The organism is Pseudomonas sp. NDM, assembly GCF_003105095.1.
GTDB lineage: Bacteria > Pseudomonadota > Gammaproteobacteria > Pseudomonadales > Pseudomonadaceae > Aquipseudomonas > Aquipseudomonas moraviensis_A.
Map to the genome: position 1 here is coordinate 1 of NZ_QETJ01000003.1, position 114,782 is coordinate 114,782.

The window sequence follows — 114,782 nt, forward strand, 5'->3', positions numbered from 1 at the left end:
ATCCTTCTGTAGGAGTGAGCCTGCTCGCGATAGCTATATTCCAGTCGCCCGTATCCGCAACTGCTACACCGCCATCGCGAGCAGGCTCACGCCTACAAGGATTTGATTCCAAACCAAATTGCTGCGATACCACGTCGCATTGATTTTTTTGATTATTTAGTCAGGTTTTTGTAACCGGTTGTTTGCTGCGGGCGCGGAAACCTTTAAAGTTAACCTTTCGGTCAGCTTTGCACTGTCAACACAGCTCTTTGCTTCGCCAGAAAGAGCTTCTGCACGACTCGAGATCCCCAGTAGATAACCACAAGGGCGGACCTATAACCGCCCAGAGGATGATCCATGTCCAACCGTGAAATATCCCGGCGCTCGTTCCTCCAGGGCGGGCTGGTGGCGGGTGTGAGCGTTACGCTTACGCCGCTCAGCAGTCAGGCGCTGGCTGCCTTGATGGAAAACAGCGTCACCGTGCCGTCCGAGAAATGGCTCGGCAACAATGGCAAGGCGCGGCAACGCAACGACGCCCTGTCCAAGGTCTGCGGCAGCAAAGTCTTCGCCCGTGACATCCGTGCCAAAGACATGCCCGGCTGGCCTGAGCAACAGGGCCACGCGATGCTGCTGAAAACCATCAAGGCCGACCGCATCTATGCAGGCTACGACCTGTCGTGGCTCGGCGCCGAGCTGCAGCCGGATCGCATCGTCACCGCTGCCGATCTGGACAAGGACGGCATCGTCTTCCCCGAAGAGCACGCTCCCGATCCATTGCTTCCCGAAGGCAAAGTGCCGATGTTCATCGGTCACCCGGTGGCCATCCTGATCTGGAACGATTTCGAGCGTTTTCGTCAGGCCAAGAACCAACTGAAATTCAATGACAAAGCGATTCGTTACGGCGCCAAAGTGCCGTTCTACGAAGGCGATCCCTACGGCAGCTTCCGCTACGTGCGCGTCGGCGGTGCGACCTCGGCGGACGAAGACGAATTCGCCAGCCTGAAGGATTCGATCCTGTTCCCGATGCTGAAGAACCGCCGTCCGGTGTGGAATGCCTCGCCGAACCTGCACGGCAACCTCACCGAGCGCGGGCTGTTCTACGCCGACCGCATGAAGCAGGAGATCGACACGCCGCCAGACAACTGGCTGGTGTTCGATGAGCGCTACAAAACGCCGTCGATCGAACCGGCCGCACTCGAGCCGGATAACGGCAACGGCTGGTACGACCCGAAAACCAAAACCCTGCATTTCGTCGTGGCGACGCAGTGCCCGCTGGAAGTTGCGACCGAGACCGCGAAGATGATCGGGCCGTCGCGGTTTGGCCTGGCCAATCTGAACATGCACCCAGGCTATACCGTTGGCTATGGCTCCAAAGACCACAACATTTTTGTCTACTACGCAGCCTTGGCCGCGCTGTACGGCGGCGGTGTGCCGGTGCGTCTGGCCAACGACCGCTACGAGCAGTTCCAGAGCGGCATCAAGCGTCACCCGTTCGACATCCGCTACCAGTTGGCCGTGGACAAGAACGACTACACCTTCAAGATTTTCCGCGCCGAGATGAGCGTCGACGGCGGTGGCCGGGTCAACTACAGCCCATCTGTGGCAGCAGTGGGCGCCACCGCAGCGCAGTCGATCTACTACATGCCGCAGAACGATCTGCAAGTCACCGCGTATCACTCGCGGGCAGTAGAGGCAGGTTCGATGCGTGGTTACGGCACCCTGCAAAGCATGGCGGCGACCGAAATGATGGTCGACGAGATTGCCAATCGTCTGGGTGTCGATGCGATCGATTTGCGCCGCAAAAATGCGTTGCGTTCCGGCATGAAAAACACTCAGGGCGCGATTCCGGCCGGTGCGTTGCGCCTGCACGAAATTCTCGACAAGGCCTCGGTGCACGAGGTCTGGAAAAACCGCGACACGATCAAGCAGCAACGTGAAGCGGCAGACCCGGATAACTGGTACGGCGTCGGTTTCGCCATCTGCCAGAAAGACTTCGGCACCGGCTCCGAAGCGCCGATGGCCAGCATCGAATTCACCGCGGACGGGCGCATCACCCTGCGCCACATCGGTATCGAAATCGGCACCGGCATGTCCACTTCGCAAGCCTTGGTCGTCGCCGATTTCCTCGGCAGCCCGGCGCACGATGTGAAGACCGGCGAAACCGAATGGCAGGAAATGCAGCTGATCACCAGCGGCAACCCGTACATCATGAGCCAGGCCGAGCAGGACAATCTGCTGCGCAACCCGCGCTGGGTCGGCAAGCTGGCCTCAGCGTCGTCGGCGACCAACTCCGCCTATTACTTCAGCCATGCAACCCGGGAAGCGGCGCGCGTGCTGTTCAACCACGGTTTATGGCCGGCGGCACTGGAGATCTGGCGCCAGGGTCCGTACGGCGGCCAGGCCAACCCTTACGTAGTGCGCCGGGAAGATGCGCATTGGGTCGACGGCAAGCTGACCGCCAACGGCATGCAGCCGCTGAGCTTCGAGGAACTGGCCAAACGCGCCCACGAACGCGGTCTGGTGACGGGCGCCACGGTGCATGGTTTCAACCGCTGGAGCTGGGCCGAGGCCGAGTACAGCATCGACGGCGTGCGCGAGCGCCTGCCGCTCGACGGTCTGGCGGTGAAGTATGGTGATGGCGCGCCGCAAGCGAAGAAGGCGCAAATGAACAGCGCTGGCTTCCACCTGCTCGATCGGCAGAACGTCAATTACCCGGTGGTGCAGTTGAACAACGCCGCCGTGACCTATTACAGCCCGGTCGCCACTCTGGTCGAGCTGAAGGTCAACAAAGGCTCGGCGGAAGTCGAAGTGCTCAATCACCATTCGTGGATCGAGTGCGGCCGCGTGCTGGTGGAAGAATTGGTCAAGGGCCAGCTCGAAGGTGGCATCGCCATGGGTATTGGTCATGCGCTGATGGAAGAGATGCCGTTGTATGAAGGCGGTCCGGGGGAGGGTGACTGGAACTTCAACCGTTACCGTCTGCCGATGGCACGTCACGTTGCGGTGTGGAAGCAGACCGCGGAGATCCTGCCGCCGCTGTCGCCGAGCGATCCGTCCAAAGGCATCGCCGAAGTGGTGATGATCCCGATCGTCGGTGCCATCGGTAACGCCGTGGCGCATGCCATCGGTAAACGTGTTCGTGACCTGCCTATCACCGCTGCGCGCATCAAGGAGGCCCTCAATGGCTAACCGTCCGCTTCAACTGACCCTCAATGGTCAATCCGTCGGTCCGGTGGACATCCCTGATGACCTGCCGATGATCGACTACCTGCACGAATACAAAAACCTCACCGGCTCGCGTCTCGGCTGCGGCCAGGGCATCTGCCACGCCTGCGTGGTGATCGTCGATAACCCCGACGGCACCAGCGAAGAAGTGCGCACCTGCATCACCGGTGCGCATTACTTCGAGGGCAAAAAAGTCCGTACGATCGAAGGCCACGCCAAACGCGACGAGCAGGGCCAGGTCACTGAGCTGAACCCGATCCAGCAGCGCTTCGTCGACGAGTTCGCCTTCCAGTGCAGCTACTGCGCGCCGGGCTTCGTCAATGCCGCGACCGTGCTGGTCGAGAAGCTGCAACGTCAGCCGATCGTCAAAAGTCAGCTTGAACAGGTGATCGAGGACAGTCTTGGCCACCACGTCTGCCGCTGCACCGGGTACGTGCGTTATTACAATGCCACGCGCAACGTGCTGAGCGATCTCGGCCTGGTCAAGGAGGGTTGAGCATGAAGCGTTTACTGACCCGCTTGGCCCTAGCGGTTGGCGTCGCTGCACCAGCGTTTTTTGCCCACGCCGACGATCAGGTCAAGCGCGGCGAATACCTCGCTCGCGCCGCCGATTGCATGGCGTGCCACACCGCACCGGGTGGCGCGCCCTATGCCGGCGGCCTGCCGATCGTTTCGCCATTCGGCACGATCTACGGCACCAACATCACCCCGAGCAAAGATCACGGCATCGGCCTGTACAGCGATGACGAGTTCTTCGCTGCCTTGACCGAAGGCAAGCGTCGCGACGGCGCCAATCTCTATCCAGCGATGCCGTACACCTCGTACCACCTGATGCCGCGCGCCGATTCCGATGCGATTCACGCATATCTGAAAACCATCGCGCCGATCGAACGCGCAGCACCGGTAACCAGCCTGAGCTTTCCGTTCAACGTGCGTCTGGGCCTGACCGGCTGGAACATGCTCTATGGCAAAGACGTCAAGCTTGAGCCCGCCGTAGGCAAGAATGAGGCGTGGAAGCGCGGCCAATATATGGTCGACGTCCTCGGACATTGCGGTGAATGTCACACGCCACGCGGCCTGCCCGGCGCGATGCAAATGGACAAGCGCATGACCGGAGGCATCCTCAATGGTTATCTGGCGCCGAGCCTGTTGGCCACTGACCTGGCCGCGCGCGGTTGGAATCAGCAGGATCTGAGCACGTTTCTCAAGCACGGCATGAGCGCGCAAGGAACGATGTTCAACGAAATGTTCCCGGTGTTTCACAACAGCACTCAGGGTTTGAGCGATGCTGATCTGGCGGCAATGGCGACGTTCCTGCTTGGCGAACAACCGCCGGCAGCCAAAGAGCTCGTCGAAGTACCGCTGGACAAGCTCAGCCTGAGTGCCCAGCGCGGCCGTCAGGAATACCTCAACGTCTGCGCCGGTTGTCACGCCGCTGGCGGTGAAGGCAAGCCGCACATCGCAGTGGCCATGCGCGGTAACACCACGTTGCGTCTGGACGATCCGCGTAACCTGTTGCGAGTGATCGAAGATGGCATTGGCGAACAGAAGTTCTCCGGGTTCGAGCACATGCAGCCGATGCCGGGTTTTGCTGAAAAGCTCAGTCCTGAGCAATTGACCGATCTGCTCAACTACCTGCGTCAAGGCTGGGGCGGCCAGAGCGCTGAGCTGGCAGTAAGTGAAGTGCAGAAGCTGCAAGCCGACGCGCCGAGCGTCGAGCACAAGGCCCACTGATATGCAGCATCTCGATCTGCAAGTGGTGCGCCGGGCGCTGGAATGGTCGGTGGCCGGGCAGCGGATCTGGCTGTGCACGGTGCTGAGCACTTACGGCTCGGCACCGCGCGCGCCGGGTTCGCTGCTGGCGGTGAACGACGGCGGGCAGTGGATCGGCTCGCTGTCGGGCGGTTGCGTCGAGGAGGATTTCCTTGACCGCGTCGCCGAAGGTGCGTTTCTCGAGGCGGTCAGCGTCGTGCGCTACGGCGAAGGCAACGATCCACGATCGCGGGTCAGCCTGCCTTGTGGTGGCATTCTCGATGTGTTGGTAGAGAAACTTGACGCCGACTGCGAGGTGCAGGCGCATCTGCGTGAACTGGAATCGGCGCTGCTGGGGCAGCGTCGTCTGCTTCGCGAAGTCGATCTGACCAGCGGTGCGCGTACTCTGTTTGCTGACCGTGAGCAGGGCGCGCGGATCGAGCGTGAGATCGACCGGGTGCGCATTCGTATCGGCGCAGCACAGCGCTTGTTACTCGCTGGCTATTCCAGTGTGGCGCAGGCCTGTGCCGAGTTCGCGGTAGGGCTCGGCTTCGAAGTGATTCTCTGCGATCCGCGCGATGAAGTGCTTGAAGGTGTGGTGCTCAATGGCGTGGAGATCCGTCGGCAGTTGCCTTCGGTGTTCATTGCCGACGGTGGCTGTCATCGCGACACCGCGGTGGTGGCGCTGACCCACGATCCGCGTATCGACGATCTGGCGATGATGGAAGCGGTGCGCACCGAGGCGTTCTACATCGGTGTAATGGGGTCTCTGCAAACATCGCAGAAACGCTTCGAGCGCTTACGCCGCATTGGCGGTCTGGGGGAGGTGGAGCTGGCGCGGATTCACGCGCCGATCGGCCTGAACCTCGGCAGCAAGACGCCGGCGGAAATCGCTTTGGCGGTGCTCGCGGATATCCTGAGGATTCGCAGCGGAATTGCTCGGGATCAGCTCTGAGTTCCGTGTGTAAATGAAAAGGGCCGCACTACGCGGCCCTTTTTTACATCCCGAATTTATCGCGCAGCCCGTAGTACCACGCGCCCAGCGCGGCAAACGGTGTGCGCAGCAGTTGCCCGCCGGGGAAAGGGTAGTGCGGCAGGTCGGCAAAGGCATCGAAACGCTCGGCCTGACCGCGCAACGCTTCGGCGAGGACCTTGCCCGCTAAGTGCGTGTAGGTGACACCGTGACCGCTGCAACCCTGCGAGTAATAGATGTTGTCGCCCAAGCGTCCGACCTGCGGCAGGCGCGAAAGGGTCAGCAGGAAGTTGCCGGTCCAGGCGTAATCGATCTTGACGTTCTTGAGTTGCGGGAAAGCCTTGAGCATCTTCGGGCGAATGATCGCCTCGATGTTCGCCGGATCGCGAGCGCCATAAACCACGCCGCCGCCGAAGATCAAGCGCTTGTCGGCGGTCAGGCGATAGTAGTCGAGGAGATAGTTGCAGTCCTCCACGCAGTAATCCTGCGGCAAAAGCGCCTTCGCCAGCTCATCGCCCAAAGGCTCGGTGGTGATCACCTGAGTGCCACACGGCATTGATTTGGCCGCCAGTTCCGGCACCAGATTACCGAGGTAGGCATTGCCGGCAACGATGATGAACCTGGCCCTGACCTTGCCTTGCGGCGTATGCACGACCGGATTGGCGCCGCGCTCGATGCGCACGGCCGGAGATTGCTCGTAGATGGTGCCGCCGAGAGACTCGACCGCCGCCGCTTCACCGAGCGCCAGATTCAGCGGATGGATGTGGCCGCCACTCATATCGAGCATGCCACCAACGTATTGATCGCAACCGACGACTTCGCGGATGCGGCGTTGGTCCATCAGCTCCAGCTGCGTGTGTCCGAAGCGTTCCCACAGGCGTTTCTGCGATTCAAGGTGACCCATCTGTTTGGCGGAGAGGGCGGCGAACACACCTCCGTCCTTGAGGTCGCACTGGATGTTGTATTTCGCCACGCGCTCGCGAATGATCCGGCCGCCTTCAAAGGCCATTTCACCGAGCAGTTGCGCTTGCCTGGGGCCGACGCTGCGCTCGATGACATCAATGTCGCGGCTGTAGCTGTTGACGATCTGCCCACCATTGCGCCCCGAGGCACCGAAACCGACCTTGGCGGCTTCCAGTACGGTTACGCGAAAACCGTTCTCCAGCAGGAACAAGGCGGAAGACAGCCCGGTATACCCGGCACCGATCACACAGACGTCCGTCTCCACATCATCCTGCAGCACAGGACGTGGCGGTACGGCATTGGCCGATGCGGCGTAATAAGACTCTGGGTATTGGGTGTTCGCCATCCTGCCGCCTCTGTTTAATATATTTTACGAGTGCGTCGATCCTACCCGAGTTGAAAAACCTCCGCCAGCCACCGGAAATCTTCGTTGCTAAGCCGAAATTAAATATTTTGCATATTCATAGGGTTAGGTGAAAAAAAGGTGTTGACACCCCTCCGGAATTCCGTAGAATGCCGCCTCACAGCAGGCACGTAGCTCAGTTGGTTAGAGCACCACCTTGACATGGTGGGGGTCGTTGGTTCGAGTCCAATCGCGCCTACCAAACAAAATCCGCTCTGCTGGGCGGTCTAGAAGGGCTCACCGAAAGGTGGGCCCTTTTTTGTTGTGTTGGATTTCTTGCAGAACGTTCACAAAATATAGGGTTCATTCACACTGGGCAATGTGAACGCCTAAAAACCCTTTTCTGGGCTGCGATTCTTATGCATGTCGTGGGGGGGATGGGGCATTGTGTTCGATGTGGTTTGGTGAACGTGTGATGTGATAGCGGCCAGCCACAGCGGGAATACTGTGTGCCGGGGTGTGGCTGCTGGGGACGCCACCATAACGAGAGTCTTGAATTCTCAAGGATTTCTCAGTCAAAAATCTCGAAGTGTGACAGCGTTTAGGTGCACCAGAGTGGTGCGCTGCAAGCGGCATCTTATCTCTTGCTCATCGCTTATCCAATCCTTCGCCCTGATCACATTCACATAGATGTGAGCGGGATGTGCGTTGGCTACTGTGTCTTCGTAAAGCGAGCGTTGTGTTGATTCTCACTGCCGGGGTCGTGTCGGAGACGTGAGATATGCTGGTTTACACCGCGAAGGCTGCAGGTGTGCAACCGCCATTACAGTGGTCGATAGCTTTATCGCCAATGACTAGTTGATTGTAGTGTGATTAGGGGCATTGAGAGCCATCCGAAGATCTACGTTTCGGTCAGTTAGCACTAATCTTGCCGCTCTAATGGATGCTTTCCTTTGCATCGCGTAGCTGGTTTAAATGGTGCTCCTCACTGTACGTATAAACTTACTCAGGGGCTGGGACCTTGCAAGTCTCTCAAGACCGCATTAATGTGAATTCCAGTGAAGCTAGGCTTCGTGGGGGTAAACATGTTAAAGGAAGAACAGGTAGCGGAATTACTGAGTCGCTGCGAGATAGTAACAGGGCAGCGACTTGAACAAATTCGTGGGAATCTGAGTTCATCTGAAGCTAGATCTGCCGCTATATGGGAATTAGTTGTCATCGACGCTAGCACTAGAATAGGACTCGTTGAGTACGAGCCGCATTCAGATGGAAGTCCTGACATAAGGGTAACATTGCCCAGCGGTAATATGATCTGGATAGAAATAGCCTTCCTCTATCCCCGCTTTTGGAAAGAAGAAAGGCAATCATTTGAGATATCTCAATGGTTGAGGCAGGAGGCAGATAAAAGGGGGCTTGATGGATTTAAGATATCATGTAGGTTTAATGGGGCAGCCTCGCGTTCTGGATTTATCAGGAAGCTTCCGCAACTCCATCAACGAAATGAATTTCTAAAGTCATCTATTGTAAAGGTGTTTTTCAATCAGATAGTTGCCAGTCAGGCTGAGCGAGCGTCCTTTACTCATCCCGAGTACACCCTTGAGGTGATATACACACCCCAATCAACTGGTGGAGGCGGTGGTGGGTTAGTGCAAGAAGCGCCTAAGGACTATAAAGAACATGCCTTGTACAGGATTGTGAAAGATAAAGCCCGTCAGCATGACGTTCCAGGAGTCCGTTTGCTGTGTATAGGGACGGACCAGAGTAACGCGTTATCTGCTACGGTTGCTCCCGGTGGTGTCAACGCTTCAGAAGCCCTGTATCATGCATACAAGCAAACTACGTCCATTGGTGGTGTTATCACTGTAAGCATCGAAAGCAGGGTGCAGGGCTTCACTGGTATCAACCGAGACGCAAGAGCAAAAATCTATTACAACGACCGAGCCAAGGCGCTGCCGGCTGAAGCCGACAAAGTCGCCCTTTCAAAGTTGAATTTCAATTTGTGGAAGTATCACCATCCTCTAAATCAATATGATACTCCGCCGAGCGGACTGTATCGAAAGCTCGGAGGTAGATTGAGCGTGTCGATGTCTAACAATGGCGGAAAACTAACTATTCCTACAACGGTACTACTAGAGATACTGGCAGGACGTACCACGCTCTCTGAGCTTTATGATCTATCGGCAGAGCCGCTACTCTCGGGTGACTACCGTATTAAGTCGTGTTCATTCCAAGAGGGCAACCCTGAAGGCGGGGATTCGCCTACTGTCACCCTAGATTTCGATTTCGATTTTGATGCCGTCTTTAATCGGGTCAAACGTCCGAAACTAACTGGCTCGGAAGAGGAATAAATAGCTGATTCCGGCCTAGCCCGCTGCCGACACCACCCATGCACCTTTTTCTTTTTGGCCTTTATATACGAAGGAGGGAGGGAAGGGATGCGCAGTACGTCAACCCCGGAAATAGAATAGACGCATCAGTCGGTGACTGCTAACGCTCGGTTTTCCCTGAGCGAGAGAGTCAGCTTCTATTGCTATAAAGTGTCGGTTGGCCTTGCTAGGAAGTGAAAATATGGACCGCCATGACCGTGGCACTGATGGGCTAAAGCCCGGTGAATCTTGTGCGATTTACCTAACCCTCCACTCTGACGTAACAGCACTTTATCCATTTGAAACGCTAAATGGCTCCAGCAGCGTGCGTTATCCCGACCCTGTGTATCTGGCTCCTAGCGTCCGTAGAGGCCTAGTTCGAGCTGTGTTTGCTTTCATCGAGGGTTGCCTGTACTTCCAGCGTCAGATGTTGCTAGGAAGCTGGGGGGAGCGTTTGTCGGAACCTACCAGACTGGCGTTGTCTGAGTTGCAGATCGAGGTCACAGGCCAAGGTACTGTTCAAACCCGACTAATGCGAACCGGTGCTCTCAACTTGATTAGGCTGACAATCCGGAGTTTCGCGAAGGCTGTTCCAAATGCAGTCGAGATAAAGTGTGAAGGTGCTGGCTTTGAGGCGTTGACCCGGGCCATCAAAGTCAGGGATAGGCTCATGCATCCGAAGGGGATCGCTTCGCTGACCGTGAGTGACTGTGAGATCCATGATGCGGTTGACGCATTCCTTTGGTTTGATCATATTCAAAGCACCATGACATCGACCTCAACCCAAGAGATGCGCAGGTTGCTATTAGAGGAGCACGGGATTGAGATTCACATCGAATTTCAAGGCCCTCCTAGGCCTCATTAAAACCCACCACCCACATCAATGCGTTCCCAGTGCTTGCACTCAGGGTTAGGTATTCTCGAAGGCACATTACGACTGGTACATAGATGCATTGACGACCGCTTGGAGGTCGCCAGGGCCCGACAAGCATAGTAGTTGCCTACGCCTGCCTTAGTCGCATGATCGCGTTTGTGATGGCTTGTGCGTTTGTGTCCAGCGTTTCTATGGCAGTCATTGCGTTATCTGCGACAAGACCCACTCCGTTGTCTTTGAGCCACTTGGTTACTTCCTCAATGGCCGCAGCTAGAGCGTGTTGATTATGGAGCAGCAGTGTTAGTGCGTCCGCCGTGGCGATATTGGTGTCTGAGTTATTGGGCATGGATATCATCCTTGAGGAATGTTGCGCAAATCCTAGCTCACTCTTACGGAGACTGGCGCCTGTGTTATCAGTAATCTCATTGCTTTGCCAAACGATGCCAAATGTAGCTGGGACGCTTTTTTGTTAACTGGAGTTCTCGCAAGGCGGGCAGGCTTTCACTCACACCTTGCATCGCAGAAATAACTAATGAAGATACAAGAGGAACCACCGAGCCAGTGCATATTGCCAGTCCTACGCCACAGAGTGAGGTTGTCGTACCCTTCACGAGGCCTGAGCTGATTTGGCCAACTACGCTTCGAACCTCATCTACCTGAGGCATAATTTCTTTCTGAAAGAGCGCGCGAGACTTAGCTGCAAACTTTTCTTCATCAACTCCGTGAAGCTCTTCGCTAACTGAAGTAAGCGAGTTATTGAAGCGCTCAAATGCAGTAGGGTGTTTATCTCGCAACTCAATGATGGTATGTGGCGACTCTATATTTAAGAAGCTATCATTAAGGTTGAGGAACCTAACGCACGGTGAGATTTTCTTTGCTCCCTTGGTGTTGGATAGTGACAGAAGCGTAGATTCGAATTCGGATTCGGTGATGTACGTGTACCCAAGTTCTTGGGCGAGGGAAACCTGATTGCAGATTGCTTTCAAGCGGGCAATGACGGCTTGGTTGGTGGCTTGATAAGCCCATTGCTTAAACTTTTCTTCTGATAATACTCCGTCTTTGTCCCAGTGCTGTTGGTAACTAACTTTTTTACCTTCAACTTTAGCATTCTCCATTGTCATAAACTTGAATAAGCCAACCCCCGAGTAAAGCCGGTCATTCGCAAAGCCTACATTCAAGGCCGTGCGGCGCTTAACGCTAGCATTCTCGCGCATAACTAACATTCGTCCCTCGTTATCCATTACCACTGACTTTAGGATTGCGTTAGCGTGGGCGTAATCATGGACCGCTGGTGATATTGATGATCTGAACGCATCTTTCGAGAAGAATATAGGGATCTCTTCACTCGGTTTTTCGTAGTAACTGATAGGATACACGTTTACAAAGCCGCCTCTTATAAGCGGATGAAGCCAGCTATAAAACTCAAGGCCGGCTTGTAGGTCATCGATACTTATACTAGATCGGAAAGAAATCAGTGGGTCGTCTAGAACGACTCTATTGTAGATAAGTAAAGAGGAAAGAGTGTTCTCTTTGGAGAATTTCGAAGACCACGTGCTGAACTGAGCGTTGAGCTTTCCGTCCGTAGAGTGTTTTTCAACCTCGGTATAAATACTTCCTTGTCTTGATATTACGAAATGCGAATACCTTCTAGACAACTCCTCACTGGATACCTTTTCTAAGTCGATAATGTCGCCATTAGACTTAAGTAGCTCGCACTCAATTAGCAAATCTAATGCTTGGTTACTCATGTTTTCCTTACGACCTTTCTTGGCCGTTAACGGCAGGTATCTTACTAGTATAGCGTGCGTTTAGAGGTGGTGAAGGGCACGTTCATTGGCCGGCGAAACGTTGGATTTTCAACGCGGCATGTTGTCCTTTGCCGATATCGCACTCTCTTTCTTGCTGGAAATATCAAAGGGTCACCCGCCGGGGCGGTGAAAGTCCTGCTCAGACGAGGTTGGTCCTTAATGCCATCTCTGTGCCGCCACGCAGTTAGTCGCCAAAATTGGCAAATATCGCAAGCATGGAAAAGCCGCCCGCGGGCGGCTGGTGTGACGCTGTCGGGCTCGACAATGGTCTAGAACACGAACTCGTGGTATGTGGCGTCGACTTCCGCTTGAGTGATGCCTATATACGCCATGGTTACAGCAGGACTGGAATGGTTCAGTACCTTGCAAATCTTCTCAATGGACACCCCACCTTTGTACATTAGCCATCCACGAGTCTTTCGCATCGAGTGAGTACCAAGTTGCAGGCTCATCTCGTCACCTACAGCCTTGAAGGCGTTGGCTACAGCGATGCGGCTTACTGCCTTGCCCTTAGCCCGGTTGCTGTCCACCTCGAACAGGTAAGTGTGCGTGGGGTGAGCAGCCCTGCGGCGGCCTACGATGGTCTTAACAGAACTGTTCAGGTCAATGATTCGGGTCTTACCGGTCTTGCCTTCCTTGATCACCAGCTTGTCACCATGCACATCTTCGAAGGTAAGGCTGAGTAGGTCGCTGATACGAAGGGCAGTGTTGACCCCGAAACGCCAGATGTCTGCATACAGGGAATTGCCCCTGGCGTTCTTGGTCAGCTTGCGGGAGATGGTTTCGGCTTCACCCTCTGTTTTTACCGCTTCTACGATGTTCATTTCTAGTTAACACTCCATGACGTTTTCCGTCGATGTGTTAACTAGAGCACGTTTCTTCGGATGGAGTCCAGCATTTCCGTGGGGTCGCTTATTAACACAATACCATTCTGTTAATTAGATCGTTGCTGCGGCGGCACCTGAGCAGACACGTAAGTCCGTTTGTGGCGTGGGTTTTTCGTTGTCCTCCGCCGCCTTGGCCGTGGAGGTGCCCCTTATCCCTGACCGTAGCGGTGTCGTCATGGTTTGCAACTACTTTGCAACTACTTTGCAAGTGCCGTGCAGGGCGTTGGGTGTGTGTGCAGGATGATCCGGCGATGCCGCCCCGCTGTAGTGCAGGTCCGGCGATTGCTGGTGCTGTAATCAGACTGATGTAAGTAAATCTGCCGTATACGGCGGGAAAATGCGTGTCGAGGAGACTTCGCTTGACCCGAATGTAGCTTGGGCCTCTGAAATAGGGACTTTGGCAGGGGGGGAGTGGTGCTGGGGCTCGGACGGACGCCAGCGAGGGATTAGGTGTTGGTTAGTTCTGATCAGTTACTTGTAAGGCTCCTCGGGAGCTGCCCTGTCTTACATTCCTTCAAACAGATCCGAGATGCTGACGCCCAGAGCATCCGCGAGCACCTTGATGGCATTGATAGAAGGGTTGGCACCACCAGTTTCAATGCGGGACATATACGTCCTTGCGAAGCCGCACTTGTCAGCGAACGCTTCCTGACTCATGTTCATGGCGACACGCAGCTCCCTTATACGGGTGCCGAACTGGTGTTGAAGCGCTGGGGAGGGTAGTGGTGCAGGCATTCCCCAATGCTGGGTCCATGTGCTGTAATCGTGAACACACTAATCGTGACATTCGGGGCCGATCAGTCGGTCTGCCCATTGCCCGTAGGCGCCGCTTGCATAGCGAGTTGTCAGTCTGGTGGGGGCTCGGCAAGCCGCACAGGCGAATGAACGCTAAGGAATCGCAGCGTGAGACTGAAGATCAAAGGTGAAATTACTCAAGAGCAGTTGGCAAAGGCCTTGGACGAGGCGGTGAAGGTGCTGGAGTCCCTCCAGCCGGGTGCGAAGTTTTACGGAGCCAACTTGTATCTAACCCCTTACGATACAGACGGGGATTTGCTGACTATCGTGGATGAGCGTCATCATCCACTCGTTCTAGAGATTACCGCTCAGTCCGGAACGATTGCCAAGCCAGCCCTGACTGCAGAAGCTCAGCAACGCCGGGATGCCGTTCGTGAGGCAAAGCGCCAACGCGCGAATCAACTAGCTGAGCGAGATCGCCAGGAGCTTGCTGAGTACAATCGCAAGCGTCAGATTCAAGCTGTCCAGATAACGAAAGCTCAAATAGCGTTCGGTGCCTTAAACGAATTAACGTCAAAGCTGCTGGCGTCGGAACCGCAGGTGCTGGTTGATAGATTCAATGATGCCATCAGGGTAAGTTGGCATAGCCACGAGCCCAAAGAGCCGCACGGTCCACGCAAAGGCGAGTTGAAGCCGTTACCAAAGTTTTCGATTGTCGATGGCAAGCTGTCGTTGTTCGCAGCTTCATGGAAGAGCCCGAGGCTGCTACTCAATCCAATTGGCAACCTGAACTCGAACCTGATTGCACCCGTCTGGACGCACGACGCTTGGTTGGTCGCCGTCGACAGTTTCTTGAGGATCATGAGGGACATGGGCGGCACAATACCGGAAGAAATCTTCGGTGATCACTTGCCTAAGGGGATCGCTGCTGACTGACCGTTCCGATGCGGGCGTGGACTGCGATGGACGCCACTATTACAAGCCTGTTACATCCACAACCATTGCTGCTGGCATTAGGTCTTCCTTGAGTCTGACTCGATGTGAGTCTTGAATTGTTCTGGCTTCACGCTGCCACCTCATCGGACTTGGTAGCCTTGGTCTTAGGCGGTTTGCGGTAGGCCTTCAACAGGTCGGCAAGGGCAAACTCTTCCTCGGACACTTGGTGAGCCGCTGCAACCTTGGCTGCTTCCACTGCTGCTTCCCTCGCACGTCGTGTGATGGTGATTTCCATCTGGCGACGCGTCTCTGCAACGTTGCGGGCATAGCGGCTGGCTGCGTATTCAGCCTTGGCCTCATCTGCAACGATAAGAAGGTCATCCTCGATCATTTTCTGTGGCTTTCGTAGATTGACGCTGAGATACAACGGCTGGCTTACGGAAGGTACAACGGTGTAACCGGCGATCATCCATCCTGCCAGCTCGTTCAGAGCTGCGGTTAGAGGCTTCTCACTTACCCAGGCTACGTTTACGCCTAGTTGCGGGTAGGCCAGTGAAGTGCAGTGCCGGAAGTAGGCCGTCTCCTTGTCTTTGGTTAGTTTCTGAAGTTCTTGCTCGGTGTGTTTGAAGAACTCAACGGTGTCGATGCCGTAGTTATACTGTGTTGTCATGTTTGTTCTCGATTACTAACGTGAGCGATGCTGTTTCAGGGCCGCTATAAAGCGTTCCTTTGCGTTAGATTTGCTCGCTGGTGCGTTGGTGTCTTTTGCCTTGTCAGCGGGCTTCTGGGGCTTCTTTGAAGGCTTGTAGGCTGCCTTGACTGGTGTCTTGGCGGCGTTAGCTTTTGCCGTTCGTACCCTTGCCCGGTGCTCTGATAGGTCACTGATTGTTGCTATAGTTCCTTGGGGAAATACTGCCTCCTCAAGAGAGTTCAAGTAGGTCAATTCATCTTGGGTGGCCTCGATGTAGTCGAACTTGCTGGATGAGGTTGTGGGCAAGTGTAGGTAGTAGGACATGATCGCCCCGTTGCTCCTGTCTACTTCGAGCCAGATGTTGATAGTCACTGTGTTTTTTCCTGTGCTGATGGGTTGGCTTTCTTAAGCTCTTGGGCGATGTACTGTTGCTCTAGTTCGGCAAGCGTAAAGTTATTGCGGGCTCTCCATTCTTTGACCTGATGAGCGATACAGCAATACTTGCTGAGTGAACTACGACTGTAGAAGTTGCGGCCGCAGGACTCACAAGTCCGTAGGCGAAGTGGTCGGCGCTGTGCCATAGATACCTCTGAATGTATGTTGGTTTTTATTCGAGACAAAAAGAGCCCGTTGCTCATGTTGGCGGTTACGGGCGATTCGTGCTTCTAGCGTGTGCACTCGTTATGGGTAAGTGCACTATTGCTCTGTTGCAGAGCAAATCAGTTTGATTAGTGGCCAGCTTCCGCTGCATTCCCTGGCCTAGAACTTTGACCTTCAAGCACGAAATCTCGACTTAACTTGCTATCTGGTGCAACGGGGTTCACCGATCATCCGCTCTGGATCGGAAACAGGAATACACAACTCAGTAAGGAAAGGAATAGATCCTTACTAGGTTGCTGCAGACTTGGTGTTTTTGGAAGGTGTTTTGAAGAAGGTTTGAATGTGTTTCTTTCACTGTTTAATATTAACACAGAAGTTGTGGTAGTCAATACCTTCATGCAAATAAAGTTGCTTTCTTTAACAGTTTGTGCTTGCGGGTAAGTTTCCTTTCAGGTGTGCGTGAAAAAGGTGAGTCTCGCTGGGGTTAATATGTGGCGCTCCGCCACGGGGCATAATATCTTATGCCTCTCGGCATGTGTAAGCGTAGAAGAGCGTGGTTCTGCACCACCTCGTCCTGGCTTATAGACTTGATATCTTGCCTCACGGCAGATGGGCAATAAGGGGGGCAGGGGCAAGAAAGCCCCCAGTACTACAGTTAACCCGTGCAGATATGCTGTGACGTTCACGTCACGTGGCAATCATCTAATCAGCTCTTCTCCAGATTGATACCTCTAGAGACTCAAGAAGAAGGTTGGTGGATGAGCCACCACCTGTTCATGATGTTAACTGTAGGAGTAACTTGTGCCCATAGGCACAGGCTATCAATCCTGCAAGATAACTTGTAATTTACATTGATAATCGCTGCTGGTGCCACAAGTTACTAAGCAGGGTTAGAAGCAAGAGCGGGAAGGGGCTGTCTGCCCCATCTCTTCCCTTTAATCTATAGAGTTGATATCCATGCACTGGGCACAAGTTATCTTCTGCTGTGTTAACTTTACAGGGTTGATCCTTAATAGAGGTGGTTAATCTCAAAGCTACGCTTTGGCGATTCGCTCACTCACCATGTGGAGCATGTCGAGCTTCACTCTTTATATCTGTCGCTAATCAACGATCACTGACCCCCCCATTGTTGCCCCTGCTGATGACCGGGCTTCGGCGTCCCACTTCTTAACAGTGTTCTTCGAGATGCCGAGTTCCCGTGCAGTAGCTTTAATAGCGGTACCGGCTCTGATCATTTCCAGGGCCAATGATTTCTTCGGATGTTCCTGGTGCCCTGACTGGGCGGCGTCAGTGATCCAGAACTTGTCGAAATCAACTGTCATCTCAATGGATTGCAAAATCTCTGGGTGCCGCTCAAGGTGCAGGGCAACACCACGCAGTGCGATTCTGGCTGCTTCGACTACTCGTTGTAGCTGCCGCGTGCTCATGGGTGCCCTATTGTGGTTGAGCAGGCAGTCAGCGGCATCGGCTACCGAAATAACAGGCAGACGTAGCAAGTTCTTCACGTCAGACCGGCTTACGCTGTGCTTCCCGTTGATTACACCGGGGCCGGTGCAGATCGCCCCCAAAGTGAAGTCCTCCAGCCAGGACGCCCTGTCTTCTAGGATCAATACGGTCAACGCCATGGACAAGTGGTTCTGAATGGCCTGAGGTTTCCTGCCCGACTTACTTGTTGGATGGATGGCCTGCGGGGGCGATTGTTCAGGAAACAACTCTACAACCTCAGCGATGCGTGGCGAGGGAGTCTCGGAATATTTGTCAAACACCGGGGTGCCATCTTCTTCCAGATACCAAAAGACGCTGGCTGCGGTTAACTTGTGGGCGTCCGCTACAAACGGTTCTGGTGAGAACTCTTCGGTGATATATGTTCCGACCAGTTCACCCGTCCGCTTGTCGTATATATGATCGGCCAGACATACCGTTCTGGTTTCTGCAATCTTTGCCCTGTAGTTTTCGTGGGGGCAGGCGGTTGGTTTCTTCGTTCTGATATTCATAGTTATTTTCCCTTGTTGTTTATACGGTCATGGCAATCCCTCATATGTGTTCCCGTTGATGTACCGTCGGTTACGCATGTCATATTCCAGGCAGCACGAAACCCGTTCTGCTCAGCGGCCTAATGGCTTGAACAAACGAGATAATGGTTTATCAGCAGTGGGGGTGTTGCGGTGCCAGCGTCGTTGGCTGGGTGCAGATGATAGCGCCTTGGCTTTTGACGTCAAGATAAAAATCATGGCTACATTGTGGGCGAAATGTCAACTAAGCAGAGCTTTACTCCCCGGAGCAAGCAAGTGCGGCCCTGTATTCAACGGTATCTGGGTGCATGGGTGTTATTCCACTCTGTCTAGCTCTACTCGATTATGTTCTTCGATAAGTTCCCGAATAAAGATCAAACCTTTACCAGTCACCATCGTGCGAGTACCGAGCGTGATCTTGCCGGTGTGTGGGTGCTTATATGGCTCTTCCAGAACAACAATGCGGCCTGCCGTCTTCTGCACCTGGTACGGCAAGTTGTGATCCTTGCCATGCTCTATGAGAACCTTGTGCTTCCGTAGGAAGCGATAAAGCTCGTTTCGACCGGTGTCGAGCATGTCCGCGACTTGCTTTACAGTGTGAGAACCTTCAGCTACAGCAACATCCTTGTAGAACTCGACCTTCGGAGCGTCTTCGGTGATCTTCGCTTCCTTCTCCCTCAGAACTTCGAGTGCCAAGGTTCGACCTTCAAACTCTGACGCCCAAGCACGAGCAGCCTCAGCGGGATTGGAGAAGTCTGGAAGTGCCGGTACAACTGGTTTAGCTACTTGGGCTTCCAATTCACGTAGACGAACAACGACAGCGTGACGTAGTGGGATGCTGTAGCCGAGAATCAGGGTTTCAGTCAGGTCACGATTCAGGTAGAAGCATGTGCGATCCTGTTTATTTTTATCTTTATAGCTCCCCTGAAAATTGAGGGCGGGTAAATTCAACCCTTCCAGCATTGCTCGGATATCACGAGCTACGTTGTCGTGACGCTTCCCGGTCAACTGAGCAATCTCGTTACTGCTCATTGTTGGGCCAGCGGCCTGCAAAACAGTCACCTCGACCAGCTCCGTCACTTCAACCGGCGAAACTGCCTCCGGCTCTACAGCTACGTCGGCGGTTGGTTTCACGCCGAAGTATCGACGTACACCCTTCAGCTCCTTGTCAGTCAATCGGTGACGGATCTTTTCGAAGTCGTGGATGGTCAACTTGTACTCGGAAAACTGCGTGCTGCCGTTGCCGTTGGTATAGTACGGAAAACAGCCAAAGCGATAGCGCCTTGGCTGTGGAAAAGGCGTGGGGGTTAGTCGATCAGGTGTAGAACGTCCCTGACATTAAGATGTGAGTATCGAGCGACGGATCGAGTATCCCGGTGGCCCGAGACGATCATGATTTGAGCGTTGTTGAATCCCTTCTTGGCAACGTTTGTGATCCTAGTGTGCCTGAGTTGGTGAAGTCGAACGCTACTATCCAAGCCAGCCTTCACGCGTGCCAAGCGTACCGCTTGAGTCACGGCGTGCGGTGTAACCGAAAACACTTGGCCGTTCGGGTGGCGCCCCACAGTGGCCCACAGTTGGGCAAGTTGAAGAATTTCCACAGCTCGGTGAGTTAGAGGAACTGATCGTGTTCCGCTTTTCCCATCAATCACATCGACAATGCGGTCTTTCAAATGCAGGCAGTCTTTTGTTAGCCTCAGAATTTCTGATCGACGCATGGCGGTTTCATATGCCAGTTCGACTATAAGTTTCATCACGGGCGACAGCTTCGCCAGTAGCCGCTCAAGCTCGCTTGCTCGAATCACTTTGTCAGAAGAACGGTCAGGCTTTGGCAGTGCAATATCACTGACAGGGTTGTGGATGTCGATTAATAGGCCCCGTTTGGCGAACCGGTAGAAGCGGGACATGAACGCGAGCTGCGTCCTGCAAGTGGAAGGCTTCACCGTCTTCAGCCGCATAATCTTGAAGTCGTTGATCATCTGCGGCGTAATCTCGTGAATCGGCTGAGTGAAGTGCCTGCCCAGGTGCTCCACGATCTTCAGTGCGTGGTTGTAGCTGCCTTTACCCTTGAGCATGGTTTCACAGTAAGTCATCCCGAGCGTATAGATGGTGTGGTGCTTGCGATCCACCGTCACAGCTTCGATCTTTTTTGCCCACGACTCTGCATCAGCCTTGTTGCTGAAGGTTTTCGACTGGGGAGACTTGCCCTTAACCCGGACCTGGACATTCCAGTTGCCAGAGGGAAGTAAGCGGAAATTGGCCATTGGTGACGCCTCATTGATGTGAATGGGCGTTCTGTGAAATCCAAGAGCAGCAGGGCTTGGAGCTTGCTCCTAGCAGACCTTGACATGGTGGGGGTCGTTGGTTCGAGTCCAATCGCGCCTACCAAACAAAATCCGCTCTGCTGGGCGGTCTGGAAGGGCTCACCGAAAGGTGGGCCCTTTTTTGTTGTCTGGGATTTGCGCAACGCTTGCTTCTGGTAATCTCGCCTCGCTTTGTTCAATTCCGCCTCATTAGTGTTTCCGCAAAACGATCAAGCGCCATTCTGGTGCGCTCCGCTTCCGATCCGTCGTAGAAAACGCCTGCATATTTAAAGGCTTACAGCTTTTTTCCTGCAACCGGCTATCGAAAAAACCTTGTTGGTGATTGTGAATTTAAGTAACATCCATCCCGCGTTCACCACCACGGTTTATGCATTTTTAAATCCCAAGCTTCCATCAGCTGCTTGGGATTTTTTTTGCCTGCGATTTGGCATTTGGCTCCTATCCCTCCCTGACCTCCAGGCGAGGCCCCGCTTTTTCGTCTACTACTGACTGGCCGATATTCAACTCTTTGTAAGGGAGTGCGTCGATGCTGAGTCAGTGGGTTCTTGCGGCTGTTCATCTATTCGCGTTTGCCCTGGCTGTCTGGGCGGTGCTGACGCGCGGCAGAGCGTTCAGCCAGTTCGCGGCGGGTAATGAACACGTCAAGCGTGTTCTGCTCACGGATAACCTGTGGGGACTTGCGGCTTTGACACTGCTGGTCACGGGCGGGATGCGTGCGTTTGGCGGTTACGAGAAGGGCTCTGACTATTACCTGCATCAGCCGCTGTTTCATCTGAAGATGACGCTGTTTGTGCTGATCCTTCTCATGGAGCTTGCACCGATGATCACCCTGATCAAATGGCGCATCGCATCCTCGCGCGGTGCAGCGCTTGATACCGGACGGGCGAGGTTGTACGCGCGAATCAGTCACGTTGAAGCGCTGCTTCTGGTTTTGATGATGGTCGCGGCCACAGGCATGGCTCGTGGGGTGATATTCGCTTAGAGGGCGAAATTCTCCGCTCTGTATCGGAAACGTCCGACAGCCAGCTCCAGGAGTGAAAGGTAATATCGGCGCAAGGGAGTTAGAGGGGGCAAATCAAGACAGTCAGCATGCTTCAGGCGCCGTGCCCAGCGGGGGTAAATGCGGATGGCTAAACGGCGCGTGAATCTTTAGCCAGTCTTGCGCGGCGGCAAAGGGACTGGCTACGTGATGCAGTGTGGCTCAGGGTGTTTGCGGCTTGTCCGGAGCGGTCAGGCCAGCCTGGATGCGTTGGTAAATTTCTTCACGGTGCACTGCCACGTTTTTCGGAGCGTTGATGCCGATGCGAACCTGTTGGCCGCTGACTCCGAGGATGGTGATCGTGATGTCATCACCAATGTTTATGCTTTCACCGACTTTGCGGGTGAGTATCAGCATGGTCTTCTCCTTGATTGCTTTGTAGGGCACCTGATTCAGACAGTGCAGAGGTCGGTGGTATCTATAGATTAGTGCGAAGTCTCACGGTTTGGGTGCCTCTTTCTGACGCGCAGATGCGGCATTAATTCCCAGGGCGTAACTATACAGAGGCTGCAATCATCATTCTCGTTGTTTTGTGCCCATTTTGCGGGGCTCGCGAAGTATTTATGAATGATAAGATCGCCGCTTTACGAATTCTGAGGACAGCGTTGTGCGCAAATTGGTTTGGCTGGTAGCGGCACTGGCATTGGCAGGCTGCGGTGAAGGCAAAAATGTAGATGCGCCGAAGCCCGAGAGGAAGGTTGCAACTGCGCCGGCGGCTGCCGCGCCACAGTGGGATCTTGAAGTGCGTGGCGAAACGCCTCAGGCCGTCAGTGACCTGAGCGGCTGGTTGATCGAGCACGCTTTCGTTCCGACGGTCGTCAAGGATGGCAGCGGTAAAACACGAATCCTGATCGGTCCGTTCAACTCTCAGGCCGAGGCCGAGGCGCGCAAGGTGCAGGTGGATGCAGCGTTGGTAAAAGCCAAGAAACAAAATATTGAATCGGTGGTGATTGAGCATCCGCTCACGCCATAAGCGAAGCGCTTTCAACCCAGGTAAAACGCCGGACATGAAAAAAGCCTCGAGCATAACGCTCGAGGCCTTTTTTGTTCGCGCTACGATCAGCCGCAGGCTTTCAGATTTACCGAGCCGACGAATTCATTGCCGCGCCCCATCACGCACGCCACGCTCTGGTTGCGCTGACGCTCCCAGTCCTGCACCGGGTAAGTCTTGTCCCACGCCTCGTACAACTGCCGATCCTGCTTCGACAATCGCAGTCCGTATTGTTTGCTCATATAAAAATAGGTGCGGGCGATCATGCCGCGAATCGAAGGGCGGGGCATGACCTTCTTCGCCTTGAAATCGACCTGGGTCAGGCAGGATCCGTACTGGCCGGACTGTACCGGCAACCAGCCATAGCTGAAGTTGCTGCGGTCACCGTTTACCTCTCCAATGCTCGGCACCAGATTGTGTAAATCAGCTTCGGCCTTTTGATAAACCGGGTCGTAGCGTGTGCAATTCTTGCGTCCGCCTTGCTGCCAGCATTGTCGCTGGTGACCGATCTGCCAGGCCGGCACGATGTGCTCCCATTCGATTCTCGATGCACGCTTGGCGTTCTTGCGCGGCACGTAACCGCAAGCTTTCAGATCGACCTTGTTGCCGGTGTACTTGCAGCCGCAGTAAAACTCCGTGGACTGCGGTGCGTATAGTTTCCACGCCGCTTTCTTGGCTTCCGAAAAGGTGCGTGGGGCGCCAGCCTGGGCGCCCACGGCAAAAAATAACAACAGCAAAGCAACACAGCGGACACTCATTGAATCAATCTTCCTTCGGCACAACCCAAAAAATCTGCACGCCACCGTCATCGCGATAGGCGAGGGTAACGTTGTCGTTCTCGTCTATTTCCTCGAGCAAGCGCTCCCAGTCATCCATCGGCTCATCCGGCAAACGGAAAATCAGTGCGGCTTTGGCTTTTTGTGCGGTAGGGGAATTGATGATTTTCTGAACGCGCATACCCATGCGTTCGTAGGCGTCAGGAGCAGCAGGAGAGGTGGCCACGAGGTTATCCTTATTAAGCTGTACGTGCATACAGTATTTAACTGTAAGCGATTTCGCAACTGCTTAAAATTCAAGAAAATCCTCTGACAGCAGGTTTCCGATTTTGGTGTAAGGCTCGTCGAGTTTTTTGTGGGAAGAATGCTTGAAGCGTGTAAGGGAGCCACCACCCGCCAAGTCCGGCAGGTGGTGAGCAATTGCCTGATCGAGAGCTGATCAGGCGAAGGTCAGTCAATATTCCCAGAACATCCGCTGCAGTTCTTTGCTGTCGTTGGTCTTGGTCAGTGCGACCATAGCCAGGATGCGGGCTTTTTGCGGGTTCAGGTCGTGAGCGACAACCCAGTCATATTTGTCGTCAGGCTGTTCGGCGTTTCGCAGGACAAAACCGCCGGCATTGACATGGGACGAACGAATGATCTGCACGCCATCCTTGCGCAAGGCTTGCAGGGAAGGGACCACGCGAGAGGATACCGAACCGTTGCCCGTGCCGGCGTGGATGATCGCTTTGGCACCGGATTGGGCGAGTGCCTTGTAGGCGGTATCGCTGACGTTGCCGTAGGAGTAGGCGATTTCGACGTCAGGCAGGCTCTTGATGTTCTTGATATCGAATTCCGAATCCATGGTGTGACGCTTGGCCGGCAGGCGGAACCAGTAGGATTTTCCTTCGACGACCATGCCCAGCGGGCCCCAGGCACTTTTGAATGCTTCGGTCTTGATGTTGATCATCTTGCTGACGTCGCGACCGGACTGGATCTCGTCGTTCATGGTGACCAGCACGCCTTTGCCGTGCGCTTCCTTGCTGCTCGCCACGGCTACAGCGTTGTACAGGTTGAGCATGCCGTCTGCCGACATCGCGGTGCCCGGACGCATCGAGCCGACGACGATGATTGGCTTGTCGGTCTTCTCGACGAGGTTCAGGAAGTACGCGGTTTCTTCCAGGGTGTCGGTGCCGTGGGTAATGACGATGCCGTCGACGTCCTTGCTGTCCGCCAGTTCGGAAACGCGACGGCCCAATTGCAGCAGGTTGTCGTTGGTGATGCTTTCCGATGCGATCTGCATGACTTGTTCGCCACGCACGTTAGCCAGTTTGCTCAACTCGGGAATGCCGGCGATCAGTTGTTCGATACCGACTTTCGCTGCCTGATAGGTGGCGCTGTTTGCGGCGCTCGCACCGGCGCCGGCGATCGTGCCGCCCGTAGCGAGGACAACGACGTTGGCCAGTTTGGTCTGGGTTTCGACTTCTTTTGCCTGAAGGGCAGTGGGCAGGAGCAGTAGTAGGGCCAATGCGCCCGGAACCAAGGTATTGAAAGCAGATTTCATTATTTTTCTCTCTAGTCGTGAGACGGTGCTGATGCAGGTTCATCTAGATGCGCCCCAAGCCGATCTGAATGCTCGAGGTGCAGGGAAGGGAGCAGGATTCATACCATGGGTAATGTGCCCGCGGAAAATGTTTAACCCGATGATTTAAATCAATATTTGTCGAGAGACGGAATGTTCTTGCGGACTGTTCCATCCGGGATTCCGAACGACGGACGGATTCGTGTTCGGCTCACCGATAGGCAATCGCTTAACGCCTGCTGAATAGCAAATACCCGCTAAAGAAATGTGCTCTCAGGCCGATGCGTCCTCAAGGAAACCAAATCTTAGGAGTTCACATGTCACTGACGGTCGGTTTTGCCAATCCCGCTGCAGTCACCATCGGCGGTAAAACTGCAGCGACGATCAACACCCTGAATGACGCGACCAATGAGGCAGCGGCGCAGGCGCTAGGTACCGAGAAGACCGAAACAAATCAGGTCAGAACCGGTGGCGGTCCTGTACAGCAAGAGAGCAAAACCGAGAGCGGCGGCAACCAGAGCGTCACCGTCAAGACGTTGCTCAAGCGCATGCAGGAGTTGCAGAAGCAGCTTCAGGAACAGCAGCAGCAATTGGCCGCAGCGCAGGCTGCGAGTTATCCAACGCCCGAAGCCAAGTCCCAGGCCATCATGTCCATTCAGGGGCAGATCGCGCAGACCAGCGCGGCAATGACGGAAGTCGCCGGTGCACTGGTCAAGGAAATGTCCAAGGGCGCCAGTGGTGGCCTGGTCAACACCACCGCGTAATGTGTCGTAGGGGCGAGTCAGCGATTCGCCCTACAACAAATGACGATTTCTGATTGTTGACAAAAGTCGGCGGGATTCTCATAGTTCGGTCTACGCAAACGTTTGCGCGGCTTCAACAGGGCTGATGTACACGGCCGTGACGTAGCTTACGTCAGCGCAAACGTTGCTCACAATAATCATAAGATCGGAGTGAACCCATGAAGCTGCCATTCGCCGCACGTCTTCTTGCTGTCGCTATGCTGGCTACTACCGCCGCTGCACTACCTGTCTCTTCGGCGTTCGCCGAATCTGCGGAAAAACCCAAGGTCGCGTTGGTCATGAAATCCCTGGCCAATGAATTCTTCCTGACCATGGAAGACGGCGCCAAGGCCTATCAGAAAGAACACTCCGCCGATTTCGATCTGATCTCCAACGGAATCAAGGACGAAACCGACACTGCCGGGCAGACCCGCATCGTCGAACAAATGATCCTGGCCAAGGTGAACGCACTGGTGATCGCGCCTTCTGACTCCAAAGCCATGGTGCCGGTGATCAAGAAGGCTGTAGACGCCGGTATCACCGTAATCAACATCGACAATCAGCTCGATCCCGCCGTGGTAAAAAGCAAAAACATCACCGTGCCGTTCGTAGGGCCGGACAATCGCAAGGGTGCGCGTCTGGTTGGCGAATACCTGGCCAAACAACTGAAGGCGGGCGACCAGGTCGGTATCATCGAAGGCGTGTCCACCACCACCAACGCGCAGGCGCGCACGGCCGGTTTCAAGGACGCGATGGAAGCCGCGCAGATCAAAGTGGTCTCGCTGCAATCCGGTGATTGGGAGATCGACAAGGGCAACAAGGTTGCGGCTTCGATCCTCAGCGAATACCCGGACGTCAAAGCGCTGCTGGCCGGTAACGACAGCATGGCGGTCGGCGCCGTTTCCGCGGTCCGTGCCGCCGGCAAGGCGGGCCAGGTTCAGGTCGTCGGTTACGACAACATCAACGCGATCAAGCCAATGCTCAAGGACGGTCGCGTGCTGGCTACGGCTGACCAGTTTGCTGCCAAGCAAGCCGTGTTCGGCATCGAAACCGCGCTGAAGATCATCAAGGGCGAAAAAGTCGACAGCGGTGCCAACGGCGTGATCGAAACACCGGTCGAGCTGGTCACCAAGTAAGTCATCTGGCGATACAACGGCGCTCGTCCGTCCGGGCGAGCGCGTGGAGATTCCTATGTCAGTTTCCGCTCCGAACGCTGTCCTCTCGGTCAGCGGTATCGGCAAGACCTATGCGCAACCGGTGCTCACCGGCATCGATCTGACGCTGATGCGCGGTGAAGTACTGGCGCTGACCGGCGAAAATGGTGCCGGCAAAAGTACCCTGTCGAAAATCATTGGTGGTCTGGTCACGCCCACCACTGGCCAGATGCAATTCCAGGGCAAGGACTACCGTCCGGGCAGCCGTACCCAGGCTGAAGAGCTTGGCGTGCGCATGGTCATGCAAGAACTCAATCTGTTGCCGACGCTGTCGGTTGCGGAAAACCTCTTTCTGGATAATCTGCCGAGCAGCGCTGGCTGGATCAGCCGCAAGCAATTGCGCAAGGCGGCGATCGAAGCCATGGCGCAGGTCGGCCTCGATGCGATCGATCCGGACACGCTGGTCGGCGAACTCGGTATCGGTCACCAGCAGATGGTCGAAATCGCGCGCAACCTGATCGGCGACTGCCACGTGCTGATCCTCGATGAGCCGACCGCGATGCTCACGGCGCGCGAAGTCGAAATGCTCTTCGAGCAGATCACCCGATTGCAGGCCCGTGGCGTTTCCATCATTTATATTTCCCACCGCCTCGAAGAACTGGCGCGCGTTGCACAGCGCATTGCTGTGCTGCGTGACGGCAATCTGGTCTGCGTCGAGCCGATGGCCAACTACAACAGCGAGCAACTGGTCACCTTGATGGTCGGTCGCGAACTGGGCGAACACATCGACATGGGGCCGCGCAAGATCGGTGCTCCGGCGTTGACGGTCACCGGCCTGACGCGTTCGGACAAAGTCCTCGACGTCTCCTTCGAAGTGCGTGCCGGGGAGATTTTCGGCATTTCCGGGTTGATCGGGGCAGGGCGCACGGAATTGCTGCGGCTGATCTTCGGTGCCGACACGGCTGACAGCGGAACCATCGCGCTCGGCTCCCCGGCCAAAGTTGTGAGTGTTCGCTCGCCAGTGGATGCCGTGCGCAATGGCATTGCCCTGATCACCGAGGATCGCAAGGGCGAAGGGCTGCTGCTCAGTCAATCGATCAGCGCCAACATTGCCTTGGGCAACATGCCGGAAATATCCAGTGGCGGGTTCATCAATGACGGCGACGAAATCTCTCTGGCGCAGCGTCAGATCGAGGCCATGCGCATCCGCAGTTCGAGCCCGACGCAATTGGTCTCGGAACTGTCGGGCGGCAATCAGCAGAAGGTCGTGATCGGCCGCTGGCTGGAACGCGACTGCTCAGTGCTGCTGTTCGACGAGCCGACTCGCGGTATCGACGTCGGCGCCAAGTTCGACATTTACGGTTTGCTCGGCGAACTGACCCGTCAGGGCAAAGCGCTGGTCGTGGTATCCAGTGACCTGCGCGAGTTGATGTTGATCTGCGACCGGATCGGCGTGCTCTCGGCGGGGCGCCTGATCGACACCTTCGAGCGCGACAGCTGGACCCAGGATGATTTGCTTGCCGCCGCATTCGCCGGCTACCAAAAACGTGATGCGTTGCTCAACGAAGCAGCGCCTAGGGATCTCCCATGAAAACTGCATCCTCTACCAGTAAACGTAGTGGCAATTTTTTCGGCCTGGGTACTTACCTGGGCCTGGCCGGTGCCTTGCTGGCGATGATTGCGCTGTTCTCGGTCCTGAGCAGCCATTTCCTCTCGTACAACACGTTCAGCACCCTGGCCAACCAGATTCCCGACCTGATGGTGCTGGCAGTGGGCATGACCTTCGTGCTGATCATCGGCGGCATCGACCTGTCGGTTGGCTCGGTGCTGGCGCTGGCTGCATCTACGGTCAGCGTTGCGATTCTCGGTTGGGGCTGGAGCGTTTTACCGGCAGCCCTGCTCGGCATGGCGGTAGCGGCTCTGGCCGGGACCATCACGGGCTCGATCACCGTGGCCTGGCGGATTCCGTCGTTCATCGTCTCCCTCGGCGTGCTGGAGATGGCCCGCGGTGTGGCCTATCAGATGACCGGCTCGCGTACCGCTTACATTGGTGATGCGTTTGCCTGGCTGTCGAATCCGATCGCGTTCGGTATTTCCCCCTCGTTCATCATCGCTTTGCTGGTGATTTTCATCGCGCAGGCGGTTTTGACCCGCACCGTTTTCGGTCGCTACCTGATCGGCATCGGCACCAACGAAGAGGCGGTGCGTCTGGCCGGGATCAATCCCAAGCCCTACAAGATTCTGGTGTTCAGCCTGATGGGTTTGCTGGCGGGCATCGCTGCGCTGTTTCAGATTTCGCGTCTGGAAGCGGCTGACCCGAACGCAGGTTCGGGCCTGGAGCTGCAAGTGATCGCAGCCGTGGTCATCGGCGGCACCAGCCTGATGGGTGGTCGCGGTTCGGTGATCAGCACTTTCTTTGGCGTGTTGATCATTTCCGTCCTCGCTGCCGGACTCGCACAGATTGGTGCGACGGAGCCGACCAAGCGCATTATTACCGGTGCGGTGATCGTCATCGCCGTGGTGCTCGACACCTATCGCAGTCAACGCGCCAGTCGCCGGGGCTGAACCATGGCAACGATCAAGGATGTAGCGGCACTCGCGGGCATTTCCTACACGACCGTGTCGCACGTGGTAAACAACACCCGCCCGGTGAGTCAGGAAGTGCGGCGCAAAGTGGAGGCGGCGATCAAGAGCCTCGACTACGTACCCAGTGCCGTGGCGCGCTCGCTGAAAGCCAAAACCACGGCGACCATCGGCCTGCTGGTGCCCAACAGCCTCAACCCGTACTTCGCCGAATTGGCGCGGGGAATCGAGGATTATTGCGAGCGTAATGGCTACTGCGTGATCCTCTGCAACTCCGACGACAACCCGGAAAAGCAGCGCAGTTATTTGCGCGTGTTGCTGGAAAAGCGCATCGACGGCTTGATCGTTGCCTCCGCCGGCGGTGACAGCGGTCTGGCAGAAGGGCTGGCGGGCGTGAAGACGCCGATGGTGATCGTCGACCGTGGCCTGGAGGGTGTGAATGCCGATCTGGTGCGCATCGATCACGAATACGGCGCTTATCTGGCGACGCGCCACCTGCTTGAGTTGGGGCATCGCGACATCGCCACCATCGGCGGCCCGGCGAGCACCAGCGTGGCGCAAATGCGTCAGGCCGGTTATTGCCGGGCGCTGCAAGAGGCGGGAATCGAGGTGCGCGAAGAGCGCATGCTCGAAAGCGATTTCACCAGCACCGGTGGTTACAACGCCGCCGCACGGCTGCTTGAAAGCAATCCGCCGAGTGCGATTTTTGCCGGTAACGACATGATTGGCATCGGTGTGCTGCGTGCAGCGGCCGAACGTAACGTGCGGGTGCCGGCCGAGTTATCGGTGATCGGCTTCGATGACATTCAAATGAGTCGTTATGTCTATCCGGCGCTGACCACGGTCGGCCAGTCGATCCTGCAACTCGGCGAAATGGCTGCCGAAGTGCTCTTGCGAAGAATTGCTGCGCCTGATTCAGGTACCGAGCAACGCATCGTGACTCCCAGCATTGTCCTGCGCGAATCGACCGCGCCGCTGTCCGGCGTGTTCACCGAATATCGCTGAAACCGAATTGATGAGTAGTGATGTATGCCAGCAAATGTAGTGGTAATAGGCAGTCTGAACATGGACCTGGTCACCCGGGCGCCACGGCTGCCTCGCGGCGGTGAAACGCTGATCGGTCATACCTTCGCCACGGTTTCCGGCGGCAAGGGCGCCAATCAGGCAGTTGCCGCAGCGCGCCTGGGCGCGCAGGTGGCGATGATCGGTTGCGTCGGAAATGACGACTATGGTGTGCGGTTGCGCGATGCGTTGCTGGCCGAGCACATCGATTGCCAGGCTGTCAGCGTTGTGGAGGATTCCAGTGGCGTAGCGCTGATTGTGGTCGATGACAACAGCCAGAACGCCATCGTGATTGTCGCCGGTGCCAACGGCGCGATGACCCCGGCAGTGATCGACCGTTTTGATGCGGTGTTGCAGGCCGCCGATGTGGTGATCTGCCAGCTCGAGATTCCCGATGCGACGGTCGGACATGCGCTCAAGCGTGCGCGTGAACTGGGCAAAACCGTAATCCTCAACCCGGCGCCGGCCAGTCGCCCGTTGCCGGCAGACTGGTTCGCCGCCATCGACTATCTGATTCCCAATGAGAGCGAAGCAGCCGCATTGAGCGGTCTCTCTGTCGACTCGCTGCAGTCGGCAGAAACGGCCGCCACTCAATTGATTGCCATGGGCGCGGGCAAAGTCATCGTCACGTTAGGCGCGCAGGGTTCGTTGTTCGCCGATGGCAAAGGCTTCGAACATTTTCCCGCACCGACCGTGAAGGCGGTGGACACCACGGCGGCGGGCGACACCTTTGTCGGTGGTTTCGCTGCAGCGCTGGCCAATGGCAAGTCTGAGGCGGAGGCGATTCGCTATGGCCAGATTGCTGCTGCACTGTCGGTCACCCGTGCCGGTGCGCAACCCTCCATTCCAACCATGTCCGAAGTACAGGCGTTCAGACCCGCATGAAAAAGACTCCTCTGCTCAACGTCGCGCTGTCGCGACTGATCGCATCTCTTGGCCACGGTGACATGGTCGTGATTGGCGACGCCGGTTTGCCGGTGCCGCCGGGTGTCGAATTGATCGATCTGGCGCTGACCCATGGCATCCCTGATTTCGTCAGCACACTGAAAGTCGTGCTCAGCGAAATGCAGGTGGAAAGCCACGTGCTGGCCAAGGAGATCTTCGACAAGCAACCGACGGCACTGGCGGATCTGGACGCCTTGAACGAAGAGGGCGCCCTGGGCCGTAGGGATCTGCTCACCCACGAACAGTTCAAGGTGCTGAGCCGACAGGCCAGGGCGATCATTCGTACAGGAGAATGTCAGCCGTACTGCAACATCGTTCTGGTCGCCGGGGTTACATTCTGATTTCCGATTCACCTGCACAAGGAATGCGCCATGCAACGCTATGCTGAAAAACTTCATCAACTGATCCGGAGCCTGCTGCTTGTGTCCGTGCTAACTGCGACCGGCGCTCAGGCGGCGGAAAAAATCGACCTGATCATCGACACCGATCCTGGCGCTGACGACGTGGTCGCCTTGCTGTTCGCTCTGGCGTCGCCGGATGAACTGAATATTCGCGCGCTGACGACGGTGGCCGGGAATGTGCGCCTGGACAAGACTTCGCGTAACGCGCGATTGGCTCGCGAATGGGCAGGGCGCGAAGACGTACCGGTTTACGCCGGCGCGCCGAAACCGCTGATGCGCACGCCGATCTACGCCGAGAACATTCATGGCAAGGAAGGCTTGTCGGGCGTTACGGTTCACGAACCGAAAAAAGGCCTGGCGAAAGGCAATGCGGTCAATTATCTGATCGACACCCTTAAATCGGCCAAGCCACACAGCATCACCATCGCCATGCTCGGTCCGCAGACCAATCTGGCGCTGGCGCTGATCCAGGAGCCCGAGATCGTTCAGGGCATCAAGGAAGTGGTGATCATGGGCGGTGCGCATTTCAACGGTGGCAACATCACCCCCGTCGCCGAATTCAACCTGTTCGCTGATCCACAGGCTGCCGAGGTGGTGCTCAAGAGCGGGGTGAAGCTGACGTATCTGCCGCTGGACGTGACGCACAAGATCCTCACCAGTGATGCACGCCTGAAGCAGATTGCCGCGCTGAACAACAATGCGAGCAAGATCGTCGGCGACATTCTCAACGAATACATCAAGGGCGATATGGAGCACTACGGCATTCCCGGCGGCCCGGTGCATGACGCGACTGTTGTGGCGTACCTGCTCAAGCCTGAGCTGTTTACCGGTCGGACGGTCAATGTCGTGGTGGATAGTCGGGAAGGTCCGACATTCGGCCAGACCATTGTCGACTGGTACGACGGTCTGAAAGCACCGAAGAATGCGTTCTGGGTCGAAAATGGCGACGCCCAGGGATTCTTTGATCTGCTGACCGAGCGCCTGAAGCGCCTCAAATAAGTCCGCTGACCCGCAGGCCCCTGCCTGCGGGTTTCACTGGGCGTGTTCGGCCGATACGGTGGGGTATCGTTCGAATACCTGATTGATGAATTGCTGCGCCGCCTCGATTCCCAGCTCCTTGACCAACAGGTCGATGCCGATCAGCGCCAGCTCTTCCGTCGTACCAGGACTGTAAGAGCTGTGTCCGTCTGCCCATTTGGCTTTGATGTCGGCGTCGATGCTGAGGCTGGTCATGAGAAGGCTCGAAGGTCAGGGTGTCTGTTTTTCGAGTTAACCATTTTGCGCGGCGTTTGGCACTGCGACTTAGGCATGAGCGGAGTGCTATGCGACACTTGGTCTTTTACGGCCTACCAAGGACCCTGTTGTGCAGATCGATCTGAATACCCCTGACGGCCTCACGCTCGACGCTGTGCGCCAATTGCTCGCCTCGGGCAGCGACGACGAACATACTCAATTGCGCGTGACCAAGGGCGGCATCGCCTATTTGTCCAGCGTGACTGGCGGGCAGGATATCGACGGTCTGCTGTTTCGTCTTGAAACCTGGGCGAGGGGCTCGGGCTATGTCGGCAAGGTCGCGGCCAGCGATGAAGTCTGGGTCATGCAGATTTTCAACGCGCTCAGGGACAACTGGCCGAATCCGCCCTTTGACTACATCGACGTTTATTAAGCGTCGTTAATATTCAGTCACGATTGTTTGATGAGCCGGGCAGGGCAGCTCAGGCACACTCGGCATTTTTCCGCTCGTGGGGCAGGGCATGGCTCTGGCCGTGAAACCAAACGCCGAGCTGGCGGTCGCACGATCTCTGCTTAAACATTTGAAAACAAGGAGGCTTCATGCCTTTGAAGTTCGCGACACTGGGTGCACTTATGGCCGCTGCTCTATTGGCCGGTTGCAGCACAACCTCCAGCGAGTCGGCAAAGGAGCCCGTGGCGGCTGAATCTGGAAATAGCCGCTGCGAAGCATCGGCAGCACAATTTGCCGTTGGCAAGAAAGCATCCCCTGAGCTGCTGGATCAGGCGCGTGCCAAGGCTGGAGCGCAAAATGCGCGTTTCCTCAAGCCGAACGACATGATCACGCTGGAATATCGCTCCGACCGCCTGAACCTGAACACTGACAACAGCCTGGTGGTTACCCGCGTCAACTGCGGCTGAGCGCTTTTGTGTCAGGCATAAAAAACCCCGTCACCTGGACGGGGTTTTTTTAGTGCGCCGAGAAATTACTCTGGGCGAACCTGTGCAGCTTGCATACCCTTTTGGCCTTTCTCAGCCACGAAAGAGACGGTCTGGCCTTCTTTCAGGCTTTTGAAACCGTCGGATTCGATAGCTTTGAAGTGTACGAACAGGTCGTCACCGCCACCTTGAGGAGTGATGAAGCCGAAGCCTTTTTCATCGTTGAACCATTTAACGGTGCCGGTTTGGCGATTAGACATGGTGTATCTCCAAGAAACATATATTTTCAGTAGTACTGTGCTGCTCAGGCCAACTGGGCACACCCGGGTATCATAGTCGAAATGTTCGCTTTGGTAGCCCCCCGGACGTGCTGTTTGCCAATCAGTCGTGTTTTCTTTACCGCCTGTTTCTGCTGAAAGCCCCGGTTTGAAAGGCTTGCAGCGAAACGTAAAGACGATAAAAAAACCTGTAAAACCTGCATAAATCGTCCAAAAAGGCTCATTTCCAACACTTTTTTCGGCCTTTCAAGCGATCAGGATGCTCGGTTTTGTTATTTTTTCGCCGGGGTATTTGCCTTGCATTTGGCGATCTGACCAAGGGCTTTCTGCTGCAGTTCCGGAGCCGCCTTGTTGTCCATCAATGCCTGAATATCGCTGGCCGGATAGGACTTGATGGCGTCAGCACCGCAAGCGCAGTGCGATTTCGCTGCAGCAGCACCGATTTGTGGGGTGGCAGCCTGGGTGCATTGGGCCATGTACTTCTCGCGCTCGCCCTTCGGCCAGTCGGCATGGGCGCTCAGTGGCAGCAGCAGAACGACGGGGGCGACGGCGGCGAATAAGCTTTTCAGACGCATCGAGGATGCTCCTTGTGGGTCAATGTCTTGTTATCTGAGGGCGCAAAGGCCGATCAAGTTCAGCACTCTGGCATAAAAACGGACATTTGGCCTTCTGCCAAATCAGGGCGTGAGCGACCGCTCATCTGTGCTAGCATGCCGGGCTCAAGCGTTCTCAGGCTTCGGATGACCTTCAGTCCCGAAGCGGTCGGCGTGCGAATTTTTCCGATTTGAATCCCAGTCACTCTGGTTCGGTTTTCCGGTTGGCCGCAAGGCTCCTGCCGCTGTAAGGCAGGCGTTCGTCATTGAATGGCCTGGATCGGATCTTGTACTGGCTCATCCCAACCCACGTGACCTTTGGTAGGGGTCACCACTAGGAGAGGAGGCGCCATGCCAACTATTACTCTTCCCGACGGCAGTCAACGTTCATTCGATCACCCGGTTTCCGTAGCCGAGGTCGCCGCATCCATTGGTGCAGGCCTGGCCAAAGCCACGCTCGCCGGCAAGGTCAATGGCCAACTGGTCGACGCCAGCGACATCATCAGCAGCGACGCGACCCTGCAAATCATTACGCCAAAGGATGAAGAGGGGCTGGAGATCATTCGCCACTCTTGCGCGCACCTGGTCGGCCACGCGGTCAAGCAACTGTACCCGACCGCGAAAATGGTCATCGGCCCGGTCATCGACGAAGGCTTCTATTACGACATCGCCTACGAGCGTCCTTTCACGCCGGAAGACATGGCGGCCATCGAACAGCGCATGCAGCAGCTGATCGAGAAGGATTACGACGTCATCAAGAAAGTCACTCCGCGCGCCGAAGTGATCGAAGTGTTCAAGGCTCGCGGTGAAGACTACAAGCTGCGCCTGGTCGAGGACATGCCGAACGAACAGACCATGGGTCTGTACTATCACGAAGAATACGTCGACATGTGCCGCGGTCCGCACGTGCCGAACACGCGCTTCCTGAAATCCTTCAAGCTGACCAAGCTGTCGGGTGCCTACTGGCGCGGCGACGCCAAGAACGAGCAATTGCAGCGCGTTTACGGCACCGCCTGGGCTGACAAGAAGCAGCTGGCAGCTTACATCCAGCGCATCGAAGAAGCCGAGAAGCGCGATCACCGCAAGATCGGCAAGCGCCTGGGCCTGTTCCACACCCAGGAAGAATCCCCGGGCATGGTGTTCTGGCACCCGAACGGCTGGACTTTGTACCAGGTGCTTGAGCAGTACATGCGCAAGATCCAGCGTGACAACGGCTACCTTGAGATCAAGACCCCTCAAGTCGTTGACCGCAGCCTGTGGGAGAAATCCGGGCACTGGGCCAACTACGCCGACAACATGTTCACCACTCAGTCGGAAAACCGCGACTACGCGATCAAGCCGATGAACTGCCCGTGCCACGTGCAGGTGTTCAATCAGGGCCTGAAGAGCTACCGCGAGTTGCCGATGCGCCTGGCCGAGTTCGGTGCCTGCCACCGTAACGAGCCGTCGGGTGCTTTGCACGGCATCATGCGCGTGCGAGCGTTCACTCAGGACGACGCGCACATCTTCTGCACCGAAGAGCAGATGCAGGCCGAGTCCGCTGCGTTCATCAAGCTGACCATGGACGTCTATCGCGATTTCGGCTTTACCGAAGTCGAGATGAAACTGTCCACTCGTCCGGAAAAACGCGTTGGCTCCGACGAACTGTGGGATCGCGCTGAGGCCGCATTGGCTGCAGCCCTTGATTCCGCTGGCTTGCCATACGATCTGCAGCCGGGCGAGGGTGCTTTCTACGGTCCGAAGATCGAATTTTCGCTGAAAGATTGTCTCGGTCGCGTGTGGCAGTGTGGTACCTTGCAGCTCGATTTTAACCTGCCTGTCCGTTTGGGCGCTGAATACGTCTCCGAAGACAACAGCCGCAAACACCCTGTGATGCTGCACCGGGCGATCCTCGGCTCGTTCGAGCGTTTCGTCGGGATTCTGATCGAGCACTACGAAGGTGCTTTCCCTGCGTGGCTCGCGCCAACCCAGGCGGTGATCATGAATATCACTGATAAACAGGCAGATTTTGTTGCAGAGGTTGAAAAAACTCTCAACGAAAGCGGATTTCGTGCCAAGTCCGACTTGAGAAATGAAAAGATCGGCTTTAAAATCCGCGAGCATACTTTGCTCAAGGTTCCCTATCTTTTGGTTATCGGAGATAAGGAAGTCGAGATGCAGACTGTCGCTGTGCGTACTCGTGAAGGTGCTGACCTGGGCTCGATGCCCGTCGCCCGGTTCGCTGAGTTTCTCGCGCAAGCGGTTTCCCGGCGTGGTCGCCCAGATTCGGAGTAATTATTATTAAGCGTGAAATGAGACAAGATAAACGAGCTGCACCGAAAGCCCCGATCAACGAGAATATCTCGGCACGCGAGGTTCGGTTAATTGGCGCTGATGGCGAGCAGATTGGCATCGTCTCGATTGATGAAGCGCTTCGTATCGCTGAAGAAGCAAAGCTTGATCTGGTGGAAATTTCCGCCGACGCAGTCCCGCCTGTTTGCCGGGTGATGGACTACGGCAAGTCGATTTTCGAGAAGAAGAAGCAGATTGCCGCGGCGAAGAAAAACCAGAAGCAGATTCAGGTTAAAGAAATCAAGTTTCGTCCAGGGACGGAGGAAGGGGATTACCAGGTAAAACTGCGCAACCTGGTACGTTTCCTGAGTGACGGGGACAGGGCCAAGGTATCCTTGCGATTCCGCGGCCGTGAGATGGCCCACCAGGAGCTGGGGATGGAACTCCTCAAGCGAGTTGAACAAGACCTGCTCGAGTACGGTTCGGTCGAACAGCATCCTAAGATGGAAGGACGCCAGCTGATCATGGTCATCGCCCCGAAAAAGAAGAAGTAATCAACAGGGCACGGCAGGCCTTCTGATTATGTTTATCAACTGAATGCGGAGTATCCGAACATGCCAAAAATGAAAACCAAAAGTGGTGCTGCCAAGCGGTTTCTGAAAACTGCTAACGGCATCAAGCACAAGCACGCTTTCAAGAGCCACATCCTGACTAAAATGTCGACCAAGCGTAAGCGTCAACTGCGCGGTAGCAGCTTGCTGCATCCGTCTGACGTGGCAAAAGTCGAGCGCATGCTGCGCCTTCGTTAATTTAGTCAAGAATAGAGGAAGTAACTCATGGCTCGTGTAAAGCGTGGCGTCATTGCCCGTAAGCGTCACAAAAAAATTCTGAAACTTGCTAAAGGCTACTACGGCGCACGCTCCCGCGTATTCCGTGTTGCCAAGCAAGCGGTAATCAAGGCAGGCCAATACGCCTACCGTGACCGTCGTCAGAAAAAACGTCAGTTCCGCGCTCTGTGGATCGCTCGTATCAACGCTGGTGCTCGTGTTAACGGTCTGTCCTACAGCCGTTTCATCGCTGGCCTGAAAAAAGCGTCCATCGAGATCGACCGCAAGGTTCTGGCTGATCTGGCAGTGAACGAAAAAGCGGCGTTTGCTGCGATTGTCGAGAAAGCTAAAGCCACCTTGGCTTAAGTACCCCCGACAGTCACCCGGCCTCACCTCTGTGGGGCCAGGTGTTAAACGTCATAAATAGGGGAAGAGCCTTCAAGCTCTTCCCCTATTTTGTATCTGGAGTCTGTACATGGAAAACCTGGATGCGCTGGTCTCTCAAGCACTAGAGGCTGTGCAAAGCGCTGAAGATATCAATGCCCTGGAGCAAATCCGGGTTCAATACCTTGGCAAGAAGGGCGAATTGACTCAGGTGATGAAGACCCTGGGGAATCTGCCGGCCGAAGAGCGTCCGCAAGTCGGTGCGCTGATCAACGTTGCCAAGGAACGTGTTACAGGCGTTCTCAATGCGCGCATGGCCCTGTTTGAAGAAGCCGAACTGGCTGCCAAACTGTCCGCCGAATCCATCGACGTGACATTGCCGGGCCGTGGCCAGACCTCTGGTGGTCTGCATCCGGTCACCCGGACTCTGGAGCGTGTCGAGCAGTTCTTCACCCGCATCGGCTACGGCATCGCCGAAGGCCCAGAGGTCGAAGACGACTATCACAACTTCGAAGCGCTCAACATCCCAGGCCATCACCCGGCCCGGTCGATGCATGACACCTTCTATTTCAATGCCAACATGTTGCTGCGCACCCATACCTCGCCGGTACAGGTCCGCACCATGGAATCGAAGCAGCCGCCGATCCGCATCGTCTGCCCTGGCCGCGTATATCGCAGCGACTCCGATATCACCCATTCGCCGATGTTCCACCAGGTCGAAGGCCTGCTGGTTGATCGCGACATCAATTTCGCCGATCTCAAAGGCACCATCGAAGAATTCCTGCGGGTGTTCTTCGAGAAAGAACTGGCCGTACGTTTCCGTCCTTCGTACTTCCCGTTCACCGAGCCATCCGCTGAAGTCGATATGGAATGCGTGATGTGCAGCGGTAAAGGCTGCCGCGTCTGCAAGCAGACCGGCTGGCTGGAAGTGATGGGCTGCGGCATGGTTCACCCGAACGTGCTGCGCATGTCCGGCATCGACCCGGAAGAATTCTCCGGCTTTGCCTTCGGCATGGGCGTCGAGCGTCTGGCCATGCTCCGTTACGGCGTGAACGACTTGCGTCTGTTCTTCGACAACGACTTGCGGTTCCTCGCGCAATTTCGCTAGTCGTAACGAATTCTTAGGAGAGCAGGATGAAATTCAGTGAACAATGGCTGCGTGGCTGGGTTAGCCCGCAGGTAGATCGCGACGAGCTGGTTGCCCGTCTGTCGATGGCCGGTCTTGAGGTCGATAGTGTTACTCCGGCCGCCGGTGTATTCAGTGGCGTCGTGGTGGGCGAGGTGCTGAGCACCGAACAGCACCCGGACGCCGACAAGTTGCGCGTGTGCCAGGTCAGCAATGGCGTAGAAACCTTTCAGGTTGTGTGCGGAGCGCCAAATGTGCGCCCGGGCCTGAAGATTCCATTCGCCATGATCGGCGCAGAACTGCCGGGCGACTTCAAGATCAAGAAAGCCAAGCTGCGCGGCGTCGAGTCCAACGGCATGCTGTGCTCGCAAGCCGAGTTGCAGGTCGGTGAAGGCAACGACGGTCTGATGGAGCTGCCGGCCGACGCGCCAGTGGGCGAAGACTTCCGTGTGTACCTGGATCTGGAAGACGCCAGCATCGAGGTCGACCTGACCCCGAACCGCGGCGATTGCCTGTCCCTGGCCGGTCTGGCCCGTGAAGTCGGCGCGCTGTACGCCGTGCCGGTAAGCCGCCCTGCGGTGGCTGCGGTTGCAGCGGTGCACGACGAAGTGCGTTCGGTCGAGGTGCTGGCGCCAGCCGCCTGTCCACGTTACTTGGGGCGGGTCATCCGTAACGTCGACCTGTCGAAGCCAACCCCGCTGTGGATGGTTGAGCGTCTGCGTCGCGCTGACGTACGCAGCATCGACGCTGCGGTCGACATCACCAACTATGTGATGCTCGAACTGGGTCAGCCGCTACACGCCTTCGATCTCGCCGAAATCAATGGCGGCATTCGTGTGCGCATGGCGGAAGAGGGCGAGAAACTGGTGCTGCTCGACGGGCAGGAAGTCAGCCTGCGTAGCGATACGCTGGTGATCGCCGACCACACTCGTGCGCTGGCGATCGCTGGTGTCATGGGTGGCGAGCACAGCGGCGTTTCCGCAACCACGCGTGATGTGTTCCTCGAATCTGCGTTCTTCGATCAGATTGCAGTGGCTGGCAAGGCACGTTCCTACGGCCTGCACACCGACGCGTCGCATCGTTACGAGCGCGGGGTTGACTGGCAGCTGGCCCGTGAGGCCATGGAACGAGCCACTGGCCTGCTGCTGGAAATCACCGGCGGCGAAGCTGGCCCGATCATCGAGGCCGTCAGCGAGCAGCATCTGCCGTCGATCGCGCCGATTACTCTGCGTGCCCAGCGCATCACTCAGATGCTCGGCATGGAAATGGATTCAGCACAGGTCGAGCGTCTGCTCAGCGCCCTGGGCCTGAACATTACCGCTGACGGAGAAGGGCAGTGGCGCGTCGAAGTGCCAAGCCATCGCTTCGATATCAGTCTCGAAGTCGACCTGATCGAAGAGCTGGCTCGTCTGTACGGCTACAATCGTCTGCCGGTTCGCTACCCCCAAGCGCGTCTTGCGCCACAAGCCAAGGCCGAAGCGCGTAGCGATCTGCCTGAGCTGCGCCGGTTGCTGGTCGCCCGTGGTTATCAGGAAGCGATCACCTACAGCTTCATCGATCCGAAGCAGTTCGAGCTGTTCAATCCAGGCGTCGAGCCGCTTTTGCTGGCCAATCCGATCTCCAACGACATGGCTGCCATGCGTTCGTCGCTGTGGCCAGGTCTGGTCAAGGCTCTGCAGCACAACCTCAACCGCCAGCAGGACCGTGTGCGTCTGTTCGAGAGCGGCCTGCGCTTCGTCGGTCAGCTTGAAGGCTTGAAGCAGGAGCCGATGCTATCCGGGGTTGTCTGCGGTAGCCGCTTGCCGGAAGGCTGGGCGCAGGGTCGCGATACCGTCGACTTCTTCGATGTGAAGGCCGATGTTGAAGCGGTACTGGGTTTCGCCGGTGCCCTGGACTCGTTCACCTTCGCACCGGGCAAACACCCGGCGCTGCATCCGGGTCAGACTGCGCGCATCGAGCGTGACGGTCGTGAAGTAGGCTTTATCGGTGCTATTCACCCTGAGCTGTCGAAAACACTGGGTCTGGATCGTCCGGTATTCGTCTTCGAGCTGGTTCTGGCGGAAGTGGCGCTCGGTAAAATGCCGAAATTCCACGAGTTGTCGCGCTTTCCTGAAGTGCGTCGTGACCTTGCACTGATCGCGCACAAAGACGTCGCGGCCTCGGCTGTGCTGGACGTAATCCGTGAAAATGCAGGCGAATGGCTCACAGAGCTCAGGCTGTTTGACGTGTATCAGGGTAAAGGTATTGATCCTGATAGAAAAAGCCTTGCAGTCGGCTTGACCTGGCAGCATCCATCGCGCACTCTTAATGACGATGAGGTGAATTCGACGACGCAAAATATCCTCACCTCGCTCGAACAAAGGTTGAACGCCACGTTAAGGAAGTGACGTATGGGGGCTTTGACGAAAGCTGAGATGGCGGAACGTCTGTATGAAGAGCTGGGCCTGAACAAGCGGGAAGCCAAGGAATTGGTTGAACTGTTTTTCGAGGAAATCAGGCACGCTCTTGAAGACAACGAGCAGGTCAAATTGTCCGGTTTCGGCAATTTCGACCTTCGGGACAAACGCCAGCGGCCTGGCCGCAACCCGAAAACGGGGGAAGAAATCCCGATCACGGCTCGCCGTGTGGTCACCTTTCGTCCAGGGCAGAAGTTGAAGGCCCGAGTTGAGGCTTATGCTGGAACCAAGTCATAACGACGAACTACCCGTCATCCCGGGCAAACGCTACTTCACCATCGGTGAAGTCAGCGAGCTGTGTGCCGTAAAGCCACACGTGCTGCGCTATTGGGAGCAGGAGTTTCCTCAGCTCAACCCCGTCAAACGCCGCGGAAACCGCCGGTATTATCAGCGCCAGGACGTGCTGATGATCCGGCAGATCCGCGCGCTCCTTTACGATCAGGGTTTCACCATCGGCGGCGCGCGTCTGCGCCTCTCCGGCGACGAAGCCAAAGACGACACCACCCAGTACAAACAGATGATTCGGCAGATGATTGCCGAACTGGAAGATGTGCTTGTGGTGCTCAAGAAATAAAAAGCTGCGTTTGAATACTTCCAGTTTTCAAAAGCTTGCGATATATTCTTGAGCGTTCTTCGAGGTGGAGAACGAAATGCAACATCAGTCGGGGCGTAGCGCAGTCCGGTAGCGCACTAGCATGGGGTGCTAGGGGTCGAGTGTTCGAATCACTCCGTCCCGACCATATTTTTCAATGACTTAGGCCAATGTTCAAAGCATTGGCCTTTTTCATGTGCGTGGGATTTGCGAATGGAGTCGAGTCATGGATAAGGCGTTCAAACAGCCAATGTTTGTTGTTGGGCTGCCACTTGCAATTTGCGGCTTTGTTTTCGGCCTTAATGGTCTTCTCGTCAGCGGAACCTTTGCGTACGTCGCGCCGGGCCTATTGATACCTGGCTTGGCTTTCATGTTGATAGGTTGGCTGCAACGCAATAAATGATTTATCGGACACTCGGCCTCGTCGTTGCACGGGGCTTTTTCATGTCCGCTCGTCGAGCAGATCGCACTCCGAATCCGCGCACCTTCTCTCAACAATAAGCGCAGCCCCTGCGCCACTGACGGGAGAGAATGATGATCGACGACAACAACGGCCCGGAAGCGCCATATCCGGGACCAGGCGAGCAAACACCTGACTCTGGCGAGGGTCATGACTCCGGTCTGGAGCAAGCTGACTCTGAGCCAAAGCAGGGTACCGACGAACGACCAGAGGACTGGAATCCGCCACCCGGAAATCCTGGCTCTGATCAAGATGCCCAGACAGGCCGAAATAACGGCGGCGCGAAATAGCCGCCATCAATCGATATCGACCCGGCCATCGCGCCGGGTTTTTATTGCCATCGAACATGCTACCAACGTAGCCGGGATGGATAGGGATATGGTCATCTAGGCTTCAGGGGCGAAGGCGAGCGGCGCCGGCGGCTGGATGCTTCGATCCAGGCGCCGGCAACAAGCATGTTCACTCTACGATGCAAATCCAGCGGTGATTGTATCGGTAAGGTGCGCGGGTGAAATGGACGTCTGAGACCATCTTCATGCCGCGCTCTTGAAGCGCTTCGGTCAGTTGTACGAGTGTCTCTGCCTGGATAGTCATTGCTGTCACCTCGTCAGATTTACTACGTTCATAATTCTTGACCGAGAGATCAGCCGGCTAATTCATTTTTTCTACGGTGATCATTGAACGTGTGTGATCAGAGGCGCTGTGCTTCTTCGTGCCTGCGATCTCAGCCCATTCAAGCCCGAAGCGCCCCAAATACTTCCTCAGCCGATCAGCATCATTGGGCTGCGCTTTGATCTGCCGGGAAACACCGAACAGCTGTCGACCGGCATCCGACAGACTATTTGCCTGTCGGCACACCTCAAGAACTGCCTTCAGTTGCAAACGGTCGAACAAGTCCATCTTCTCGCCATCTCCCGGCAACTCGTCTGACACCGCAGTGGGTTGCGCCAGGCCCCACGCATACCGCAATCGATCAATCTCATCGTCTACCTGCTCTTCATCGATGCGCCCGCTGTCGGCCAAAGTCGCCATCCGCGTGATTGATGCGGACAGTTCGCGAAAGTTGCCCAGCCACGCTGCTTCACGTGAGCTGGCGAAGTCCAGGTAGCGCCGGCGCGCTTCGAGATTGAAGCGCACCCGTTGCCCATGTTCGCGAGCGTGGCGTTCCAGTTCGAAGTCGATGTTCGGCTCGATATCTTCGCGGCGGCCGGCGAGGCCGGGCAGGTCGAACGTCCACAGGTTGATCCGAGCGTACAGGTCTTCGCGAAACATTCCCTCGGCGACTCGGCTGCGCAAGTCGCGGTGGGTGCCGGCGATGATCAGGAAATCACTCTCCACTTCCTTGTCCGAACCCAGCGGGAAGAAGCGTTTCTCTTCGATGGCCTTCAACAGCATTGCTTGTTCGTCTGCGCCAAGCTCGCCGATCTCGTCGAGAAACAACATTCCACCATTGGCAGCGCGCAGCAGGCCTTCGCGAGCGTTCTGTGCGCCGGTGAAGGCACCTTTGACGTGACCAAACAAGGCAGACATTGCGCCGTCGCCCCGCAGGGTGGCGCAATTGACTTCGACAAAGCGTCCCTGCATCTGATGGCGATTGCGTTTGAGTTCGTAGATGCGTCGGGCCAGGAAGGATTTGCCGGCGCCGGTCGGGCCAATCAGCAACATTGGTGCTCTGGAGCGCACCGCTACGCGCTCGATCTGCTCAATGGAGCGGTTAAATGCAGCGTTGCGCGTGGCGATACCGGACTTTAAAAACTCCAGGCCTTCGAGGCGCTTGCTGGCGAAGCGTGAGGCGATGCGATCATAGCGCGACAGGTCGAGATCGATCAGCGCATGGGTGCCGCAGGCGGGCTCGTTATCGCTGTTGCGCTTGGCGGGGGAGGTCTGGATCAGTCTGGCCGGCAGATAGCGCGCTTCGGTGAGCAGGAACCAGCAGATCTGCGCGACGTGGGTGCCGGTGGTGATGTGTACAAGGTAATCCTCGGTCTCAGTGTCGAAGCTGTAAGCAGTGGTGAAATCGTGCAGGGCGCCGTAGACCTCCTCGAAATCCCAGGGATCGCGCAGCGACATTGGATGCAGGCGCACTTCGGTGCCTGGAGATGTCTGCTGAATATCAACAGTAATGCGCTCCGCGAGGCTCACGTCGCGGGCATCGAGGCCGTGGATCAGTTCAAGTCGATGAATCGGCAGATCTGTTTGCTGGCACAGGCCTACTGTGGGGCGCCAGTGACGCCAGCGGTTGCCAGCTTTGTTGACGCGATCGAGGGTGGCTCCGATAAATCCGATGGCGACCGTGCGTTTGCTGGACATGCTTATCTCATAAGATAAATGACGATATTCAATGATAATTTTCCAAGGCGTGTTTGTCTCTGATGGGTTTCAAGTCGCCAGTTACAATTCAGATAAACCGTTCAAAAACATAGAGTTAGAAGATATGTAGAGAGAAAGTCATGAGCTGGCACAGCGGCTGCAATGCTGATGGAAACGAACAGGACAACAAAACATGAAAGATCAGAGCTACCAGCTTCTAGAAGTCGCCAACGGCAAACCAATCAAACTGTGGACCGAAGGCGTCCCGGTTGAAAACGAAGCCCGCGCACAGTTGATGAACACGGCGAAAATGCCATTCATCTTCAAGCATCTGGCGGTGATGCCCGATGTGCACCTGGGCAAGGGATCAACCATCGGCAGCGTAATTCCAACGGTTGGCGCGATCATTCCGGCTGCCGTGGGCGTCGACATTGGTTGCGGCATGATCGCTGCGCGCACGTCGCTGACCGCAGCCGATTTGCCTGACAACCTGCACGGGTTGCGCAGTGCCATTGAACAGGCGGTTCCCCATGGCCGCAGTTTGAGTCGTTCGCGGCGAGACAAAGGCGCTTGGGACGAGATTCCGCAGCAAGCCGATCAGGCTTGGGCGGGCTTGCAGCCGCGCTTCAAATTGATCACCGACAAGTATCCGAAACTGGCCCACACCAACAACCGTGGGCACTTGGGAACTCTCGGTAGCGGCAACCACTTCATCGAAGTGTGCCTGGATGAAGCCAACCGGGTGTGGTTCATGTTGCACAGTGGTTCGCGTGGTGTCGGCAACGCCATCGGCAACCTGTTCATCCAGATGGCCCAAGCAGATATGCGTCAGCACATCGCCAACCTGCCGGACCGTGACCTGGCCTATTTCGAAGAAGGCAGCCGACATTTTGATGACTATGTGGAGGCGGTGGGCTGGGCGCAGGATTTCGCCAGACAGAACCGCGAACTGATGATGTGCGCGGTGATCCAGGCCACGCGGCAGATTATCCGCAAGCCGTTTGAAGTCGCGCTGGAGGCGGTCAACTGCCATCACAACTACGTGCAGAAGGAGCGGCATTTTGGTCATGACGTACTGATCACGCGCAAGGGCGCGGTGTCGGCGAAGAAAGGTGAACTGGGGATTATTCCGGGCTCGATGGGCGCGAAGAGCTTCATTGTCCGCGGTCTCGGCAATGAAGAATCGTTCAGTTCCTGCAGCCACGGCGCCGGACGCACCATGAGCCGCACCAAGGCCAAGAGCACGTTCACTGTCGCCGACCAGATTCGCGCCACCGCCCATGTGGAATGCCGCAAGGACGAGGCGGTGATCGACGAAATTCCGATGGCCTACAAGGACATCGACAAAGTCATGCACGCCCAGCGCGAGCTGGTGGAAGTGCTGCACACCTTGCGTCAAGTGGTGTGCGTCAAAGGATAAGGGACTGCAGTGCTGGTGAGAGCGCTTACCGATGGCATCGTGCGGCACTGCACTGGTTTATCGCGGGCGAACCGAGCCGCGAAGTACCAACATTACTCAGAACTCAGAAAGACTCGCGGCGGCTGGATCGGTACCTTAGTGACACTGTCGTGCTGTACGCGTAAGGAAGTGCAATGACACAGGATGTAATTGAACTGGACGGCGCGATCGGCGGCGGCCAAGTGTTGCGCAGTGCGCTGAGCCTGTCGATGGTGACAGGCCGGGCGTTTCGCATTGGACAGATTCGCGCCAGACGCAGCCGTCCGGGACTGTTGCGGCAGCATCTGACAGCCGTAATGGCGGCGGCGGAGGTTTGTGGTGCACGGATCTGCGGGGCGCATTTGGATTCGCAGGCCTTGAGCTTCGAACCGGGCGTAATCCGCGCAGGCGATTTCAAGTTCGCCATCGGCACGGCGGGCAGTTGCACGCTGGTTCTGCAGACGTTGCTGCCAGCCCTGATGCGGGCACCGCAGGCCAGTCGAGTGACGATCTCCGGTGGTACGCACAATCCGCTGGCGCCCCCGACTGATTTCCTCTCGCGCAGTTGGCTACCGCTGCTGCGGCGCATGGGCGGCGATGTCGAGCTGGACTTGCTGCTTCATGGTTTTGTCCCGGCCGGCGGTGGTGAGATTGCAGTTCGAGTGCAGCCTTCGAACCTGATGCGACTGGATCTGTGTGAGCGCGGGGAGGCGATTTCACGACAGGCTTTGGCGCTGACTGCCGGACTTGCGCCTACCGTTGCTCAGCGCGAACTCAGTCATGTGGCCAAGCGTTTGAACTGGCCATCGGATGCGCTGCAACACGTGACAATTGATCCGGCACGCGGTCCGGGAAATGTGTTGTTGTTGGAATATGCTTTTGAGCACGTGACTGAAGTGTTCAGCGCGTTTGGCCGGGTGTCGTTGCGTGCCGAGAAGGTAGCCGATGCCGCGATCAATCAGGCAGCCGATTGGTTGCGCAGTGATGCCGCGGTAGCTGAACATCTCGCCGATCAGTTGTTGTTGCCAATGGCGCTGGCCGGCGGCGGATCGTTCACCACGCCGCGTATGACGGATCATCTGCGCAGCAACATTGAAGTCATCCAGCTGTTTTTGCCGGTGCGTATCGATTGCCAGGAGGAGGGCAGTGATCGCTTGCGCCTGGAGATTTTACCAACCGATTAGCAGCGTCCTGCAATCCTGAAGGCATTTGCAAACGTTGACCGAGAGCGCCGCTAGCCTTCAGCCATTAGCACATCCGACCTAATTGCCCCAGTTCCGGCTCGACTTTAAAGTCGTTTCGCTTGGCAGCTTATTGCCAGAATTTCTCCGGTATGAAAATCAAAAAGGTCGATCTGCAATGAACTCATCAAGGACTATCCCGGTTCTCGCTTTATTCGCAACATTGGCGCTCGCGGTCACTGGATGCCAGACCGTCAAGCCGGGAGAGAGCGATCTCAAGAATCGAGCACAGACCACCATCGGCAAACCCGTTATCAAGGTTTCCAACATTCGCAGCGACTTCAATACAACCTTCTACACCGCTCAAACCGAAGGTGGTGAATACACGTGCGAGCTGCCAAGCGGCCCGATGGTTGCTCTGGGTTCCATGGGCATGGGGCTGGGTGCTCAATGCACCAAGCAATGACGAAGCAGTTCTCTCAGAACTGAAAAAAAAAGGCCAGTGTCGATGACATTGGCCTTTTCGTTTATCGAAGACTCTACTGAGCGGGTTTTTTCTCAAGATCTTCGGAGTCGCTCGACGTCGCCGCATCCTTTTCCGTCTCATGCGGCTCTGAGCCCGCGTTGGCGCCTGACGACTCTTCGCCTTTCTTGTTTGCCTTCTCATCATGATCGCGAGAGCTTTCTGCGTGATTGACGCCGGGCAGGGCGGTGGCAGGGGTGGCGGCACCCGCTGTCGTTTCGGCTGCCCAGCCATGGAGCGGGCCGATCAAGCACAGGCTGAAGAACGACAGGGCGAGAATTTTCTTGTTCATCTCGTGGGCCTTCTACTTGGGGATGTACTGCTTTGGATAGGCCCGCCTGCCAAAGGTGCGCGGTAGTGGACGAGCGGCGAAGCCTGTTTTGTGCTCTCCCTGATAAAAAATCTCTCGACAGCAGGCAAATTGCTGGCCCCCAGAGGTAACTCGCCCCGGCAAAATCGCCTTTTTTCAAAAGGTTAGGTTGGCTATATGCGGACGATTGTCATCACCGTTGCGACGCTTTCCCTGGCTTTGATCGCTTCGGGAGTGCAGGCGAGAGAGTTGAGCAAGGGCCATCGCTTTGCCTGCACCTGGGGCTCGGACATTGCTGCCGGTGCGCAGCAATCCAAGCTGTCCGGCGTTTCGCTGTACGGCGCTCGCAAGCAATTGCAGGTTCGCCGATTTCAGCAGCCCTGGATGCGCATGACGGCAATGGGGATTACCGAGCAGACCTATAACAGCAGTTCGAAGCTCAAACCGGCAGCGGTCAAGCAGACCTATTATGAACAATGCGTGCGCCACGAATTGGCCCGGCGCTGATGCTTTTTCACCGAAGCTGTTTACATGATTCAGGAGTCGCGAGAACCCTTGCCCAGCGCCGGCCCCGCAATCCGCGGCAACGGTTTGGTCTGCATCAACGCATCCAGAGCCTTGCGATAACCCTGGCCACCCAGGGCCATGCTGTTGTTGTGCGTCGCCCCGGGCACCAGGAGCAGGCGTTTGGGCTGCTCAGCGGCATTGAACAATTGTTCGCTGAAGCGCGGCGGCACAAAGGCATCAGCCATGCCATGCACCACCAGCAGCGGCATGTGAATATCGGCAATCTTGTCGATGGAGTCGAATTTCTGCGACAGCAACCAGCGCACCGGTAGCGAGGTCTTCGCCACGGCGGCGGCCACATCGGCCAGCGAGGTGAAGGTCGATTCAATGACCAGCCCGCGCACCGGCAGAGGCGTGTGGTTGCGCGCGGCATTCTTCCCAAGCTCAGCGGCCAGATCGATCGCCACTGCGCCACCGAGAGAATGGCCGTAGATCAGGCGCTTGTTTGGATCGGGTTGCAGCAGCTGGAAGCGCTCCCAAGCTACGCGGGCATCTTCATAAACGCTGCTCTCGGATGGTAAATCGCCCTTGCTCTGGCCGAACCCGCGATAGTCGATAGCCAACACCGAATAACCCGCCGCGCGCAGCTGTTCGATGCGGAACAATTGCCCGGTCAGGTTCCAGCGCACGCCATGCAAATAAAGGATTGCCGGGGCATTGGCACGTTCCGCCGGCCACCACCAGGCATGGATGTTCTGCCCGGCCTTGAAGCTTTTCGGTTGCAGATCGAGTTCCTGAACGCTGCCGGGCAGACCACGATACCAGCCCGCGGTGCCGGGTTCGATGCGGAACAGCAGTTTGCGCTCAGTGTGTTCCAGCACGGCACAACTCGTCGGCACGCCAACGACCAGCGCAGCCATCAAGGCAAACACCAGGCGGCGGCGTCGCAGACGAGTCAGGAAGGACAGGGACATTAATCGTTTCACCACGGCGCAGACAAAGAACGCTTTTTACCAGATGCCTCGGTCTGCGCGTGACTGTTTTTCGACCACCGTGCATGTGCAACGATTACAAGATGCTGCAATCGCTCACGCCACCTGCAGCACGATCTTGCCGATATGGTCGCCGCCCTCCATGCGGGCATGGGCCTTGGCCGCTTCAGCGAGCGGGTAAACCTTGTCGATGATCGGCAGGCAGCGCCCGGCGGCGAGGGCAGGCCACACCTGGTCGCGCAATTGATCGGCGATCGCGGCTTTCTCCGCAGCGGTACGCGCGCGCAGCAGCGATCCGGTGACCACCGCGCGTTTGCCGAGGATCGCCAACAAATCAACGTCATTGGCGCGGGCGCCGCCGAGGAAGCCGAGCATTACCAGACGCCCGTCCATTGCCAAGGCACTGATGTTGCCGTTCAGATACGAGCCACCCATGATGTCGAGAATCACGTTCACGCCCTGATCTGCCGTCTTCTCGGCAATGACCTTGGCGAAATCTTCTTCCCGATAGTTGATCGGTTGTCCGCCCAGCTGACTGATTGCCGCGCATTTTTCAGCGCTGCCAGCGGTAGCGAACGCCTCAATGCCGAATTCACGACAGAGCATCAGCGCGGTGGTGCCGATGCCGCTGGTTCCGCCGTGAATCAGCACGCGCTGGCCGGCCTTGGCACCGCCGAGGCCGAACAGGTTGGCCCATACGGTGAAAAAGGTTTCCGGAATCGCGGCGGCCTGGACCCAATCGATTCCGTCCGGCACGGGAAGCGTTTGCCCGGCTGGAACCGCGCAATATTCGGCGTAGCCGCCGCCATTGGTCAGCGCGCAGACGCGATCGCCGACTGCGAACCGCGTTACTCCGGCCCCCAGTGCAACCACTTCGCCAGCCACTTCCAGGCCGGGAATCGGGTCCATGCCGGGTTTCATCGGATACTTGCCGGCACGCTGCAGGGCGTCCGGGCGATTGATACCGGCGGCGTGAACGCGGATCAGCACTTGGCCTTCGGCAACGGTTGGCAGAGGCACGCGCCTGGCTTGCAATACGTCAGGGCCGCCTGGTTCAGTGATTACGATACGGGTCATTTCATTGGGCAGTGACATGTCGATTCCTGTGAAAAAGGTCGTGTAGATGGGAGCGCCGGCAGTGCGCAATGATTCCCTTCAGTTCGCCGCGCAACGGGTTTCAGTCGCAGAGGGCAGCCAGCGCATGGCTTGCTCCAGCAGCAGAGCCACTACTATTGCGCCTGCTGCGATCACAAACAGCAGCGTGTGCTGCCCACCCGAAGCGTTGAACAGTGCGGAATAGGCAAACCCGGCCAGCGCCTGAAAGGTGGCGAACGACACGGTGGCGCGGCTCCAGGCAATCTGCTGGCGGTGATGGGATGGCACCAGTTCATGCACCCGGGCCAAGGCCAGCGGCACAATGCCCGGCGGGAACGAGCCGAGAATCACCGCCAGTAAAGCCAGTGCCAGAAACGAATGAAAGACGGCCAGCAAACCGAGGGCAATGGCTTGCACTACCAGCACCACGCGAATGCCAGTGCGTGCGCCAAGCTGGTCGGCCAGAAAACCGTAAGTCACTGGCCCGACAATCGCCCCCAGCCCATACATGACCCAGACCATTGCGCCGGTATGTGCCCCCGCGCCCAGTCCGCGAGCTACGTAATCCACCAGAAACACCATGGCGGGCACGAGGCCGGCCGCCATGAACGCGTATTGAGCGAACAACAGGTAAACGCCCGGCGGGGTCGGCTCATCAGCCGACGTTGTGTGTGCAGCCACAGGATGCGCGGTATCCGCAGGCCAGCCGAACCAGCTCAGCGCGGTCAGCAACAGCGCCAACGCGCCCAGTCCCAGCCAGGTGGCCTGCAAGCCGAGGCTCAGCAGCGGCGGCACGAGGGTTCCCGAGCCGGCAATCCCGAGGCCGATGCCAAGGAAGATTGCGCCACTGGCCAAACCTCTGCGCGCCGCCGGAACGTGGGGCAGCACGGTTGCCGCCACCAGCACCATGATCGCGCCACCGGCAATGCCGGACAGCAAACGCCAGCCGAAGAACCAGCTCACCGACAGCGGATAAGCACAGGCAAAAAATGCTCCCGTGACCGCCAGCATCATCAAGCGCAAGGCATTGCGATTACCCAAACGATGAGCCATGGGCCGCCCGAGCAGGGCGCCGATCAAGTAGCCGACCAGATTGGCCGCGCCGAGGTAGACGACATCGTTGGCCGAAAACCACTGCGCCTGAATCAGCGAAGGGATCAATGGCGTGTAAGCGAAACGCGCCAGGCCAATGCTCACCAGACTGGCGCAAAGTCCGGCGAAGATCGGCAGCCAGATGCCGGAAGAGTTTGCAGTACGCATGATAGCGATCTCATCAGAGGTGTATGGCGCTCAGCTTATCGGCTATCGTTGCTGCGTATACGCAGCGATTAAGCGGCAGAGTGATGCAAAAATGCTTCTGGGAGAGCCGGCATGAATTGGGATGATGCGCGAGTATTTCTGGCGGTCTGCAGGGAGTCGACCTTGCGCGGTGCGGCGCGTGTTCTGGGCGTTGACCAAGCCACTGTTGGACGGCGCATCACCGCGCTGGAAAAGTCTTTGAGCGCGACGCTGTTCCTGCGCACGTCTGACGGCTATGCGTTGACGGCCGTAGGTGAAGCTGCACTCAAAAGCGTGGAAAAAATGGAGCATTCGGCGCTGGAACTGGAGCGGCACATCCACGGGCTGGATGACCGGCTGACCGGTAATGTACGGATCAGCACCACTGACTCGCTGGCCATCGACTTCATCATCCCGGCGATGGCACGCCTGCATGATCAGCATCCGGATGTGCAGATCCAGCTGGATGCGTCGACGCAGATTCTCAGTCTGGCCAAGCGCGAGGCGGATATCGCGGTGCGCAATACCCGGCCGGATAACCCCGATCTCATCGCCCGGCGAATCGCCCGTTGGCCTGTAGGACTTTTCGCTGCGCAGGCCTATGTTGATCGCAACGGCGAACCGCAGCCGGGCAGTGCTTTCGAAGGCCACGATCTGGTGGTCTATCAGCCGTATTTGCAGAGCAAAAAAGACCTCACGCTGGTTTCCGAGCCGTTAGGCCGAGGGCGCATTGTTGCCACGCTCAGTTCCAGCCTTTTGGTGCGTCGCTCCCTTGCTGCCGGCCTCGGCGTAGGGGAGATCCCGGTGTACATGGGCGAGCGCGACGGCCTGGTCAGACTCTGGCCGGAGCGGACCCGGCCGTTACCGTATGAAGTGTGGCTGGTCACCCACGCCGACCTCCGTCACACCGCGCGGGTACGTGCGGTCATCGAGCAAATCGTTGAGGCTTTTGCGCTGGAAAACCAATAGTGGATTCAGGGTTTTGCCGAGGCTACAACGTCTGACGAAACAGCCTACGTCCGAGGCAGAATGGGCCGGCTTGTCGTCGCCAGTGATGAATTCTATTGTGACTGCAGTTCGATGCAGACCTCAGGCCTGCATCGAAACGAAGCGCCAGGGAAGGCCTCGGTAGCCACACAAAGGTATCGAATTGAAAATCAGGGAAGTGAATCAATATGCAGTCACGGACAGATCGGACGCAGGTCGGGATAGGCAAATCATGAGCACCTTAAGCCGCGAAGAATTCGATGCCAGGATAGAAACCATCGAGACGAGAATGGACGGTCGCGTAGCAGAAATGCGCGCCGACATTCGCGGGTTCCTCGCTGCTCAGGCAGAGCAGAACAAGGTCTATCTTGAACGGGACAGGGCCCTACAGGAACGGGACAAGCGTTATGACCTGATGTGGATGGGCGTGCAGAAAATTGCCGACGAATCGCGGGAAGCGATCAGGCAGGCATCAACGGTAAAGGCCAACTATTGGGCTGCCACCACCGTGCATTTCCTCGGCGTGGCTTCGTTGCTGGTAGGCGCGCATTTCGCCAATCAGGCGGCGGTGTTGACCACAATACAAACCACGCTGGCGGCGATTCAGATTGGCAAGGAGGTGTCCGTCCCCCAACCAGTCGCACGACCCACAACGGTGCCGCCGCAATGAAAAACGGCCTTCATTGGAAGGCCGTTCTGCATCGCGCCAAATCATGGCATTTCAGGCAACTCCTGTGGGCGCAGGTCGAACACCAGCACTTCGGCATCGACACCGTTGCTCAACGTAAGCAGCTGTTCTTCGCGAACCCGCACACCGTCGCCTTCCTGCAGGGACTGGCCGTTGAGTTCGACGCTGCCACGCGCAACGTGCACGTAGGCGTAACGATTGGCCGGCAATTTCAGCGTGGCACTTTCCTTGCCGTCGAATAACCCGGCATAGACCCGCGCATCCTGGCGGACCTTCAGAGAGCCGTTTTTACCGTCCGGCGAGATGATCAATTGCAGGCGACCGCGTTTTTTCTCCGCGCTGAAGTGCTCCTGCTGATAGCGCGGTTTGGCGCCACTGACATCCGGCACGATCCATATTTGCAAAAAGTGTACGGGCTTGGCGGCTGAGTGGTTGAACTCACTGTGCGCCACGCCACTGCCAGCACTCATCAATTGCACATCGCCGGGGCGGATCACCGAGCCAGTACCGAGGGTGTCCTTGTGTTCCAGCGCGCCTTCGAGCACATAGGAAAAGATTTCCATGTCGCGGTGCGGATGCTGGCCAAAACCTTTGCCGGCGGCGACCCGGTCATCGTTGATCACCAGCAGGTCGGAAAACCCTTGTTCACGCGGGTTGCGGTAACTGGCGAAAGAGAAGGTGTGAAACGACTTCAACCAGCCGTGATTGGCGAGGCCGCGATCGGAGGCTTTGCGAAGAGTCAGCATGATGAAATCTCCTGGCGGGACGTGAATTCGTCCGAGTGAGGAGAAGGTTACTGGTTACCGGACAAGGCAATAAGTAGATGGAAATTGAAAGACTGTCCGGCTCAGGTTGACAGTTTTGCGTTATGGTTCACCCATTCGTGTGCGCTGATTACGCCTGAGTTGGCCATAATGCCCGGGTTGCAGCGTGCGTATTTACCCCTGAAATGTGTGATGCCTCCCATGAAAACCGTGGCAATGGTGCTGTTTCCTGACTTTCTGATGCTCGACATGGCCGGGCCGCTGGAAGTGTTTTCCGTCGCCAACCGTTATTTGAAACCGGATTTGCATTATCAACTGACGACGTTAGGCACGGAGCGCGGGTTGCTGAGGGCGTCCAATGGCGTGCAGGTTCAGGCTGATTTGCACATCGACCAAGCCGCCGAGCGCTATGACCTGCTATTGGTGCCCGGCGGACCCGGCGCTTACAACCAGAGATTTCCGGAGCTGTTCACCTGGTTGAAAAACGCCGTGCCGCGCGCCGAACGCTATGGTTCGATTTGCACTGGCGCATTCATCCTCGGTCATGCCTGTCTGCTGGACGGTTATCGCGTCACCACGCACTGGAATTACACCGAGCGGCTGATCAAGGCCTTTCCGAAAACCACGGTGACCACCGATCAGATCTACGTCGAGGATCGTAACCTCATCACTTCGGGAGGCGTTACCGCCGGCATCGACCTGGCACTGGCGGTGGTTGCCCGGGATCACGGCAAGAAAATCGCCCAGGACGTGGCCAAGGTCTTGTTGGTGGTCATGAAGCGCCAAGGCGGACAAGCGCAGTTCAGCCCTTTGATGGCGGCAGTCTCTCCGCAAGAGACGCCCATCACCCGCGCGCAGAATTACGTGCTTGAACACCTGGAAGAAGCTTTCACCGTCGAGCGCATGGCCGGTTTGGCGAACATGAGCGCACGCCACTTCGCGCGTCTGTTTACTCGTGACGTCAACATGACGCCGATGGAATTCCTGCAGAACGCCCGCATTGACTGCGCGCGAAACCTGTTGGAGACCAGCGATCTGCCCCTCAAAACCATTGCCTATAAAAGTGGCTTCGGCAGTGTCCGGCACATGCGCTCGCTGTTCGCCGAAAAGCTCGGTCTTACACCGTTACAATACCGGGAACAGTTCAGCTAGAGCGGTTCTGTCCGTCTGGCGCAGCCGGATGTCCGTACTGTGTCGGCTGTGGCGGTTGTATCGTCACGCAAGGGTGCCAAGATGTCTGGCATGAATAATCACAACGACACAAACCACGGTTCGGTGCTGCGTTTTGGCCCCTACGCCTTTCATGTGCGCCAGCGTCTGGTCCTTGAAGGAGAGCAGCCGCTGCGCATGGGCGGGCGCGCCATGGACATTCTGCAGGTGCTGCTCGATAACGCGGGCGAGGTGGTCAGCAAAGAGCAATTGATTGCTCAAGTGTGGCCGACGTCGATCGTCGAAGAGATCAATCTTCGGGTGCACATCGCGGCGTTGCGGCGCGCACTGCGCGACGGCACCAACGGGCAGCGTTACATCATTCACGTGGCGCAATGCGGCTACAGTTTTGTCGCCCCGGTGCAGCGGCACACAAGTGATGCGCTGCCCACGCCCGTCGCCGCGCTCACGCCTGTGCATAATCTTCCGGCACGACTGACGCCAGTCAGCGGGCGCGATGCCTTGGTCGGTAGTCTGGTTCGACAAATGCCGGTGTGCCGATTGATGACAATTACCGGTGCGCCGGGAGTCGGCAAAACCACTGTGGCATTGCGCGTGGCGGAATTGCTGCTGCAGTACTTTCGCGATGGCGCCTGGTGGGTCGACCTCGCCGGCGTCGAAGATGACATTCCATTGATCGAGCACCTGTTGCGCACCCTGAACACGGACTTTTTCACCCTGACCGGCCGGCACGCCTTGTTGATACTGGATAACTGCGACCACCAGCGCGACAGCTGCGCGGCTCTGGTAGAAACCCTGTTGCATGCTGCGCCCCGCCTGTCGATTCTGGTCAGCGCCCGCGAAGCCTTGCACGTCGCTCAGGAGACCGTGCATTACGTGCCGCTGTTGGCGATTCCCAAGCGCTCGGCATTGAACACCGTCGAAGAAGCCATGGGCTATCCGGCGGTGCAGTTGTTCGTCAATCGCGCGCGGGCGCGGCAGCATGGCTTCACTTTGCGTGAACAGGATTTGCCAGGCGTGCGCGAGATCTGCCGTCAACTGGACGGTCTGCCGCTGGCGATCGAACTTGCGGCGGCGCAGATCGATGCGTTGGGCTTGATCGGCTTACAGGCCCAGGTTGAAAACGGTCTGCAGTTGCTTGGCCAAGGCCGGCGCACCGCGGAACCGCGCCATCAGTCGATGGCTGCTGCTATCGATTGGAGCTATCAATGCCTGACAGAAATGGAGCAGCAAGTGCTGCTGCGTCTGTCGGTGTTCAGCACGGGCTTTACTCTGGAGGCCGCACTGAGCGTGATCAGCAGCGTGGATCTGGCCGGTTCCAGGCTGAGCGCGATAATCGAAGGGTTGGCACGCAAATCGTTGCTGATCCAGCAACCGATCCATGCAACGGTCCGCTATTGGATGCTCAACACCGTGCGTCGCTATGCTCGTGATCAATTCGAGCGCAGCGACGACAAGCTCGAACTGGACCATCGCCATGCGCGCTATCTCAGCCGAACGCGCAATGCGTCAGGCCGGGCACTGGTCGCGCAGGCGGTCGAGTAGCCGGCGTACTTTGCACAAGTCCGGAGTGGCGTAGCCTTCGGTGAAGCGCTGGTAGATCGGGTTAAGCAGATCCAGGGCATCGAGGTAGCGCGACTGGCGGTGCCATAACTCAGCGAGGTCCGTGGCGCTGCGCAGTTCCCAGGCCAGCGCGCCTTGGCTTCTGGCGATGGTCAAGGCTTGTTGCAGGGTTTGTTCGGCTTCTCGGGTTTCAGCGGTGAGAGAGAGGGCCGATTCGCGAGCCCGCTCGCGAAGGGGTTTCTCTGAGCCCATCAACAATGCCGCCGCACGCGCGCGCAATATCTCTGCCGCACTCCAACCCGCATCGCCATTGCGCGCTCGCTCAATCAATGCGTCATCCACGAAACGTTCATCCAGCGTAACCATCACCTCCCGGATCAGCCCGCTGCTTTGCGCTGACACGGGCGCGGCATTGTCAGGATCAATGACCTGCGCGTAATGCCGGCCCCAATTATTGAACAGCAACACCGAATGCTTTTGCGACTGCTCCAGCAGCAGCTGCAGCAGCGCGCGGGCGCTTTCGCGGTCGCCGTTGTAATGAGCGATCAGGCAACTGGCCAGTGCCAGGGTGTAGCAGATCGAGGTGCCGTGGTTGATCTGCACGGCGATGTCCAGCGCCTGCCGTGCGGCGCGCCATGCCTGTTCGGGCAGACCTTGCAGCCACAGCACCCGTGCCAGCACCGTCAACGAGGCTACGCTCTGGTCGTATTGCACGCCGAAACCATGAGTGAAACGATTGAGATGGCCGCTGTGGGCCATGCGTTGCAGCACTTGCTCGGCATGCGCGCGCGCCTGCGGTTGGTCGCCGGCGTAATGCAGGGCCAGCACGCGCAAGCGATGTGTACTCAGCGAGAGCAGTGGCTCGCCGTGCACGCCGATGCGGTCGAATTGCTCACTCTGGGCCAACGCCATGCGGTAATGCCCGCAACTCAGATTGACCGCCATGTGCCCCGATATCGCACGCAACTGACCAGCCAGATCGCCCTGTTCTTCGGCCAATTGGCAGGCATCGATGAAGGCCTGGATGGTTTGTGGCGTACCGCCCCAGGTGTGATAGCTGGCGCTGCCGAGCGCCAGTTTCAAGGCGATTTGCAGGCGAGGGCAGGGCGCGGTCGTTTCCTCAAGCAGGCTCAGTGCGCGGCGCACATAGCGGCTGTAATCGCGCAGCAGCGACAGCTCCTGCCACAACGGCGCCGAAGCGGCTGCCAGTTGAACGCCCAGCTCATCCGGTCCCGGCCCATTGAGGCTCCAGTCCAGCGCCGCACGCAAATCTTCCAGACCCCGGGCATAGCGCTCCAGCCACAGCACGGTCGGGGTGTTGTCCCAATCCGCTTGTGCCTGCTGCATCAAGGTCAGGCAACGCTCGGCGTGGCGTCGGCGGGTTGCACTGAGCTCATCGGCCTGTTCGAGTTTTTCCAGTGCATAGTGGCGGGTGGTGTCGAGCAAGCGGTAGAAAACATCTTCGTCGCCCACTTCGACGCTAAGCAGGGATTTGGCCACCAATTGCGTGATTGCGTTGAATACTGCGCCGGGATCGATCTGTTGGCCGATGACCACTGCCGCCGCCGAGGCGAGAGTGAAGCTGCCGCGGAAAATGCCCAGACGGCGCAGACAGGTTTGCTCACAGACGTTGAGCAGGTTGAAACTCCAGTCCATTGTTGCGCGCAGGGTCAGGTGGCGCTCGGCGCTGCTGTGGTGGCTGGCTGAGAGCGGCGGCAAACCCTTGCGCAACTGTTTGAGCAATCCGTCCATGCCCAATTCGCTGACCTGCGCGGCGGCGAGTTCCAGTGCCAGCGGAATACCGTCCAGGCGCTGGCAGATCTCGATCGCTTGCGGCAGCTCGGCGTGGCTCAGTTGAAAGCTTTCCCGCGCCGCCGTGGCGCGTTCGACAAACAATTGCAGCGCAGCAAAGCCCAGCGCCTGGGCCGGCTCTATCGCGGTCGACATGGACGGGCATTCGAGTGATTCCAGACGCTGCACGAACTCGCCCTCGGCACGCAGGCTCTCGCGGCTGGTCGCGAGGATATGCACCCTGGGCGCGCCACGCAGAATCTGCTCGCTGAGCGATGCGACCGCATCGATCAGGTGCTCGCAGTTGTCGATCACCAGCAGCATCTGCCGTTCACGCAGGCCATCGACCAGGCAAGCCTGCGCATCGCCTTCAGGCGCGGACAGATCGATCAGCGTCGCCAGATGCGAGCCGATCAGTGCGGGATCGGCGATGGGCGCCAGATCTACCAGGCGGATGCCGTCGCGATACTGGCCGATCAATTGTTCGGCGACACGCAGGGCGACGGTGGTCTTGCCAATGCCGCCGGGGCCGACCAGGGTGATGCAGCGTCGGCGCGGCAGTTGCGCAATCAAATGATCGACCACCGGCTGGCGGCCGATCATCCGTGTTCGGCGCAGCGGCAGGTTGTGCCTGGCGACGGGCATTGCAGGCTTTTGTTCGATGCTGTCGAGCACAATCGGTGCGACAAAGCTGTAGCCGCGCTGCGCCACGGTGACGATGTAGCGCTGCCCGTTCTGTCCGTCGCCCAGCGCCTTGCGCAGCGCCGCCATGTGCACGCGCAGGTTGATGTCTTCAACGACACTGTCTGGCCAGACGCCAGCCATCAGTTGCTGTTTGCTCACCACTTCGCCGGCGTGGGCCAGCAAAATCAGGAGGATGTCCATCGCCCGCCGTCCCAGGCGCAAAGGCTGTTGGCCTTCAATCAGCAGTCGTTGCCCGGGATGAATCCGATAGGGGCCAAACGCAATGGCCTGATTCGGGGAAAAGCTCAACAGCGCGCTCCTGCGGTAATGCGGCGAACAGGGCGAACCAGTGCCTGTCGCGTGCGCAGGCCGTCTGATCCGGGGTGTCCGGGCATAATCCTCAGGTTTGAGCATCAGTGCAACGGGTGGCGTAACGGCAGCAGTCAAAACACCGCAGGCTGCGCTGCGTTGTTTTTCGGTTTGCCCATGACTCGACAGCGCCAGGCGAACGGATTGATCCCCTCGCTGCGGGTGAACATGTGGCAGAAGTGTGCCTGATCGCAGAACCCGCATTCCAGGCTGATTTGCGTCAGGCTGAGGTCGGTGTGCTGGATCAGCAGCTTGGCCCGGGCCAGACGCTGGGCGCGAATCCAGTCCTGTGGCGACAGGCCGGTGCTGCACTTGAACGCGCGGGAGAAATGACTGCGTGACAGCGAACAGGCGCGGGCCAGTTCAGCCACTTCGAGACTTTCGCCCAAGCGATCGAGAATCAACTGTTTGATCTGGCGTTCGCGCTGTGGACTGAGTCCGCCAGTCGCGTTTTTACGCGGTTCGCAGGCAGGGGCGAGGGCGACGGTTTGCTGTGGATAAGCCATGGCCTAGGTCCGTGTCGGTGGGGAAGGCACGGTCGGCGCATTCCCTCAGGTCAAAAAAGCAACGCTGCGCAGAGGACTTCATTGTTGGGCGAGCGCGTAAGCCTGACGAGTTAATCGTTGTTAATTTCATGGCTCGGGCTGGAACTCAGCACATCCTTGCAAGTCAGCGCCTGGCACTTTGCGCGACGATGTCGATAAAGCGCGGCCGCCGTCGGCCAGGTTCAAGGGGAATGCAATGAAAGTCTTGGTGAAAGCAGCGACGACCGTGGCGGTCATGCTGGCGATGTCCGGCGCGATGGCGCAGGCGCCGCAGGTGGGCACTCAAGCGCCGGGTTACTTCCGGCTGGCCGTGGGCGATTACGAAGTCACCGCGTTGTTCGACGGTTACAACGATTTGTCGCCGAAGTTGTTGCAGGGCATGAGCCAGAGCCAGATTCGCGCGCTCCTCGCCCGCCGTTCGATTGAAACCCCAGGGGTGCAGACCGCGTTCAATGCGTTCCTGGTCAACACCGGCAGACAGCTGATTCTGGTGGATACCGGCGCCGGGCAGTGCATCGGCGCCACCGCCGGGCAGCTTTCGGCCAACATGCAGGCCGCCGGCTACAAGCCTGAGCAGGTCGACACGATTCTCTTGACGCACCTGCACCTCGATCACGTCTGTGGTCTGGTCGATGCAGAGAAAAAACCGCTGTTCGCCAACGCCACCGTGTATGCGGCCAAGGCCGAGGCCGACTACTGGCTCGATCCGGCAGCGCTGGCCAAGGCCCCGGCAGGCGCCAAAGAGTTTTTCAAAATTGCCCAGGACTCCACCGCGCCCTATGTTGCAGCCGGTCGCTTCAAGACTTTCGCCCCCGGGCAGTCGCCGTTGCCAGGCTTGGTCGAAGCCACCCTCGAAGCCGGGCACACGCCGGGCAGCACGACGTACCGCTTCACCTCGCAGCAGCAGAGCATCGTGTTCATGGGCGATCTGGTGCACAACCTGGCGGTGCAGTTTTTGCACCCGGAAGTGTCGATCGGTTTTGACGTCAACAGTCAGCAAGCGATCAGCAGTCGTCAGGCCGTGTTCAGTGCCGCGGCAGCAAGCAAGACCTGGGTGACCGCAGCACATCTGCCGTTTCCGGGCATCGGCCACATCACCGCCGAGGGCAAACATTTCCAGTGGGTACCGGTGGAGTACGGCCCGTACAAACGCGCGGCGAAAGTGCCATTGATCGAGTAAAGTGCCCAGCGCCAGTGGCAAAAAGCGTCTGACACCGATAAGGAAACCACGCCCATGAACCGTAACGATCTGCGCCGCGTCGACATGAACCTGCTGGTGATTTTCGAAGCGCTGATGTTCGAAAAGAACCTGACCCGCGTTGCCGAAAAACTGTTCATGGGCCAGCCCGCGGTCAGTGCGGCGCTGGGGCGCTTGCGCGATCTGTTCGACGACCCGTTGCTGCTGCGCAACGGTCGCGGCATGGAGCCGACGGCGCGGGCGCTGGCGATCCTCAAGGAGCTGCAACCGGCGATGGACGTGATTTCCGGTGCGGTCAGCCGCGCCAAGGAATTCGAACCGGCGAGCAGTTGCGACGTGTTCCGCATCGGTCTGTCGGACGACGCCGAGTTCGGTCTGTTTCCACCGCTGTTGCGCCAGCTCCAGCAGGAGGCGCCGGGAATTGTCGTGGTGGTGCGCCGCGCCAACTATCTGTTGATGCCGGCGCTCCTGGCTTCGGGGGAAATCTCCGTGGGTGTCAGCTACACCACGGATCTGCCCGCTAACGCCAAGCGCAAGAAGCTGCGCGACATCCCCTGCAAAGTGCTGCGCGGCGATGATCGTCCGGGGCCGCTGACGCTGGACGAATATTGCGAGCGTCCGCACGCGATGGTGTCGTTCTCGGGTGACCTGAGCGGCAATATCGACCTCGATCTGGCGAAGATCGGCCGCTGCCGCCGGGTGGTTCTCGGTGTGCCGCAATTCAGTGGCTTGCGTGCCTTGCTCGCCGGTACCGAGATGATCGCCACCGTGCCGGATTACGCGGCCTGTGCACTGGTCGAAGGCTGCGCCCTGCGTGCCGAAGATCCGCCATTCCCGATTGATGCCGCGCAGTTGTCGATGGCGTGGAGCGGGGTGCACGACAACGACCCGGCGGAGAAGTGGCTACGCTCGCGCATCAGCCAGTTCATGGCGGCACCGCTGGACATACCGTCACCTTGAGCCCTCCGTTCGTCGGAAACTGCTCTGCACCTGTCAGATGTGACAGGTGACGATTTACTGTTTCTGGCTGTTAATCACTCCGTCGCCTAATCCCTCGGCAGGAGTGTTTTGTCATGCTTTTGAAACTCAAGAAACACGTCGCAACGCTGGCACTTCCTGAGCCGGATATCACCGGTCGCATGCTTCCCATCCTTCCCTCGGGAGAGTGGGGGATCAATCGGGCCGCGGCGCAAGGGGTCTATCCGGACGATGGATTGCAGGTCTACCTCAGCCCATGGACGACCAAGAATAAAGGCGACCTGGTGGTGCTCAGGAAAGGCTCTGTCGAGGTGGATCGGTACATCATTCGTGATCAATCAGAATCTGATCAGCGTGCGACCCTGTTCGTTGCTCCACGGCATCTTGCTTCGGGATCCCATGAAATCGACTATTGGGTAAAGCGTTTAGGCCTGGATCCCGCCGAGACGTATGCGCCGCCATTGAAAATATTCGTCAAGCTGGAAATTCCCGGCGGACAGGATACGGAGGAGGGGCCGGGGCATTCCAATCTATACATGTTCATCCCGCCGGAGTTCGTCTCTGGTGGAGTTGACAGCGAGAACGCTCCGCCGAAGGAGGATCCGGATGATCCGGATCCGACAGTAGGTTTGCCTATCGTCATTCGAAACGCATCCGGTAGCGGCGAACCCTATCCTGGTATTGCGGTGGGCGACCAAGCTGAGCTCAGTTGGGGGGGCATGCTGATCTTGTCCGACCCGGTGACGGCGGAGCAAATCAGTGATCCGGTGAAGAATCCCATCACTGTTTACGTCAAGCGGGCAGTTATAGAAAAGGCAGGTGATACCGATGAGGTGGGCCTGGCCGTGAGCTTTCGCGTGCGGGATATCGTCCACAATTATTCGGAGGACTGGTGTAGAGAAACCCGGATCAGGGTTTCGCTCAACACCAATCGGCTGGTTGCCCCTATTGCCAAGGATGCGCTCAACAATGTCCTGGACCTTGACCGGTTGGGTGATAAAAACGTCGTTGTTCAGGTCTGGGCAACTTCGAGCGAATTCAAACATCAGGACTGGATTGAAGTAAAAGTCAGCGGTACCACAGTGGACAGTCAAACCGTCACGTTCACTGCGCCCAGGCAGGAGGTCGACAATCTTCCCCACACCTATGAATTCGATTTCGAAAATGCCGATCTGCGCAGGCTTGTCGGAACCCAGGTGATTTTTTCTTATGAGGTCAAGCGTGAAGGAACTTCCGATCTGCAATCCAAAGGTCAGTTCGTGCAAGTCAACGGTGAGGCCACGCGCCTGGATGCCCCTGTTGCTGAGGATGAAAACCAGGGTGCCATTGAACCTGACCTGGCATATACCCGGGTTCTGATTCGCTCTGATTCGCTGTTCAACTATGGCGATGCGTTTGAACTGGTGTGGTTCGGTAAACGTTCGGAGGGCAGCGTCTATGTCCCGGAATTCGAAAGGTATATACCGAGCCGGGAGGAAATCGCCGACCCGATCGGTTTTTTCCTCACTGTCGAAGGCTTGCACTTGAAGTCCATTGAGGGCGGAACACTGGTGTTGTCATATGTCCATCTGAGTGTGGATGGGAACGGCGCCATTGTCAGGCGTGTGTCACGTCCCGCGGCAACGCTGAGCGTGGGCGAGCCAAAATTCGAGTTGGTTAAACCGATCGTGCTCGGAGAAAGCAATGGCTCACTGGAGCCTGCTGATTTACCCAACGGCATTGGTCAGCTGACTGTTCCCAAACCCATCGTCACACCGACGAAACGCGGCGATAAGGTGACTTACAAATGGGATGGGGAACAATCAGGCAAGACCGGCGACTCCATCGACATTACTGCGCTCAACGAGAACAGCGACGTGCCATTCCGGCTCAGCGACAAGTTTGTGGCCGAGCATATCGAGCCCAATCGCGGTGCCACGATCACGGCCAGTTACGAAATCTGGCGCAAAGAAACTGACACGATCAGTTATTCCAACCCCCTCGTGTTCTCCGTCGGCGAGTCCACGCAATTGCTGGATCCGGCCCGCGTTGTGCAGGCGGCCGATGACATACTCGATCCGGCCAATACTCCAGACGGAGCGACAGTCGAGATACCGGCCAATGATCCCGAGAATGCCGGCGATCACTTCTATATGACCTGGACATCATCGGATGGAGTGGTCAATCACACCGATGACAAAGCGGTCAGTGGCAACAACAAGGGCAAGCCGATCGAGTTCACTGTTGACCTGTCCGTTGTGCAGGCCAGCTTGAACAGAAAAGTGACTATCGATTATCGGGTCGAGTTGTTTGACGGCGGCGAGGCCGACGGCAAACCTTATGACTTCAACGTGCAAGCGCAAGAGATCCGGCTACCGGTTGCCACCTTCAGGGAAGCCACGGGGACACAGAAGGATCAGTTGAACCCGGACGATGTCTACCCCAACGGCGCGACGGTGGTGATCCCGGCCACCGCGCAATTGAAGACCGACGATGAAGTTACCGTGACCGTGGTCGGTAAAACCTCCACTCCTTACATCCACACGGTTCTGGCAGCAGAGGCCGACAAAGAACTCAGCGTGATCAAGGTGGCCCATACGGTCACCAGCGCCAACCTCGATGACAGCATCGCGTTGAGTTATGAGGTCAAGCGCAAGGCGGGAGGGACCGATGGCCCGTCGACGCCGACGGTTTACGATGTTCGCCGGGTTATTGGCAGCGGTACCCTGAAGATCATGGGGGCGCGCTATAACCGCAGTACTTATCGCGCGTCCAGTGCCACGCGTGTGCTGAGCGCATTCAACGCCACCACGGGGCAGCCGCTGCAAGCGCAGTGGAAGTACGCTTCGGACACAGATTGGATGACCGCTGCCATCTGGCGCGACACCGCACCGCAGCAGCTGCTGCAGGTGCGCACTGCCGATGATCTGGTCACGCTCAACTCGGCGAATATCATTGGCAACGGGATCGACACCACGGTCACTGGTTTCGCTGCCTTCGTCGCTCACCGGGATGTCGGGGATGTCGCCGGTTGGGGCAACGCTGCTTACGGCGCCGATATTCCTCCGACCATTATCACCATGGATGACATCGTTGAGGTGAGCTGCACGCGCAGCGCTTATGCGGCTCGCCGCGCCAATAGTGCAGTTGTCGCCTGGGGAGCCGCCGCCGAGGGCGGAAGCATGAGCGGTATAGATCCGCTGGGTTTTGTCGAAGTCATCGGTAATGCGACTGCGTTCACCGGGTTGAAGACGACCGGGCAGGTGGTTGCCTGGGGCACACCTGACGATGGAGGTAGTATTCCCATAGAGATCAGCGCGCTGACGGATATTGTACGAGTGGTGGCGGCGGGTCAGGCTTTTGCAGCAAAACGATCCGCCGGGAATGTTGTGGCTTGGGGCTTGGCGGCAAATGGTGGGGTGGTTCCCGGTGAAATTGCAGGCTTGACCGATATCGACAATCTGATCGGCAGCTATGGTGCCTTTGCCGCGCATCGTGGCAATGGGCGACTTGTCGGCTGGGGCGACGCCACCTATGGCGGCGTTGTGCCGGCTGAAATTGCGTCTCTGACCGACATCATCGAATTGAGCTGCGCCAATGCGCAGGCCTTCGCTGCAAGGCGTGCCACCGGGCAGGTGGTGGCGTGGGGAACGGCCGCGTATGGCGGGACGATCGACGCGCTGATTGGCGGGCTCACGGACATTGTCGAGGTCAGTTCCACCTGGCGCGCATTCGCAGCGCGCCGAGGCAACGGTCATGTAGTGGCATGGGGCACTCCCGCGGAGGGTGGTCTGGTGCCTGCCGAAATCGCGGCGCTCGATGACATTGTTCAGGTGTGTGGTTCCTCCATGGCTTTCGCCGCGTTGCGCAAGAACGGCACAGTGGTCGCCTGGGGGGATGCGACCGTAGGTGGCGACACCTCGACGGTCGTCACCGAGCTGACTCAGGTACAAGCGCTATACGACAACACTCATGGATTTACTGCGCTCACCGCTGACGGCCGCGTCGTGACCTGGGGACATGCCGATGGCGGCGGGGACAGCAGCGCCGTACAGGAGCGGCTGAGGGGCAAGGTGTCTTATCACGCTACACCGACCTCCAGAGGCCGGGCACTTCTGGCCAGTCGCTGGGCCGAGCTGAACACCGAGCGATGAACGCTTGCCCTTGAGCCTTGCTTCAACCCGGGAACACGGCGCTCGACCGAGCGCCGTGTGAGGTCTCACCATGCACAAAACAACAAACATCCCGCTCAAACCGTCAGTAGACGAAGCGGAGAACGATGTACTCGATCCTGCAAACATTCCGGCCAAAGGCGTGACTGTCAGAATCAAACCTTATGACGGCATGGCCTACCGTGATTGTGTGAAGGACACGTATTGGCAGGTCCTCGGGGTTAGCGCGACTCAAGTGAAGCAGTGCGTCATTCAAAGTATTTTTCGACTGACCCGACGTATTCGCGAGCAGGCTCGCTCCCACAGGGTTGTGCGGTGTTTTACGAATCCCGGAACACCGCGGAACTGAGCACACCCATCCAATTTTCCCCGAACCATCCACGGCATGATTCACCCCGATAACTATTGAAGGGTGGGCCCATGCACGTTTCGCAACGGGATGAACAGGCACGCGACATCGGGTTGCTGTTCCTGCGGGTCAGCGGCGGGTTGTTTCTGTTGTGGGTGCACGGCTTGCCCAAGCTGCTGGACTTCACCGCGCAACTGCAACTGATCGAAGATCCGTTCCACCTCGGCGCCCACCTGACCCTGATCCTGGCGATCTTCGCCGAAGTCCTCTGCCCCCTACTGATCGTCGCCGGCGTGCTGGCGCGATTGGCCTGCTTGCCTATTCTCTTTGTGCTGCTGGTGGCGTTGCTGGTCGTACATCCGCAATGGAGTGTGGCTGAAGGGCAGTTCGGCTGGTTGCTGTTGATTCTTTTCACCACTGTATTGATCGCCGGGCCTGGACGGCTGGCGATTCCTGTTCGTTTGCCCGGAGTGCTGCGTTATGCCTGAAGTCCTTAATCAACAAGCACCGGGGGCCGATGAGACTGTCACGTTGATCATCAAACACTCGGTCAAGGCCGGTTTCGAGTCGGCGTATGAAGCATGGCTGCGCAACATCGTGCGCGTTGCCGGGCAGCGCGAAGGGCATCTGGGTGTGGACGTGGTGCGCGGCAAGCGCGGGCGTCTGGATTTTTACACGTGCGTGCTGCGCTTCAGCTCCACCGAGGCCATGCAGGGTTGGCTGGAATCCTCCGAGCGTCAGGCGCTGGTCGCCGAAGCTGCGCCGATGCTGGCCGACGGTGATCAGACTGAAGTCGCCCCGGTCAACGAGTTCTGGTTCTCCCCCTTGGCCGATGCTGCTTCGCCGCCGCCGCGCTGGAAGCAGGCCGTGGTTTCGCTGCTGGTGATTCTGCCGCACACCTTGCTGGTGCCGCTGATCTGGGGGCCGCTGCTGGCGCTGCATCCGCTTCTGTCCAACTACGTGGTCGCCACGTTCCTGATCACCCTGACCATCGTCCTCTCGGTGGTGTACGTGGTAATGCCGCCGGTCACCCGTTTGTTCACCCCGTGGCTGGAAGCCAGCCAGGCCCATGAACACCTCGATTCCCAAGAAACCTCGCCGCGTTGAGCGGGGTTTGCTTCTTTTCACTTTTGCTTGAGGAACTGCGATGAGCGCCGATCTGATTTTATTCAATGGCCAATTTCATACCGTAGACCGGGAAAAACCACTGGCCAGCGCCGTGGCAATCAAGGACGGCCGCTTCGTTGCCGTCGGTAACGATGCCGCGGCCATGGCCCTCAAGGGCAGCGCCACGCAAGTGGTCGACATGAAAGGCCGCTGCGTCATTCCTGGCCTCAACGACTCGCACTTGCACCTGATTCGCGGCGGTTTGAATTACAACCTCGAACTGCGCTGGGAAGGCGTGCCGTCGCTGGCCGACGCGCTGCGCATGCTCAAGGATCAGGCCGATCGCACACCGACCCCGCAGTGGGTGCGCGTGGTCGGTGGCTGGAACGAATTCCAGTTCGCCGAAAAACGCATGCCGACCCTGGAAGAAATCAACCAGGCGGCGCCGGATACCCCGGTGTTCATCCTGCACCTCTACGACCGTGCGCTGCTCAACCGCGCCGCTCTGCGCGTGGCCGGTTACACCCGCGACACGCCGAACCCGCCAGGTGGCGAGATCGTCCGTGACAGCAACGGCAACCCGACCGGCATGCTGGTTGCGCGGCCGAACGCGATGATTCTCTACTCGACACTGGCCAAGGGGCCGAAGCTGCCGCTGGAATATCAGGTCAACTCGACCCGCCAGTTCATGCGCGAACTCAATCGCCTCGGCCTGACCAGTGCGATCGACGCCGGCGGTGGTTTCCAGAACTATCCGGACGATTACCAAGTGATCGAGCAACTGGCCAAAGACGACCAGTTGACCGTGCGCATCGCCTACAACCTGTTCACCCAGAAGCCGAAAGAAGAGCTGACCGACTTCCAGAACTGGACCGGCAGCGTCAAATTGCATCAGGGCGACGACTACCTGCGTCACAACGGTGCCGGCGAGATGCTGGTGTTCTCCGCCGCCGACTTCGAAGACTTCCTCGAACCGCGCCCGGACCTGCCACAGACCATGGAGCAGGAGCTGGAGCCGGTGGTGCGCCACTTGGTCGAGCAGCGCTGGCCGTTCCGTCTGCACGCCACGTACAACGAATCGATCAGCCGCATGCTCGACGTGTTCGAGAAGGTCAATCGCGACATTCCGTTCAATGGTCTGCCGTGGTTTTTCGACCACGCCGAAACCATCACCCCGCAAAACATCGAGCGCGTGAAGGCGCTGGGCGGCGGCATCGCGATTCAGGATCGCATGGCGTTCCAGGGCGAATACTTCGTCGATCGCTACGGCAAAAAAGCCGCGGAAGCCACGCCACCGATCAAGCGCATGCTCGCTGAAGGCGTGCCGGTTGGCGCCGGCACCGACGCCACGCGCGTATCGAGCTACAACCCGTGGACCTCGCTGTACTGGATGGTCAGCGGCCGTACTGTTGGCGGTCTGGCCCTGTATGAAGAAGGTCTGCCACGCAGCACCGCGCTGGAACTGTTCACCCACGGCAGCGCCTGGTTCTCCTCGGAGCAGGGCAAGAAGGGCCAGATCCGCGTCGGTCAACTGGCTGACCTGGCGGCGCTGAGCGCGGACTTCTTCAGCGTCGAAGAAGAAGCGATCAAGTGGATCGAGTCGGTGATGACCGTGGTCGGCGGCAAGATTGTCTACGCCGCCGGCGACTTCGAAGACCTTGGCCCGCGTTCGATTCCGGTGCTGCCGGACTGGTCGCCGGTGGTCAAGGTTCCGGGCCACTGGCGCCCGAACTCGCCACTCCAGGCGCAGGTTCACCAGTGCAGCGGGCCGTGCGCCGTGCACACCCACAGCCATGAAAAGGCGCGGATGTCGAATGCACCCGTCAGCGACTTCGCCGGTTTCTGGGGCGCGTTCGGCTGTTCCTGCTTCGCGTTCTGAGTTCGAAAAAAGCGCCGGTCATCAGGGCCGGCGCTTCACGCAACAACCATCCATCCAGGAGTTTTGCCATGAGCGTTCCTTACAAGCGTCTGAACAAAGATGATGCCGTCGTCCTGCTGGTCGATCACCAGACCGGTCTGATCTCGCTGGTGCAGGATTTCTCGCCGAACGAGTTCAAGAACAACGTGCTGGCACTGGGCGACATCGCCAAGTTCTTCAAGCTGCCGACCATTCTGACCACCAGCTTCGACGCAGGTCCGAACGGCCCGATCGTGCCTGAGCTGCTTGAGCAATTCCCCGACGCGCCGTTCATCCAGCGTCCAGGCCAGATCAACGCCTGGGACAACGAAGACTTCGTCAAAGCGATCAAGGCCACCGGCCGCAAGCAACTGATCATCGCTGGTGTCGTGACCGACGTCTGCGTAGCTTTCCCGACCCTGTCGGCGATTGCTGAAGGCTTCGAAGTGTTCGTCGTGACCGATTCGTCGGGTACCTTCAATACCACCGTGCAACAAGCGGCGTGGGCGCGGATGTCCGCCGCCGGTGCCCACCTGATGAACTGGTTCGCTGTGGCTTGCGAGCTGCAGGGCGACTGGCGCAACGACATGGAAGGCCTGGCGCACCTGCTGTCCGAGCGTCTGCCTAACTATCGCAACCTGATCAACAGCTACACCAAGTTCACCGCCAAGTAATTTGGTCGAACGTCAAAAGCCCCTCACCCTGGCCCTCTCCCGGAGGGAGAGGGGACTGACCGCGTTGTTTGCTAGAGTTGCATCGACCTGCAATACCGAGCCGAGCTCCGCTCTTGAAACGCATGGAGATCGGCTCCCTTTCCCCCTCGCCCCCCTTGGGGGGAGAGGGCTGGGGTGAGGGGGGTAAGCTTTTGATTTTCAAGCCCTCGAATCAGCGCTTCTGCAACCAACCCAAGAACCCGCCTTTTTTCACCGCCACCGGTTTGGCCATCAACGCGAGGCGACTGTTCTGCTGACGTACCGCCTGCAACTTGTTCAAGGCCCGGCCGACTTCGCTGCGCTTGTCCATGCACTCACGGGTCAACTGCTTGTCGAGGCGATAGATGATGCTCGACGTCAGCGCCGTGAACGTCGCCTGCGACGGCGTATCGGCGAGGATGCTCTGCTCACCCATGACTTCGCTCGGCCCCATGCGTCCGGCCTCGGTCTGACCATTGCCGTCCGGCACCGTCGCGCTGACCACGCCCGTGGCAATCACGAACAGGCTGTCCGGCACTTCGTCCAGATCCAGCACCACCTGACCCGCCGTGTACTGTTGCGCAACCATCGACTCAGCGAGGCGATCGCGTTCTTCACTGCTCAGCGAGCGGAAAATCTTCACTTCATCCAGCAACGCACGAGCACGGCTCGACGGTTCGATTACGCCGTCGGGATGGCGCGAAATGCCCGCCGCTTCGAGATGGCGGTGGGCGAGGTCGAACAGCTGATTGCGCACTTCGCTTTTCTTGCCCAGCTCGGCAATGAAACCGCTGGCGACGTACTCGGACATGGTTTCGCCAGCCTCTTTGAGCACGGCTTTCGGCGCTGGGCTGAGCAACAGCGAACTGCTGCCCTGCAAGGTGCGATCAAGGGCGTCGAGCACCCGTCGCGGACGAATGTGGTTGGGCACCTGGATGCTGATCGACACGCCGTGCATGTTGCTCGGCCGACTGAGGTTGACGATCTTCGCCTTGGCCGCCACCGAGTTCGGTACCACCGCCATGGTGCCGGCGCTGGTCAGCAGGTGCGTGGCGCGCCAGTCGATATCGAAGACCTTGCCTTCGACGCCGTCGATCATCACCAGATCGTCCACCTGATAGGGCTTGGTGGTGTTGAGGACGATGCCAGAAAATACATCGGCGAGAGTGCTTTGCAGGGCCAGACCGACAACGATGGCGACCACCCCGGAGGTGGCCAGCAGGCCTTTGACCGGCAGCTCCAGCACGTAGCCGGCCGCCGCAACAATGGCGACCAGAAACACCAGCGCACCGATGACGTCTTGCAGCAAGCGACCGCTGTGACCGATGCGGCGCATCAGCGCCAGGCCAATCACTTCGGTCAGCACCCGTGCTGCGTACAGCCACCAGAGAATCCCCAGCGCCGTCGCTCCCAGTTGTGCCACGCGATCATCAGCGAATATCGGAGCCTGCAACGGGCTGACACCGGCATTGATCACCAGCGCGCTGAATGCCAGAAACAGCGCCAGACGCACACCGACTCGCGGCGCGCGATGGGTGAAGGGCGAGAAATGCCAGAGTGCCGCGTCGAGCAGCAACAGGACGGCACTCCAGGACAGCAGGTGGGCGTAGAAAAGAGTCATGACCGGTACTCCGCGACGCTAGTGAGAAAAAACATCGCAGCCTGCGGCAGCCCCTACCGGGAATCGTATTCCAGGGTAGGTGCCGCCGAAGGCTGCGATCTTTTGCGGTTAAGGCTGCAAATGAGTTTTCAGTTCGGCAGCAGCCTGACGCACCGCCGCTTTGACTTCAGGAATCTGGCTCAGCGGATTGAGCAGGCCAAAGTCATGAATCATTCCGTTGTAACGCACCGAGGTCACCGGCACGCCAGCCGCATCCAGATGCCGCGCGTAGCCTTCGCCTTCGTCACGCAGCACGTCGAACTCGGCGGTCTGCACCAGCGCAGCGGGCAGGCCCTTGAGCTGTTCGGCGCTGGCGTTGAGCGGCGAGGCGTGGATCTGCGCACGCTCGGCCGGGTTGGTGGTGTAGTTGTCCCAGAACCACTGCATCATGCCCTTGGTGAGGAAGTGACCCTCGGCAAATTGCTGGTACGAGCCGTCGTCGAATTGCGCGTTGGTCACCGGCCACATCAGCAGTTGGAAGCGCAGCGCCGGGGCTTTCTGTTCCTTGGCCATCAACGCCACGACCGCCGCCATGTTGCCGCCGACGCTGTTGCCGGCCACCGCCAGACGCTTGCCATCGACATCGATGTCCTTGCCGTGTTCGGCCACCCATTTCGTCGCGGCGTATGCCTGATTGATCGCGGTCGGGTACTGCGCTTCCGGCGACGGCGTGTAATCGACATACACCGCCACAGCGCCGGAGCCGACCACCAGATCCCGGATCAAACGCTGATGCGTCGGGAAGTCACCCAGCACCCAGCCGCCACCGTGGAAGAACATGAACACCGGCAACTCACCTTTGACCTTGGCCGGGCGCACCACTTTCAGATTGATGGTCTGGCCGTCGACCTTGATAGCTTTGTCGCTGACTTCCACACCGGACAGATCAACCTTCACCGAAGCCTGCGCACCGGTCAGGACTGCACGGGCGTCCTTCGGGCTCAGCTGTTCCAGCGGGCGACCACCGCCAGCGGCGAGGGCGTCGAGGAATGCCTGAGTGTTGTGTTCGACGCCAGGACTGCCAGCGGCAAAAGCGCTGCTGACCGACAGGGCGAGGAGGGAGGCGGCGAGGGTTTTCTTGACGATGTTCATAGGTGGAAATCCTTTTGAATAATTTTGATTGTTTGCCTGAGTTTCGGGCTGCTGTGGCACTGGGTTTGCGGCCTCAGCAACACCGTGAGCACAGATTAATGGGCTGCTGAAAAGCGAAAAAGCGGCTATAAAGCGTTTAACTGTCCACCAGAGAGTGACAATGAACCCGTTCGAAGACATGCGTATTTTTTGCCAGGTCATGGACTCCGGCAGCTTCACCGCCGCGGCTGATCAGTTGGGTCTGTCCAAGCAGTTCGTCAGCCGCCGTTTGATGCAACTGGAAGAGCGCCTCGGTGTGCGCTTGTTGAATCGCTCGACCCGCCGCCTCGACGTCACGCCGCTGGGGCAGAGCTATTACGAATCGGCGCTGCGCCTGCTGGGTGAGGTGGAGCAGGTCGAGCAGGGCATCGCCGGCGAAACCGCCGAGCCGCGCGGCACGATTCGCCTGAGCGCGCCGCTGTCGTTTGCCGTGGCGCATCTGGGTTGTCTGTTGCCGTTGTTCCTGCAGCGTTACCGCGAGGTCACCGTCGAAGTCGACTTGAGCGATCGCCCGGTCGACTTGCTCGGCGAGGGCTACGACCTCGCCCTGCGCATCGGCGTGCTGGAAGACTCGACACTGATCGCCCGACGCATTGCCAGCATCGAACGGGTGTACTGCGCCAGCCCGGCGTACCTTGCCGAACGCGGCACGCCACTCAAACCCGAAGACCTGCACAGCCACGACTGCCTGCCTTACGGCCACGGGCGCTCGGTGCAATGGCGCTTCAACGAAGCACCGGGCAAACCGCTGCTGATCAACGTCACCGGGCGCATGCGGGTGAACAACGGCGAACTGCTGCGGGACGCGGCGGTGCAGGGGATGGGGATTACTTATCTACCGACCTTCATCGTCGGCGCGGCGCTGAAGGACGGGCGGCTGGTGCCGGTGCTGGATGATCTACGCCCGGAGCCACTGACCTTGTCGGCGGTTTATCCGCAGCATCGCCAAGCTTCGCGGCCGGTGCAGGCGCTGGTGGAGTTTTTGCGCGAGCGGCTTAACCAGAGTCATGTGAATCTTTGATTTTATCGACCGTCGATATCACGTTTTGTCGGGCCAGATAGCGGTGTATGGGCAGCTGTGATTAACTTTGATTTGATTTGTATCAAAGTTGAGCGGACGTAATGGAACAGGACTACTCTGATCGTCTGTGAACGCCCGCTGCCGCAATCTCGAGGAGTCAACTGACATGGCCGCGACAATGAAAACCCGATCCGTAACTGCCCATGTACCGGTGCAACTGGCCGAGAAGGTCGATCTGATGGCTGAGCGTCTGGAGCGCTCGCGTAACTGGATCGTGAAACAGGCCCTGAGCGCCTGGATTGATCAAGAGGAAGAGCGCAGCCGTCTGACGCGAGAAGCCTTGGCTGACGTCGACGCCGGGCGCGTCATCGATCATCAGTCAGTACAGGCATGGGCGGACAGCTTGACTTCCGATACACCTCTCAAGGCGCCCCTTTGATATGGAGTTGAAGTGGACAAGCAAAGGGCTTTCCGACCTGACCAGGCTTTACGAGTTTTTGGCAGCGGTCAATCAACCTGCCGCTGCGCGCACTGTGCAACAGCTGACCGCCGCTCCGACAATGCTGTTGGCCAATCCGCGCTTGGGCGAACGCCTGGAAGAATTTGAACCGCGAGACGTCCGAAGGATTCTGGTCGGGCACTACGAAATGCGCTACGAGATCATCGGTTCGACTATCTACCTGCTGCGCCTTTGGCACACTCGCGAAGAACGATAATTCATCGCCTGACTCGCGCTTACAACATCGCAACAACCCCAACTCCGGGTCTGTTCTAGACTCACGCCGCTCAATCACGAGCCTTATCCGGAGTGCGCCATGGAAGTGCCCAACCCCAAAACCGCCATCGAAAGCAATCGTCAGGCGTGGAACGATTCCGCCCGCCATCATCAGGATTCACCGGACTGGCAGGCATTGCTCCGCGATGTCGTGCAGGCGGAGTTTTGCTGTCTCGATGACACCTTGCGCGGCTTGCTGGAAGTCGACGGCAAGGACGTGATTCAACTGGGCTGCAACAACGGTCGGGAAAGCCTGTCGCTGTTTGCGCTGGGTGCGCGCAGTGTGGTCGGCGTCGATCAATCGGCAGCCTTTCTCGCACAGGCCCGCGAGCTGAACAGCCGCTCGCCGCACGATGCTGAGTTCATCGAAAGTGATATCCACCGTCTGCCCGCATTGCTGCATAACCGATTCGACGTCGCCCTGATCACCATCGGGGTACTCAACTGGATGCCTGACATCGGCGAATTCTTCCGTCATGTCGCGCAGGTGCTGAAGCCGGGCGGCAAACTGGTGATCTACGAAACACATCCGTTTCTGGAAATGGTTGACCCGCAAGCAGATGATCCTTTGCGCCTCGTCAGCTCGTATTTCCGTGCCGAGCCTTTTGTTCAGGAAGAGCCGATTGTGTATGTCGGCAAGGTTGAGCAGCCGGCGGCGAAATCTTACTGGTTCGTGCATACGCTGGGCGCGATCTTCAGCGGCGCCATTGGAGCGGGGCTGAGCATTGTGGACTTTCAGGAGTATGCGCATTCGAATCGGGAAGAGGTGTATGACTGCTACCTGAACCAGCAGGCGCAGATGCCGATGTGCTTTAGCCTGGTGGCGAGCAAGGTCTGAGAATTATCGTCGCGACGACGGGCCTCTTCACGAGCAGGCTCGCTCCCACATTGGTTTCGCGTACGGCGACTATCCAATGTGGCAGCGAGCCTGCTCGCGATGGCGGCCTTGCGACCGCCACATTTCACAAGGCCGGATCAAGCCTGCGCCGCGGCACTTACCACCGGCCGACCCGGTTTGCGCAGCGGATCCAGGCGTGACCCTTCGTAGCGGGTTTCGCGGAAGAACTTCCAGCGGCCGAATAGGCAGTAAACGTGGGTCACCCGGCCTTGTTCCTGATAGCCCATGCGGATATGCAGTTTCAGCGCCGGGATGTTATGGGTTTCACAAACGTCGACGACCTTGTTGCAACCCTGTGCCGCCATGGCTTGCCAAAGCGCAACCTGCACGTCCACCGACAGGCTGCTGCCGAAGTAGGCGCGGATCATTTCGCCGCCGAATTCGAAAAACTCCCCGGGTTTGACCGGGAAGGTGCAGCCGTAATAATGACGATCGTGGTAGTCGCGGATGCTGCCCCAGATGAAGCCCACGGCATGGCCATCGGCGTCGAGATACATGTGCCCGGTGTGGCCCTCGGCAGCCAGCTCGGCCATGGTGCCGACGCGGTCGCCGAAGTGTTTGCTGAACGCCACGGCATTCTGCGCGGTGATGTCGACTTTGCGCAGGCCTTCATACGGGCGCAGTTTGTGCGGTGGCACCGGGCTGACCAGATCGCGCTCCATCCACAGCAGTTCCCAGTGGAAGAACACGTAGCGTTTCCACAACGTCCCGACGGTGCGGCCCAGGCCTTTCTGTCTTATGCGATCTTGCACTTTGGTGATGATGCTCATGATGCCCCTCCAGGGTCTTGGCCCGGGTGTTGTGGTGAGTGTCGTGTCGGCTTGCGTTACAGCGGTGATTCATTCGAGCGCCGTGGCGCCCTGTGTTTCTTGTCGATTGAGGTCGGCATACGAGACCCGCGCGACGCCCCTCAAACCCTGCTCGAGTACCTCGCTCAACGACTCGCCGGAGCCGAGATAGGCATCGCCGAAATCGACGCCGAGGCGGGTCGGGTGAGCGACGATTTCCAGTACGCCGTCGCTGGGCACGCTGGCATTGCGCAGGTCTACCGGGGTGCAGACGTAATCAGCGGAAACCCGCGCCAGACTCTGCAGACGGCCATTGAGCAATCCTTTGAATAAGCGCTTGGGCAGCGTGAGGTTGTGCCCGAGGTTGCGCGCCAGCCGGATCGGTACGCCTTGCTCGGCGGCAAACTTCGCGACGACTTCGCCAATCGGCCAGATGTTGTGTACATGCTGGTGGGAGTCGATGTGACTCGGGCGCATCCCGTGATCGACGCAGCGTTGCCATTGCGCCTGCAATTCGGCGTGCACCGCGTCACGGTCTGCGCGACCCAGCCACAGGCTGTGGCGGGGCAGGTTGAGGTCGAACACGCCGTTGCCATCACAGAACGCCCGCCGCCCCAGGATCGCCTGGCTCAACGGGCGTCCGTAGGTCAGGTTGAAGTGCAGGCCGATCCGACCTTCCAGTGCTGGATGCCGAGCCATCGCGCAGGCGGCTTCGAACGCCGGCATGTTGGCCATGGCGGTGGCCGAGCTGATCAGACCGGCCTGAAAAGCTGCGAAGATCACCGCGTTTTCATTGGCGCTGAGACCGAAGTCATCAGCGTTGACTATGACTTGGCGAGGCATGGCCGCCCTCCGGAGTGATTGCGACAGGTTGCACCAGTGCTGCAGTTTTTTTGTTTGCACGGCGGGCTCGCCACTGCTGCACGGCGGGCTTGCAGCGATACCAGATGCGCAGCGCCAGACCCAATGCCAGCCCACTTGGGCGCCACGAATAGAAACTCCAGCGCCAGTGTTCCAGTTGCCCGGTCATGCGCTCGTGCAGTTGATGGCTGGAGTTTTCCAGGCTCACCCGTGACGCATCGATCCAGCGCCAGTGCTCATCCAGGCCCCAGCGAATCCATTCCTCCAGCAACACCCGGCCACTGCCCAGGTCGGCGTATTGCGGCAGGAATGCAAGGTTGTAATCGTAGAGCCGGCCCTGTTCGAGCAGGCCGAGGCGATAGCTGATGCAGCGACCGTTCAGCTCGAGCATCACCACGCGCACCAGGCCTTGGCCGGCGAGGGCGGTGAAGGCGCGTTCGATCCATTGGCGACTGCGCGGTGTGGCGAAAATCCCGACGCCTTCATCGCCTTTCCAGCTCACCGCCTCGACTTCGCCGAGGGTCTGCAACAAGGCACCCATGCTCAGCGCATCCGGGGTGATCCGGCGAATCTGCGCACCGCACGCGGCAATCCTTTTGCGTGCCCGGCGCAGTTTGTAGCGCGGGTCGCCCGAGACTTCCTGATGGTCGGCTTCGCTGATCAGATGCACCGGCACCCGGCAGCTCAGGCGTCGTTCGGCCGTGGAGCTGCGTGCCATCCATGCGGTGACGGCACTTTCTTCTCCCGCCGGTTCCGACAGCTCATTGAGTTGCAACAGCGCATGCGGCAGACGCTGGCGAATCAGCACCAGCGCCTCGTGCATGTCCTCGCCGCCGAGCAGCGACAGCAAAGCCAGACGATCGGCCAGCGGATAACCCAAGTGATGCAAGACCCGAAACGGCACGCCGGCGAAGCGCTCGCGGCTCGCCACAAGCGGCAGGCACAGACGCAGTTCTGCGGCTTCCCAACCGAGCAGAATGTGCAGGCGTTGGTCCTCGCCCAAGGCCTGTTCCGCCGCGCACAACCAACCGAGATTGTTGAACGGCGTATGGTCGGCCACGCCCAGGCGCAGCGTTTCATAGGCGGTTGCCGGGAAGTCGGCGGCGCACAGGGACGTGCGCCATTCGAATCGCATCACCATAGGTTCAGGCCGCCGTTGCGTTGACAGGTGGACGGGAAGTTTTACCCAGCGCCGCCAGGCGCGAACCGCTGTAGCGGGTTTCGCGATAGAAGCGCCAGCGACCGAACAGCGTGTAGATATTCATGATCCGCTGTTGTTCGGTATAGCTCATGCGCAGGTGCAGCTTGAGCGCCGGTATGTTGGTCGACTCACAGACATCGACCACTTTGCGGCAGCCCTGGGCGGCCATGGCTTCCCACAGGCGCAATTGCAGGTCTACCGACAGCTCCGTCCCCCAGTACGCCCGGGCCAGTTCGCCACCGAACTCGAAGAACTCACCGGGTTTCACCGGGAACCGGCAGCCGTAGTAATGCCGGTCGAAATAATCGCGCGGGGTGCCCCAGATAAACGCTACGGCATCGCCTTGCTCGTCGACATGCATGTGCCCGGTATGGCCCTCTTTGGCCAGCTCGGCCATCGTGCCGACACGGTCGCCAAAGTAGCGTGCGAAAGCGCTGGCGTTGTCCGCCGTAATCCTGACCACGCGCAGTGGCGGATAGGGTTTGAGGCGGTGCGGCGGCACCGGGCTGACCAGGTCGCGCTCCATCCACAGCAGTTGCTGATGGGAAAAAATGTACAGTTTGCGGATCTTGCCCAAGGTCGCTCGCAGGCCTTTCCGACGAATATGTCCGCTGAGTTTTTGCAAAACATCCATGGTCTCTTCTCCTGATGAGGGTGCCATGCGCGGCATCAAGCCCGCGCGGCAGAGCATCGAAGGGCGGCTCATGAAGCGCTCCAGCTCAGGGCAAACAGGGTTTGTCCCGGCAGTTCGAAACGCACGCGCCCGTTGTCGCAGGCAAACGGTGCGTCGCGGCTGCGATTGTCGGCGCCGAAGTACCGCAGCGCGCCATGGTTCAACGGGCAGCGGGCGCCGCTCAGATCGACGCGTTGCAGGCGCGTTCCTTTGTTCACTCCGAGCAACGTGCGCTGCTCGTCGCCGGCCATCGCCAGCACATCCACCTCGAAGGCGTCGTTGTCCAATTGCAGCACTTGCCGCAGCCAGTGGCGGGCGATGAATTGCTGGGCCAGACCGACCGGTTTCAGCTCGAAGCGATCCTCGCCCAATACGCGCAACATGCCTTTGGGGTATTGCGGCTCATCGGCGGCCTGAAACCAGTTGAGCATGCTCAGCAAACCGTCCTGCGAGGCGTTGATCACCACCGACGCCCACCACAGCGAGGTGTAATGGGTTTCCTGATCGTAGGGGCTGAGGCTGGAGCCGCTGGACAAGTTGGTCTGATCGAGGAGCAAGGCCTTGCGCGGCTGACCATTGGCGTCGAGGCCGACCAGTTCGGCGGCGCGCCGCACACTGTCGCGGTAGACACGGGTGGCGAGCAGATCGCGAATCATCCATTCATGCCAGGCCAGTGCATCGATCTGGTCGGCTGACTCGCTGAGCAGGCGCCGCGCCCAATCGATCCCGCGCTTGTCCGCCGCGTTATCGGCGAACGGGCCGTTGACCAGTCGCGAGCTGGCTGGCATGGCGATGCGTACACCGGCGCGGGCATTCGCCGGGTCGCTGCGCACCTGACGGGCCATGCTGGCGAAAATCGCCTGATACTGCCCATAGCTGGAGTAGTTGAGATTGGGCTCGTCGGCAAAGCCGATGTAATGCGTGCCGTTGCCGCCGAGGGCGCGGGTGCTCGCCAGCCAGGCGTCGAGGCCGCTGTTGCTCTGCACGTCGGCGCGCAGATCGGCCTGGCGCTGACTGCCAGCCAGCAGGGTGATGTCGTTGCGAATGCCGAAGCGCTGCTGATAGACCCGGCGGAATGCGTCCTCGAACTGCGGATTCTGCGCGGTGACGTCGACAAAACTGTAATAGCTCGCCGCCGTCGGCTTCAGCGCATCGAGCAGCGCATGGCTGGCCGCTGGCGGCATCACGTAGGGCAGAGCGATGCCAAGATCCGGCGTGCGTCCAAGGACTTTGTCATGCAGTACCAGCCGCACATCTCCGACCTCTTCGCGCAGCGGTTGCAGTTGCTGCGGATTCTGCGCAAACAGATTGGCCGTACCATCGAGCCAGAACGCCGCTTTGCCGCTGCCTTGCAGTTGCAGGCGCCAGACCTGCTCGCGCGGGCTGACCGGCAACGCAACCTGATCGAACTGCCAATAGGCGCGATAGGGTTTCAATGCGAGGGTCAGTGCCTGGTGGTCGCCGACCTGCTGCGCCTGCAGTGCGGTGACGCCGCCATGGAATTTGCCGGCGAGCACCGCGTGCTCACCGGCCGCAACTTTGAAATACAGCACGTCGCCATTCTTGCTTTCGGCACTGAAGTGCACTTTGGCCGGGGCAAACAAGGCGACGGTGCGCTCATCGTGTTCGATGCGGTAGTGGCGGAAGCTGTAGCCAGGAATTTCCAGCCGATAACTCGCCGCACCGGGCAGCAGCGGCCAGCGCTGACTGCCACGGGTTTCGCTGGCCTTGATCAAGCGTTCGCCGAGCAATTTGCCGCGACCATCGAGCAGGTAGAGCTGCTCTTCATTGGCATCCGCTTGCCACGCCGGGTTCCAGCGCACGGTCACGCTGTCGGGCTGATCGGTTTGCAGAAACAGACTGCCGTCACGAATCTCGCCCCAGCGCATCGACGCCGCCAAAGCGTCCAGCGACAAGCCGAGTCCGAACAGCAGGTACCAGCCTTTCATGCCGGCTTCCTCTGCAGCATCGACCACATCGGCAGCACGTCGCGGGGCAGGATGATCAGGGTTTGCCAGAACGGCACGCCGCTCAAACGGCAATACAGCACGAGCATGGCCACGGTCACTGCCAGATAGGCGATCGATGAGGCGGCAGCGGCGCCGACAATGCCGTAGGCCGGAATCAATATCAGGTTCAACGCCAGATTGAGCAGCGCGCCCAGGCCCATCAACAACGACACCGTGCCGGGGCGATTCTTGCCCAGCAAGTCCAGGCGCAGAATGCTCGCGTAGCACAGGCCCAGCAGGCCCGGCAGCAACGCCAGCAGCGCCGGATATGCCGGCTGGTAGGCAGCGCCAAACAGAGTAACGATCAACCATTCGCCGATCACGGCCATGCTCAGGCAGGCGCCGAGCATTACCGTTGCGGTCAGGCGCAATGCCAGCGGAGTGACCTTGTCCATGCCTTCATCCTGTTGCAGCAGGCGCTTCATCAAGGGTGTGGTCACCGCTTCGGGGACGATCAGCAGCAATTCGGCAGCAGCGCTCGCCATGGCGTAATGGCCCAGCGCGGTGCTGCCGAGCAGGGCGCCGATGAACAGGTAATCGGAGCGCAGAATCACTTGCTGAAACAGCAGATCGGGATGGCTGCGCGCACTGAAGCGCAGCAGTTCGTTCTGGCTGGCGCGATCCCATTGCAGCTGCAAGGGCTGCGCCCGCTTCAGCCAGACCCAACCGGCGAGCACCACCAGACTGATACCTGCCAGCCAGCTGATCAGCGCCGCCTCCAGCGCTGCGCTCTGCCACATCCAGAACAGCGCGACGAACAGCAACAGCGGCGCCAGCGATTCGATCAGCCGCAAGACGTTGAACGCGACCACGCCACCCGAGGCGTTGTGCAGTGTCAGCAGGCCGCTTTTCAACACGGTCAACGGCACCGCCAAAAGCAACAGCCAGGCGAGCAGGCCCAGTTGCACGGTCACGTCCAGCTGCGCGCCGAATTCGCGTACCAGCGCGACCACCAGCAATGTCAGCAAACCGGCCAACAGGCAACCGAACACCAGCACCTGGCTGAGCAGCAAACCCATCGGCCGCTGCTTCGCCGCCTGATAACCGACCGCCGTATTCAATCCGCCGCTGGTGGCGGCGCTGATCAGATCCGGCAAAGTGCTGAGCAGGGCGAACAAGCCGCGTTCGCTGGGCCCGAGAATCCGCGCGAGCAACACGTTGCGCAGCAAACGCAGGGCGATCATCGCCAGTTTGGTGCCCATGCTTAGCGCCAGGTGCTTGAGGTAGTTGCCTCGGCTCATGGCCGCGCTCCCCGGTAGATCCGCCACGACAGCAATTGCGGATGGCGGGCGGTGCGCTGGCTGACGCCGAAACGCGGCAGGTTCAACGGGTCGCCGTCGCCGCGATAGATCCCGGTGCCGGTGCCCAGCGCAAACGGGTAATCATGATCGGCGACCTGCTGGCGCACGCGTTCATCGTTGTCGCCGTTGGGGTAGCAGTAAACCGGCAACGGTCGGTTGCAGCCGTTGTTCAAGGCGTCGCGGCTGCGGCGGATTTCTTCGCTCAGGCGCACGTCGTCGAGGCCGGTGAGGATCGCGTGGCTGGCGCCGTGCGGGCCGAAACGCACCAGACCGGAGGCTTCCATCGCACGCACCTGATGCCAGTCCAGTGCCTGTGGCAGAGCGTCTTTCGGGCATTCGTCGGTGAGCTGTTCCAGCTCCTGCGGCGCCAGGCTTTTCAGCCCTTGCAGGTAATGCAGCAACGCCAGACTGCGGCGCTCGACATCGATGTCATCGAGCAGCACTGGTAGCGGATGTTTGCACGCGTGCAGGCATTCAATCAGGTGCATGCGCGCCTTTTCACCGTGGCTGCCCCAGAGGGTTTCGCCGAGGCTTTCCCACCAGAACCGTTGGCGATTGCCGATGAAATCGGTGGAGAGGAAAATGCTCGCTGGCACTTGATGTTTTTGCAGCAGTGCAAACGCGTTGACCGCGTTGTCGCGCCAGCCATCGTCGAAGGTCAGCGCCACGCGCGGGCGTTCGCTGCGCAAAGCGTTGGGCTGGAGGATTTCCATCAGCGGCACGCAGTCGAAATGCTTGCGCAGCCACACCAGCAAATGCTCGAACGCCTTGGGCCCGACGCACAATTCATTGCGGTGCGGCAGGTCGGCGGCGCGGTCATTCGACAGCACGCGGTGCAGCATCAGAATCACCCCGGCGCCCTGCAACTGCTGACGACCCACCGGGGAGTTGAGATAGAGCCAGCCACTGGTGCTTTTTATCAGTTGTTTGATCGCCATGGCTTCGGTCCTCTTAACGGTTCTGTTCCGGATTCCACTGGGCATACCGCTGGCCACGCAGGAACTGCCACAGGCCAAGACTCATCCCGGCGAGGGTGACCAGCAGAAACGCGGCGAGGCGGAACGGTTTCGGCAAGCGGTGTTGCCCATCCAGCAGCCCGGCAATCGCCACGCTGTAGCCGAACAGTTGCGCGATCAGGCTCAGGCGATAGAAGCCGTGTTCTTCCCACAGCCAGCAATTGCTCAGCAGCAACGGCAGCAGCAGCACCGGCGCCAGGCGGCGGATCAGTTTGTGGCTGATCAACGCCAGGGAATACAGGCCATGCTTGAGCGGATTGAGCAGCTCGCGGCGCTGGGCCAGGCTTTGCAGGCCGCCGACGGTGACGCGCTGCCGGCGGCGAAACTGTTTGTCCGCCTCGTCGACGCCATGGTCGATCACTTGCGCTTCGGGCACGTAGACGATGCGCTTGCCGGCCACCGGTGCGCAGGTGCTGATAAAGAAGTCGTCGTTGACTTCGGCCGGCACGTTCTGGAACAGTTCGCGGCGCAAGGCGAGCAGGGCGCCGTCGGCGGAGACCATGCAGCCGGTGCGATTCTCGACCCGGCGCAACCAGCCTTCGTAATGCCGATACAGACTGTCGCCGATGCTCAGGCCGCCACCGGTGACTGGTATCACCATGTGCCCGGCGCAGGCGCCGACCTGCGGATCGCTCAGCGGCGCGAGCAAGTGGCCGAGGGTATCGCGCGACCATTGGTTGTCGGCATCGGTGAACACCAGAATGTCGCCGCTGCTCAGGGCCGCGCCGGCATTCAACGTGGCGGCTTTGCCCTGACGCGGCAGGTCGAGGACGGTGATGCGCGGATCAATCACTTTGTGCGCGCAGGCCACGGTGTCGTCCGTCGAGCCGTCGCTGGCGAGGATGATCTGCAGCGTCGCCGGTTGATAATCCTGGGCCAGCAGCGTGCGCAACTTGTGCTCGATATGCCGCGCCTCGTTATGCGCAGCGATGACGATGCTGACGTTCAGCGGCGGTGCCGGCGTGTGTCGCCACGCCGGAAACAGCGGCGCGAGGATCGTCAGCAACAGCGGGTAGCCGACGTAGGCGTAGACCGGCAGCAACAGGCACATCCAGAAAATGAATTCAGCCACGGGCAGGCCTCCTTGCGTTCCACTGACACAGACTCAGGATGAAAGCGGCGCCGGCCAGATGCAGGCGCAGCCAGTGCAGGCCCCACAGTTGCAGGGTAAAGACCGGATCACGGTGCTTGATACTCTGGCGAACGCTCAGTACCAGACCCGGCATCAGGGTCAGCGTCACCATTAGCGCCGCGTGGTGCGGAAAACCGTCAAGCAGCGCCGAGATCGCCAGAAAGTCCAGCAGCCAGACGAACAACGACAGCATCGGGAAGCGCAGCAGGCGCAGGCTCATGCCATGGGTGCGCAGCAGTTGCAGATGGCTACCCTGACGCCACATTTCTTTGCCCATCCATTCGCGCCAGTTCATCTCGTAACCCCAATGCAGCGCGACGAGGTCGTTGACCGACAGCAGGCGCGCGCCCTGTTCGTGCAAGCGCAGGGTGAATTCCTTGTCTTCGCCAGTGCGCAGGGCCTCGTTGAAACCGCCGACCTTGTCGAACCATGCGCGACGCATCAGCAGGTTGGAACTGGGCAGCCAATCGACGCTGTGGCTGGCGCGGTGCGACGGCTGCGAAGTGCGGCGCTGCCAGGCCGTGGCGAACCATGGCGCCTCGGCCGGCGTGTGCAGGTCCAGGCCGAACACATCGGCCTGGCCACTGGCCTCGATGTCGAACGTTGGCTGCAGCCAGGTTTCCGGCATTTCTACGTCGGCGTCGATGAAGGCCAGCCATTCGCCGCTGGCGATCGCCGTGCCGCGATTACGCAGCGCACCGATCAACAGCCCCGGCAAACTGAGCACGGTTGCGCCGAACTGCCGGGCAATGTGCGGGCCCTGGTCGTTCGAACCGTTGTCGACCACGATCAGCTCGCACTCGACATTGGCCGCGTGTGCGGCTTTTTGTGCGGCGAGCAGGGTTCGGCCAATGTGCCGCGCCTCGTTGTACATCGGAATGACGATGCTGATCCGCTTCATGCCTGCGTCTCCGTAGTCAGTGGCGCCTGCTCGGCCTTGACGCGCAGCACGCTGGTCAGCGCCAGCATGATCCACACGTACTTCTGGTTCGGCGCGCTGAGGAACATCAGGAACAGGGTCAGCGACAGAAAGCTCACACCCAAATGGGTCATCATGTCTGCCCTGTGTCCATCACCGCGCAGCATCCACGCCGCCCGCGCGCGGATCAGGTTGTACAGACCGAGCCCGAGCATGCCGACGAAGAACAGCCCGGCGGGCACGCCCAGTTCGCTGAAGATTTCCAGATAGGTGTTGTGGGCGCGGCGGTACAGGTCGCCGATCTTGCGGTTGGCGGAAAACGCCTTGGCGTAACCGGTGGTCGCGTAATGCAACGGGAAGGTGCCGGGGCCGGAGCCGAGCACCGGGTGCTCGCGGATCATCTGGCTGCCGACGACGATGTAGGAAGCACGGCGCCCGAGGGATTCGTCCTGCGCCTTGGAGCCGGCGCTGAGGATGCTCAATGACTGGATCCGCGCCAGGTAACCGGCCGGCATGGCGTAGATCGCCAGCGGAATCACGATGGCCGCACCGAGCATGACGAACCCCAGGTGCCGTGGACGAATGTGGGTCAGTTGCGCGCGGTAGTGCCAGATGCCGATGAGCAGGCTCAACGCCAATACCACCAGGCCTGAGCGTGATTCGGTCTTGGTCATGCCACCCAGCAACAGCAGGCAGCAGGCGCCCCAGAACAGGCGGTGCAGCAGGTTCGGGCTGCGGATCACCAGCAGCAGTCCGAGAGGAATGGCGAAGGCGATGAGCATGGCGAAGGCGTTGGGGTCTTCGAGCAGGCCGGCGGCGCGCCCCTGATCCTGGAACTTCGCCGAGAACATCGCCATGGCGCAGGTCGCGGTGACGGCGAGGGTCACCAGCCGGGCGAACAGGTCGAGGTTCAGTTCGCGGCCAATCAACAACGTAATGACAAACAGCACCAGACCAACGCTGAGTTCGCGCAGGTGTCCCAGCGACATGCCCATGTCATCGGTATTGAGCAGGCTGAGAAAATACACAACCATGAAGCCGATCAGGCAGTGCCACAGATTGCTGCGCAGGCGCTGCGACGGAATCTGGTGCAGCGCCAATTGCAGCATCACGATCACTGCCAGCGAGGCGCCGAGCAACTTGCTCCCCGACACCGAGCTGTCCTTGAAGAAACCTTCGAACGGCACCAGCGCGGCAATGCCGAGCAGGCCCCAGGTCGGCTTGCGGTACAGGACGGTAAAACCGACCAGGCCAATCACCGCTCCCGGAGCCAGATAAGGCCAGGGACTGGCCAGCAAACCCAAGCTGACCAGAGCAAACAGACTGACGATCGAGAGCGGGAAAATCATGCGCGTGTCTCCCGTGCCGTGTGGATGTACAGCTGCGACCAGCGTTCGGCCAAAGCCTTGAGGTCGTAGCGTTCCTGTTGTGTACGTCTGGCGTTGTCGCGCAACTGCGCTGCCAGTTTCGGTTCGGCCAGCAGTGTGTCGAGCTGGCGGGCGAGGGCGGCGGTATCCGTCGGCGCGGCGAGCAGGCCGTTGTGGCGGTCCTGCAGGACATCGGGAATGCCGCCGACCGCGAACGCCACCACCGGCACCCCGGCCTGCATCGCTTCGAGCAGAATCATCGGCGTGCCCTCGGTGCGCGAGCTGATCACCAGCGCATCGAGTTGCTGCCACCAGCCTTGCATTGCCGTCTGATAGCCCGGCAGGCGAATCCGCGGCTGCAAACCGGCAGCATCGATGCGCGCCTGCAAGGCCTCGCGTTCCGGGCCGTCACCGAGCATCACCGCGTCCAGTTGCGGATGCTGGTGACACAGGCCGATCAGCGCATCGAGAAACAGGTCCGGGCCTTTTTCACTGCTCAAACGACCGACGTACCCGACCAGCCAGCGTTGCCGGTCTGCCACCGGCTGCATCGCCGGCGCGGCTGGTAAACCGTTGGGTATCACCTGCAACTTCTCCGCACGCACGCAGGCCTGGAGGTGCAGCGTGGCGATGCTTTGCGCCACGCAGACCACCCGTTTCACCGACGCCGTGCGGCACAGTTGCAGGCTCAACCAGGTGTAGAACTTCTGCTTGCGACTGCGCGGCGTGAAGCCGTGCTGAGTGATCACCAGCGGCAGGCGCAACAGCGTGGCGCCGACCCAGCCGAACAGCAGCCCTTTGAAGTTGTGGGTGTTGAGCAACGGCTTGTCGCCCCGGCGCTGACGCAAGTGCCGCAACAGCTCCCCCAGCCCGGCACAACCACGGGCGTCCACCCCGGCTTCACGAAAGCGCGCGATCAGTTCTGGTGGCGCATCGAGGAACAGCACCTGGTGCTGTCCCGGCGTTGCCAGGCAATGATCCAGCAACATCCGCTCGGCCCCGTAGAAGCCGCCGCTGCTGAGCAAATGAATGATCGGCAGGGCGACGATTGGGGTGGACACCGCGTTCAATTGCGCACCCAGTGAACCAGGCTCGGCATGGTCCAGTTCTTGTGCGGATTGCCCGGCTGCGACGTTTCTTCGTTGAGCACCAACAGGACCGGAAGGCCCAGCTCGTGGCTGATTTGCGCCGGATGCTTGAAGCGGTGATCAAAGAACTCACGCACGTAGACGAAGGCGATCGCCAGCAGCAGGCCGGTGAACAGCCCGAACGGAATGATCAGCAGCGGTTTCGGGAACGCCGCCTCGGTCGGTTCGAACGGTGGGCTGAGTACCCGGGCGTTGGACAGGTCATCGTTGAGCGAGCGCGTGGTGCTGCTTTCGGCAAAGCGCTGGGCATAGGTCGAAAACGCTGCGTGCAGCGCATCGATCTCGGTGTCCATCTGACGCAGTTTGCTCTGGGTCTGTTGCAGGTCGCGGATGCGGTTCTTGAACTCGGCGATGCGCGCGGTTTTCTGCTCGATCACCTGCTTGACCACGGCCAGGTCGGCGGTGCGTTCCTGGATGCGGTTGCTCACCACTTTGAGAAACTGCTGACGGGTGCGGGCGATCTGTTCGCGAGTCAGCAGCATCGGTTCGCTGCCGGGCTGGAACACCGCCAGATCGTTCATGTAGCGGCTGACCTGACTGGTCAGTTGCTCGCCCATCTGTTTGATTTCCCGGTCCTCGAACGCCACGTTGTCGACGGTGGTGGTGAAGGTGTAGGGAAAGGTGTAGTCGTTGAGTTTGCTGCTGCTGGCGGCGGCGAGCGCGGTTTTCAGATATTCGAGCCAGCGCTGGCTTTGCAGCAGGCGATCCTGATACAGGTTCAGCGCCTGTTCTTCAGTGTTGATTGCATTGAGGCGGAAGGTGATTTCTTCCTTCGGATCCGCCGCGCCGACATTTTCCAGCAGCGCTTGGCGGTTACCTTCCAGACCATCGAGACGCACCTGATACTGGTGCTTTTTGGTCTCGTAGAACGACTGCGGCAAATCGATCGATTGCAACGCCTGACGGCTGACCAGATAGTTCTGCAGCAGGGCGCTGACGAACGTCGTGCCTTGGCGCGGATCCGGGAAGCTGTAGGTGATCGAGATCACGTTGGAGCCGGGCAGGGTTTCGATTTTCAGGCTGTCGACGGCTTGCTGGGTCAGGGCGTCGAGGGTGGTGTCCCGCACCGGATCGGTTTCCATGCCGAGCCCGTTGCGCAGCGGGTTGATCACGTACTCGCGCAGCGGTGTCGAGACGTAGCGCTTGAACGGTTCGCCGAGCAACTTGGCGAACACCCCAGGTGGCGGGCTGTATTCACCGTTGTCGCGCAGTTCGCTGATGGTCTGACGGATCAGCGCTGGCGAGCGGAGGATGTTGCTCTCGGTTTCCATGTCCGCCAGTGACGGTGGAATGAAGGTGGCATTGTCCACCGTGAGCGACGTGGTGGCGTCACCCTGAGAGAGTTTTTTCGACTGTACGATGACCTGCGCGGTGATGTCGAAGCTCTGTTTGAGCAGCAGCGGCAGGAGCAGGGCGATGACTGCAAAGGTCAGGAACACGCGCTTCACCAGTTGCTTGTTGGCGAAGAAGATCCTGAAGAACTCATGCAGGTAGTTTTCCTTTGGGTTCATGTCGGTCACCTGTGAGTTAGTTGTCACTGTCTTTGTTGTCGACGCGGTAGCCGAAGCTGAAACCGACGCCCTGGAACAGCACCACATCAGCCAGTTGGCGGGCGAGTTCGCCGGCGCTGGCCAGTTTGGTTTTTGGCACGTAGAGCATGTCGTCCGGTTGCAGGTAAGCGATTTGCGGAGCATCGCCGGACAGGGCTTTTTCGACGTCGTAGCGCACCGCTTTCACCTGATTGCCGTTGCGCCGCATGATCACCACCGAATCCAGCCGGGCCTTGACGTTGGTACCGCGCGCCAGGGTCAGCGCCTCGAGCACCGACACCGGCCGGCGGATCGGATACGAGCCCGGTTGTGCGACTTCACCCAGCACGTAGATCTCGTTGCCGGCGGTGGACTTGAGCAGCACGTCCACAGTCATCCGGCCCGGCAGTTGCGCGTACTTTTTGTTGAGGAAAGTTTCCAGTTGATTGACGGTCATGCCTTGCAGCGGCACGGCGCCGATTTCCGGAAAACTCGCGTAGCCGTCAGTGCCGACGGTGATCTCGCGGCTCATGCCGGTGGCCGGGTGGTTCAACGCGCTTTTCAGGTTCTGCTCATTGCTCAGAGGGCTGATGATCTGCACGGTGAGCTGGTTGCGGTTGGGCTGGAAGAGTTGTTTGCGCTGATAGACGCGCTGGATTTCCTGGCGCGCTTCTTCGCTGGTCAATCCGGCGATTTTCACCGAGGTGTTGGCGCCCGGCAGCTCGATGGTGCCGTCGGGCAGCACCAGTTGATTGCCGTTGAGCTGGCTGGCGGCGGTGAAGTTCAGACCGATCTGGTCGCCCGATTGCACGCGGTAAGCGTCCGAGCCGCTGGTACTGATATGGAAGATCACGTCCAGCACATCCTGCGGGCGCAGGGTCTGCTCGATCTTCGGCATATCGGTCGCCTGGGCGTTGGCCGGGGAGGCGGTGAGAATATTCACCGGCATGTTCTGGGTGTCGGAAGTGCTGGAGCAGCCCGCAAGCGGCAGCAACAGCAGGACAAGCATTCTGGCGTTCATGGCGTCATCCTTTGCGTTCGCTTACAGGTTTTTGTAAAGCCATTTGGGCATGTAGTACTTGCGCCGGTTGAACACGCTGCCGACCACGTTCGCTCCGGCCTGAGTCAGGCGTTGCACAGCGGCCTGGGCGACTTCCCAGCGGGTGTCTTCAGCGCGGACGACAAACACCACGCCGTCGACCTGAGTGCTGATGACCAGGGTGTCGGCGGCGGAGTACACCGCGTCGCCATCGATCACCACGAAGCGGTACTGGCTGCCCAACTGGTCGAGCAACGGGCTCAGGCGCTCGGCAGTCAGATGCTCCAGCGTGCGGATCGGCCGGCCGTTGGGCAGCACATGGAAGGGCAGGCTCGACACCTGCACCACGCAGTCCTGCAACAACGGCGGGTTGTCCGGGTTGAACAGCAGGTCGCGCAGGCCGCGCTCCTTGCCGAGGTTCATCTGCTGGGTGAGGTTGTCCGCCGACTGGCTGGCATCGACCAGCAGCACCTGGCCGCTGCTCATCTGCGCCAGTTGACTGGCCAGTGCCAGCGCGCTGGTGGTGGTGCCGGCGCCGGGATTGGCGGCGGTCAGGAACAGGATCCGCAGATCGAGATCCAGCACGGTCGACGTCAGATTCGATTCGCTGGGGCTGGCGATGCTCAGGCTTTTATTGGTTGAACCGTCCATTAGCTTGCTCCGTGGCCGCTGAATACTTTGAAGGGGGTTTTCAACAGAATCTTCAGATCAAGCAGAAGGCTCTGCTCGGCGATGTAGCTGAGGTCCAACTCAACGCGCTGGTCGAAGTCGATGTTGCTGCGTCCGGAGATCTGCCACAGACCGGTCATGCCGGGGTAGATCGCCAGACGCGCGAGGTGATTGTCCTTGTAGCGGTAGGCATTGAACGAGGTCGGACGAGGGCCGACCAGGCGCATGTCGCCGGTCACCACGTTGATCAGGTTCGGCAGCTCGTCGAGGCTGGTGCGCCGCAGAAAGCTGCCGATGCCGGTGACCCGCGGGTCCTTGTCGATCTTGAAGTCGATGGCGTCGGCCCCGTGCTTGTTCAGGTGGCGCAGCGACTCTTTGAGTTCTTCGGCGTTGCTGACCATGGTGCGAAACTTGAACATGCCGAACTTGCGCCCGCGATAACCGGTGCGCTTTTGGACGAACAGCACCGGCCCCGGGCTGGTGAATTTGATCACCAGCGCCAGGCCCAACAGCAAGGGCGAGATCAGCAGCAGAATGGTCAGCGCACCGAGGCAGGCGACCACTCGATTGGTCCGCGACAGCTGCCATGGGCGGCCACCATCGCGGCCGCTGAGCCAGCCGCGACCCTGGCGATGAATCGCTGCGTCGAGACGCATGCGATGTTCGGGGTCGACGCGCTTGTCAGGGCGCATCTGTGCAATCGACACACTTTTTTCATGTCCAGTCATGGCGTCCTCCGCATTCATTCAGCCGCAAGCGGCGCACGGGCAGTGGGGTAGTAGTCGCGGAACCAGGCAATGAAGCGGCCCAGTCCTTCATCCAGTTCTATCCGGGGCTGGAATCCGGTGGCCTGGGCCAGATCGCTGGCTTCGGCGCAGGTGTTGAGCACGTCGCCCGGTTGCAGCGGCAGCAGCTCGACAATGGCTTTCTGGTCGAGGTGTTTTTCCATCAGCGCGAGGTAGGTTTTCAGCGCGACCGGCTGCTGCCCGCCGATGTTGAACAGGCGCCACGGCGCCATGCTGCTGGCGGGGTCGGGCTGCTCGCGATCCCACTGCGGGTTGGCCTGCGGTGGCTGATTGATCAGGCGGGCAATGCTTTCGATGATGTCGTCGATGTAGGTGAAATCGCGCTGATGCTCGCCGTAATTGAACAGCTTCAGCGGCTCGCCTTCGCTGATCGCCCGGGCGAACTGGATTGGCGACATGTCTGGCCGGCCCCAAGGCCCATAGACGGTGAAAAAGCGCAGGCCGGTGCAGGGAATGCCGAATAGATGGCTGTAGCTGTGCGCCATCAGCTCGTTGGCTTTCTTGGTCGCGGCGTACAGCGACAGCGGATGGTTGACGCCATCCTTGACCGAGTAAGGCGTGTGCTGGTTGGCGCCGTACACCGAACTCGACGAGGCGTAGATCAGGTGCTCGACCGGGTGATGCCGGCAGCTCTCGAGAATGTTCAGGAAACCGTTGAGGTTGCTGTCCAGGTACGCCCGTGGATTGTCCAGGGAATACCGCACCCCGGCTTGCGCGGCCAGATGAATCACCACTTGCGGCTGCTCGCGGGCAAACAATGCGTCGATGGCTGAAGCGTGAGCCAGATCCACAGTGGCGAGCTGAAAATCGCCAACCTGCTCGCGCACCCACTGCACGCGGTCATGCTTGAGTTGCGGGTCGTAGTAGTGATTGAAATTGTCCAGGCCAACCACCGCATGCCCGTCGCGCAGCAAGCGCAGGACGCAATGGGCACCAATGAAACCGGCGGCACCGGTCACCAGAATCTTCATGGCCGTGGCCCTTCAGGGGCGATGTGGCGCAGACCGATACCGCTGTAATGCAGGCCGGCGGCGGCCACTTGTTCCGGGTTGTAGAGGTTGCGGCCGTCGATGATCACCTTCGACCGCAGCTTCTCGGCGAGCAGCTCGAAATCGACCACGCGGAAGTTTTTCCACTCGGTGCAGATCACCAGCGCGTCGGCGTCTTCGAGGGTGTCGTCGCGTGTGGCGCACAGGTGCAGGTCGTTGCGATAGCCATAGAGGCGCCGGCATTCGGACATGGCTTCCGGATCATAGGCCTGCACGCTGGCGCCTTCGGCCCACAACGCGTCCATCAGATAACGGCTGGGGGCTTCGCGCATATCATCGGTGTTCGGTTTGAACGCCAGGCCCCAGACCGCAATGGATTTGCCGGCCAGGCCCTGAGGAAACTGCGCGCGCAATTTGCTGAAGAGGATGTGCCGCTGGCTGTCGTTGACGTCGGTGACGCTGCGCAGCAGTTTCAACGGCATGCCGTTGTGTTCGGCGGTGTGCAGCAGCGCCCGCAGGTCCTTGGGAAAGCACGAGCCACCGAAGCCGCAGCCCGGATAAATGAAGTGGTAGCCGATGCGCGGATCGGAGCCGATGCCTTTGCGCACCGCCTCGATATCGGCGCCGAGCAGTTCGGTGAGATTAGCCAGTTCGTTCATGAAACTGATGCGGGTGGCGAGCATCGCGTTGGCCGCGTACTTGGTCAGTTCGGCGCTGCGGTTGTCCATGAACATCAGTTTTTCGTGGTTGCGGCAGAACGGCGCGTACAGCTCGCTCATCTGCTCGCGGGCAGCGTCGTCGCGGGTGCCGATGATGATCCGGTCCGGGCGCATGCAGTCGGCGAGGGCGCTGCCTTCCTTGAGGAATTCCGGGTTCGACACCACGCGTACCTGCAGCTCGGTTTTGCCCCGTTGCAGCAATTCGCTGGTGGCTGCGGCCAGAACCTGATCGGCAGTACCGACCGGCACGGTGGATTTGATGATCAGCGTGCGATCGGCTTCCATCAGTCCGGCAATCTGCCGGGCGACGTTGAGCACATGGCTGAGATCGGCGGAGCCATCCTCGTCCGCCGGAGTGCCGACGGCGATGAAGATCAGCTCGGCGTGAGTCACCGCATCGCTGGCCTGGGTGCTGAACGACAGGCGCCCGGCCTTGATGTTTTCTTCAAGTGTTGCGGACAGGCCTGGCTCACTGATGGGCGGCACCGCTTGTTGCAGTTGTTTGATCTTGTTCGGATCAATATCAATGCATAAAACCCGATGGCCGACATCGGCAAGTGCGGCGGCTTGTATAAGTCCGACATAGCCAGTGCCAAATACGCTCACGTCCATCTGCGCACCTCAAATAAAACCAGAAAAGTTAACTACGGGATGAGATTGTTAAAGGGGTATAGCGCAGGGTTGGAAAAGCGTGTCAGCAAAATGACATGTTGCACGGGTATAACACTTGAGGGCTTTTTGGCGATTGGCCATCAAGTCATTGCTGCGATTGAATTTGTTGTTTTTTTGCAGATTTGTTCAGATTTAAAGTAACCGACAAGCGGTCGAAAGTATTGGTTTTAAAGGGGTTTCCAGATTTTGTGTGTCAGATTTGAGGCACCGTTTTTTTGACGGTCAATCCGGCTATCAGTCAATTCTTGCGCTTTTAGGGGTGGGTGCTAGTGTCAGGGTCTGACCGACAAAGCTTTGACATCCAACCATTTCTGCCCGCCCGGTATCGCCATGTTCAGATATGCCAAAGAACTCCTTTTAGTTGTCTTTTTGCTGTTGTATTCCGACTATTACCTCGAGCGGTTAAATGCTATCGGGTGGAGTTTGAATGCACTTGTTTTTGGCGCGGTGTTTTTGGCGCTGACTTTAGCGTTATATCTGGCTGCCTATATAAGGCAAGCTCTCGTTCGACATGCATTCGCATTAACGATGTTTGCGGCGGCGGTTTTTTTCGATGTCTATACCCGGGTCACTGCGGATTACCTGAGGTACAGCGATTTTGTCTCGCTGGTGTATTCCGGTGGCTTCATTCAGGAAGCCGCCTATCAGTATCGCGACGCGATCCTGCGCGCGGTGCTCAGCGGCTTGCTGCTGTTGTTCGGCATCGGGCTCAAGCCGCGTCATCCACTGGTCGTACCGAACACGTTGCGGATCGCGGCGCCCATCGTCGGTGTGTTGATGCTCAGCGCTCTGTTGTTTTTGCGTGCGGGAGAGGGCGCCCGGGGCCTGCCGATCATGTACACGCCTTTGGCCTATTTGAATCTGTTTGCCTATGAAGCGCTGCACGACACTGTCGGCCCGCGTGAGACGGTCACACTGGCGCGCGCCGCGCCTGCCGTCGGCCACGACATCGTGCTGATCATCGATGAAAGCATTTCCGGCAATTACCTCGACATCAACGCGCCGTTCGGCGTGCACAGCAACCTCAAGCAGGCGCCGGCCGGGGTCGATGTCTTCAACTTTGGCTACGCCGCGTCCATTGCCAATTGCAGCGCAGATACCAATGTCACCTTGCGCTACGGCGGCACTCGCGCCGATTACAGGCGCATCAACAGCACGCAGCCGTCGATCTGGCAGTACGCGAAAAAGGCCGGGCTCGGCACGGTGTACATCGACGCCCAGCGAACCGCCGGCAACCTGCAGAACCTGATGACCGCCGCCGAGAAAAACGACATCGACAGCTTTGTGCAGTTCGACCAGACCAGCGTCCGTGATCGCGACATGGCGGCTGCGGCGAAGCTGATCGAATTGCTCAACGACGAGCGTCCCGAGCTGATCGTGATCAACAAGGTCGGCGCGCATTTTCCGGTGCACGACAAATACCCGGACGCGTTCATGGCTTACCGACCAACGCTGCCACGCGGGCAGTTCACCGAAGTCGCCGACACCGGGGAACGTGCCGGTTTCAACGGCCAGCCGGATGACTGGGTGCTGTATCGCAACGCCTACAAGAACACGCTGTTGTGGAGTGTCGGCGAGTTCTTCGCCCGGGTCTTTGCCCAGGCCAATCTGCGCAACGCGCTGCTGATCTACACCTCCGATCATGGCCAGGATCTGCATGAACGCGGCAACCCGGGTTTGAATACCCATTGCGGCGGCGACCCGGTGGAAGAGGAGGGGCTGGTGCCGTTGGTGATGATTCAGGGAAGTGGGCTGCAGACGCCGGACTGGGCGGCGAATCTGCCGGCCAACAAGGACCGCTCCAGCCACTACAACATTTTCCCGACACTGCTGCAGGTGATGGGTTACGACCTGGCGGGGATTGAAGCGCTGTATGGCAAACCGCTGAGCGTCCCGACGGCAGATGAGTTCACTTTCAACTACCGCTTCAATGCGCGGTTGGGGGCCAAGCCTGAGTGGAAGCATATTGATCTGGGCAGCATCGTTACGCCTGAGCGGGCGCCTGCCACGGTGGCTTCGGGGCAGTGAGTTTCAGGTCACTCGGGCGGGCCTCTTCGCGAGCAGGCTCGCTCCCACAGGGAATGGCGTTCCAAGGTGGGAGCGAGCCTGCTCGCGAACAAAAACAGCACAGCCAGCGAGAATCTCAACCCTTGATGAACCGCGCCCGATATACCCCCGGCGCGCACCCCAGCCAGCGCAGACACGCCCGGTTGAATCCCTGCACATCGCTGTAACCCAACCGATCCGCCACTTCCACCAATTCCAATGCCCCGGCCTGCAACAGGTCCTCGGCCCGGTAGTGGCGATACTCGTCAAGCAGTTCGCTGAAGGTCCAGCCCAACGCCTTCAGGCGCCGTGCCGCCGTGCGCTCGAGCACATGCTGCGTTGCGCAGAATTGCTGCCAGTGCGCCGTCGCCAGATCCTCGATCAGGTAATCGCTGAGCTGTTCCAGCAAGGTCGGTTCACTGTGACGGCGGGTCTGCTCCAGCAAATCGATCAAGGTTGCTTCCAGCGCCGGATTGCCCGGCGTCAACGGCATTGCGAACAGCTGCGGATCCAGTTGAATCGCCGCGCATGGCTGCTCTGCGCTCACCGGGGCGCGGAACGCTGTTTCGTGTTGTTCGCGGCTTGCCGACACCAGCGCCACACCCAGCACCGGGTCACCCTTCAAACCGCTGGCGAGCAACTTGCGTCGCACCAGGCTGCACAGGCTGACAAGGATGTAATCGGTCAGCGCTGCCGGAGCACCGAGACTGCCCGTCTCGAGCAGACGCAGCGTGACCCCACGGTGTTCACGCATGATCTCCATGCGCAAATACCCGTTGAAAAACGCAAAATACTCGGCGAAAAACTCGCAGGCACGTTGCAGCGACACGGCGACATCGAACAGATAGGTCAAACCGTTGGTGGCGGTCGAAACAAAGCGTTCACCCGCCGCCAGACCGATCGACGGATCTCCGCTCTGCTCCACGGCAAACGACCAGAAGCGCCGCGACATCAGCAGCGGCATGCGCATGAACGGCGTGCGCAGATCAGACAGGCTGCGGCGCAGTTGGGCTTCGATTGCGCCTTGGGTAATGCCGCGCGCGAGCAATTCTTCAATGGCCGGCAACAGGGTCGGCGCGTAAAAGGCATTGGCGGCGAACGGCGTGAATTTGCTCATCGTGCGCAGGCTCTTGCGGTCATCGATTGGCGGTCAGCAAACGTTGATCGACGCTAAGGATCGCCTCGATCATCGCCCGCGCGGCAGGTGTCAGGGTATAGCCGGCGCGGCTGACGATGCCGTAACCCAATTGCAGTGCCGCCTCGTCGTGCGGTACGTCGACAAAATCGAGCAACTCGATCAGGCCCTCGTCGAGCTGTTCACGCAAAGCCTCAAGCGTCGCCAGACCCACGGCATCAGAGCGCAGGACCACACGCTGGATGGCGTCGAATTGTGCACACTCCACGCTCGGCGTGAAGTCGGACTCACCGAGGATATCGGCGAGCACCTTGCGGATCATCGGTGGAATGCGCGTGCCGACGATCGGGTAATCGAGCAGGGCGCGCAATTGCAGGTCTGCCTGCGCAACCAGCGGATGCCCGGCGCGACAGAAAAACCGTCCCGGCCGCCTGCGCAGCTGGTGCACCTGATACTGCGGATCACTGACGAAGTGCCGCGCGTCCGCGACGAAAAACTCGATCTGCTGTTCGCGCAACCACAGCGACAGTTGCTGCCAGTCGCCTTGGTGAAAGCGCGTGCGAATCGCCGGATGCGCCTGAATGAAATCGGCCAGCGCTTCGGGCACCAGCACTTGCGCCGGATACGGGCCGCAACCGAATTGCAGTTCGCCGCCGGTGAGGCCGTTGTATTGCGTCAATTCATTGTGCAGTGCCTGACTGCCGGCGAGCAGGCGCCGCGCGTGCTGCAGCACCAATTCACCTTGCCCGGTCAGGCGGAATTCACGGCTGCTGCGCTCGACCAGCGCGCAATCGAGGTCGCGCTCCAGCGTCTGGATGCTGCGGCTGAACGCCGGTTGGCTCAAGTTGATCGCCTCGGCGGCGCGGCCGAAATTGCGACAGTCTGCGAGGGCGACCAGGTGGCGAAGCTGGCGAAGGTCCATCATGCGTCTCCTGCATTTTGCGGATACTTTTAATGCATTGGATCGATAGCACGTCCGCTGGCATAAGTACACGCCTGGTCTTCCATGGCACGCCTTCATGTCCCAGCCTGTGTTCGCTTCCAGCGCTTTTGTCCGCACGATTCTCGCTCATGCTCGGCAGTCCGGACTGTGCCCGCAACACTTGATGGCGCGCGCCGGGATTTGCCCGTCAGTGCTCGCTGGGGCGCATCAATTGATCGCCGCACGATCGGTTGAACAGTTGTGGCGTGAGTGTGAGTGGGCGGGGGTGGCGCCGACGTTCGGCTGTGAACTGGCCGACGGGATGGCGACCGATTGCCTGCAAGGACTGAATATTCTCCTCGACTCGGCGGTGACCTTGCGCGCCAGTCTGAAGTGCTTCATCGACTGCTTGCCACGGGTTATCAACTACGTCGCGGTGGAGTTGGTCGAGGCAGGCGACGTTGCTCATTTGCGCCTGAGTTCGCTGCAGGGGCCGCTCCATCATTTCGCTCTGGACGCGGCGGCCGTGACGCTGGTGCGCAATATTGCCCGGCGGTCAGGCAGGGCGCCGGGAGATTTGTTTGTGAATGTCAGCCTGCGCGCTGCGCAAATGGCCGGGAGTTTGCTGCGTGAAATTGGTGTTGCGGTGGAGCAGGGCGAGCACCTGCGCCTGACATTGCCGCGCTCATGTCTCGATCAGGCCTTGCCTGGCGCCAATCCGTTTTTGCACCAAAGCGTGCTGCGCCACTGGCACGCTGAAGCCAGCGCACCTGCGCGCCAGGACAATCTGACAATGGCGAGCCACTGGCTGACGGCGGGCGATCAGCCGATCGAGCGCATAGCCGAACGGCTGGGCTATCGGCAGCCCAGTAACTTTATCCGCGCGTTCCGCAAACAGTTCGGGACTACGCCGAAGCAGTTTCGGCTGAACACTGGGCAGGTCTGTTGAACGCAGGATAGAGGTGTTTGATCGTCTTTGAGGGTGTCAGCAAGATTTTCCCCCTCACCCCAGCCCTCTCCCCCAAAGGGGGCGAGGGGGAAAGGGAGCCGATCTGCGTGTTATTCAAAATTGAATTCAACTCGGTATCCCAAGTCGGCGTACCTCGTCCATGCAACTCGGTCGGTCCTCTCTCCCTCCGGGAAGGGGGCTTATGACTCATGGGAGCCGATCTGCGTGTTATTCAAAATTGCATCAACTCGTTATCCCAACTCGGCGTACCTCGTCCATGCAACTCGGTCGGTCCCCTCTCCCTCCGGGAGAGGGCTAGGGTGAGGGGCTTTTGACTTACGGCGTGACGATATTGAACTGCGGTCCGAATGTATCCAGGCTGCCCATCAACAGCCCGAATTTCTGACCATTGCCCTGCAGCTTCACCAGCCCCTTCTGCATCGCCGTCGGGAAGTCCAGTTGCTTGAGGCTGATCTTTTCCAGCGTATCGCGGCTGAGGCTGACACTGGCATCCGCCGCCGGATTCAGGCCGGCGCGGTGAGTCAGCACGCCGTTGCGCAAGGTCAGGGTGAAATCCCTTTGCACGTCGTCGAACGTCCAGTTCAGCGTCAGGTCATTGGCCACGGCTTTGTCGCTGTCCAGGCGTACCGCGAGGTAGTCGAAGAACATTTCCGGACTCATCGCCCGCACCATGTCCGCCGACACGGAATTGGCTGATCGCGGCGGCACGCCGTCGCGCAGTTCCATCGCCCCGGTCAGGTACATGTTGCGCCAGGTGGCGTTCTCGCTTTGATAACCCAGCTGCTCCAGCGTCTCGGCCTGAGCCTTGCGTGCATCCGCATTGTCCGGGTCAGCGAACAGCAGCTGATTGCCCAACTGCGCGGCCCAACGGTAGTCCGCACTGGCCATCGCACTGCGCATTTTCTCCAGCACCGACGTGGCACCGCCCATGGCCTCGACCGAGCGTTTAGCCGCATCGACCGGCGGCAGCGGGTTGAGGTTGGCCGGGTTGCCGTCGTAGAAACCCATGTAACGCTGATACACCGCGCGCGTATTGAAACTCAGCGAGCCGTAATAGCCGCGGGTGTACCACTTCTGATCTAGCGAGCCGGGCAGTTTCTTGATCGCCTCGGCGATTTCCAGCGGCGTCAGGCCCTGGTTGAGCAAATGCAGGGTGCGGTCGTTGATGAAGGCGTACATGTCGCGCTGATCGGCGAGCAGAGTACGAATTCGCTCGCCGCCCCAGGTCGGCCAGTTGTGCTGAGCGAACAGCACGTCGGCTTTGTCACCATAGCGCGCCAGGCTGTCATCGAGGTATTGCGACCAGGCCTTGGCATCACGCACTTGCGCGCCGCGCGGAGTGAGGATGTTGTGCATCATCTGCGTGGCGTTCTCGGCCATGCACAAGGCTTTCAACTCGGGGAGATACAGGTTCATCTCCGCCGGCGCTTCGGTGCCCGGGGTCAGTTGAAATTCAACTTGCAGGCCAGCGATGGTGCGAGTTTCCAGCGGCTCGGCGATCAGGTCGGTGGGCGCGATCAGCGTGACCGTGCCGCCGCTGGGCGCGCTCTTGCCAAGGCCAGCGTCGACCTGACCTTTTTCACTGCGCGGCAACAGACTGCCGAACTGGTACTGCGCGCGGCGGCTCATGGCATTGCCGGCCATGACGTTCTCGCTCATCACGTGTTCCATGAAACCGACCGGCGCATAAACCTTGACCTTGCCGGCCTTGACGTCGGCCTCATCGATCACCCCGCGCACCCCGCCGAAGTGATCGACATGAGTGTGACTGTAGATCACCGCAACGACCGGTTTGCGCGGTCGGTTGGCGTAGTAGAGATCCAGCGCAGCCCTGGCGGTTTCGGCGATGGTCAGCGGATCGATGATGATCAGCCCTTCGTCACCTTCGATGATGGTCATGTTGGCCAGGTCGAGGCCGCGCACTTGATACAGCTTGGGGCTGACCTCGAACAGACCGGCGTGGGCGTTGAGTCGGGCTAGTCGCCACAGGCTCGGATTGACCGATTCCGGCGCCTTGTCCTCAGCGAGGAAGTCATAGGCGTTGACGTTCCAGATGACTTTGCCAGCCGCGTCTTTGATCTGGCCCTTGAACGGCGCGATCAAACCTTTGCTGACGGATTCGAAATCGGTGCGGTCGCTGAAAGGCAGGGTTTGCAGCACGGCAGCGTTGCTTGCGGCGGTTTGCACGCTCGGCGCCACCGGACCGTCAGCAGCGAGCAACGGCTGGCTCAGGCAAGTGGTGATCAGGCAGGTCAGCAGGCCACGCGGGCTCAGGATGAAACGGGGCATGGGTGTCTCCGGTTTTTTATCGTTATGGCCGAACAACCGGCAGCGTAGGATGCGGCGCAAGGTTGGCGATGATCATCAGCGGACAAAAACCATTCAGGGCCGCTATCCTAGGTCCAGGTTCACTGATCGGGTTTGCCCATGCTTGAGGTTCGCGACGTTTTCAAAAGCTATGCCACGCCACAAGGCGTGTTGCCGGTACTGCAAGGCGTCGACCTGACGCTGGCGGCCGGTGGCAGCCTGGCGCTGATGGGCGAGTCGGGCAGTGGCAAAAGCACGCTGCTGCATCTGGTGGCGGGGCTGGACAAGGTCGACAGCGGCAGCATCCGCAGCGGCGAACATCGCCTGGAAGCCATGAGCGAAGCGCAACTGGCCAACTGGCGGCGTACAGAAATCGGTCTGGTGTTTCAGCAGTTCAACCTGATCGGCAGTCTGCGCGTGGAAGACAACCTGGCCTTTCAGGCGCGCCTCGCCGGGCGCCATGAGCCACGCTGGCAAGCGCATCTGGTGCAGCGTCTGGGTCTTGGCGATCTGCTCTCGCGGTACCCCGAGCAACTCTCTGGCGGCCAGCAGCAACGAGTCGCATTGGGCCGGGCATTGGCCTCGCAGCCGAAATTGCTGCTGGCCGATGAACCCACCGGCAGCCTTGATGAAGCGACCAGCGATGAAGTGCTGCGGCTGCTGCTCGAATTGCTCGATGACACACCGACGACCCTGTTGATGGTCACTCACAGCCAGCGCGTTGCGGCGCGATTGGCCCAGCGTGTGGTGTTGTCGAACGGGCGGGTTGCCTGATGATCTGGCGGCAAACCCTGCGCGCGCTGCTCAGCCACTGGCGGCGCCATCCCGTGCAGTTTTTCAGTGTGCTCACCGGACTGTGGCTGGCCACCAGTCTGCTCACTGGCGTCGAGGCGCTGAACAGTCAGGCACGTGACAGCTATGCGCGGGCCAGCCAGATGATCGGCGGCGAACCGCAAGCCAGCCTGAGCACGCCGAACGGTGCGCCTTTTCCCCAGCGCTGGTTCATCGAGCTGCGCCGCCAGGGCTGGCCGGTGTCGCCGGTGCTGCAGGGCCGGCTGACACTCAAGGGCCACGAAGACCAACGCATTCAGGTGATGGGCATCGAGCCGGTGTCGCTGCCGACGGACTCCGCAGTGGCCGGGCAGGCGATGCCGATCGAGCGCATCGTCGAATTCTTTAGTCCGCCGGGCAGCACCTGGATTTCTCCGGACACCCTGCAAATGCTCGGCTTGCGCGAGGGTGAGAGGCCGCAAACCGTCAGCGGTCATCAACTGCCGCCGCTGCTCGCACAGAAAGACATGGCACCGGGCCTGTTGCTGGTCGACATCGGCGTCGCGCAAAGCCTGCTCGAACAACCCGAGCAATTGTCGCGGCTTCTGTTGCCCAAGGACTTTCATCAAGATTTACCGGCCAGTTTCAGCGATCGCTTGCAGCTCAAAAGCAGCGGCGAAGAAAACAATCTCGCGCGGCTGACCGAGAGCTTTCACCTCAATCTCGATGCCTTGGGATTTCTGTCGTTTCTGGTCGGTTTGTTCATCGTCCACGCCGCCATCGGCCTCGCTCTGGAACAGCGCCGAGGCCTGCTGCGCACATTGCGCGCCTGTGGTGTCAGTGCGCGAACGCTGATCGCGTGTCTGGTGGTTGAACTGGGCGGGCTGGCACTGATCGGTGGGCTGCTCGGTGTGATCAGCGGCTATTGGCTGGCCAGCGTGCTGCTGCCGGACGTCGCCGCCAGTCTGCGCGGATTGTACGGCGCGGAGGTGGCGGGACAGTTGCGTTTGAGCCCCTGGTGGTGGTTCAGCGGCATCGGTTTGAGCCTGTTCGGCGCGTTGCTGGCCGGGGCCAACAGTCTGCTGCGGGCGGCGCGTCTGCCGTTGCTGGCGGTGGCTGATCCGCAGGCCTGGCATCAACAGTATTCGCGCTGGTTGCGTCGGCAGGGTTGGCTGGCGACAGCGCTGCTGGCGATTGCGCTGGCCGCGCTGATCTGGGGTGACAGCCTGAGCAGCGGTTTCGTGCTCATGGCCGGGCTGTTGCTCGGTGCCGCGCTGGCCTTGCCGGTGCTGCTCAGCGCGTTGTTGAACCCGTTGCTCGGGCGTAGTCGGTCGGTGCTCGGCCAGTGGTTTCTCGCCGACTGCCGCCAGCAACTGCCAGCCCTGAGTCTGGCGCTGATGGCGCTGCTGTTGGCGCTCGCCGCCAATATCGGCGCCGGCAGCATGACCGCCGGTTTTCGCCAGACCTTCAACGACTGGCTCGAACAACGCCTGAGCGCCGAGTTGTACATCAACCCGACCAACCCGGCGCAGGCCCGCGAAATGCACAGTTGGCTCAAACAGCGGCCGGATGTGACCGCGGTGCTGCCCAACTGGCAGGTTTCGGTGACGCTGCAAGGCTGGCCGGCCGATGTCTACGGCATCATCGACCACCCGCACTATCGCCAGCACTGGCCGCTGCTCGACAGCAGTGGCGGAGATCCGTGGGGAAAACTGGCCGCGGATGATGCAGTGATGCTCAGCGAACAACTGGCGCGACGCCTGAAACTCAAAGCGGGCGAGCATCTGCGCATCCCCACGCCAAACGGCACGTGGTCGCCGCGCATCGTCGGCATCTACGCTGACTATGGCAATCCGAAAGGGCATGTGCTGATCAGCAGCGATCACCTGCTGCGAGGCTGGCCGCAGCTCACCCCGAACCGCTTCAACTTGCGTATCGATCCAGCGCAGATTCCGGCACTGCTCAACGCCTTGCAGGCGCGCTTTGAGCTGGATGACAACCGCATCATCGATCAGGCGCGGCTCAAGGGCTGGTCGGTGCAAGTCTTCGAACGCACCTTTGCCGCGACGGCGGCGTTGAACAGCCTGACGTTGGCCGTGGCTGGCGTGGCGCTGTTCATCAGTCTGCTGACCCAGAGCCAGAGTCGGCTCAGTCAACTTGCACCGCTGTGGGCATTGGGCGTGACACGTAAACAACTGATGCTGCTCAACCTCGGTCAGACCTGGCTGTTGGCGATACTGACTTTGTTGCTGGCATTACCGCTGGGTATCGCGCTGGCATGGTGCCTGGATGCGGTAATCAATGTGCAAGCGTTCGGCTGGCGACTGCCGTTGCGGGTGTTCCCGTTGCAGTTGTTGCAACTGATGGGCCTGGCGTTGCTCGCGACTTTACTGGCCTCGGCATGGCCGCTGTATTCGTTGTATCGCACGCAACCGGCGGATTTGCTGAGGACGTTTGCCCATGAGGATTAACGGCGTCGTGCTGATGCTCGTGTTGCTGCTCGGTGGTTGCGATCAGCCCGCACCCGAGGAGAAAGGCTTCGCCGGCATGGGCGATCAGGCGCAATCGTTCACCCCGGTGGTGCCCGGTCGGATGTTCAGTTTCCCTGCCGATCACGGCGCGCATGATGGTTTCCGCATCGAGTGGTGGTACGTCACCGCCAATCTCAAGGATCAGCAGGGCAATGATTTCGGCGTGCAATGGACGCTGTTTCGCAGCGCCCTGAAACCGCTCGCCGAGCAGGCCGGGTGGGGCAATCAGACGATCTGGCTTGGTCATGCGGCGGTCACCTCGCGTTCGGTTCATCACGCCGCCGAGCGCTACGCCCGCGGCGGAGTAGGGCAGGCCGGGGTGCGGCTGGCGCCGTTCGAGGCGTGGATCGATGACTGGATGTTTGCCAGTCAAGCGCAGGATCCGCTGAGCGATATGCAGCTCAGCGCCCGCGATAAAAATTTCGCGTATCAGCTGCGCCTCACCTCCAGCCGCCCGCTGGTGCTGCAGGGCGACAGCGGCTTCAGCCAGAAATCCGAAGAAGGCCAGGCCTCGTACTACTACAGCCAACCTTTTTTCCAGGCCAGCGGCACGCTGCAGATCGATGGCCAGACTTACACCGTCAGTGGCCCGGCATGGCTTGATCGCGAGTGGAGCAGTCAACCGCTGACTGCCAACCAGACTGGCTGGGACTGGTTCTCCCTGCACCTGGACAGCGGCGAACACGTGATGCTTTATCGCATGCGGCAGAAGGACGGCGCGCCTTATCTGACCGGCACGTGGATCGCCGCTGACGGGCAGATTCAGACGTTGCGCAGCGAGCAGATCAGTCTTGTGCCGCAGGACACGGCCAAGGTGGCTGATCGGCCGATGCCGGTGAAATGGTCGATCCGTATTCCTGACAAGAAGCTCGATATCAGCGTTGACGCGATCAACCGCAATGCGTGGATGGATTTGCGTATCCCGTACTGGGAAGGGCCGGTGAAGATCAATGGCAGCCATCCTGGCCAGGGCTATCTGGAAATGACCGGGTATTAACGGCAGACGCTGTCTCATTGTGGGAGCGAGCCTGCTCGCGAAGGCTTTTTGTCGGGTGCTGAGGATTTTTGGCTGAGTACATATCCGTTGCTGCGGTAACGGCTGCTTAGGGTTCCGCCCTTACGGCGGGTCACCTTTTTCAAACGCCAAAAAGGTAACCCAAAAGGCTTGCTCCTGCGTTCGGCCCTCGCAGGCTCGGGTTCCTTCGCTGCGGGATCGATCCGGGCGCAGCGTCTCCGGTTTGCTTCGCTGCACCTACACTCGCTGTGTACGACTGCGTCGTACGGTCGCTGCGCTCCCACGCCCGGATCAATCCCTCCGCTCAGCCTTCCGACGTCGCCGGTGGATCAAGATCAAAAGCAGGCGAGCTGACACTCGACCCAAGGGCGAACGCGGAAACTGTAGGAGCTGCCGAAGGCTGCGATCTTTTGATCTTGCTCTTGCTCTTGCTCTTGCTCTTGTAGGAGTGAGCCTGCTCGCGATAGCTATCTCAAAGACACCGATGAATAGCAGAGTTACCCAATCCCTGTGGGAGCTGGCTTGCCAGCGATGGCGTCCGTGCCTTCACCGCTGAGCGAACTGACTGGAACTCTCGCCGGCGCCCACCGCTCTACCAGAAACCCGCCATTTTCGGACTTAACCATGAGCGACGACCTGCAACTCCCAGACCTCGAAACCTGGCAGCGCCTGTTCGACGATCAGACCCTTTGGCAGCAATCGCCTGACGCTCACTATTTCGATCTGCAGCGCATCGCCGACGACCTGCTCGGCCAAGGGGCGATCGATCTTGAGCAATGGCAGTTGCTGCGCGCCAAAGCCGACGATTTGCACAAGCAAACGCCCGAGGTCAACGTCGCCCGTGAACTCGAAGATCCCGAAGCCTGAGGACTCCTGCCATGAATACGACCATTAACCAGAACGACAACCCCGACGAACCACGCCCGGCCGGCGAAACCGAACGCGACAATGACGCACTGCGCCCGACCGATCCCAAGCAGCGGCAGGACAGCGGCAAAGGTACAGCGAGCGGCGAATCCACCGCCCAGGAGACCGCCAAGCCACACACTCGCGGGCCACAAACCCAAGTCAAGCCCTGAACAGCGTCTATGCTCACTGGCACGCCCGCCGCTGAAGTCGATTCGGCAGCGGGCGTCGCCACTTCATCACAGGGAAAGTAATGCATATGAAGCTCGACGCTCTGGCCAAGGCCATCACCCTCGCAACCCTCCTTTCTGTCTCCAGCTTCGGCGCTCTGGCTGCCGATATCCCATTGTCTGCCACCGTTGAGGCCGATTCCGTTACCACCAAAGTGCTCGCCGTCGACCCGGCCAACCACCAGGTTGTGCTGGAAGGCCGCGAGGGCCGTCAGGTCCATGTGCAGCTCAGCGAGAAAGCGAAAAACCTTGCCAATCTCAAGGTCGGCGATCTGGTGAAGATCGAAGTGCAACGTTCAGTTGCCGCTTATCTCGACACGGATGTGGATAAAGGTCTGCCAGGCACCACCGAACGCACCGGCGAACTGCGCAAGGCCCCGGGTAGCGACAACCCTGGCGGCGAGGCCTATCGTCAGGTTCAGGTGCAGCTGAAAATCAGCAAAATTGATTTGAAGACCCACCAGGTCACCCTCGAGAATCCATCCGGACAATCGAAGACGCTCGATGTGAAGAAGCCGGAGATTCAGGCCAGGTTGAAAGATCTGAAAGTAGGGCAGAGCGTAATTGTCACTTACACCGATATCCTGAAAGTGACCAGTCAACACGATAGTTGAGCATTAGCTCTACAACTTTATTGCTCTTGTACAATTTTATGTATGAGAGCAATCATATAAAAGTTTCTGTCGGACAATTCTGGGGAAATATCGGAAAGGACGGTCTTTAACTTTTCAGTACAAAAATTTCATATTTCTACCTGACGACATATTCACAGGATTGAATTAAAATCCTCGGCGTTCGCCCAGTGTCAGGGCTCTTTACCGGTGCATGGATTGCCAGGCCATAACACTGGGCGAACTCCAACGACGGTAGTTGTATACAAAAGTTAAGAACAAAAAAGGGCGACTTTGAAGTCGCCCTTTTTGTTGCCTGGAATCAAGCCGAAGCCTGCATGCCAGACTTGTCTCGCTGCCCCCGTAAGCGCTTGAGCGTTGCCTGATACATCTTCGTGCGGCGATGGTCCTTGCCATACGTGCCTGCCGCCGCGACGGTGCCGGCCTGGATGTGATCCAGATAGCGGAAAATCGTCCGTGGCGAGAGAAACCTGACGCCATAGCCCAACTCGATCATTCGATCCTGCAGCGTATAACCCGGCACCCGATCATCCATACAGAAGTGCAACCCTTGTGACTTCATCAAACGCACATTCCACAACGTACAAAAACTTTTAAGATGCGTTTCTTTATACGGGCGTGGCGGTTTCGAACGCAGCCCGAAATGAACTTTGAGCCGGCGAACATGGTGTTTGCAGAATCTCGAAGTCAACCGCCAGGTATCTCGCAATAACCCACGATCAATTTGCTCCACACAACCGACCGCCGCCATGTCTGCACTTTTCGTGCATTCGCGCATCATTATCGCGAACACTTCCATGTCGTAGACAAAGGTGTCGGTGTGCAGCAGAAACAAGTAGTCGGTCTCAACTTTAGCCAAGGCCAGATCCAGCGCCTTGCCATGGGCAATATGACCCGCTTCCTTGCCTGGCGACGGCCGCTCGATCAGATTGATCCAGTCCAGCGAACGCAAGTAATCAAGGCTGGCATCCGCCGAATCGTTATCCACCACCCACACTGGAATGCCCTGCGCCTGAACATGCTCGCGCAACAGCTCCAGGCACATGCGGGTGATATCCGGGGTTTTGTAATTGACCAGCACGAGGCTGAAGTTGGATTGCGGCTGGGAGGGTAGATCGAAGGCTTTCATGTCGGAGGGACTCATCCACGGCTCAAGACGACGGGGTTCATGGGCCGGGATGCTAGCGGGGGAAGCTTAGGTGAAGCTTAATTTGCGGATCAGATTGGTTGATCAAATCAAGCGGGGTTATTCAGATCCGACATTGCTTTCCGATACATGCTGCGACCAATTGGTTTTGTCGTGTGCCCAGAACTCCGGTCATCCGCAAAACCTGTGGGAGCGAGCCTGCTCGCGAAGGCGTCTTTTCAGTCGCATCATCGCCGACTGTTACCCCGCTATCGCGAGCAGGCTCACTCCTACGGTTGAACGGTGCGGGATCAGGCTGCCATAGGCGTCGTAATCGTTATGGCGATCGCCTTGCATCAGCAGGCGATTGCCTTTGACGTGGCGAGGTTCGCCGCAGGCAGTTCATTTTGGCTGAGCAGGTTGCCTGCGGGGTCATGGGCGAAGCTTTCTGGCATAGCGCCGCGTACGCTGATCAGGCGATCCAGTGGATCGTAGTGAAAGCTGCGATTGCCTTTGCGGCTGTCGTCGATGCCGGCGAGATTGCCGTTGGCGTCGTAGGCGTAGCGTCGTAGGATCGGGCGGTTCGGCACGTCCACGACGTGGCCTGGAAGTGGTTGCGCTAGCCCTGCTGGGAATCATCTTTCTGCGCGGTGGTGTCGCTGGTCGCCGACACGTTGAGCTCCCGAGGCCGTTTGCCTTCATGAAACACTTCGGTGAGCAGCCAAAGGTTATTCCACCTGGCTTTCGGGTGTCGGTCAGCTCGAGGAATACCTGTTGACCAAAAAAGTCATCGGCAGAAGTGGGCAGACATGGGTATCACGGCTTCGCAATTTTGTAGTCTTACCGGGCGATGGTATGTTTGTCCTTCAGACGCACCTAATAAGGATATTGCCTGTGTTACGTCAGTTTGTGCTTGCCCTTCCTGCCTTGATGCTCTTGGTCGGTTGTGAGGCTGAATCGGGTTCGCTGCCGACTAGCAAAACCTTGTCGCCCGAGAAGGTGGCCGCCATCGCAGCTACCGTGAAAACGAAATATCCCGATCTCTCGGCTGAGCTTCGTGACAAGGTTCTCAATACCGTAGTTCAGTCGATTGACAACATGGTCTTTGTCGAAGGTGGCCAGTTTGATATGGGAGACTTCGGCTGGATTTGTGAATACGACGAAAAAGATGTTTGTACCTGGCCTTGCGGGCAGGATCCGGAGCAGCTTTGTAATATCAGCCGTGATGGTAATGATGACTTTGTGCATCCGGTTAAATTGAGTTCGTATTATATTTCTAAGTATCAAACGACTATTGGCGAATTTGATGTATTTTTTTCTACGCAAGGCAGGGAACTGTTCGACGCCGAATATCGCGAGAGAGCGGATTTAAAGAGCATGTACACTCCCAACCTGCCAGCACCGACGAAGCACTGGCAAGAGGCGAAGGATTTTTGTAAGTGGGTGGGCGATTTGAGTGGTTACCCAGTAGATCTTCCGACTGAAGCCCAGTGGGAGTTCTCCGCACGCAATCGCGGATTGCATATACTTTTTCCGACGAGCAACGGAAGTCTGAATTTTGGTAAAAACTTTCCCTTAGAAGGGGAAGGTGGGACATTTGCGGTAGATCGATTTCCACCAACCCCTCTGGGTATTTTTAACTTGTCCGGGAATGCGACGGACTGGGTAAATGATTGGTACGATAGAGATTATTATAAAAAATCTCCCGTTGATGATCCGCAAGGGCCAAGTACCGGAACAGAAAAAGTAAGACGGGGTTCCAATTATCCTGAGGCGCCTTTATCAGCTGCACCGATTGTACGACGCTGGCCCGATAATCCAGACCAGGACGCCTACTATCCTGGAACTGGATTCCGTTGTGCGGTCCAAACGGGCGAACCGCTTAGATGATAATAAAGGACAAAGGCGCTACAGGCGCCTTTGTTCAAGCCAGACCTTCGAAATGGTTACTACGTCTAGCTGCCATAAGAGTTCGCTCTTTGCGCCAAGCTAAACCGGGCATCCATGCAATTGTTCCATAAGCTTGCGTCGCTGAATCAATATTCACCGCCAATGTTCCGATGAAACGGTTAAATTGTTGTTGCTCTGCGCCATCTAGCAGAGAGTTTAAGCGGTTCAGGCTGTCCATGGCGTTAACTTTGCTGCCATCCTTAGAGCAGTGTTCCAATACTTCAGTGAAATGCTTCCAGCTGCGTAAATGCGAAAGAAGAAGGACGATTGCTTTTTCTTGATCCTCAGCCCATGACTCTACAAAACTTTCAGTTAATAAGTGAAGCATGGGGCCAATTGTCTCGGGTGGTAGCATGTGCAAGGGTATGATTTTTTTGTTGATGTTAATCGATTGATTGCTCAGTAAATATTTGGCAAGGCGTTGGGCCTCTTGTTTTGTGGCTTCGCGCCTTTTCCACCACAACGACATCTTGATGAAACCACCTTCAAATGCCTCACTCACAGACTGTCCTGGGTTTGTTGCGATTTTAAACAGGCCTGCCGCCATGTATTGAAAAGCTTCTTTAGTTACTGCTAGCTGGTAATGGAAATCTGCTTTTGATAGAGCATTGCAGAAGACGTAGATCAAGTCACCGATCTTCTCGAGGTCGACTGCTGTACCGAAACCACCTCCTGCGCCAGGTCCGAAAACCAGACTCGCTTTGCAATTTATTGCTAAACGGTTATTGGTGATCTCAATCCCAAAATCAAAACTAGCCCCAATACCCAGCGCCGCGTTTCCTTCAGCCTTGATCTCGACCAGGCCGGACCAGTCTGTGCTGCCGCTGTCGTTCGCCTGTCCTGCGACGATCTTGCCGACCCCTTGTTTGGTCGAATCAAGCCACTTCAACGTGCCGGTGACGGTGCCGCCGCCTTGCACGCCGGCAAAGGCGTTGCCTTTCAGTCCCAGGCTGCCACCGCGTTTTTTGTCGACGGCCATGTCGGGCGGGCTTAGCAGCGCTGTTGCCCCGGAGGCTTCTACTTCCTTGGGTTTGTATTGGGCTTTGACGCCAGCTTGGCCTTGGGCCGTCGCGCCAGCGAAACACGATAGCTCGACCTTGCCGTCGAGGCGGAAGATGCCGATGTCGCTGACGACTTCTTTGCCTTCGGCGTTGCGGTAGGGCATGCGCACCACGTAACCGCCCTGATCGGGAAAGTAACTTTTAAGCGCAATCGAGCCTTCAGCCAGCGAGATGGCGGCGCTGGCTTTGACGCCGACTTCGACGTTGCCTTTGCCGGGCTCCCAGCTGTTGATCCCGGCGCTGGCCGTGGCGGCGAAGCGGAAGGCGTGGGCTTCGGCCGATACGGCGTATTTGGCCGAGTCGGCTTCGTTGGATGTCCACGAGCATTCTTTATGCAGGGCGTTGAGCAGGTTGTCGTCCTTGCTAGTCCAAGAGGTGAACTTGGCCTCGAGGCTGCCCAGCGGGCTGGTTTTACGGCCATCGCTGACAGCAGTGCGAATGTCCTTTAGCAAGTCCTTGGCCAGATTTTTATCCAGTGGTTTGCCACGCATCACGGTGGTCGGTACTTTAACCCGCCAGGTGAATTCTTCTCGGGTGCGCACTGGAATGTAGTGGCGCCGGGTCGGGTCGCTGAAGGATATGTACTCGACGACGGTAATGCCGGTTTTGACCTGCTTGCCTTTCTGCGTCTCGGTACCTTTGCCTTTGCCGTGCTTGAGATCCGGTGCCGCACCGTTGGCACTGGTGGAGCTGTCGCCGGCTTCGGCTTTGCCTTGCGCGGCGATGCGGGTGCGCAGCGATTGGATCTCGGCGTTCAGTTCAGCGACTTTTTTCGCGCGCAAGCCTTCCCAGTTGGTTTCCAGATAGCTGCCTTCAAAAGCCGGCTGGGGCGTGTAACGCTGATACCAGTCGCGGGCCTTCTGCACCGTCGCCAATTGGCCTTGCAGGTCTTCCTTGCGCTCGATGACAGCTTTCGGTTTTGCCACAACCGGAGGTGAGCGCTGCAGCAGCCCGGCTTCTTCAGCCTTGGCGTTCCAGGCATCCTTGACGCAGCGTGTGCAGGTGCAACTGGCTTGCGGATCTTTGGTCTTGGCGCACAGCCTGGCTTCGGTCGCCTTGGCGAGATTCTGGTGCAGCTCGTCCATGAGCTTTTTGACGAGGTCGGATTGCTTCTGCAGCTCTTTCGACTCTTTTTCCGTCAGCACGTAAAAGTGCTCGTCGCCGGTGATGTGGATGACGTCGACCAGTTCATCCTTGCATTCGACTGCGCCTTTGACGGCTGTGGTGCTCTTGTTCTCGGCGTGTTTCGGCGGCGGCAAAACCTTGGCTGCCGGCAATTGCAGCGCCCATCCAGGCTTGATGTGGTTGGGGTCGGTGATGATCGGATTCAGCGCTCGTAGATCGGCCACGGAGCATTTGTTGGCGGCGGCAA

The 114,782-nt window shown here is 58.8% G+C and carries 104 protein-coding genes, 3 tRNA genes and 2 pseudogenes (1 of these 109 running past the window's edge); 58 read left to right on the top strand and 51 right to left on the bottom strand.

Translation table 11 applies throughout. The features are described from left to right. Positions 1-336 precede the first annotated feature (336 nt). Genes DCO47_RS01025 through DCO47_RS01040 form a run of 4 tightly spaced genes read left to right on the top strand, consistent with a single transcriptional unit; the run spans position 337 to position 5,911 of the window. Positions 337-3,168, top strand: a complete 2,832-nt coding sequence (locus DCO47_RS01025; RefSeq protein WP_064363927.1) for a xanthine dehydrogenase family protein molybdopterin-binding subunit — start codon at positions 337-339, stop codon at positions 3,166-3,168. After that, entirely contained in the window at positions 3,161-3,700 is a 540-nt protein-coding gene (locus DCO47_RS01030) for a (2Fe-2S)-binding protein (RefSeq protein WP_065615018.1), read from the top strand. Before DCO47_RS01025 ends, DCO47_RS01030 begins: the two co-directional genes overlap by 8 nt. Before the next feature lie 2 nt (positions 3,701-3,702). Further along, a complete protein-coding gene (locus DCO47_RS01035; RefSeq protein ID WP_116657247.1) occupies positions 3,703-4,938 on the top strand; it encodes a cytochrome c in 1,236 nt (411 codons plus the stop codon). Between the two features lies 1 nt (position 4,939). Continuing rightward, positions 4,940-5,911: an XdhC family protein gene (locus DCO47_RS01040; RefSeq protein WP_083353160.1), complete on the top strand. Its 972-nt coding sequence runs from the start codon at positions 4,940-4,942 to the stop codon at positions 5,909-5,911. Between the two features lie 43 nt (positions 5,912-5,954). Here DCO47_RS01040 and DCO47_RS01045 read toward each other — a convergent pair whose 3' ends face one another. Then, positions 5,955-7,238 (bottom strand): FAD-binding oxidoreductase, encoded by a 1,284-nt coding sequence (locus DCO47_RS01045; protein ID WP_116657248.1) that lies wholly within the window; start codon positions 7,236-7,238, stop codon positions 5,955-5,957. Positions 7,239-7,420: 182 nt separating this feature from the next. On the opposite strand from DCO47_RS01045, the gene DCO47_RS01050 reads away from it, so the two are divergent. Both DCO47_RS01050 and DCO47_RS01055 read left to right on the top strand, forming a co-directional pair. Continuing rightward, positions 7,421-7,497: transfer RNA gene (locus DCO47_RS01050), tRNA-Val, on the top strand. A gap of 823 nt (positions 7,498-8,320) precedes the next feature. Then, positions 8,321-9,583: a hypothetical protein gene (locus DCO47_RS01055; protein WP_133247383.1), complete on the top strand. Its 1,263-nt coding sequence runs from the start codon at positions 8,321-8,323 to the stop codon at positions 9,581-9,583. Positions 9,584-10,602: 1,019 nt separating this feature from the next. Here the strand turns inward: DCO47_RS01055 and DCO47_RS01065 are convergent. The 4 genes from DCO47_RS01065 to DCO47_RS01080 form a co-directional block, all read right to left on the bottom strand. Continuing rightward, entirely contained in the window at positions 10,603-10,821 is a 219-nt protein-coding gene (locus DCO47_RS01065) for a hypothetical protein (RefSeq protein WP_116657251.1), read from the bottom strand. A 76-nt stretch (positions 10,822-10,897) separates the two neighbouring features. Beyond that, positions 10,898-12,223, bottom strand: coding sequence for a hypothetical protein (locus DCO47_RS01070; protein WP_116657252.1), 1,326 nt, complete (start codon positions 12,221-12,223; stop codon positions 10,898-10,900). A gap of 329 nt (positions 12,224-12,552) precedes the next feature. Then, complete coding sequence (locus DCO47_RS01075; RefSeq protein ID WP_116657253.1) at positions 12,553-13,107, bottom strand: tyrosine-type recombinase/integrase; 555 nt, start codon at positions 13,105-13,107, stop codon at positions 12,553-12,555. A gap of 567 nt (positions 13,108-13,674) precedes the next feature. Next, on the bottom strand, positions 13,675-13,905 hold the full coding sequence (locus DCO47_RS01080; protein WP_116657254.1) for a helix-turn-helix domain-containing protein: 231 nt from the start codon (positions 13,903-13,905) through the stop codon (positions 13,675-13,677). Between the two features lie 168 nt (positions 13,906-14,073). On the opposite strand from DCO47_RS01080, the gene DCO47_RS01085 reads away from it, so the two are divergent. Beyond that, positions 14,074-14,841 carry an OfxX fusion product gene (locus DCO47_RS01085; RefSeq protein ID WP_116657255.1) on the top strand — a complete coding sequence of 256 codons (768 nt, stop codon included), beginning with the start codon at positions 14,074-14,076 and terminating at the stop codon, positions 14,839-14,841. Positions 14,842-14,968: 127 nt separating this feature from the next. Here DCO47_RS01085 and DCO47_RS01090 read toward each other — a convergent pair whose 3' ends face one another. The 5 genes from DCO47_RS01090 to DCO47_RS01110 form a co-directional block, all read right to left on the bottom strand. Continuing rightward, the gene (locus tag DCO47_RS01090) at positions 14,969-15,511 is read right to left on the bottom strand and encodes a hypothetical protein (protein ID WP_116657256.1); all 543 of its coding nucleotides are present in this window, start codon (positions 15,509-15,511) and stop codon (positions 14,969-14,971) included. A gap of 15 nt (positions 15,512-15,526) precedes the next feature. Continuing rightward, entirely contained in the window at positions 15,527-15,904 is a 378-nt protein-coding gene (locus tag DCO47_RS01095) for a hypothetical protein (protein ID WP_116657257.1), read from the bottom strand. A 1,328-nt stretch (positions 15,905-17,232) separates the two neighbouring features. After that, the gene (locus DCO47_RS01100; protein WP_116657258.1) at positions 17,233-18,126 is read right to left on the bottom strand and encodes a hypothetical protein; all 894 of its coding nucleotides are present in this window, start codon (positions 18,124-18,126) and stop codon (positions 17,233-17,235) included. 333 nt (positions 18,127-18,459) lie between these two features. Further along, positions 18,460-19,356, bottom strand: coding sequence for a phage regulatory protein/antirepressor Ant (locus tag DCO47_RS01105; RefSeq protein WP_116657259.1), 897 nt, complete (start codon positions 19,354-19,356; stop codon positions 18,460-18,462). A 95-nt stretch (positions 19,357-19,451) separates the two neighbouring features. Continuing rightward, positions 19,452-20,408 (bottom strand): site-specific integrase, encoded by a 957-nt coding sequence (locus DCO47_RS01110; RefSeq protein WP_116657260.1) that lies wholly within the window; start codon positions 20,406-20,408, stop codon positions 19,452-19,454. A 24-nt stretch (positions 20,409-20,432) separates the two neighbouring features. Here DCO47_RS01110 and DCO47_RS26970 point away from each other — a divergent pair. Then, positions 20,433-20,532, top strand: a tRNA-Val gene (locus tag DCO47_RS26970). A 462-nt stretch (positions 20,533-20,994) separates the two neighbouring features. Continuing rightward, a complete protein-coding gene (locus DCO47_RS01115; RefSeq protein WP_116657261.1) occupies positions 20,995-21,450 on the top strand; it encodes a DUF2214 family protein in 456 nt (151 codons plus the stop codon). A gap of 219 nt (positions 21,451-21,669) precedes the next feature. On the opposite strand, the gene csrA is transcribed toward DCO47_RS01115, so the two are convergent. After that, positions 21,670-21,864, bottom strand: a complete 195-nt coding sequence (csrA, locus tag DCO47_RS01120; protein WP_003179932.1) for a carbon storage regulator CsrA — start codon at positions 21,862-21,864, stop codon at positions 21,670-21,672. A 250-nt stretch (positions 21,865-22,114) separates the two neighbouring features. Between csrA and DCO47_RS01125 the strand changes: the two genes are divergently transcribed. Continuing rightward, complete coding sequence (locus DCO47_RS01125) at positions 22,115-22,480, top strand: SPOR domain-containing protein (protein WP_116657262.1); 366 nt, start codon at positions 22,115-22,117, stop codon at positions 22,478-22,480. Between the two features lie 86 nt (positions 22,481-22,566). Here DCO47_RS01125 and DCO47_RS01130 read toward each other — a convergent pair whose 3' ends face one another. The 3 genes from DCO47_RS01130 to DCO47_RS01140 all read right to left on the bottom strand — a co-directional run bounded on the left by DCO47_RS01130 (position 22,567) and on the right by DCO47_RS01140 (position 24,817). Beyond that, positions 22,567-23,256 carry an endonuclease gene (locus DCO47_RS01130; protein WP_016774034.1) on the bottom strand — a complete coding sequence of 230 codons (690 nt, stop codon included), beginning with the start codon at positions 23,254-23,256 and terminating at the stop codon, positions 22,567-22,569. Between the two features lie 4 nt (positions 23,257-23,260). Beyond that, positions 23,261-23,530, bottom strand: coding sequence for a DUF1654 domain-containing protein (locus tag DCO47_RS01135; protein ID WP_016774035.1), 270 nt, complete (start codon positions 23,528-23,530; stop codon positions 23,261-23,263). A gap of 198 nt (positions 23,531-23,728) precedes the next feature. Continuing rightward, positions 23,729-24,817: an asparaginase gene (locus DCO47_RS01140; RefSeq protein ID WP_039762072.1), complete on the bottom strand. Its 1,089-nt coding sequence runs from the start codon at positions 24,815-24,817 to the stop codon at positions 23,729-23,731. Between the two features lie 335 nt (positions 24,818-25,152). Here DCO47_RS01140 and DCO47_RS01145 point away from each other — a divergent pair, with 335 nt between their 5' ends. The 8 genes from DCO47_RS01145 to DCO47_RS01180 all read left to right on the top strand — a co-directional run bounded on the left by DCO47_RS01145 (position 25,153) and on the right by DCO47_RS01180 (position 32,761). Beyond that, positions 25,153-25,599 carry a hypothetical protein gene (locus tag DCO47_RS01145; RefSeq protein ID WP_042609445.1) on the top strand — a complete coding sequence of 149 codons (447 nt, stop codon included), beginning with the start codon at positions 25,153-25,155 and terminating at the stop codon, positions 25,597-25,599. Positions 25,600-25,796: 197 nt separating this feature from the next. Further along, on the top strand, positions 25,797-26,753 hold the full coding sequence (locus DCO47_RS01150; protein WP_064363934.1) for a sugar ABC transporter substrate-binding protein: 957 nt from the start codon (positions 25,797-25,799) through the stop codon (positions 26,751-26,753). 55 nt (positions 26,754-26,808) lie between these two features. Beyond that, positions 26,809-28,362 carry a sugar ABC transporter ATP-binding protein gene (locus DCO47_RS01155; protein WP_116657263.1) on the top strand — a complete coding sequence of 518 codons (1,554 nt, stop codon included), beginning with the start codon at positions 26,809-26,811 and terminating at the stop codon, positions 28,360-28,362. Next, on the top strand, positions 28,359-29,336 hold the full coding sequence (locus DCO47_RS01160) for an ABC transporter permease (RefSeq protein WP_065615025.1): 978 nt from the start codon (positions 28,359-28,361) through the stop codon (positions 29,334-29,336). Before DCO47_RS01155 ends, DCO47_RS01160 begins: the two co-directional genes overlap by 4 nt. 3 nt (positions 29,337-29,339) lie before the next feature. Continuing rightward, entirely contained in the window at positions 29,340-30,359 is a 1,020-nt protein-coding gene (locus DCO47_RS01165) for a LacI family DNA-binding transcriptional regulator (protein WP_083353154.1), read from the top strand. A gap of 24 nt (positions 30,360-30,383) precedes the next feature. Next, positions 30,384-31,301 carry a ribokinase gene (gene rbsK / locus DCO47_RS01170; RefSeq protein ID WP_042609449.1) on the top strand — a complete coding sequence of 306 codons (918 nt, stop codon included), beginning with the start codon at positions 30,384-30,386 and terminating at the stop codon, positions 31,299-31,301. Then, complete coding sequence (rbsD, locus tag DCO47_RS01175) at positions 31,298-31,702, top strand: D-ribose pyranase (RefSeq protein ID WP_041478553.1); 405 nt, start codon at positions 31,298-31,300, stop codon at positions 31,700-31,702. The genes rbsK and rbsD overlap by 4 nt, the downstream gene beginning before the upstream one ends. Before the next feature lie 30 nt (positions 31,703-31,732). Further along, positions 31,733-32,761 carry a nucleoside hydrolase gene (locus tag DCO47_RS01180; RefSeq protein ID WP_116657264.1) on the top strand — a complete coding sequence of 343 codons (1,029 nt, stop codon included), beginning with the start codon at positions 31,733-31,735 and terminating at the stop codon, positions 32,759-32,761. 33 nt (positions 32,762-32,794) lie between these two features. Here the strand turns inward: DCO47_RS01180 and DCO47_RS01185 are convergent, their stop codons facing one another. Beyond that, positions 32,795-32,995 (bottom strand): hypothetical protein, encoded by a 201-nt coding sequence (locus DCO47_RS01185; protein ID WP_042609451.1) that lies wholly within the window; start codon positions 32,993-32,995, stop codon positions 32,795-32,797. A gap of 130 nt (positions 32,996-33,125) precedes the next feature. Here DCO47_RS01185 and DCO47_RS01190 point away from each other — a divergent pair, with 130 nt between their 5' ends. Next, complete coding sequence (locus tag DCO47_RS01190; RefSeq protein ID WP_116657265.1) at positions 33,126-33,428, top strand: hypothetical protein; 303 nt, start codon at positions 33,126-33,128, stop codon at positions 33,426-33,428. A 167-nt stretch (positions 33,429-33,595) separates the two neighbouring features. After that, on the top strand, positions 33,596-33,913 hold the full coding sequence (locus DCO47_RS01195) for an I78 family peptidase inhibitor (RefSeq protein WP_042609453.1): 318 nt from the start codon (positions 33,596-33,598) through the stop codon (positions 33,911-33,913). A 65-nt stretch (positions 33,914-33,978) separates the two neighbouring features. Here DCO47_RS01195 and DCO47_RS01200 read toward each other — a convergent pair whose 3' ends face one another. Together DCO47_RS01200 and DCO47_RS01205 are read right to left on the bottom strand one after the other, a co-directional pair. Further along, positions 33,979-34,191 (bottom strand): cold-shock protein, encoded by a 213-nt coding sequence (locus DCO47_RS01200; protein WP_003179963.1) that lies wholly within the window; start codon positions 34,189-34,191, stop codon positions 33,979-33,981. Positions 34,192-34,481: 290 nt separating this feature from the next. Next, positions 34,482-34,784: a hypothetical protein gene (locus DCO47_RS01205; protein ID WP_042609454.1), complete on the bottom strand. Its 303-nt coding sequence runs from the start codon at positions 34,782-34,784 to the stop codon at positions 34,482-34,484. Between the two features lie 369 nt (positions 34,785-35,153). Here DCO47_RS01205 and thrS point away from each other — a divergent pair, with 369 nt between their 5' ends. From thrS to DCO47_RS26975, 10 genes are all read left to right on the top strand, one after another. Beyond that, positions 35,154-37,076, top strand: a complete 1,923-nt coding sequence (gene thrS, locus DCO47_RS01210; protein WP_042609455.1) for a threonine--tRNA ligase — start codon at positions 35,154-35,156, stop codon at positions 37,074-37,076. Further along, a complete protein-coding gene (gene infC / locus DCO47_RS01215) occupies positions 37,076-37,627 on the top strand; it encodes a translation initiation factor IF-3 (RefSeq protein WP_169432615.1) in 552 nt (183 codons plus the stop codon). Before thrS ends, infC begins: the two co-directional genes overlap by 1 nt. A 60-nt stretch (positions 37,628-37,687) precedes the next feature. Continuing rightward, positions 37,688-37,882, top strand: coding sequence for a 50S ribosomal protein L35 (gene rpmI, locus DCO47_RS01220; protein ID WP_002553160.1), 195 nt, complete (start codon positions 37,688-37,690; stop codon positions 37,880-37,882). A 27-nt stretch (positions 37,883-37,909) separates the two neighbouring features. Next, positions 37,910-38,266, top strand: a complete 357-nt coding sequence (rplT, locus tag DCO47_RS01225; protein WP_002553161.1) for a 50S ribosomal protein L20 — start codon at positions 37,910-37,912, stop codon at positions 38,264-38,266. Positions 38,267-38,375: 109 nt separating this feature from the next. Next, a complete protein-coding gene (gene pheS / locus DCO47_RS01230) occupies positions 38,376-39,392 on the top strand; it encodes a phenylalanine--tRNA ligase subunit alpha (RefSeq protein WP_003226365.1) in 1,017 nt (338 codons plus the stop codon). 26 nt (positions 39,393-39,418) lie between these two features. Then, positions 39,419-41,797 carry a phenylalanine--tRNA ligase subunit beta gene (gene pheT, locus DCO47_RS01235; RefSeq protein WP_116657266.1) on the top strand — a complete coding sequence of 793 codons (2,379 nt, stop codon included), beginning with the start codon at positions 39,419-39,421 and terminating at the stop codon, positions 41,795-41,797. Positions 41,798-41,800: 3 nt separating this feature from the next. Continuing rightward, positions 41,801-42,103 carry an integration host factor subunit alpha gene (ihfA, locus tag DCO47_RS01240; RefSeq protein WP_002553164.1) on the top strand — a complete coding sequence of 101 codons (303 nt, stop codon included), beginning with the start codon at positions 41,801-41,803 and terminating at the stop codon, positions 42,101-42,103. Then, entirely contained in the window at positions 42,084-42,440 is a 357-nt protein-coding gene (locus DCO47_RS01245) for a MerR family transcriptional regulator (RefSeq protein ID WP_003179985.1), read from the top strand. The genes ihfA and DCO47_RS01245 overlap by 20 nt, the downstream gene beginning before the upstream one ends. 89 nt (positions 42,441-42,529) lie before the next feature. Next, positions 42,530-42,606 (top strand) — tRNA-Pro (locus DCO47_RS01250). A gap of 78 nt (positions 42,607-42,684) precedes the next feature. Then, positions 42,685-42,861, top strand: coding sequence for a hypothetical protein (locus DCO47_RS26975; protein ID WP_165839172.1), 177 nt, complete (start codon positions 42,685-42,687; stop codon positions 42,859-42,861). A 708-nt stretch (positions 42,862-43,569) separates the two neighbouring features. Here the strand turns inward: DCO47_RS26975 and rtcR are convergent. Further along, a complete protein-coding gene (gene rtcR, locus DCO47_RS01260) occupies positions 43,570-45,228 on the bottom strand; it encodes an RNA repair transcriptional activator RtcR (RefSeq protein WP_116657267.1) in 1,659 nt (552 codons plus the stop codon). Positions 45,229-45,421: 193 nt separating this feature from the next. Here rtcR and DCO47_RS01265 point away from each other — a divergent pair, with 193 nt between their 5' ends. From DCO47_RS01265 to DCO47_RS01280, 3 genes are all read left to right on the top strand, one after another. Beyond that, entirely contained in the window at positions 45,422-46,648 is a 1,227-nt protein-coding gene (locus DCO47_RS01265) for an RtcB family protein (RefSeq protein ID WP_042609460.1), read from the top strand. A 173-nt stretch (positions 46,649-46,821) separates the two neighbouring features. After that, positions 46,822-47,850, top strand: coding sequence for an RNA 3'-terminal phosphate cyclase (gene rtcA, locus DCO47_RS01275; RefSeq protein ID WP_116657268.1), 1,029 nt, complete (start codon positions 46,822-46,824; stop codon positions 47,848-47,850). 175 nt (positions 47,851-48,025) lie between these two features. Next, complete coding sequence (locus DCO47_RS01280) at positions 48,026-48,313, top strand: hypothetical protein (RefSeq protein ID WP_042609462.1); 288 nt, start codon at positions 48,026-48,028, stop codon at positions 48,311-48,313. A 73-nt stretch (positions 48,314-48,386) separates the two neighbouring features. Here the strand turns inward: DCO47_RS01280 and DCO47_RS01285 are convergent, their stop codons facing one another. After that, positions 48,387-48,662, bottom strand: coding sequence for a hypothetical protein (locus DCO47_RS01285; protein WP_083353150.1), 276 nt, complete (start codon positions 48,660-48,662; stop codon positions 48,387-48,389). Positions 48,663-48,857: 195 nt separating this feature from the next. Here DCO47_RS01285 and DCO47_RS01290 point away from each other — a divergent pair, with 195 nt between their 5' ends. Continuing rightward, positions 48,858-49,187, top strand: a complete 330-nt coding sequence (locus DCO47_RS01290; protein ID WP_065615033.1) for a hypothetical protein — start codon at positions 48,858-48,860, stop codon at positions 49,185-49,187. Positions 49,188-49,216: 29 nt separating this feature from the next. On the opposite strand, the gene DCO47_RS01295 is transcribed toward DCO47_RS01290, so the two are convergent. The 3 genes from DCO47_RS01295 to DCO47_RS01305 form a co-directional block, all read right to left on the bottom strand. Then, on the bottom strand, positions 49,217-50,161 hold the full coding sequence (locus DCO47_RS01295; protein ID WP_116657269.1) for an alpha/beta hydrolase: 945 nt from the start codon (positions 50,159-50,161) through the stop codon (positions 49,217-49,219). 114 nt (positions 50,162-50,275) lie between these two features. Next, positions 50,276-51,274 (bottom strand): NAD(P)H-quinone oxidoreductase, encoded by a 999-nt coding sequence (locus DCO47_RS01300; RefSeq protein ID WP_116657270.1) that lies wholly within the window; start codon positions 51,272-51,274, stop codon positions 50,276-50,278. Between the two features lie 60 nt (positions 51,275-51,334). Beyond that, positions 51,335-52,534, bottom strand: coding sequence for a YbfB/YjiJ family MFS transporter (locus tag DCO47_RS01305; RefSeq protein ID WP_116657271.1), 1,200 nt, complete (start codon positions 52,532-52,534; stop codon positions 51,335-51,337). Positions 52,535-52,645: 111 nt separating this feature from the next. Here DCO47_RS01305 and DCO47_RS01310 point away from each other — a divergent pair, with 111 nt between their 5' ends. After that, positions 52,646-53,521, top strand: coding sequence for a LysR family transcriptional regulator (locus tag DCO47_RS01310; RefSeq protein ID WP_042609468.1), 876 nt, complete (start codon positions 52,646-52,648; stop codon positions 53,519-53,521). A gap of 250 nt (positions 53,522-53,771) precedes the next feature. Further along, positions 53,772-54,209, top strand: coding sequence for a hypothetical protein (locus tag DCO47_RS01315; protein WP_042609665.1), 438 nt, complete (start codon positions 53,772-53,774; stop codon positions 54,207-54,209). 41 nt (positions 54,210-54,250) lie between these two features. On the opposite strand, the gene DCO47_RS01320 is transcribed toward DCO47_RS01315, so the two are convergent. Continuing rightward, positions 54,251-54,973: a pirin family protein gene (locus tag DCO47_RS01320; protein ID WP_116657272.1), complete on the bottom strand. Its 723-nt coding sequence runs from the start codon at positions 54,971-54,973 to the stop codon at positions 54,251-54,253. 219 nt (positions 54,974-55,192) lie between these two features. Between DCO47_RS01320 and DCO47_RS01325 the strand changes: the two genes are divergently transcribed. Further along, on the top strand, positions 55,193-56,143 hold the full coding sequence (locus tag DCO47_RS01325; RefSeq protein ID WP_065615036.1) for a GlxA family transcriptional regulator: 951 nt from the start codon (positions 55,193-55,195) through the stop codon (positions 56,141-56,143). Between the two features lie 90 nt (positions 56,144-56,233). Beyond that, positions 56,234-57,706 carry a winged helix-turn-helix domain-containing protein gene (locus DCO47_RS01330; protein WP_116657273.1) on the top strand — a complete coding sequence of 491 codons (1,473 nt, stop codon included), beginning with the start codon at positions 56,234-56,236 and terminating at the stop codon, positions 57,704-57,706. On the opposite strand, the gene DCO47_RS01335 is transcribed toward DCO47_RS01330, so the two are convergent. Further along, the gene (locus tag DCO47_RS01335) at positions 57,671-60,508 is read right to left on the bottom strand and encodes a winged helix-turn-helix domain-containing protein (RefSeq protein WP_116657274.1); all 2,838 of its coding nucleotides are present in this window, start codon (positions 60,506-60,508) and stop codon (positions 57,671-57,673) included. The genes DCO47_RS01330 and DCO47_RS01335 overlap by 36 nt on opposite strands. Positions 60,509-60,642: 134 nt before the next feature. Next, positions 60,643-61,074 (bottom strand): helix-turn-helix domain-containing protein, encoded by a 432-nt coding sequence (locus tag DCO47_RS01340; protein WP_042609473.1) that lies wholly within the window; start codon positions 61,072-61,074, stop codon positions 60,643-60,645. Between the two features lie 235 nt (positions 61,075-61,309). On the opposite strand from DCO47_RS01340, the gene DCO47_RS01345 reads away from it, so the two are divergent. From DCO47_RS01345 to ycaC, 7 genes are all read left to right on the top strand, one after another. Continuing rightward, a complete protein-coding gene (locus DCO47_RS01345; RefSeq protein WP_064363952.1) occupies positions 61,310-62,293 on the top strand; it encodes an MBL fold metallo-hydrolase in 984 nt (327 codons plus the stop codon). Between the two features lie 54 nt (positions 62,294-62,347). Then, positions 62,348-63,271, top strand: coding sequence for a LysR family transcriptional regulator (locus DCO47_RS01350; protein ID WP_042609475.1), 924 nt, complete (start codon positions 62,348-62,350; stop codon positions 63,269-63,271). A 113-nt stretch (positions 63,272-63,384) separates the two neighbouring features. After that, complete coding sequence (locus DCO47_RS01355; RefSeq protein WP_116657275.1) at positions 63,385-67,422, top strand: hypothetical protein; 4,038 nt, start codon at positions 63,385-63,387, stop codon at positions 67,420-67,422. A gap of 438 nt (positions 67,423-67,860) precedes the next feature. Beyond that, on the top strand, positions 67,861-68,277 hold the full coding sequence (locus DCO47_RS01365) for a DoxX family protein (RefSeq protein ID WP_083353143.1): 417 nt from the start codon (positions 67,861-67,863) through the stop codon (positions 68,275-68,277). Further along, positions 68,270-68,896: an antibiotic biosynthesis monooxygenase gene (locus DCO47_RS01370; RefSeq protein ID WP_027611590.1), complete on the top strand. Its 627-nt coding sequence runs from the start codon at positions 68,270-68,272 to the stop codon at positions 68,894-68,896. Before DCO47_RS01365 ends, DCO47_RS01370 begins: the two co-directional genes overlap by 8 nt. A 40-nt stretch (positions 68,897-68,936) precedes the next feature. Next, positions 68,937-70,775 (top strand): amidohydrolase, encoded by a 1,839-nt coding sequence (locus DCO47_RS01375; protein ID WP_116657277.1) that lies wholly within the window; start codon positions 68,937-68,939, stop codon positions 70,773-70,775. Positions 70,776-70,843: 68 nt separating this feature from the next. Next, positions 70,844-71,467, top strand: a complete 624-nt coding sequence (ycaC, locus tag DCO47_RS01380) for an isochorismate family cysteine hydrolase YcaC (protein WP_016774080.1) — start codon at positions 70,844-70,846, stop codon at positions 71,465-71,467. 211 nt (positions 71,468-71,678) lie between these two features. Here the strand turns inward: ycaC and DCO47_RS01385 are convergent, their stop codons facing one another. Both DCO47_RS01385 and DCO47_RS01390 read right to left on the bottom strand, forming a co-directional pair. Continuing rightward, positions 71,679-73,106 carry a mechanosensitive ion channel family protein gene (locus DCO47_RS01385; protein WP_042609478.1) on the bottom strand — a complete coding sequence of 476 codons (1,428 nt, stop codon included), beginning with the start codon at positions 73,104-73,106 and terminating at the stop codon, positions 71,679-71,681. 108 nt (positions 73,107-73,214) lie between these two features. Beyond that, positions 73,215-74,237, bottom strand: a complete 1,023-nt coding sequence (locus DCO47_RS01390) for an alpha/beta hydrolase (RefSeq protein ID WP_065615041.1) — start codon at positions 74,235-74,237, stop codon at positions 73,215-73,217. 160 nt (positions 74,238-74,397) lie between these two features. Here DCO47_RS01390 and DCO47_RS01395 point away from each other — a divergent pair, with 160 nt between their 5' ends. From DCO47_RS01395 to DCO47_RS01410, 4 genes are all read left to right on the top strand, one after another. After that, on the top strand, positions 74,398-75,297 hold the full coding sequence (locus DCO47_RS01395) for a LysR family transcriptional regulator (protein ID WP_024012435.1): 900 nt from the start codon (positions 74,398-74,400) through the stop codon (positions 75,295-75,297). A gap of 166 nt (positions 75,298-75,463) precedes the next feature. After that, positions 75,464-75,736, top strand: coding sequence for a CopG family ribbon-helix-helix protein (locus DCO47_RS01400; RefSeq protein ID WP_083353139.1), 273 nt, complete (start codon positions 75,464-75,466; stop codon positions 75,734-75,736). Position 75,737: 1 nt separating this feature from the next. Further along, a complete protein-coding gene (locus DCO47_RS01405) occupies positions 75,738-76,013 on the top strand; it encodes a type II toxin-antitoxin system RelE/ParE family toxin (RefSeq protein WP_083353138.1) in 276 nt (91 codons plus the stop codon). A 99-nt stretch (positions 76,014-76,112) separates the two neighbouring features. After that, positions 76,113-76,910: a class I SAM-dependent methyltransferase gene (locus DCO47_RS01410; protein ID WP_116657278.1), complete on the top strand. Its 798-nt coding sequence runs from the start codon at positions 76,113-76,115 to the stop codon at positions 76,908-76,910. Positions 76,911-77,047: 137 nt separating this feature from the next. Here DCO47_RS01410 and DCO47_RS01415 read toward each other — a convergent pair whose 3' ends face one another. The 17 genes from DCO47_RS01415 to DCO47_RS01495 all read right to left on the bottom strand — a co-directional run bounded on the left by DCO47_RS01415 (position 77,048) and on the right by DCO47_RS01495 (position 95,748). Then, positions 77,048-77,740 (bottom strand): GNAT family N-acetyltransferase, encoded by a 693-nt coding sequence (locus tag DCO47_RS01415; protein WP_116657279.1) that lies wholly within the window; start codon positions 77,738-77,740, stop codon positions 77,048-77,050. 69 nt (positions 77,741-77,809) lie between these two features. After that, positions 77,810-78,601: a carbohydrate deacetylase gene (locus DCO47_RS01420; RefSeq protein WP_116657280.1), complete on the bottom strand. Its 792-nt coding sequence runs from the start codon at positions 78,599-78,601 to the stop codon at positions 77,810-77,812. Continuing rightward, positions 78,573-79,760: a GNAT family N-acetyltransferase gene (locus tag DCO47_RS01425; protein WP_064363959.1), complete on the bottom strand. Its 1,188-nt coding sequence runs from the start codon at positions 79,758-79,760 to the stop codon at positions 78,573-78,575. Before DCO47_RS01425 ends, DCO47_RS01420 begins: the two co-directional genes overlap by 29 nt. Before the next feature lie 4 nt (positions 79,761-79,764). Continuing rightward, the gene (locus DCO47_RS01430; RefSeq protein ID WP_064363960.1) at positions 79,765-80,454 is read right to left on the bottom strand and encodes a hypothetical protein; all 690 of its coding nucleotides are present in this window, start codon (positions 80,452-80,454) and stop codon (positions 79,765-79,767) included. A 68-nt stretch (positions 80,455-80,522) separates the two neighbouring features. After that, entirely contained in the window at positions 80,523-82,442 is a 1,920-nt protein-coding gene (locus DCO47_RS01435) for a hypothetical protein (protein WP_116657281.1), read from the bottom strand. Continuing rightward, positions 82,439-83,743: an oligosaccharide flippase family protein gene (locus DCO47_RS01440; protein WP_083353134.1), complete on the bottom strand. Its 1,305-nt coding sequence runs from the start codon at positions 83,741-83,743 to the stop codon at positions 82,439-82,441. The genes DCO47_RS01435 and DCO47_RS01440 overlap by 4 nt, the downstream gene beginning before the upstream one ends. Next, complete coding sequence (locus DCO47_RS01445; RefSeq protein ID WP_116657282.1) at positions 83,740-84,741, bottom strand: polysaccharide deacetylase family protein; 1,002 nt, start codon at positions 84,739-84,741, stop codon at positions 83,740-83,742. Before DCO47_RS01445 ends, DCO47_RS01440 begins: the two co-directional genes overlap by 4 nt. 13 nt (positions 84,742-84,754) lie before the next feature. Next, complete coding sequence (locus tag DCO47_RS01450; protein WP_064363964.1) at positions 84,755-85,891, bottom strand: glycosyltransferase family 2 protein; 1,137 nt, start codon at positions 85,889-85,891, stop codon at positions 84,755-84,757. Further along, positions 85,884-86,852 (bottom strand): glycosyltransferase family 2 protein, encoded by a 969-nt coding sequence (locus DCO47_RS01455; RefSeq protein WP_065615046.1) that lies wholly within the window; start codon positions 86,850-86,852, stop codon positions 85,884-85,886. Before DCO47_RS01455 ends, DCO47_RS01450 begins: the two co-directional genes overlap by 8 nt. Beyond that, positions 86,849-88,219 (bottom strand): O-antigen ligase, encoded by a 1,371-nt coding sequence (locus tag DCO47_RS01460; RefSeq protein ID WP_083353133.1) that lies wholly within the window; start codon positions 88,217-88,219, stop codon positions 86,849-86,851. The genes DCO47_RS01455 and DCO47_RS01460 overlap by 4 nt, the downstream gene beginning before the upstream one ends. Further along, complete coding sequence (locus tag DCO47_RS01465) at positions 88,216-89,307, bottom strand: glycosyltransferase family 4 protein (protein WP_083353132.1); 1,092 nt, start codon at positions 89,305-89,307, stop codon at positions 88,216-88,218. Before DCO47_RS01465 ends, DCO47_RS01460 begins: the two co-directional genes overlap by 4 nt. Then, positions 89,304-90,896: a Wzz/FepE/Etk N-terminal domain-containing protein gene (locus DCO47_RS01470; RefSeq protein WP_064363968.1), complete on the bottom strand. Its 1,593-nt coding sequence runs from the start codon at positions 90,894-90,896 to the stop codon at positions 89,304-89,306. Before DCO47_RS01470 ends, DCO47_RS01465 begins: the two co-directional genes overlap by 4 nt. 16 nt (positions 90,897-90,912) lie before the next feature. Continuing rightward, complete coding sequence (locus tag DCO47_RS01475; protein WP_041478599.1) at positions 90,913-91,935, bottom strand: polysaccharide biosynthesis/export family protein; 1,023 nt, start codon at positions 91,933-91,935, stop codon at positions 90,913-90,915. 21 nt (positions 91,936-91,956) lie between these two features. Then, positions 91,957-92,604 carry a CpsD/CapB family tyrosine-protein kinase gene (locus DCO47_RS01480; RefSeq protein WP_042609496.1) on the bottom strand — a complete coding sequence of 216 codons (648 nt, stop codon included), beginning with the start codon at positions 92,602-92,604 and terminating at the stop codon, positions 91,957-91,959. Next, complete coding sequence (locus DCO47_RS01485; protein ID WP_042609497.1) at positions 92,604-93,350, bottom strand: sugar transferase; 747 nt, start codon at positions 93,348-93,350, stop codon at positions 92,604-92,606. Before DCO47_RS01485 ends, DCO47_RS01480 begins: the two co-directional genes overlap by 1 nt. Before the next feature lie 14 nt (positions 93,351-93,364). Next, positions 93,365-94,399, bottom strand: a complete 1,035-nt coding sequence (locus DCO47_RS01490; RefSeq protein WP_064363970.1) for an NAD-dependent epimerase — start codon at positions 94,397-94,399, stop codon at positions 93,365-93,367. Next, positions 94,396-95,748 (bottom strand): UDP-glucose/GDP-mannose dehydrogenase family protein, encoded by a 1,353-nt coding sequence (locus DCO47_RS01495; protein WP_064363971.1) that lies wholly within the window; start codon positions 95,746-95,748, stop codon positions 94,396-94,398. The genes DCO47_RS01490 and DCO47_RS01495 overlap by 4 nt, the downstream gene beginning before the upstream one ends. Before the next feature lie 390 nt (positions 95,749-96,138). Between DCO47_RS01495 and DCO47_RS01500 the strand changes: the two genes are divergently transcribed. Then, entirely contained in the window at positions 96,139-97,836 is a 1,698-nt protein-coding gene (locus DCO47_RS01500) for a sulfatase-like hydrolase/transferase (protein ID WP_116657283.1), read from the top strand. 115 nt (positions 97,837-97,951) lie between these two features. Here DCO47_RS01500 and DCO47_RS01505 read toward each other — a convergent pair whose 3' ends face one another. Next, positions 97,952-98,971 carry an AraC family transcriptional regulator gene (locus tag DCO47_RS01505; RefSeq protein ID WP_065615049.1) on the bottom strand — a complete coding sequence of 340 codons (1,020 nt, stop codon included), beginning with the start codon at positions 98,969-98,971 and terminating at the stop codon, positions 97,952-97,954. A gap of 19 nt (positions 98,972-98,990) precedes the next feature. After that, complete coding sequence (locus DCO47_RS01510; protein ID WP_064363974.1) at positions 98,991-99,911, bottom strand: LysR family transcriptional regulator; 921 nt, start codon at positions 99,909-99,911, stop codon at positions 98,991-98,993. A 97-nt stretch (positions 99,912-100,008) separates the two neighbouring features. Between DCO47_RS01510 and DCO47_RS01515 the strand changes: the two genes are divergently transcribed. Then, on the top strand, positions 100,009-100,860 hold the full coding sequence (locus DCO47_RS01515; RefSeq protein ID WP_116657284.1) for a helix-turn-helix domain-containing protein: 852 nt from the start codon (positions 100,009-100,011) through the stop codon (positions 100,858-100,860). A 336-nt stretch (positions 100,861-101,196) separates the two neighbouring features. On the opposite strand, the gene DCO47_RS01520 is transcribed toward DCO47_RS01515, so the two are convergent. Next, a complete protein-coding gene (locus DCO47_RS01520) occupies positions 101,197-103,170 on the bottom strand; it encodes an alkyl/aryl-sulfatase (protein ID WP_116657285.1) in 1,974 nt (657 codons plus the stop codon). Between the two features lie 138 nt (positions 103,171-103,308). On the opposite strand from DCO47_RS01520, the gene DCO47_RS01525 reads away from it, so the two are divergent. The 6 genes from DCO47_RS01525 to DCO47_RS01550 all read left to right on the top strand — a co-directional run bounded on the left by DCO47_RS01525 (position 103,309) and on the right by DCO47_RS01550 (position 109,255). Beyond that, complete coding sequence (locus DCO47_RS01525; RefSeq protein WP_042609505.1) at positions 103,309-103,962, top strand: ABC transporter ATP-binding protein; 654 nt, start codon at positions 103,309-103,311, stop codon at positions 103,960-103,962. Further along, the gene (locus tag DCO47_RS01530; RefSeq protein WP_371919851.1) at positions 103,962-106,430 is read left to right on the top strand and encodes an FtsX-like permease family protein; all 2,469 of its coding nucleotides are present in this window, start codon (positions 103,962-103,964) and stop codon (positions 106,428-106,430) included. The genes DCO47_RS01525 and DCO47_RS01530 overlap by 1 nt, the downstream gene beginning before the upstream one ends. After that, positions 106,420-107,487, top strand: coding sequence for a lipocalin-like domain-containing protein (locus DCO47_RS01535; RefSeq protein ID WP_064363979.1), 1,068 nt, complete (start codon positions 106,420-106,422; stop codon positions 107,485-107,487). The genes DCO47_RS01530 and DCO47_RS01535 overlap by 11 nt, the downstream gene beginning before the upstream one ends. Positions 107,488-108,129: 642 nt before the next feature. Continuing rightward, positions 108,130-108,372, top strand: a complete 243-nt coding sequence (locus DCO47_RS01540) for a hypothetical protein (RefSeq protein ID WP_064363980.1) — start codon at positions 108,130-108,132, stop codon at positions 108,370-108,372. 11 nt (positions 108,373-108,383) lie between these two features. Next, positions 108,384-108,584: a hypothetical protein gene (locus DCO47_RS01545; RefSeq protein ID WP_064363981.1), complete on the top strand. Its 201-nt coding sequence runs from the start codon at positions 108,384-108,386 to the stop codon at positions 108,582-108,584. A gap of 86 nt (positions 108,585-108,670) precedes the next feature. Continuing rightward, entirely contained in the window at positions 108,671-109,255 is a 585-nt protein-coding gene (locus DCO47_RS01550) for a hypothetical protein (RefSeq protein ID WP_083353124.1), read from the top strand. A gap of 319 nt (positions 109,256-109,574) precedes the next feature. Here DCO47_RS01550 and DCO47_RS01555 read toward each other — a convergent pair whose 3' ends face one another. From DCO47_RS01555 to DCO47_RS27175, 3 genes and pseudogenes are all read right to left on the bottom strand, one after another. Continuing rightward, entirely contained in the window at positions 109,575-110,402 is an 828-nt protein-coding gene (locus DCO47_RS01555) for a glycosyltransferase family 2 protein (RefSeq protein WP_116657287.1), read from the bottom strand. 273 nt (positions 110,403-110,675) lie between these two features. Then, a pseudogene (locus DCO47_RS01560) lies at positions 110,676-110,971 on the bottom strand (Rhs family protein); the annotation flags it as partial. A gap of 50 nt (positions 110,972-111,021) precedes the next feature. Further along, positions 111,022-111,150, bottom strand: a pseudogene (locus DCO47_RS27175) (hypothetical protein); the annotation flags it as partial. 23 nt (positions 111,151-111,173) lie between these two features. On the opposite strand from DCO47_RS27175, the gene DCO47_RS01565 reads away from it, so the two are divergent. Further along, positions 111,174-112,289: an SUMF1/EgtB/PvdO family nonheme iron enzyme gene (locus tag DCO47_RS01565; RefSeq protein ID WP_252874296.1), complete on the top strand. Its 1,116-nt coding sequence runs from the start codon at positions 111,174-111,176 to the stop codon at positions 112,287-112,289. Positions 112,290-112,323: 34 nt separating this feature from the next. On the opposite strand, the gene DCO47_RS01570 is transcribed toward DCO47_RS01565, so the two are convergent. Then, positions 112,324-114,782, bottom strand: the 3' portion of a protein-coding gene (locus DCO47_RS01570; protein WP_116657289.1) for a LysM domain-containing protein. The gene runs 46 nt beyond the window's last position; the window shows 2,459 of its 2,505 coding nt (coding positions 47-2,505); the start codon falls outside the window, past its right edge; its stop codon occupies positions 112,324-112,326.

Coding starts and splice junctions, on each gene's coding strand:
- DCO47_RS01025 (WP_064363927.1), top strand. CDS start 337: ATGTCCAACCGTGAAATATCCCGGCGCTCGTTCCTCCAGGGCGGGCTG.
- DCO47_RS01030 (WP_065615018.1), top strand. CDS start 3,161: ATGGCTAACCGTCCGCTTCAACTGACCCTCAATGGTCAATCCGTCGGT.
- DCO47_RS01035 (WP_116657247.1), top strand. CDS start 3,703: ATGAAGCGTTTACTGACCCGCTTGGCCCTAGCGGTTGGCGTCGCTGCA.
- DCO47_RS01040 (WP_083353160.1), top strand. CDS start 4,940: ATGCAGCATCTCGATCTGCAAGTGGTGCGCCGGGCGCTGGAATGGTCG.
- DCO47_RS01045 (WP_116657248.1), bottom strand. CDS start 7,238: ATGGCGAACACCCAATACCCAGAGTCTTATTACGCCGCATCGGCCAAT.
- DCO47_RS01055 (WP_133247383.1), top strand. CDS start 8,321: ATGTTAAAGGAAGAACAGGTAGCGGAATTACTGAGTCGCTGCGAGATA.
- DCO47_RS01065 (WP_116657251.1), bottom strand. CDS start 10,821: ATGCCCAATAACTCAGACACCAATATCGCCACGGCGGACGCACTAACA.
- DCO47_RS01070 (WP_116657252.1), bottom strand. CDS start 12,223: ATGAGTAACCAAGCATTAGATTTGCTAATTGAGTGCGAGCTACTTAAG.
- DCO47_RS01075 (WP_116657253.1), bottom strand. CDS start 13,107: ATGAACATCGTAGAAGCGGTAAAAACAGAGGGTGAAGCCGAAACCATC.
- DCO47_RS01080 (WP_116657254.1), bottom strand. CDS start 13,905: ATGCCTGCACCACTACCCTCCCCAGCGCTTCAACACCAGTTCGGCACC.
- DCO47_RS01090 (WP_116657256.1), bottom strand. CDS start 15,511: ATGACAACACAGTATAACTACGGCATCGACACCGTTGAGTTCTTCAAA.
- DCO47_RS01100 (WP_116657258.1), bottom strand. CDS start 18,126: ATGAATATCAGAACGAAGAAACCAACCGCCTGCCCCCACGAAAACTAC.
- DCO47_RS01110 (WP_116657260.1), bottom strand. CDS start 20,408: ATGGCCAATTTCCGCTTACTTCCCTCTGGCAACTGGAATGTCCAGGTC.
- DCO47_RS01115 (WP_116657261.1), top strand. CDS start 20,995: ATGCTGAGTCAGTGGGTTCTTGCGGCTGTTCATCTATTCGCGTTTGCC.
- csrA (WP_003179932.1), bottom strand. CDS start 21,864: ATGCTGATACTCACCCGCAAAGTCGGTGAAAGCATAAACATTGGTGAT.
- DCO47_RS01130 (WP_016774034.1), bottom strand. CDS start 23,256: ATGAGTGTCCGCTGTGTTGCTTTGCTGTTGTTATTTTTTGCCGTGGGC.
- DCO47_RS01135 (WP_016774035.1), bottom strand. CDS start 23,530: ATGCACGTACAGCTTAATAAGGATAACCTCGTGGCCACCTCTCCTGCT.
- DCO47_RS01140 (WP_039762072.1), bottom strand. CDS start 24,817: ATGAAATCTGCTTTCAATACCTTGGTTCCGGGCGCATTGGCCCTACTA.
- DCO47_RS01145 (WP_042609445.1), top strand. CDS start 25,153: ATGTCACTGACGGTCGGTTTTGCCAATCCCGCTGCAGTCACCATCGGC.
- DCO47_RS01150 (WP_064363934.1), top strand. CDS start 25,797: ATGAAGCTGCCATTCGCCGCACGTCTTCTTGCTGTCGCTATGCTGGCT.
- DCO47_RS01155 (WP_116657263.1), top strand. CDS start 26,809: ATGTCAGTTTCCGCTCCGAACGCTGTCCTCTCGGTCAGCGGTATCGGC.
- DCO47_RS01160 (WP_065615025.1), top strand. CDS start 28,359: ATGAAAACTGCATCCTCTACCAGTAAACGTAGTGGCAATTTTTTCGGC.
- DCO47_RS01165 (WP_083353154.1), top strand. CDS start 29,340: ATGGCAACGATCAAGGATGTAGCGGCACTCGCGGGCATTTCCTACACG.
- rbsK (WP_042609449.1), top strand. CDS start 30,384: ATGCCAGCAAATGTAGTGGTAATAGGCAGTCTGAACATGGACCTGGTC.
- rbsD (WP_041478553.1), top strand. CDS start 31,298: ATGAAAAAGACTCCTCTGCTCAACGTCGCGCTGTCGCGACTGATCGCA.
- DCO47_RS01180 (WP_116657264.1), top strand. CDS start 31,733: ATGCAACGCTATGCTGAAAAACTTCATCAACTGATCCGGAGCCTGCTG.
- DCO47_RS01185 (WP_042609451.1), bottom strand. CDS start 32,995: ATGACCAGCCTCAGCATCGACGCCGACATCAAAGCCAAATGGGCAGAC.
- DCO47_RS01195 (WP_042609453.1), top strand. CDS start 33,596: ATGCCTTTGAAGTTCGCGACACTGGGTGCACTTATGGCCGCTGCTCTA.
- DCO47_RS01200 (WP_003179963.1), bottom strand. CDS start 34,191: ATGTCTAATCGCCAAACCGGCACCGTTAAATGGTTCAACGATGAAAAA.
- DCO47_RS01205 (WP_042609454.1), bottom strand. CDS start 34,784: ATGCGTCTGAAAAGCTTATTCGCCGCCGTCGCCCCCGTCGTTCTGCTG.
- thrS (WP_042609455.1), top strand. CDS start 35,154: ATGCCAACTATTACTCTTCCCGACGGCAGTCAACGTTCATTCGATCAC.
- rpmI (WP_002553160.1), top strand. CDS start 37,688: ATGCCAAAAATGAAAACCAAAAGTGGTGCTGCCAAGCGGTTTCTGAAA.
- rplT (WP_002553161.1), top strand. CDS start 37,910: ATGGCTCGTGTAAAGCGTGGCGTCATTGCCCGTAAGCGTCACAAAAAA.
- pheS (WP_003226365.1), top strand. CDS start 38,376: ATGGAAAACCTGGATGCGCTGGTCTCTCAAGCACTAGAGGCTGTGCAA.
- pheT (WP_116657266.1), top strand. CDS start 39,419: ATGAAATTCAGTGAACAATGGCTGCGTGGCTGGGTTAGCCCGCAGGTA.
- ihfA (WP_002553164.1), top strand. CDS start 41,801: ATGGGGGCTTTGACGAAAGCTGAGATGGCGGAACGTCTGTATGAAGAG.
- DCO47_RS01245 (WP_003179985.1), top strand. CDS start 42,084: ATGCTGGAACCAAGTCATAACGACGAACTACCCGTCATCCCGGGCAAA.
- DCO47_RS26975 (WP_165839172.1), top strand. CDS start 42,685: ATGGATAAGGCGTTCAAACAGCCAATGTTTGTTGTTGGGCTGCCACTT.
- rtcR (WP_116657267.1), bottom strand. CDS start 45,228: ATGTCCAGCAAACGCACGGTCGCCATCGGATTTATCGGAGCCACCCTC.
- DCO47_RS01265 (WP_042609460.1), top strand. CDS start 45,422: ATGAAAGATCAGAGCTACCAGCTTCTAGAAGTCGCCAACGGCAAACCA.
- rtcA (WP_116657268.1), top strand. CDS start 46,822: ATGACACAGGATGTAATTGAACTGGACGGCGCGATCGGCGGCGGCCAA.
- DCO47_RS01280 (WP_042609462.1), top strand. CDS start 48,026: ATGAACTCATCAAGGACTATCCCGGTTCTCGCTTTATTCGCAACATTG.
- DCO47_RS01285 (WP_083353150.1), bottom strand. CDS start 48,662: ATGAACAAGAAAATTCTCGCCCTGTCGTTCTTCAGCCTGTGCTTGATC.
- DCO47_RS01290 (WP_065615033.1), top strand. CDS start 48,858: ATGCGGACGATTGTCATCACCGTTGCGACGCTTTCCCTGGCTTTGATC.
- DCO47_RS01295 (WP_116657269.1), bottom strand. CDS start 50,161: ATGTCCCTGTCCTTCCTGACTCGTCTGCGACGCCGCCGCCTGGTGTTT.
- DCO47_RS01300 (WP_116657270.1), bottom strand. CDS start 51,274: ATGTCACTGCCCAATGAAATGACCCGTATCGTAATCACTGAACCAGGC.
- DCO47_RS01305 (WP_116657271.1), bottom strand. CDS start 52,534: ATGCGTACTGCAAACTCTTCCGGCATCTGGCTGCCGATCTTCGCCGGA.
- DCO47_RS01310 (WP_042609468.1), top strand. CDS start 52,646: ATGAATTGGGATGATGCGCGAGTATTTCTGGCGGTCTGCAGGGAGTCG.
- DCO47_RS01315 (WP_042609665.1), top strand. CDS start 53,772: ATGAGCACCTTAAGCCGCGAAGAATTCGATGCCAGGATAGAAACCATC.
- DCO47_RS01320 (WP_116657272.1), bottom strand. CDS start 54,973: ATGCTGACTCTTCGCAAAGCCTCCGATCGCGGCCTCGCCAATCACGGC.
- DCO47_RS01325 (WP_065615036.1), top strand. CDS start 55,193: ATGAAAACCGTGGCAATGGTGCTGTTTCCTGACTTTCTGATGCTCGAC.
- DCO47_RS01330 (WP_116657273.1), top strand. CDS start 56,234: ATGAATAATCACAACGACACAAACCACGGTTCGGTGCTGCGTTTTGGC.
- DCO47_RS01340 (WP_042609473.1), bottom strand. CDS start 61,074: ATGGCTTATCCACAGCAAACCGTCGCCCTCGCCCCTGCCTGCGAACCG.
- DCO47_RS01345 (WP_064363952.1), top strand. CDS start 61,310: ATGAAAGTCTTGGTGAAAGCAGCGACGACCGTGGCGGTCATGCTGGCG.
- DCO47_RS01350 (WP_042609475.1), top strand. CDS start 62,348: ATGAACCGTAACGATCTGCGCCGCGTCGACATGAACCTGCTGGTGATT.
- DCO47_RS01355 (WP_116657275.1), top strand. CDS start 63,385: ATGCTTTTGAAACTCAAGAAACACGTCGCAACGCTGGCACTTCCTGAG.
- DCO47_RS01365 (WP_083353143.1), top strand. CDS start 67,861: ATGCACGTTTCGCAACGGGATGAACAGGCACGCGACATCGGGTTGCTG.
- DCO47_RS01370 (WP_027611590.1), top strand. CDS start 68,270: ATGCCTGAAGTCCTTAATCAACAAGCACCGGGGGCCGATGAGACTGTC.
- DCO47_RS01375 (WP_116657277.1), top strand. CDS start 68,937: ATGAGCGCCGATCTGATTTTATTCAATGGCCAATTTCATACCGTAGAC.
- ycaC (WP_016774080.1), top strand. CDS start 70,844: ATGAGCGTTCCTTACAAGCGTCTGAACAAAGATGATGCCGTCGTCCTG.
- DCO47_RS01385 (WP_042609478.1), bottom strand. CDS start 73,106: ATGACTCTTTTCTACGCCCACCTGCTGTCCTGGAGTGCCGTCCTGTTG.
- DCO47_RS01390 (WP_065615041.1), bottom strand. CDS start 74,237: ATGAACATCGTCAAGAAAACCCTCGCCGCCTCCCTCCTCGCCCTGTCG.
- DCO47_RS01395 (WP_024012435.1), top strand. CDS start 74,398: ATGAACCCGTTCGAAGACATGCGTATTTTTTGCCAGGTCATGGACTCC.
- DCO47_RS01400 (WP_083353139.1), top strand. CDS start 75,464: ATGGCCGCGACAATGAAAACCCGATCCGTAACTGCCCATGTACCGGTG.
- DCO47_RS01405 (WP_083353138.1), top strand. CDS start 75,738: ATGGAGTTGAAGTGGACAAGCAAAGGGCTTTCCGACCTGACCAGGCTT.
- DCO47_RS01410 (WP_116657278.1), top strand. CDS start 76,113: ATGGAAGTGCCCAACCCCAAAACCGCCATCGAAAGCAATCGTCAGGCG.
- DCO47_RS01415 (WP_116657279.1), bottom strand. CDS start 77,740: ATGAGCATCATCACCAAAGTGCAAGATCGCATAAGACAGAAAGGCCTG.
- DCO47_RS01420 (WP_116657280.1), bottom strand. CDS start 78,601: ATGCCTCGCCAAGTCATAGTCAACGCTGATGACTTCGGTCTCAGCGCC.
- DCO47_RS01425 (WP_064363959.1), bottom strand. CDS start 79,760: ATGGTGATGCGATTCGAATGGCGCACGTCCCTGTGCGCCGCCGACTTC.
- DCO47_RS01430 (WP_064363960.1), bottom strand. CDS start 80,454: ATGGATGTTTTGCAAAAACTCAGCGGACATATTCGTCGGAAAGGCCTG.
- DCO47_RS01435 (WP_116657281.1), bottom strand. CDS start 82,442: ATGAAAGGCTGGTACCTGCTGTTCGGACTCGGCTTGTCGCTGGACGCT.
- DCO47_RS01440 (WP_083353134.1), bottom strand. CDS start 83,743: ATGAGCCGAGGCAACTACCTCAAGCACCTGGCGCTAAGCATGGGCACC.
- DCO47_RS01445 (WP_116657282.1), bottom strand. CDS start 84,741: ATGGCGATCAAACAACTGATAAAAAGCACCAGTGGCTGGCTCTATCTC.
- DCO47_RS01455 (WP_065615046.1), bottom strand. CDS start 86,852: ATGAAGCGGATCAGCATCGTCATTCCGATGTACAACGAGGCGCGGCAC.
- DCO47_RS01460 (WP_083353133.1), bottom strand. CDS start 88,219: ATGATTTTCCCGCTCTCGATCGTCAGTCTGTTTGCTCTGGTCAGCTTG.
- DCO47_RS01470 (WP_064363968.1), bottom strand. CDS start 90,896: ATGAACCCAAAGGAAAACTACCTGCATGAGTTCTTCAGGATCTTCTTC.
- DCO47_RS01475 (WP_041478599.1), bottom strand. CDS start 91,935: ATGAACGCCAGAATGCTTGTCCTGCTGTTGCTGCCGCTTGCGGGCTGC.
- DCO47_RS01480 (WP_042609496.1), bottom strand. CDS start 92,604: ATGGACGGTTCAACCAATAAAAGCCTGAGCATCGCCAGCCCCAGCGAA.
- DCO47_RS01485 (WP_042609497.1), bottom strand. CDS start 93,350: ATGACTGGACATGAAAAAAGTGTGTCGATTGCACAGATGCGCCCTGAC.
- DCO47_RS01490 (WP_064363970.1), bottom strand. CDS start 94,399: ATGAAGATTCTGGTGACCGGTGCCGCCGGTTTCATTGGTGCCCATTGC.
- DCO47_RS01495 (WP_064363971.1), bottom strand. CDS start 95,748: ATGGACGTGAGCGTATTTGGCACTGGCTATGTCGGACTTATACAAGCC.
- DCO47_RS01500 (WP_116657283.1), top strand. CDS start 96,139: ATGTTCAGATATGCCAAAGAACTCCTTTTAGTTGTCTTTTTGCTGTTG.
- DCO47_RS01505 (WP_065615049.1), bottom strand. CDS start 98,971: ATGAGCAAATTCACGCCGTTCGCCGCCAATGCCTTTTACGCGCCGACC.
- DCO47_RS01510 (WP_064363974.1), bottom strand. CDS start 99,911: ATGGACCTTCGCCAGCTTCGCCACCTGGTCGCCCTCGCAGACTGTCGC.
- DCO47_RS01515 (WP_116657284.1), top strand. CDS start 100,009: ATGTCCCAGCCTGTGTTCGCTTCCAGCGCTTTTGTCCGCACGATTCTC.
- DCO47_RS01520 (WP_116657285.1), bottom strand. CDS start 103,170: ATGCCCCGTTTCATCCTGAGCCCGCGTGGCCTGCTGACCTGCCTGATC.
- DCO47_RS01525 (WP_042609505.1), top strand. CDS start 103,309: ATGCTTGAGGTTCGCGACGTTTTCAAAAGCTATGCCACGCCACAAGGC.
- DCO47_RS01530 (WP_371919851.1), top strand. CDS start 103,962: ATGATCTGGCGGCAAACCCTGCGCGCGCTGCTCAGCCACTGGCGGCGC.
- DCO47_RS01535 (WP_064363979.1), top strand. CDS start 106,420: ATGAGGATTAACGGCGTCGTGCTGATGCTCGTGTTGCTGCTCGGTGGT.
- DCO47_RS01540 (WP_064363980.1), top strand. CDS start 108,130: ATGAGCGACGACCTGCAACTCCCAGACCTCGAAACCTGGCAGCGCCTG.
- DCO47_RS01545 (WP_064363981.1), top strand. CDS start 108,384: ATGAATACGACCATTAACCAGAACGACAACCCCGACGAACCACGCCCG.
- DCO47_RS01550 (WP_083353124.1), top strand. CDS start 108,671: ATGAAGCTCGACGCTCTGGCCAAGGCCATCACCCTCGCAACCCTCCTT.
- DCO47_RS01555 (WP_116657287.1), bottom strand. CDS start 110,402: ATGAAAGCCTTCGATCTACCCTCCCAGCCGCAATCCAACTTCAGCCTC.